Annotated in this window: 108 protein-coding genes, 5 tRNA genes, 1 pseudogene and 1 other annotated feature (1 of these 115 only partly in view); of the genes and pseudogenes, 64 read left to right on the top strand and 50 right to left on the bottom strand. The window is 64.0% G+C overall.

Annotated elements, in window-relative coordinates:
* Positions 1-144, top strand: the 3' end of a protein-coding gene (locus AAHB08_RS09690) for a M66 family metalloprotease (RefSeq protein ID WP_446699521.1). Its footprint begins 2,223 nt before the window's first position; 144 of the gene's 2,367 nt are visible here — the last part of the coding sequence; its start codon lies off the left edge, out of view; its stop codon occupies positions 142-144.
* Positions 145-234: 90 nt separating this feature from the next.
* On the opposite strand, the gene AAHB08_RS09685 is transcribed toward AAHB08_RS09690, so the two are convergent.
* Both AAHB08_RS09685 and crp read right to left on the bottom strand, forming a co-directional pair.
* Entirely contained in the window at positions 235-1,035 is an 801-nt protein-coding gene (locus AAHB08_RS09685; protein ID WP_202047069.1) for a putative RNA methyltransferase, read from the bottom strand.
* 122 nt (positions 1,036-1,157) lie between these two features.
* Complete coding sequence (gene crp / locus AAHB08_RS09680) at positions 1,158-1,796, bottom strand: cAMP-activated global transcriptional regulator CRP (protein WP_025328082.1); 639 nt, start codon at positions 1,794-1,796, stop codon at positions 1,158-1,160.
* A 373-nt stretch (positions 1,797-2,169) separates the two neighbouring features.
* Between crp and AAHB08_RS09675 the strand changes: the two genes are divergently transcribed.
* Together AAHB08_RS09675 and AAHB08_RS09670 are read left to right on the top strand one after the other, a co-directional pair.
* Entirely contained in the window at positions 2,170-2,574 is a 405-nt protein-coding gene (locus tag AAHB08_RS09675; RefSeq protein ID WP_171272501.1) for an OsmC family protein, read from the top strand.
* A gap of 48 nt (positions 2,575-2,622) precedes the next feature.
* Positions 2,623-2,922: a hypothetical protein gene (locus tag AAHB08_RS09670; protein ID WP_025328080.1), complete on the top strand. Its 300-nt coding sequence runs from the start codon at positions 2,623-2,625 to the stop codon at positions 2,920-2,922.
* A gap of 67 nt (positions 2,923-2,989) precedes the next feature.
* On the opposite strand, the gene AAHB08_RS09665 is transcribed toward AAHB08_RS09670, so the two are convergent.
* From AAHB08_RS09665 to AAHB08_RS09655, 3 genes are all read right to left on the bottom strand, one after another.
* Positions 2,990-3,523 (bottom strand): DUF4136 domain-containing protein, encoded by a 534-nt coding sequence (locus tag AAHB08_RS09665; protein WP_139434967.1) that lies wholly within the window; start codon positions 3,521-3,523, stop codon positions 2,990-2,992.
* A 15-nt stretch (positions 3,524-3,538) separates the two neighbouring features.
* Positions 3,539-4,408 carry a phosphoribulokinase gene (locus AAHB08_RS09660; RefSeq protein WP_005330514.1) on the bottom strand — a complete coding sequence of 290 codons (870 nt, stop codon included), beginning with the start codon at positions 4,406-4,408 and terminating at the stop codon, positions 3,539-3,541.
* Positions 4,409-4,675: 267 nt separating this feature from the next.
* Positions 4,676-4,921 (bottom strand): YheU family protein, encoded by a 246-nt coding sequence (locus AAHB08_RS09655; RefSeq protein WP_139434965.1) that lies wholly within the window; start codon positions 4,919-4,921, stop codon positions 4,676-4,678.
* Positions 4,922-5,010: 89 nt separating this feature from the next.
* Here AAHB08_RS09655 and AAHB08_RS09650 point away from each other — a divergent pair, with 89 nt between their 5' ends.
* A complete protein-coding gene (locus tag AAHB08_RS09650) occupies positions 5,011-6,162 on the top strand; it encodes a GGDEF domain-containing protein (protein ID WP_342058804.1) in 1,152 nt (383 codons plus the stop codon).
* Here AAHB08_RS09650 and AAHB08_RS09645 read toward each other — a convergent pair.
* The 3 genes from AAHB08_RS09645 to AAHB08_RS09635 form a co-directional block, all read right to left on the bottom strand.
* On the bottom strand, positions 6,144-7,127 hold the full coding sequence (locus AAHB08_RS09645; protein ID WP_342058803.1) for a hydrolase: 984 nt from the start codon (positions 7,125-7,127) through the stop codon (positions 6,144-6,146). The genes AAHB08_RS09650 and AAHB08_RS09645 overlap by 19 nt on opposite strands.
* Before the next feature lie 59 nt (positions 7,128-7,186).
* Positions 7,187-8,086, bottom strand: coding sequence for a chemotaxis protein CheV (locus tag AAHB08_RS09640; protein ID WP_005330506.1), 900 nt, complete (start codon positions 8,084-8,086; stop codon positions 7,187-7,189).
* A 152-nt stretch (positions 8,087-8,238) separates the two neighbouring features.
* Entirely contained in the window at positions 8,239-8,928 is a 690-nt protein-coding gene (locus AAHB08_RS09635; protein ID WP_342058802.1) for a hypothetical protein, read from the bottom strand.
* Between the two features lie 39 nt (positions 8,929-8,967).
* Between AAHB08_RS09635 and AAHB08_RS09630 the strand changes: the two genes are divergently transcribed.
* Both AAHB08_RS09630 and AAHB08_RS09625 read left to right on the top strand, forming a co-directional pair.
* Positions 8,968-9,174, top strand: coding sequence for a YheV family putative zinc ribbon protein (locus AAHB08_RS09630; RefSeq protein ID WP_033130616.1), 207 nt, complete (start codon positions 8,968-8,970; stop codon positions 9,172-9,174).
* 531 nt (positions 9,175-9,705) lie between these two features.
* Entirely contained in the window at positions 9,706-10,338 is a 633-nt protein-coding gene (locus tag AAHB08_RS09625; RefSeq protein WP_005330502.1) for an FKBP-type peptidyl-prolyl cis-trans isomerase, read from the top strand.
* 59 nt (positions 10,339-10,397) lie between these two features.
* Here the strand turns inward: AAHB08_RS09625 and AAHB08_RS09620 are convergent, their stop codons facing one another.
* Together AAHB08_RS09620 and AAHB08_RS09615 are read right to left on the bottom strand one after the other, a co-directional pair.
* The gene (locus tag AAHB08_RS09620) at positions 10,398-10,613 is read right to left on the bottom strand and encodes a SlyX family protein (protein ID WP_005330500.1); all 216 of its coding nucleotides are present in this window, start codon (positions 10,611-10,613) and stop codon (positions 10,398-10,400) included.
* Between the two features lie 14 nt (positions 10,614-10,627).
* Positions 10,628-11,596 (bottom strand): WD40 repeat domain-containing protein, encoded by a 969-nt coding sequence (locus tag AAHB08_RS09615; protein ID WP_202047063.1) that lies wholly within the window; start codon positions 11,594-11,596, stop codon positions 10,628-10,630.
* Positions 11,597-11,715: 119 nt separating this feature from the next.
* Here AAHB08_RS09615 and fkpA point away from each other — a divergent pair, with 119 nt between their 5' ends.
* Both fkpA and AAHB08_RS09605 read left to right on the top strand, forming a co-directional pair.
* Complete coding sequence (gene fkpA / locus AAHB08_RS09610) at positions 11,716-12,522, top strand: FKBP-type peptidyl-prolyl cis-trans isomerase (RefSeq protein ID WP_202047062.1); 807 nt, start codon at positions 11,716-11,718, stop codon at positions 12,520-12,522.
* A gap of 149 nt (positions 12,523-12,671) precedes the next feature.
* The gene (locus AAHB08_RS09605) at positions 12,672-14,078 is read left to right on the top strand and encodes a sigma-54-dependent transcriptional regulator (RefSeq protein ID WP_342058801.1); all 1,407 of its coding nucleotides are present in this window, start codon (positions 12,672-12,674) and stop codon (positions 14,076-14,078) included.
* 210 nt (positions 14,079-14,288) lie between these two features.
* On the opposite strand, the gene AAHB08_RS09600 is transcribed toward AAHB08_RS09605, so the two are convergent.
* The 3 genes from AAHB08_RS09600 to AAHB08_RS09590 form a co-directional block, all read right to left on the bottom strand.
* Positions 14,289-15,152 (bottom strand): hypothetical protein, encoded by an 864-nt coding sequence (locus AAHB08_RS09600; RefSeq protein WP_342058800.1) that lies wholly within the window; start codon positions 15,150-15,152, stop codon positions 14,289-14,291.
* A 99-nt stretch (positions 15,153-15,251) separates the two neighbouring features.
* Positions 15,252-15,587 carry a hypothetical protein gene (locus AAHB08_RS09595; RefSeq protein ID WP_043132774.1) on the bottom strand — a complete coding sequence of 112 codons (336 nt, stop codon included), beginning with the start codon at positions 15,585-15,587 and terminating at the stop codon, positions 15,252-15,254.
* Between the two features lie 117 nt (positions 15,588-15,704).
* Positions 15,705-16,046 carry a DUF2956 domain-containing protein gene (locus AAHB08_RS09590; protein ID WP_139434948.1) on the bottom strand — a complete coding sequence of 114 codons (342 nt, stop codon included), beginning with the start codon at positions 16,044-16,046 and terminating at the stop codon, positions 15,705-15,707.
* 252 nt (positions 16,047-16,298) lie between these two features.
* Here AAHB08_RS09590 and ushA point away from each other — a divergent pair, with 252 nt between their 5' ends.
* Positions 16,299-17,969: a bifunctional UDP-sugar hydrolase/5'-nucleotidase UshA gene (gene ushA / locus AAHB08_RS09585; RefSeq protein WP_342058799.1), complete on the top strand. Its 1,671-nt coding sequence runs from the start codon at positions 16,299-16,301 to the stop codon at positions 17,967-17,969.
* Between the two features lie 206 nt (positions 17,970-18,175).
* On the opposite strand, the gene AAHB08_RS09580 is transcribed toward ushA, so the two are convergent.
* On the bottom strand, positions 18,176-19,027 hold the full coding sequence (locus tag AAHB08_RS09580; protein ID WP_139434945.1) for a Tim44 domain-containing protein: 852 nt from the start codon (positions 19,025-19,027) through the stop codon (positions 18,176-18,178).
* 426 nt (positions 19,028-19,453) lie between these two features.
* Between AAHB08_RS09580 and dnaB the strand changes: the two genes are divergently transcribed.
* Both dnaB and alr read left to right on the top strand, forming a co-directional pair.
* The gene (gene dnaB, locus AAHB08_RS09575) at positions 19,454-20,848 is read left to right on the top strand and encodes a replicative DNA helicase (RefSeq protein ID WP_005330482.1); all 1,395 of its coding nucleotides are present in this window, start codon (positions 19,454-19,456) and stop codon (positions 20,846-20,848) included.
* Between the two features lie 147 nt (positions 20,849-20,995).
* Positions 20,996-22,069, top strand: a complete 1,074-nt coding sequence (alr, locus tag AAHB08_RS09570; protein WP_342058798.1) for an alanine racemase — start codon at positions 20,996-20,998, stop codon at positions 22,067-22,069.
* Between the two features lie 246 nt (positions 22,070-22,315).
* On the opposite strand, the gene putA is transcribed toward alr, so the two are convergent.
* Positions 22,316-26,269: a trifunctional transcriptional regulator/proline dehydrogenase/L-glutamate gamma-semialdehyde dehydrogenase gene (gene putA / locus AAHB08_RS09565; RefSeq protein ID WP_342058797.1), complete on the bottom strand. Its 3,954-nt coding sequence runs from the start codon at positions 26,267-26,269 to the stop codon at positions 22,316-22,318.
* 408 nt (positions 26,270-26,677) lie between these two features.
* Here putA and AAHB08_RS09560 point away from each other — a divergent pair, with 408 nt between their 5' ends.
* Positions 26,678-27,115 (top strand): VOC family protein, encoded by a 438-nt coding sequence (locus AAHB08_RS09560; protein ID WP_202047058.1) that lies wholly within the window; start codon positions 26,678-26,680, stop codon positions 27,113-27,115.
* 152 nt (positions 27,116-27,267) lie between these two features.
* On the opposite strand, the gene fumC is transcribed toward AAHB08_RS09560, so the two are convergent.
* A complete protein-coding gene (gene fumC / locus AAHB08_RS09555; protein ID WP_342058796.1) occupies positions 27,268-28,659 on the bottom strand; it encodes a class II fumarate hydratase in 1,392 nt (463 codons plus the stop codon).
* Positions 28,660-28,781: 122 nt separating this feature from the next.
* Here fumC and AAHB08_RS09550 point away from each other — a divergent pair, with 122 nt between their 5' ends.
* From AAHB08_RS09550 to AAHB08_RS09540, 3 genes are read left to right on the top strand one after another with little or no spacing between them, the layout of a single operon-like run.
* Positions 28,782-29,210 (top strand): MarR family winged helix-turn-helix transcriptional regulator, encoded by a 429-nt coding sequence (locus AAHB08_RS09550; protein WP_139434935.1) that lies wholly within the window; start codon positions 28,782-28,784, stop codon positions 29,208-29,210.
* Positions 29,211-29,247: 37 nt separating this feature from the next.
* Positions 29,248-30,315 carry an HlyD family secretion protein gene (locus tag AAHB08_RS09545; RefSeq protein WP_342058795.1) on the top strand — a complete coding sequence of 356 codons (1,068 nt, stop codon included), beginning with the start codon at positions 29,248-29,250 and terminating at the stop codon, positions 30,313-30,315.
* 1 nt (position 30,316) lies between these two features.
* Positions 30,317-31,852 carry a DHA2 family efflux MFS transporter permease subunit gene (locus AAHB08_RS09540; protein ID WP_247627153.1) on the top strand — a complete coding sequence of 512 codons (1,536 nt, stop codon included), beginning with the start codon at positions 30,317-30,319 and terminating at the stop codon, positions 31,850-31,852.
* 90 nt (positions 31,853-31,942) lie between these two features.
* On the opposite strand, the gene pepE is transcribed toward AAHB08_RS09540, so the two are convergent.
* The 3 genes from pepE to AAHB08_RS09525 form a co-directional block, all read right to left on the bottom strand.
* A complete protein-coding gene (gene pepE / locus AAHB08_RS09535; RefSeq protein WP_342058794.1) occupies positions 31,943-32,683 on the bottom strand; it encodes a dipeptidase PepE in 741 nt (246 codons plus the stop codon).
* Positions 32,684-32,824: 141 nt separating this feature from the next.
* The gene (locus AAHB08_RS09530) at positions 32,825-33,436 is read right to left on the bottom strand and encodes a response regulator transcription factor (protein WP_319913077.1); all 612 of its coding nucleotides are present in this window, start codon (positions 33,434-33,436) and stop codon (positions 32,825-32,827) included.
* Between the two features lies 1 nt (position 33,437).
* A complete protein-coding gene (locus AAHB08_RS09525) occupies positions 33,438-35,273 on the bottom strand; it encodes a sensor histidine kinase (protein WP_446699522.1) in 1,836 nt (611 codons plus the stop codon).
* Between the two features lie 291 nt (positions 35,274-35,564).
* Here AAHB08_RS09525 and dsrO point away from each other — a divergent pair, with 291 nt between their 5' ends.
* From dsrO to AAHB08_RS09510, 3 genes are read left to right on the top strand one after another with little or no spacing between them, the layout of a single operon-like run.
* Positions 35,565-36,350: a sulfate reduction electron transfer complex DsrMKJOP subunit DsrO gene (gene dsrO / locus AAHB08_RS09520; RefSeq protein ID WP_342058792.1), complete on the top strand. Its 786-nt coding sequence runs from the start codon at positions 35,565-35,567 to the stop codon at positions 36,348-36,350.
* Entirely contained in the window at positions 36,337-37,458 is a 1,122-nt protein-coding gene (gene nrfD, locus AAHB08_RS09515; protein ID WP_342058791.1) for an NrfD/PsrC family molybdoenzyme membrane anchor subunit, read from the top strand. Before dsrO ends, nrfD begins: the two co-directional genes overlap by 14 nt.
* Positions 37,458-40,565: a tetrathionate reductase subunit A gene (locus AAHB08_RS09510; protein ID WP_342058790.1), complete on the top strand. Its 3,108-nt coding sequence runs from the start codon at positions 37,458-37,460 to the stop codon at positions 40,563-40,565. Before nrfD ends, AAHB08_RS09510 begins: the two co-directional genes overlap by 1 nt.
* 61 nt (positions 40,566-40,626) lie before the next feature.
* Here AAHB08_RS09510 and AAHB08_RS09505 read toward each other — a convergent pair whose 3' ends face one another.
* Entirely contained in the window at positions 40,627-41,994 is a 1,368-nt protein-coding gene (locus AAHB08_RS09505; protein ID WP_342058789.1) for an endonuclease/exonuclease/phosphatase family protein, read from the bottom strand.
* Positions 41,995-42,137: 143 nt separating this feature from the next.
* Here AAHB08_RS09505 and AAHB08_RS09500 point away from each other — a divergent pair, with 143 nt between their 5' ends.
* A complete protein-coding gene (locus tag AAHB08_RS09500; protein ID WP_342058788.1) occupies positions 42,138-42,974 on the top strand; it encodes a patatin-like phospholipase family protein in 837 nt (278 codons plus the stop codon).
* Between the two features lie 27 nt (positions 42,975-43,001).
* On the opposite strand, the gene AAHB08_RS09495 is transcribed toward AAHB08_RS09500, so the two are convergent.
* The 5 genes from AAHB08_RS09495 to AAHB08_RS09475 all read right to left on the bottom strand — a co-directional run bounded on the left by AAHB08_RS09495 (position 43,002) and on the right by AAHB08_RS09475 (position 45,076).
* Positions 43,002-43,277 (bottom strand): hypothetical protein, encoded by a 276-nt coding sequence (locus tag AAHB08_RS09495; protein ID WP_342058787.1) that lies wholly within the window; start codon positions 43,275-43,277, stop codon positions 43,002-43,004.
* A 137-nt stretch (positions 43,278-43,414) separates the two neighbouring features.
* Positions 43,415-43,499 (bottom strand) — tRNA-Tyr (locus AAHB08_RS09490).
* Between the two features lie 45 nt (positions 43,500-43,544).
* Positions 43,545-43,629: transfer RNA gene (locus AAHB08_RS09485), tRNA-Tyr, on the bottom strand.
* 43 nt (positions 43,630-43,672) lie between these two features.
* Positions 43,673-43,757: transfer RNA gene (locus AAHB08_RS09480), tRNA-Tyr, on the bottom strand.
* Positions 43,758-43,987: 230 nt separating this feature from the next.
* Complete coding sequence (locus AAHB08_RS09475) at positions 43,988-45,076, bottom strand: ketoacyl-ACP synthase III (protein WP_265436593.1); 1,089 nt, start codon at positions 45,074-45,076, stop codon at positions 43,988-43,990.
* 201 nt (positions 45,077-45,277) lie between these two features.
* On the opposite strand from AAHB08_RS09475, the gene AAHB08_RS09470 reads away from it, so the two are divergent.
* The 6 genes from AAHB08_RS09470 (at position 45,278) to AAHB08_RS09440 (ending at position 50,111) form a co-directional block, all read left to right on the top strand.
* A complete protein-coding gene (locus tag AAHB08_RS09470) occupies positions 45,278-46,231 on the top strand; it encodes a LysR family transcriptional regulator (protein WP_319917100.1) in 954 nt (317 codons plus the stop codon).
* Positions 46,232-46,359: 128 nt separating this feature from the next.
* Entirely contained in the window at positions 46,360-46,971 is a 612-nt protein-coding gene (locus tag AAHB08_RS09465; protein WP_342058786.1) for a LysE family translocator, read from the top strand.
* A gap of 19 nt (positions 46,972-46,990) precedes the next feature.
* Positions 46,991-47,191 carry a hypothetical protein gene (locus AAHB08_RS21145; RefSeq protein WP_446699520.1) on the top strand — a complete coding sequence of 67 codons (201 nt, stop codon included), beginning with the start codon at positions 46,991-46,993 and terminating at the stop codon, positions 47,189-47,191.
* 316 nt (positions 47,192-47,507) lie between these two features.
* Positions 47,508-49,355 carry a peptidase U32 family protein gene (locus AAHB08_RS09450; protein WP_342058785.1) on the top strand — a complete coding sequence of 616 codons (1,848 nt, stop codon included), beginning with the start codon at positions 47,508-47,510 and terminating at the stop codon, positions 49,353-49,355.
* Positions 49,356-49,479: 124 nt separating this feature from the next.
* Positions 49,480-49,809 (top strand): DHCW motif cupin fold protein, encoded by a 330-nt coding sequence (locus AAHB08_RS09445; protein WP_139439708.1) that lies wholly within the window; start codon positions 49,480-49,482, stop codon positions 49,807-49,809.
* A gap of 44 nt (positions 49,810-49,853) precedes the next feature.
* On the top strand, positions 49,854-50,111 hold the full coding sequence (locus tag AAHB08_RS09440; protein ID WP_342058784.1) for a DUF1272 domain-containing protein: 258 nt from the start codon (positions 49,854-49,856) through the stop codon (positions 50,109-50,111).
* 191 nt (positions 50,112-50,302) lie between these two features.
* On the opposite strand, the gene AAHB08_RS09435 is transcribed toward AAHB08_RS09440, so the two are convergent.
* The 7 genes from AAHB08_RS09435 to AAHB08_RS09405 form a co-directional block, all read right to left on the bottom strand.
* Positions 50,303-50,677 carry a cupin domain-containing protein gene (locus tag AAHB08_RS09435; protein ID WP_342058783.1) on the bottom strand — a complete coding sequence of 125 codons (375 nt, stop codon included), beginning with the start codon at positions 50,675-50,677 and terminating at the stop codon, positions 50,303-50,305.
* Between the two features lie 344 nt (positions 50,678-51,021).
* The gene (locus AAHB08_RS09430) at positions 51,022-51,498 is read right to left on the bottom strand and encodes a methylated-DNA--[protein]-cysteine S-methyltransferase (protein ID WP_342058782.1); all 477 of its coding nucleotides are present in this window, start codon (positions 51,496-51,498) and stop codon (positions 51,022-51,024) included.
* Positions 51,495-53,015: an AlkA N-terminal domain-containing protein gene (locus tag AAHB08_RS09425; protein WP_342058781.1), complete on the bottom strand. Its 1,521-nt coding sequence runs from the start codon at positions 53,013-53,015 to the stop codon at positions 51,495-51,497. The genes AAHB08_RS09430 and AAHB08_RS09425 overlap by 4 nt, the downstream gene beginning before the upstream one ends.
* 139 nt (positions 53,016-53,154) lie before the next feature.
* The gene (locus AAHB08_RS09420; protein WP_342058780.1) at positions 53,155-54,633 is read right to left on the bottom strand and encodes a carboxypeptidase M32; all 1,479 of its coding nucleotides are present in this window, start codon (positions 54,631-54,633) and stop codon (positions 53,155-53,157) included.
* Between the two features lie 106 nt (positions 54,634-54,739).
* Complete coding sequence (gene smrA, locus AAHB08_RS09415) at positions 54,740-55,321, bottom strand: DNA endonuclease SmrA (protein WP_319913096.1); 582 nt, start codon at positions 55,319-55,321, stop codon at positions 54,740-54,742.
* Positions 55,322-55,427: 106 nt separating this feature from the next.
* Complete coding sequence (locus AAHB08_RS09410; RefSeq protein ID WP_081805766.1) at positions 55,428-55,577, bottom strand: DUF3149 domain-containing protein; 150 nt, start codon at positions 55,575-55,577, stop codon at positions 55,428-55,430.
* Positions 55,578-55,744: 167 nt separating this feature from the next.
* Positions 55,745-56,626: a TraB/GumN family protein gene (locus AAHB08_RS09405; protein WP_342058779.1), complete on the bottom strand. Its 882-nt coding sequence runs from the start codon at positions 56,624-56,626 to the stop codon at positions 55,745-55,747.
* Between the two features lie 70 nt (positions 56,627-56,696).
* On the opposite strand from AAHB08_RS09405, the gene AAHB08_RS09400 reads away from it, so the two are divergent.
* Entirely contained in the window at positions 56,697-57,029 is a 333-nt protein-coding gene (locus AAHB08_RS09400) for a DUF1904 family protein (RefSeq protein WP_342058778.1), read from the top strand.
* Positions 57,030-57,054: 25 nt separating this feature from the next.
* Here the strand turns inward: AAHB08_RS09400 and AAHB08_RS09395 are convergent, their stop codons facing one another.
* From AAHB08_RS09395 to ltnD, 10 genes are all read right to left on the bottom strand, one after another.
* Positions 57,055-57,885 carry an SDR family oxidoreductase gene (locus AAHB08_RS09395; protein WP_342058777.1) on the bottom strand — a complete coding sequence of 277 codons (831 nt, stop codon included), beginning with the start codon at positions 57,883-57,885 and terminating at the stop codon, positions 57,055-57,057.
* Positions 57,886-58,000: 115 nt separating this feature from the next.
* The gene (locus tag AAHB08_RS09390) at positions 58,001-59,401 is read right to left on the bottom strand and encodes an OprD family outer membrane porin (protein WP_139439698.1); all 1,401 of its coding nucleotides are present in this window, start codon (positions 59,399-59,401) and stop codon (positions 58,001-58,003) included.
* 619 nt (positions 59,402-60,020) lie between these two features.
* Complete coding sequence (locus AAHB08_RS09385; RefSeq protein WP_342058776.1) at positions 60,021-61,952, bottom strand: methyl-accepting chemotaxis protein; 1,932 nt, start codon at positions 61,950-61,952, stop codon at positions 60,021-60,023.
* Positions 61,953-62,011: 59 nt separating this feature from the next.
* On the bottom strand, positions 62,012-62,902 hold the full coding sequence (locus AAHB08_RS09380; protein WP_265436606.1) for a DMT family transporter: 891 nt from the start codon (positions 62,900-62,902) through the stop codon (positions 62,012-62,014).
* 86 nt (positions 62,903-62,988) lie between these two features.
* Positions 62,989-64,494, bottom strand: a complete 1,506-nt coding sequence (locus AAHB08_RS09375; protein ID WP_139434178.1) for a GntP family permease — start codon at positions 64,492-64,494, stop codon at positions 62,989-62,991.
* Complete coding sequence (gene denD, locus AAHB08_RS09370; RefSeq protein WP_342058775.1) at positions 64,491-65,465, bottom strand: D-erythronate dehydrogenase; 975 nt, start codon at positions 65,463-65,465, stop codon at positions 64,491-64,493. The genes AAHB08_RS09375 and denD overlap by 4 nt, the downstream gene beginning before the upstream one ends.
* A gap of 11 nt (positions 65,466-65,476) precedes the next feature.
* Positions 65,477-66,250 carry a 2-oxo-tetronate isomerase gene (otnI, locus tag AAHB08_RS09365; RefSeq protein ID WP_342058774.1) on the bottom strand — a complete coding sequence of 258 codons (774 nt, stop codon included), beginning with the start codon at positions 66,248-66,250 and terminating at the stop codon, positions 65,477-65,479.
* The gene (gene otnC, locus AAHB08_RS09360; RefSeq protein ID WP_342058773.1) at positions 66,247-66,879 is read right to left on the bottom strand and encodes a 3-oxo-tetronate 4-phosphate decarboxylase; all 633 of its coding nucleotides are present in this window, start codon (positions 66,877-66,879) and stop codon (positions 66,247-66,249) included. Before otnC ends, otnI begins: the two co-directional genes overlap by 4 nt.
* The gene (gene otnK / locus AAHB08_RS09355) at positions 66,872-68,122 is read right to left on the bottom strand and encodes a 3-oxo-tetronate kinase (protein WP_342058772.1); all 1,251 of its coding nucleotides are present in this window, start codon (positions 68,120-68,122) and stop codon (positions 66,872-66,874) included. The genes otnC and otnK overlap by 8 nt, the downstream gene beginning before the upstream one ends.
* Positions 68,119-69,027, bottom strand: coding sequence for an L-threonate dehydrogenase (gene ltnD, locus AAHB08_RS09350; protein ID WP_342058771.1), 909 nt, complete (start codon positions 69,025-69,027; stop codon positions 68,119-68,121). The genes otnK and ltnD overlap by 4 nt, the downstream gene beginning before the upstream one ends.
* A gap of 257 nt (positions 69,028-69,284) precedes the next feature.
* Between ltnD and AAHB08_RS09345 the strand changes: the two genes are divergently transcribed.
* Positions 69,285-70,073 (top strand): DeoR/GlpR family DNA-binding transcription regulator, encoded by a 789-nt coding sequence (locus tag AAHB08_RS09345; protein ID WP_202047020.1) that lies wholly within the window; start codon positions 69,285-69,287, stop codon positions 70,071-70,073.
* A gap of 13 nt (positions 70,074-70,086) precedes the next feature.
* Here AAHB08_RS09345 and AAHB08_RS09340 read toward each other — a convergent pair whose 3' ends face one another.
* Both AAHB08_RS09340 and AAHB08_RS09335 read right to left on the bottom strand, forming a co-directional pair.
* Positions 70,087-70,242 carry an entericidin A/B family lipoprotein gene (locus AAHB08_RS09340; RefSeq protein ID WP_342058770.1) on the bottom strand — a complete coding sequence of 52 codons (156 nt, stop codon included), beginning with the start codon at positions 70,240-70,242 and terminating at the stop codon, positions 70,087-70,089.
* 42 nt (positions 70,243-70,284) lie between these two features.
* A complete protein-coding gene (locus tag AAHB08_RS09335; protein ID WP_342058769.1) occupies positions 70,285-71,346 on the bottom strand; it encodes a PQQ-dependent sugar dehydrogenase in 1,062 nt (353 codons plus the stop codon).
* Positions 71,347-71,624: 278 nt separating this feature from the next.
* Between AAHB08_RS09335 and AAHB08_RS09330 the strand changes: the two genes are divergently transcribed.
* Positions 71,625-73,265, top strand: coding sequence for a SulP family inorganic anion transporter (locus AAHB08_RS09330; protein WP_342058768.1), 1,641 nt, complete (start codon positions 71,625-71,627; stop codon positions 73,263-73,265).
* 188 nt (positions 73,266-73,453) lie between these two features.
* Here the strand turns inward: AAHB08_RS09330 and ppk2 are convergent, their stop codons facing one another.
* The 3 genes from ppk2 to AAHB08_RS09315 all read right to left on the bottom strand — a co-directional run bounded on the left by ppk2 (position 73,454) and on the right by AAHB08_RS09315 (position 75,789).
* Complete coding sequence (gene ppk2 / locus AAHB08_RS09325; RefSeq protein ID WP_202047016.1) at positions 73,454-74,278, bottom strand: polyphosphate kinase 2; 825 nt, start codon at positions 74,276-74,278, stop codon at positions 73,454-73,456.
* 229 nt (positions 74,279-74,507) lie between these two features.
* A tRNA-Arg gene (locus AAHB08_RS09320) sits at positions 74,508-74,584 on the bottom strand.
* A 50-nt stretch (positions 74,585-74,634) separates the two neighbouring features.
* Entirely contained in the window at positions 74,635-75,789 is a 1,155-nt protein-coding gene (locus tag AAHB08_RS09315; RefSeq protein ID WP_139434189.1) for a flagellar assembly protein FlgT, read from the bottom strand.
* Between the two features lie 285 nt (positions 75,790-76,074).
* Between AAHB08_RS09315 and AAHB08_RS09310 the strand changes: the two genes are divergently transcribed.
* The gene (locus AAHB08_RS09310) at positions 76,075-76,695 is read left to right on the top strand and encodes a FlgO family outer membrane protein (RefSeq protein WP_307764063.1); all 621 of its coding nucleotides are present in this window, start codon (positions 76,075-76,077) and stop codon (positions 76,693-76,695) included.
* A 13-nt stretch (positions 76,696-76,708) separates the two neighbouring features.
* Positions 76,709-77,134, top strand: a complete 426-nt coding sequence (locus AAHB08_RS09305) for an LPP20 family lipoprotein (protein ID WP_010673311.1) — start codon at positions 76,709-76,711, stop codon at positions 77,132-77,134.
* A gap of 372 nt (positions 77,135-77,506) precedes the next feature.
* Here AAHB08_RS09305 and pheA read toward each other — a convergent pair whose 3' ends face one another.
* The gene (gene pheA / locus AAHB08_RS09300) at positions 77,507-78,679 is read right to left on the bottom strand and encodes a prephenate dehydratase (protein ID WP_202046986.1); all 1,173 of its coding nucleotides are present in this window, start codon (positions 78,677-78,679) and stop codon (positions 77,507-77,509) included.
* Positions 78,680-78,717: 38 nt separating this feature from the next.
* Positions 78,718-78,840: a sequence feature (Phe leader region), on the bottom strand.
* Between the two features lie 164 nt (positions 78,841-79,004).
* Here pheA and AAHB08_RS09295 point away from each other — a divergent pair.
* The 20 genes from AAHB08_RS09295 (at position 79,005) to galE (ending at position 96,461) form a co-directional block, all read left to right on the top strand.
* On the top strand, positions 79,005-79,604 hold the full coding sequence (locus tag AAHB08_RS09295) for an HAD family hydrolase (protein WP_342058767.1): 600 nt from the start codon (positions 79,005-79,007) through the stop codon (positions 79,602-79,604).
* 143 nt (positions 79,605-79,747) lie between these two features.
* Entirely contained in the window at positions 79,748-80,578 is an 831-nt protein-coding gene (locus AAHB08_RS09290) for a hypothetical protein (protein ID WP_202046984.1), read from the top strand.
* Positions 80,579-80,673: 95 nt separating this feature from the next.
* Positions 80,674-81,228, top strand: coding sequence for a DUF3157 family protein (locus tag AAHB08_RS09285; protein WP_342058766.1), 555 nt, complete (start codon positions 80,674-80,676; stop codon positions 81,226-81,228).
* A 182-nt stretch (positions 81,229-81,410) separates the two neighbouring features.
* A complete protein-coding gene (locus tag AAHB08_RS09280; RefSeq protein WP_247627113.1) occupies positions 81,411-82,040 on the top strand; it encodes an autotransporter in 630 nt (209 codons plus the stop codon).
* A 173-nt stretch (positions 82,041-82,213) separates the two neighbouring features.
* Positions 82,214-83,158, top strand: coding sequence for a YbgA family protein (locus tag AAHB08_RS09275; RefSeq protein ID WP_265435762.1), 945 nt, complete (start codon positions 82,214-82,216; stop codon positions 83,156-83,158).
* Positions 83,159-83,290: 132 nt separating this feature from the next.
* Positions 83,291-84,178 carry a MerR family transcriptional regulator gene (locus AAHB08_RS09270; RefSeq protein ID WP_342058765.1) on the top strand — a complete coding sequence of 296 codons (888 nt, stop codon included), beginning with the start codon at positions 83,291-83,293 and terminating at the stop codon, positions 84,176-84,178.
* The gene (gene phrB, locus AAHB08_RS09265) at positions 84,175-85,599 is read left to right on the top strand and encodes a deoxyribodipyrimidine photo-lyase (RefSeq protein WP_342058764.1); all 1,425 of its coding nucleotides are present in this window, start codon (positions 84,175-84,177) and stop codon (positions 85,597-85,599) included. The genes AAHB08_RS09270 and phrB overlap by 4 nt, the downstream gene beginning before the upstream one ends.
* A 1-nt stretch (position 85,600) precedes the next feature.
* Positions 85,601-86,029, top strand: a complete 429-nt coding sequence (locus AAHB08_RS09260) for a nuclear transport factor 2 family protein (protein ID WP_202046980.1) — start codon at positions 85,601-85,603, stop codon at positions 86,027-86,029.
* Entirely contained in the window at positions 86,026-86,760 is a 735-nt protein-coding gene (locus AAHB08_RS09255; RefSeq protein ID WP_342058763.1) for an SDR family NAD(P)-dependent oxidoreductase, read from the top strand. Before AAHB08_RS09260 ends, AAHB08_RS09255 begins: the two co-directional genes overlap by 4 nt.
* Entirely contained in the window at positions 86,757-88,016 is a 1,260-nt protein-coding gene (locus AAHB08_RS09250; RefSeq protein ID WP_342058762.1) for an NAD(P)/FAD-dependent oxidoreductase, read from the top strand. The genes AAHB08_RS09255 and AAHB08_RS09250 overlap by 4 nt, the downstream gene beginning before the upstream one ends.
* A 17-nt stretch (positions 88,017-88,033) precedes the next feature.
* Entirely contained in the window at positions 88,034-88,768 is a 735-nt protein-coding gene (locus AAHB08_RS09245; protein ID WP_342058832.1) for a DUF1365 domain-containing protein, read from the top strand.
* The gene (locus AAHB08_RS09240; RefSeq protein ID WP_342058761.1) at positions 88,768-90,024 is read left to right on the top strand and encodes a cyclopropane-fatty-acyl-phospholipid synthase family protein; all 1,257 of its coding nucleotides are present in this window, start codon (positions 88,768-88,770) and stop codon (positions 90,022-90,024) included. Before AAHB08_RS09245 ends, AAHB08_RS09240 begins: the two co-directional genes overlap by 1 nt.
* A gap of 2 nt (positions 90,025-90,026) precedes the next feature.
* On the top strand, positions 90,027-90,506 hold the full coding sequence (locus AAHB08_RS09235; protein ID WP_342058760.1) for a DUF2878 domain-containing protein: 480 nt from the start codon (positions 90,027-90,029) through the stop codon (positions 90,504-90,506).
* Complete coding sequence (locus AAHB08_RS09230) at positions 90,503-90,721, top strand: TIGR02450 family Trp-rich protein (RefSeq protein WP_139434206.1); 219 nt, start codon at positions 90,503-90,505, stop codon at positions 90,719-90,721. Before AAHB08_RS09235 ends, AAHB08_RS09230 begins: the two co-directional genes overlap by 4 nt.
* A complete protein-coding gene (locus AAHB08_RS09225) occupies positions 90,678-91,220 on the top strand; it encodes a chalcone isomerase family protein (protein ID WP_162519112.1) in 543 nt (180 codons plus the stop codon). The genes AAHB08_RS09230 and AAHB08_RS09225 overlap by 44 nt, the downstream gene beginning before the upstream one ends.
* A gap of 14 nt (positions 91,221-91,234) precedes the next feature.
* Entirely contained in the window at positions 91,235-91,777 is a 543-nt protein-coding gene (locus tag AAHB08_RS09220; protein ID WP_342058759.1) for a DUF3833 domain-containing protein, read from the top strand.
* A 130-nt stretch (positions 91,778-91,907) separates the two neighbouring features.
* The gene (locus tag AAHB08_RS09215) at positions 91,908-92,375 is read left to right on the top strand and encodes a Dps family protein (protein ID WP_139434208.1); all 468 of its coding nucleotides are present in this window, start codon (positions 91,908-91,910) and stop codon (positions 92,373-92,375) included.
* A gap of 243 nt (positions 92,376-92,618) precedes the next feature.
* A complete protein-coding gene (gene hcp, locus AAHB08_RS09210; RefSeq protein WP_342058758.1) occupies positions 92,619-94,268 on the top strand; it encodes a hydroxylamine reductase in 1,650 nt (549 codons plus the stop codon).
* 87 nt (positions 94,269-94,355) lie between these two features.
* Positions 94,356-95,363 (top strand): hybrid-cluster NAD(P)-dependent oxidoreductase, encoded by a 1,008-nt coding sequence (locus AAHB08_RS09205; RefSeq protein WP_342058757.1) that lies wholly within the window; start codon positions 94,356-94,358, stop codon positions 95,361-95,363.
* 84 nt (positions 95,364-95,447) lie between these two features.
* Positions 95,448-96,461: a UDP-glucose 4-epimerase GalE gene (gene galE, locus AAHB08_RS09200; protein ID WP_342058756.1), complete on the top strand. Its 1,014-nt coding sequence runs from the start codon at positions 95,448-95,450 to the stop codon at positions 96,459-96,461.
* Between the two features lie 63 nt (positions 96,462-96,524).
* Here the strand turns inward: galE and AAHB08_RS09195 are convergent, their stop codons facing one another.
* On the bottom strand, positions 96,525-97,274 hold the full coding sequence (locus AAHB08_RS09195; RefSeq protein ID WP_342058755.1) for a DsbA family protein: 750 nt from the start codon (positions 97,272-97,274) through the stop codon (positions 96,525-96,527).
* 198 nt (positions 97,275-97,472) lie between these two features.
* Between AAHB08_RS09195 and AAHB08_RS09190 the strand changes: the two genes are divergently transcribed.
* The 11 genes from AAHB08_RS09190 to AAHB08_RS09140 all read left to right on the top strand — a co-directional run bounded on the left by AAHB08_RS09190 (position 97,473) and on the right by AAHB08_RS09140 (position 106,150).
* A tRNA-Ser gene (locus tag AAHB08_RS09190) sits at positions 97,473-97,560 on the top strand.
* Positions 97,561-97,973: 413 nt separating this feature from the next.
* The gene (locus AAHB08_RS09185) at positions 97,974-98,342 is read left to right on the top strand and encodes an ArsR/SmtB family transcription factor (protein ID WP_342058754.1); all 369 of its coding nucleotides are present in this window, start codon (positions 97,974-97,976) and stop codon (positions 98,340-98,342) included.
* Positions 98,343-98,418: 76 nt separating this feature from the next.
* Positions 98,419-98,916 carry a phosphatase domain-containing protein gene (locus AAHB08_RS09180; RefSeq protein WP_342058753.1) on the top strand — a complete coding sequence of 166 codons (498 nt, stop codon included), beginning with the start codon at positions 98,419-98,421 and terminating at the stop codon, positions 98,914-98,916.
* A gap of 10 nt (positions 98,917-98,926) precedes the next feature.
* Complete coding sequence (locus AAHB08_RS09175) at positions 98,927-99,943, top strand: ArsJ-associated glyceraldehyde-3-phosphate dehydrogenase (RefSeq protein ID WP_342058752.1); 1,017 nt, start codon at positions 98,927-98,929, stop codon at positions 99,941-99,943.
* A 6-nt stretch (positions 99,944-99,949) separates the two neighbouring features.
* Entirely contained in the window at positions 99,950-101,188 is a 1,239-nt protein-coding gene (gene arsJ / locus AAHB08_RS09170; RefSeq protein ID WP_342058751.1) for an organoarsenical effux MFS transporter ArsJ, read from the top strand.
* Entirely contained in the window at positions 101,188-102,264 is a 1,077-nt protein-coding gene (arsB, locus tag AAHB08_RS09165) for an ACR3 family arsenite efflux transporter (RefSeq protein WP_342058750.1), read from the top strand. The genes arsJ and arsB overlap by 1 nt, the downstream gene beginning before the upstream one ends.
* A complete protein-coding gene (gene arsC, locus AAHB08_RS09160; protein ID WP_342058749.1) occupies positions 102,261-102,692 on the top strand; it encodes a glutaredoxin-dependent arsenate reductase in 432 nt (143 codons plus the stop codon). The genes arsB and arsC overlap by 4 nt, the downstream gene beginning before the upstream one ends.
* A complete protein-coding gene (locus AAHB08_RS09155; protein WP_342058748.1) occupies positions 102,689-103,237 on the top strand; it encodes a sigma-70 family RNA polymerase sigma factor in 549 nt (182 codons plus the stop codon). Before arsC ends, AAHB08_RS09155 begins: the two co-directional genes overlap by 4 nt.
* 110 nt (positions 103,238-103,347) lie before the next feature.
* A complete protein-coding gene (locus tag AAHB08_RS09150; RefSeq protein ID WP_342058747.1) occupies positions 103,348-104,787 on the top strand; it encodes a glutathione synthase in 1,440 nt (479 codons plus the stop codon).
* 72 nt (positions 104,788-104,859) lie between these two features.
* Complete coding sequence (locus tag AAHB08_RS09145; protein WP_342058746.1) at positions 104,860-105,903, top strand: permease; 1,044 nt, start codon at positions 104,860-104,862, stop codon at positions 105,901-105,903.
* Positions 105,904-105,916: 13 nt separating this feature from the next.
* Complete coding sequence (locus AAHB08_RS09140; protein WP_005332560.1) at positions 105,917-106,150, top strand: thioredoxin family protein; 234 nt, start codon at positions 105,917-105,919, stop codon at positions 106,148-106,150.
* A 616-nt stretch (positions 106,151-106,766) separates the two neighbouring features.
* Here the strand turns inward: AAHB08_RS09140 and AAHB08_RS09135 are convergent.
* Positions 106,767-108,257 carry a SulP family inorganic anion transporter gene (locus AAHB08_RS09135; RefSeq protein WP_342058745.1) on the bottom strand — a complete coding sequence of 497 codons (1,491 nt, stop codon included), beginning with the start codon at positions 108,255-108,257 and terminating at the stop codon, positions 106,767-106,769.
* A gap of 575 nt (positions 108,258-108,832) precedes the next feature.
* On the opposite strand from AAHB08_RS09135, the gene AAHB08_RS09130 reads away from it, so the two are divergent.
* The 3 genes and pseudogenes from AAHB08_RS09130 to AAHB08_RS09120 form a co-directional block, all read left to right on the top strand.
* The gene (locus AAHB08_RS09130) at positions 108,833-109,600 is read left to right on the top strand and encodes a LuxR family transcriptional regulator (protein ID WP_342058744.1); all 768 of its coding nucleotides are present in this window, start codon (positions 108,833-108,835) and stop codon (positions 109,598-109,600) included.
* A gap of 231 nt (positions 109,601-109,831) precedes the next feature.
* On the top strand, positions 109,832-110,350 hold the full coding sequence (gene hcp1, locus AAHB08_RS09125) for a type VI secretion system effector Hcp1 (protein WP_025327970.1): 519 nt from the start codon (positions 109,832-109,834) through the stop codon (positions 110,348-110,350).
* A gap of 411 nt (positions 110,351-110,761) precedes the next feature.
* Positions 110,762-110,970 (top strand): annotated as a pseudogene (locus AAHB08_RS09120) (type VI secretion system tip protein VgrG); the annotation flags it as partial.

The following is a 110,970-nucleotide window of genomic DNA, read 5'->3' as shown; positions in this document are numbered from 1 at the left end:
AACAAGTTCCATGTCAATGTGCCCACGGCCAGCGAGCCACGGGGCGCCGCCGTGATCTGCGCCGCCGGGACCCAGGTTCAGAGGACTATCTCGGCGCCGGCAGTGGATCTCTCCTTCACCGTCAACGGGCGCCCGCTCGAGTAAGGGGGTCGCGCCTTCGTTGCCGGGGGAGGGCACATCGCCATTGGCGAAGAAGCAAAAAAAAAGGCCCGTATGGGCCTTTTTTCATGAAAATCAGAGGGGCTTTTGCCACAGGCTCAGCAGCAGATCCTGCTCGAGCTCGTCCGGCCCCTGGTGGGTGAAGGCGTGACGCTGCTCACCGCCGGCACGCCAGCCGAGGCGACTGGTTTCCAGCACATGGGCGCGCAGAGCCTGATCCATGGTCATGGAGAACTGGCAGCGTTGCCGCTCAACGGGGACTAGCCCGGCCAGGGCTGGCCAGCTGAGGGGGTGCTCCATGCTCACCGGGTTGAGGCTGACCCTCAGCTGCCACTGGTGGCGCGGGCCGGGTTGCAGGTGGAGCAGGTAGCCGCCCGGGGTCAGCAGGCTGACCAGCAGCTCTGTCTTGATCTTGAGGTCGTTGACCAGCAGCACCTGGGCGGAGCCGGCCAGCAGCGGTGCCTTGGCCGGATCGGCGATGACGAAATGGCCGTCGGGTTGTGCCTTGTTGGCGGCGAAGATGGCGTTCTTGGCCAGATCGAAGCCGCCAAATTGCCAGCCCGGCAGGCGCTCTGCCAGGGCGCGGCAGTAGTACCCCTCACCACAGCCGAGGTGGATCAGCTCGCGCTCGCCGAGTGGCGCCAGCAGGGCCGCCATGGCCTCCACCAGGGGCAGCTGGTGTCCCTGCTCCAGGAAGCGGCGCTTGGCACGCAGCAGGGCCCGGCTGTCGCTGTCCTTGGGATCCTTCTTGCCCGGGATGAGATCCAGATAACCTTCCGGGGCCGGATCGAAATGGTGTTTGTTGTCGCAATAGACCCCGCGGGAGGCTTCATGAAGATGCAGGGGGCTGCGGCACAGGGGACATTGAAGATGCATACACACTCGCTTGGTTGAGGCCGGGGAAGGGCGTGCGGGATTATAGGGGAGGAGATCAGAAAAGGCTGCCGTGGCAGCCTTTTTTATCCAACGGCCCTGTGCTGAGCCGTCGGGGAACCCGGTCAGCGGGTGCCAAACACCACTATGGTCTTGCCGTGGGCCGAGATGAGCTCCTGCTCTTCCAGCATCTTGAGGATGCGGCCGACGGTTTCGCGGGAGCAGCCGACGATCTGGCCTATCTCCTGGCGGGTGATCTTGATCTGCATGCCATCCGGATGGGTCATGGCGTCCGGCTGCTTGGCCAGGTTCAGCAGGGTCTGGGCAATCCGGCCGGTCACGTCCAGGAAGGCGAGGTTGCCGACCTTCTGGCTGGTGTGCTGCAGGCGCTTGGCCATCTGGCCGGAGAGGCGCAGCAAGATGTCCGGGTTGACCTGGATCAGCTGGCGGAACTTCTTGTAGGAGATCTCGGCGACTTCACAGGCGCCTTTGGCACGTACCCAGGCGGAACGCTCCGGATTCTCGTTCTCTTCGAACATCCCCATCTCGCCCAGGAAATCCCCCTGATTCAGGTAGGAGAGGATCATCTCCTTGCCCTCGTCATCCTTGATCAGGACGGCGACTGTACCCTTGACGATGTAGTAGAGGGTTTCCGCTTTTTCACCGGCGTGAATAAGGGTGCTCTTGGCGGGATACTTATGAATGTGGCAATGCGACAAGAACCACTCCAGGGTGGGATCGCTTTGCGGTTTGCCAATGATCATGAGACTTCCTCTGTAGTGTCATTTTTATGGACTGTGCGTCCAGGCAAGTTGCCAAGCTTGCCATTCCTTAGTCTTTGGTCGCAGTAGAATAAGAGCCTTTGTCTGTGCTGACAAGGCTTTGGGACTTTGGTGTCCATCTGTGTGCATCGATCTGCTGCGCCATCCGGGCCATTCTAGGCAAGAAGGGGGGAAGATATGTTGATTTCGATCTATTTCCTTCAGGGTCTGCCACGGTTTCGGAACAAGTCGCGGCGCCGGGGCGAGGCGGTCATGAAACCGGGGGTGGCGCAACGTGACGGGGCATGTGCCACTCGACCCCTGCTTGAGGTATGCTATGGGCGTCAGAATCGTCGTCATTGAGAGGAAATGTGAGATGAAAGCCAAGGTCAGCTGGGTGGAAGGCATGAAGTTTGTGGGCGAGAGCGAGTCCGGTCATCAGGTGACGCTGGACGGCGCCAACCCGGGCGAAGGTGCCAGCCCGATGGAGATGATCCTGCTGGCCGTCGGTGGGTGCAGCTCCATCGACGTGGTCTCCATTCTGGAGAAGGCGCGCCAGTCCGTGACTGCCTGTCATGTGGAGCTGGAAGGGGAGCGTGCCGACTCAGTGCCCCGGGTGTTCGAGAAGATCCATCTCAAGTTCGTCGTGACCGGCAAGGGGTTGGCCGAGAAACAGGTTGCCCGCGCGGTCGACTTGTCGATGGAGAAGTATTGTTCCGTTTCCCTGATGTTGGAAAAAGCGGTAGAAATTACCCATAGTTATCAAATCGTTGAAGCTTGATAGTTGTAGTTTGTCCCGTCGATAACGCCATGACATAAGGAAAGTGCGATGAAAAAGATAATGATGTTGCTTCCCCTGTTCGGGCTGGCTGCCTGCAGCATGCCGCAGCCGACCCAGTATCAGTACAGCCAGTATCAGTGCGGGGAAGAGTTGTTGGCCATCACCTATGATGCCCAGGCCGACATGGTGCAGTTCCCTTATGCCGGGGTCTATCACAAGCTGGGTCGCATCGAGTCACCCAAAGAGACTGCCAGCTATTCCGATGGGGTGACCACCTTCTCCCATCAGGAAAAACAGGCCACCCTGGTCAAGAACGGCGTGACCCTGCTGACCTGCGAACTGAAGTAATCCTCATGCCGTGCAACGGCGTGTATCCACAACGGCCTGCTTGAAGCAGGCCGTTGTGTTATGGGGCTCATTGGGCGGGCAGGGAGCCGAGGAGCTGAGCGGCGAGCTGCTGGCTCAGCTGGCTGCGCTCGTCCTCGGCGATGGGCACGTCGCTGGCGAGCTGGATGGCGCTGCTCCAGACGCTTTGCTGGGTGCGCCTGTCGATCAGCAGTATGGCCAGGGTGCCCTTGCGGGCATCGGCGGCGGCATTCAGCCCTGGGGTCATGCCGATGCGGGAGAATATCTCCCCATCGCTCATGTCCTGGCTGCCCGCCACTCCGATGGCGACCCAGACGTCGGCCTCATCGAGGGGCACGCTGCGCCAGCCCTTGCCGTCGAGCGTCTGGGTGACGGCCTGCTGCACCGGCTCCAGCCAGGGGGCGGCGCTGTTGCCCGCGTACTGGAACTGCTCCGCCAGCGCATAGCGTGGCGTCGCCCCGTAGGCCCAGTTGTCTGCCGGACGGACCACCATGGTGCCCGTCTCGACCGTGGGGGCGGCGGGGCCAGTGCTGCAACCGCCCAGCAGGGCTGCCAGCGTGAATGAGAGAAGTGCACCGCGCATCATAAGCTCCTTGGCTCAGGTGATCTTGCCGGTTTCTAACAGTTGCTGGATCAGGGGACGCAGGATCAGCTCCATCGCGAAACCCATCTTGCCCCCCGGCACCACTATGGTGTTCATTCTGGACATGAAGGCCCCGTCTATCATCGACAGCAGGTAGGGGAAGTCCACCTGCTTGATGCCCCGAAACCGGATCACCAGCATACTCTCGTCCAGGCTGGGTATCACCTTGGCGCTGAAGGGGTTGGAGGTGTCCACCGTCGGCACCCGCTGGAAGTTGATGTGGGTACGGGAGAACTGCGGTGTGATGAAGTTGATGTAGTCATCCATGGAGCGGACGATGGAGTCGGTCACCGCCTCGCGGGAGTGGCCGCGCTCCGAGGTGTCGCGAATGAGCTTCTGGATCCACTCCAGGTTGACGATGGGCACCACGCCGATGAGAAAGTCCACGTGACGGGCCACGTTGTGTTCGCCGGTCACCACGCCGCCGTGCAGCCCTTCGTAGAACAACAGGTCCGTCTCCCCCGGCAACGCCTGCCAGGGGGTGAAGGTGCCCGGCATCTGGTTGAAGGGGACCGCCTCGTCGAAGCTGTGCAGGTAGCGCCGGTACTGGCCGCTGCCACTCTGGCCGTACTCCTGGAAAAAGGATTCCAGCAGGCCGAAGTCGTTGGCCTCGGGGCCGAAGTAGCTGATGTGGCGTCCCTGCTCGCGCGCCTTGCGGATCGCCACGTCCATCTCTGGCCGCGTATAGCGGTGAAAACTGTCCCCCTCGACCACGGCCGCCTTGTATCCGAGCTGATGGAACATGGAGCGGAAGGCGTTGGTGGAGGTGGAGGTGCCGGCACCGGAGGAACCGGTAACCGCAATGATGGGATGCTTGGCCGACATAGAATTCTCTCTTCCTTGGGAGTTCCGTTATAAAGGCAGGTTCAAAGTGCGGTCAAGTGCAGCCTTGCTGCGCGGGCGGCATCATGAGCACCCATGCCCCCGGCTGCTGGCCTCCATCGGCGCCGCGGCAGTCGGCGAGGGAGGCAAAACAAGCCTGTTCGAAGCGCCTGTCTCATCGGGCGAGCCGCCCATCTGTCCCCTGAACTGAACGCCGCACTCGGCAAGGCCCGGGCCGGGCACTGTTCAGCTCGCGTTCCTTCTCTTGTGTCACTCTGCCGGAGAGTCGTCCCTCGGCGCATTGCTCAAATGCGTCTTGGGTACGACGTTGACGCTCTCGTGCAACTCGCTGTAGACGAGCACGGCACTACCTTGTAGTAATTGTTGTCTGACCTCTTCAACCTTGTCGGCCAGGCTGACATCCTGTTCGCCGTATTCGGTGCCTTCTTGCAGGACGAAATGTTCGAGCAGGTTGTTGAGGGTGTCTGGATCCAGTTCTTGCCAGGGGATAATCATGATTTCATCTTCAGTCAAAGCGATGCGGATATTGTCGGTGTCTGACCGGCAAGCGCAAGGAGTTTATCTGGACCTGAGCGAGGGTTCTCATGGCATCAGCTGAACAGCGTCGCCCAAGCAGTGAGTTTGACCATCACCTTTACGATGCGCGTCGCCGTGCCCTGAGCGCCGGGCTGCGCTGGTTCTGGGCCATCAACCAGCTGGCGATCCTCTTTCTGCTTGCGCGTTTCTATATCTATCAGGATGCCCGCCTGGTGGCGATCGAGGGGCTGCCCTGGCGGTATGAGTGCCAGCTAGCCCTGGTGCTGGTGGCGAGCGTGCTGCCGCCTTTGGGCTGGCGCTGGTTCTCTCGTCAGGGAGCGCCGAGATGGCAGCCCTGGCTCTGGGGTTGCGCCATGTTGTGGGGACTGGCCTGGGCGATGACGGCCTATGCCATCGCCACCATAGAACTCAGAGGGGGCTTCAGCCTGGCATTCAACATCGTCAGCCTGTTGCTGCTGACGGCCCTGATCGCCTTCTACAGCGAGTGGCGCGTCTTCTATTGCCTGAGTGCCCCGCCTCTGCTCTTCCTGCTGTTCGAGGAACGCTGGGTGATACTACCGTCCGGCACCGTTCACTGGCTGGCGGCCATGTGTCTGCTGATCGTCCTGGAGACGGGGCGGCGGATGCTCAACGGCTGGTTCGAGCTGGCGGTGTCGCGCGAATATGACAACCTGATGCTGGCACGCAAGATGGACGCCATGGCCCATCGGGATCCCCTGACCGGGCTCGCCAACCGCCGCCACTTCGATCAGGTCTGCAAACAAGCCATCGCCCAGGGAACGACGCTGGAGACACCGCTCACCGTGATCCTGCTGGATGTGGATTTTTTCAAGCGATACAACGACCACTACGGCCATCAGGCGGGGGATGAGTGCCTGATCCTGGTGGCCGAGTGTCTGGAGGAGAGCGTGCGGGAACCCGGCGATCTGGTGGCCCGTTACGGCGGGGAGGAGTTTGTGGTGTTGCTGCAGGAGACGACGCTGGCCGGTGGTCAGGAGGTGGCGGAGCGCATTCGCGCCACCCTGGCGGCCCGGGCGCTGCCCCACGAGGGCTCCGACGTGGCTCCCCATCTCACCCTGAGCCAGGGGATAGCCCAGTGGCGTCCGGGGGAGAGCCTGGTCATGCTGCTCGAGCGGGTGGACGGCGCCCTCTATGAAGCCAAGGGGGCAGGACGCAACGGCTACCGCCTGGCGTCCTGAGTCTGCTCCCGCAGCCACTGGCTGATCCGCTCCTCCAGCCAGAAGCGGGGTCGCCAGGGGGTACCGTGCAGGAAGCCCACGTGGCCACCGCGCCGGCTCAGCTCGTAGCGCACCATGGGGGAGAGCTGCTCCGGTCTGGGGATCACGGCCCCGGTCATGAAGGGATCGTCGGCGGCGTGGATGATCAGGGTCGGGATGGTGATGCGCGCCAGGAGATCAAGGCCGGAGCAGGTCTGATAGTAGTGGTCGGCGCTGTCGAAGCCATGGAGCGGGGCCGTGACCTGTTCGTCGAAGTCGCGCAGGGTGGCGATGCGGCTCACCTGCTCCGGTTGCCAGCGGGACTGGGCCGCGGCCTGATGGCGGATCTTGCTCTGCAGATTGGCCCTCATGGTGCGCAGCAGGTAGCTCTGATACACCCGTGAGAACCCCTGATTGACCCTGTCGGCGCAGCTCGCCAGTTGCAGCGGCGCCGAGATCACCACGGCGGCGGTGAGTTCATCCGGACAGGCCCGCGCCAGCAGATTGACCAGCATGTTGCCCCCCAGGGAGTAGCCGATGGCGATCAGCGGCTTGCCGGGGAAACGGCGGCCCAGCTCGGCGATCAGCGCCTCTGCATCCTCGATGGCGCCGGAGTGATAGGCCCGCAGCAGGCGGTTCGGCTCGCCGCTGCACCCCCGAAAATGCATCAGCACGGCGTCGTTTCCCTGCCGCTGCAGATGGGCAAACAGTCCCTTGGCATAGTGGGAGTGGATGCTGCCCTCCAGACCGTGAAACAGCACCAGCAGCGGCCGCTCATCCGGGCTGATGGCCCCGCTCCAGGCGAGATCGACGAAATCCCCATCCGCGAGTTCGAACCGTTCAGGGATGAAGCGGGCCGGCGCGCGGCGCAGCCACTTCGGCAATATGGTTTGCAGATGGGCATTGCGGGCCCACCAGGGGGCGTGGAAGTGGCTTTCTGTCAGCATGCAACGACTCGGGGCAGCAGAAGAGGAAACGGGCGGCGAGCCCAGGGCCCGCCGCGGTATCAGGCGGGCAGGCGGTCGTGGTGTTCGGCGCCGCGCAGCATGGCCTGGATCAGCTCGTTGGCTTCAAACTTGGTCAGTGCCTCGTGGGCGCCGACCTGATGGGCCCGCTCCACGCTGATCTCGCTGGAGAGGGAGGTGTGCAGAATGATGTAGGCCTCCGCCAGCCTGGGATCGCTCTGCACCTCGAAGGCCAGCTCGTAGCCGTCCAGCCCCGGCATCTCTATGTCGCTCACCAGGATGTCGATCCGGCTGCCCTGGGCGACCCTGGCCTGCATCAGGCTGAGGGCATCGCGCCCGTTGGTGCACACCTCGTAGGGAATGTTGATGTAATCGAGGGCCGCCATCAGCTGGCGGCGGGCGACGGAGGAGTCGTCCACCAGCAGGATCCGCATCGGCTTGAGCCGCTCGCGCTGCACATCGGTCAGCACGGGGTAGAGGTGGCTGGGATCGTCCGGATAGACCCGGGACAGGATCAGCTCCACGTCCAGCAGCTGGATCAGCTGATCCCCCACCTTGGTCACCCCGGTGACGAAGACGTTCTGCCCGAGGGAGGGGGGCGGCGGCTCTATGTCGCGCCAGTTGCACTCGGTGATCTTGTCGATGCCCCGCACCAGGAAGCCCACCAGGGTGCGGCGGCAATCCGTGATGATGATGAAGCAGCTGGGCATCTCCTCCCGGCTGATGGGGCGATAGCCCACCGCCATCGCCATGTCGATCACGGGGATGGTGGTGCCCCGCATGCTGGCCGCCCCGAGCACGGTCGGGTGCGAATGGGGCAGGGCGGTGAGCTGGGTGTAGGGGACTATCTCCTTCACCTTGAGGGTGCCGATGGCGAAGGATTGCCTGGCTGAGAGGTGAAACAGCAACATGCCCTGGGATTGGTTGGCCTTGCTCGTCATGGCGGATGTCCTGTTGATCTAATCGGTGACGGTCAATCTGGTGTTCAGCATAGAGGATGGTGACCAGGATGATGCCGTTGTTATTAACGGTTATTAGCGACCGCGAGCCGCAAAACTGGACCCTGTCACCCTTATTTATTTTCTCGTCCGGTTCACTGGGCGGAGGCCACCGCCTCCAGCGTCAGCCCGAGCCAGAGCTGGCACGCCTGCGCCAAAGCCTGTTCATCCCGGTAGCCGAGCTTTGCCACGACCTGGGCCGGCTTGCTGCCACTTCTGAGCAGGCGTACCCCCTGCAGCAACTGCCACTGGGCACCGAGCGCATCGGCCGCCAGGGCGGGATCCTCGATGCCCCGCTGGGCGAGGCAAGCCTGCCAGGCCGCGGCGCTGCCTTCCGACTGGCTGGCCAGGGCGCGCCAGGCGGCTTGCAGCGGCTGATCCGCCTGCGCCAGGATGGCACAGGCCTGCAACTCGTCCCCGATGACCCGCAGCCGGTGGCCATAGGCCTCTTGCCAGTCACGGGGCCTGGACCAGCTGGCCAGGCTGTCCAGCAGGGCGTCCATCAGCGGGGTGGGTTGCAACCAGCCAGCCTGGGCCGGTTGCGTCACCCGCACCGAGCAGGTCAGCAGATCATGCTGACAACCCGCCAGGGGAGTGAAGGCGGCGAGGGCATCGGCGCACAGCCAGAAGTGGCTGCCCGCCGTCAGCAACAGCTCATGGGAGCCGAGTCTCAGCAGCGCCGCGCCCCGGGTGACGCGCAGCAACTGACCCAGAGGGGAGCGTTTGCGGGGGCCGACCTGCAGGCAAGGAGTGGAAAAATGCTGATATTCGATGGCGTGATGCATGTAAAAACCCTGATATGATGCTGCCTGGAGGTAACAAAAATGGAAACCAGACGTAAAAAGCGCTTCATTGCCGGTGCGGTTTGCCCGGCGTGCGGCAAGATGGACACCATGATGCTGTATATGGAGCATGGAGTCGAGAAGGTGACCTGTGTCGACTGCGGGGATACCCAGGTGCAGACCCAGGCCGAGGTGGACAAGGCGACCCGGGAGGCCGAACAGGTCATAGGGGTCTTTCGTCCCGAGTGACCTACCGCCGGATGGCCGGGGTGGACCGAGTCATCCGCGAGGCCGAACAGGTCATTGGGGGCTTTAGTTCCCAGTAACCTACTGCCGGCGGGCCGGGGTGGACCGGGTCATCCGCGAGGCCGAACAGGTCATAGGGGTCTTTCGTTCCCAGTGACCTACCGCCGGATGGCCGGGGTGGGCCGAGTCATCCGCGGGGCCGAACAGGTCATAGGGGTCTTTTGTTCCCAGTGACCTACCGCCGGATGGCCGGGGTGGACCGGGTTATCCGCGAGGCCGAACAGGTCATAGGGGTCTTTCGTCCCGAGTGACCGACCGCCGGATGACCGGGGTGGACCGGGTCATCCGGGAGGCCGAACCGCTGATAAAGGTGTTTCGCCTCCAGTGAGGGGCCTCTTGATAATACCCGGGGTGGGGCAAGGCTCGTTCTGGACTGCTGACTTTTTCAGCATGGCGGAGCGGGGCAGATCATATGCTTGGCCACCTTTTTAAGGTATTCTGGGCCCGTTTTTTTCTATCCGCAGGATCCCTGACATGAAAGTAGCTCCCCTGAGCGTGGTTACGCTGGAATACACGGTCACCGACGAACACGGTGAAGTCATCGACACCACTGTCGGTAAAGAGCCTCTGGTGTATCTGCACGGTACCCGTTATCTGGTCTCCGGCCTCGAAGCCGAGCTGGAAGGCCGCAGCGTGGGCGAGGCGTTCGACGTCACCCTGACGCCGAGCCAGGCCTATGGCGAGTATGACGAGAACCTGGTGCAAGAAGTGCCCGGCGAGCTGTTCGATGGCATGGAAGTGTCTGAAGGGGATACTTTTGTGGCAGAGACCGATGATGGCCACCGTCCGGTGACCGTCATCGAAGTCTCCGAAGAGTTCATCAAGGTGGATGGCAACCATCCGCTGGCCGGTGTGACCCTGGGCTTCAAGGTCGAGATCAAGGACGTGCGTGCCGCCACCGCCGAAGAGCTGGCTCACGGCCACGTGCACGGTGCCGGTGGCTGCGGTCACGATCATGGCCATGACCACGGTCACGATCACGACCATGACCACGGCGGTTGCTGCGGCGGTCACGGCCACGATCACGGTCATGACCACGGCGACGAGCAGGGTCACGGCGGTTGCTGTGGCGGCGGTGGTTGCGGTGGCAAGGGCCATCACCACTGATCTGCCGACTGGCAAGATGAAAAAACCCGCTGCGTGCGGGTTTTTTTATGGCGGCGCACTCAGTAGTGCGGGGGCGGCGTCTCTTCGGCCATGCTGGCGATCTGGCTCGGCTGCACGCTCTGCAGCTTGTCCACCAGCAGCTGGATCTGATGCTTGAGCCGGTCGAGTTCACGGCCCTGGGTGGTCACCTCCTCGTTGAGCTGCTCCACCGTGTATTCGGCATAGGCGAGACGGCTTTCCAGGGTCTCGAGACGATCGTTAACTTGCTGACTCATGGGCCTTTTGGTCCTTACTTGATAGTCCAGATTTCGGCCAGGCCACTGGAGCTGGCGCTGACGAGGTGGCCATTGTCGCGCAAAGCCACGCCATAGACCACAGCGCTCGGTGGTTTCACCTTGGGATGAGGCGAGACGCGCCAGCTTTGCAGCAGGCTGCCATCGCTCACCCGCCACAGGGAGAGCTGGCGTGAGGGGGCGCCGGTGACGAGCCAGTCGCCATCCTTGACGAACCGCGCGCTGGTGTAGACCTCGAAGCGGTGATCGAACTGCAGCCGGCTCACCTCCTTGCCAGTCTTGAGATCCCAGATGCTGGCCTGACGGCTGTCGGCGGTGAAGGCGAAGCGCCCCGCCGGATCCAGTCTCGCCATCACCACCCGGCCGGCGTGGTTGAAACGCCACACCACCTGGCCGCTGCGGGTATCCCACAGATAGGCGCTGTAGTCGTTGCCGCCGGTGAGGGCGTAGCGGCCATTGGCGGAGAGATCCACGGTGTTGACCTGCTCGGTATGGCCGAGGAACTGCAGCCTGCGCCCGGTGCGGGTATCCACCAGCTCCGCCTTGCCATCTTCGCGGCCGATCAGCACCAGACGGCCATCGGCCGAGAGTGCCGCATCCCTCAGGCTGGATTCAGGAAGCGAATAGTAGCCTTGGGAGCGACCATCTTGCAGGCGCCAGATGGCAAAGGTGCGCTGGGTGGCCGTGATGGCGTGGCTGTCGCCCGGGGAGAAGCGGGTGAGGGTGACGAACTCTTCCTGGTCCTCGCTCTGACGCCAGCGCCAGCGCTCCTTGCCCTGTTCCAGATCCCAGACCACTGTGCCCTGGCCCAGGCTGGAGACGATGGCCTGCTTGCCGGAACTGGCGAGATCCGCACTCAGCAAGCCCTGGTTGGCGAGGCGGATCTGCTGGCCGGGAAGTGAGCTCTGTTCGCACCCTGTCAGCATCAGGCAGATACCGATGAGATAAATGGCACTTTTGATCATTTTTCCTGTCTCATGCTTTCGTTACCTGCGATCACGGCGTTAGTATAAGGCGCTTATCACGATAAACCTCTCATTTCACGAAGGAACCGAGAGCGGTATTTAGAGTTTTGGAGAAACTGATGAACAATTTTCTGAAGGTGTCCCTGTTGGCTGCGGCCGTTGCCGTGAGTCTGACTGCTTGCCAAAAAGATGAGAAGCCTGCTGCCAATACCGCAGAGGTCAAGGCAGAAGCCAGCAAGCCGGCAGAGGCCCCCAAGGCAGCAGCCAAGAGCTTTGAAGAGCAATCCGGCTATGCGATCGGCCTCTCCATGGGTCGTTATATCGCCAACACCCTGGAACGTCAGCAGGAACTCGGCATCAAGCTGGACAACAGCGTCATCCTCAAGGGGGTGACCGACGGTCTGGGCAAGGAAGCCAGCATGACTGACGAGGAGATCCAGAAGGTCCTGCAGGAATACGACGCCAAGATCAACGAGCTGACCAAGGCCAAGGCTGACAAGGATGCGGTGGAAAACCTGAAGAAGGGTGAAGAGTACCTGGCCGCCAACGCCAAGAAAGAGGGCGTGAAGAGCACCGAATCCGGCCTGCAGTATCAGGTCGAGAAGCTGGGTGACGGCGCCAAGCCCAAGGCCACCGACATCGTCAAGGTACACTACACCGGCACCCTGACCGATGGCACCAAGTTCGACAGCTCCGTCGATCGTGGCGAGCCGGCTACCTTCCCGCTCAACCAGGTGATCCCGGGCTGGACCGAAGGCGTGCAGCTGATGCCGGTCGGTTCCAAGTTCAAGTTCTTCCTGCCGTCCAAGCTGGCCTATGGCGAGCACGGTGCAGGCTCCATCCCGGCCAACGCCGTGCTGGTATTTGACGTCGAGCTGCTGGCCATCGAAAAGCCGGCTGCCGATGGCGCCGATGCGAAGAAATAAGCAGTCAATGCGATGAAAACGGCTCCCCTGGGAGCCGTTTTTACTTGTGTCGCGCCAGTATGGGCGAGAGAAAGCTGGGGGGGCCGTCTTGAGTGTGTGGCGGCTAGCCCCCAGAATAGACAACAAAATCAATCGCAAGGATGGATCTCGTGGCTGAAAGCAAACCCCGTGTCCTGCTGGTGGAAGATACCCGCAGTCTGGCCGTCGTCTATGAGCAGTACCTGGTTCAGGATGGCTATGAGGTGCTGCTGGCCGATTGTGGCCAGCAGGCACTGGCGCAGTTGCTGGCCAGCCCGCCTCCCGTTGTGCTGCTCGACCTCGAACTGCCCGACATGTCCGGCATGGCGATACTGCAGCAGATCACCGAGCAGCAACTGCCCTGCTCGGTGGTGGTGATCACCGCCCACGGCTCGGTGGACGTGGCGGTGGAGGCGATGCGCTGCGGTGCCTTCGATTTCCTGACCAAGCCGTTCGACGGCAAGCGGCTGTGCGCCACCGCCCGCAACGCCTACAAGCATCAACAGCTCAGCTCGCTGGTGGCCCAGTATCGGGAGAACTTCGAGCGCAGCTCCTTTGCGGGCTTCATCGGCGCCTCCATGGCGATGCAGGCTGTCTATCGCATCATAGAGAGCGCGGCGCCGAGCAAGGCGACCGTCTTCATCACGGGGGAGAGCGGCACCGGCAAGGAGGTCTGTGCCGAGGCCATCCATCAGTGCAGCCCGCGCCGGGATCAGCCCTTCATCGCACTCAACTGCGCCGCTATTCCCCACGATCTGATGGAGAGCGAGATCTTCGGTCATGTGAAGGGAGCCTTTACCGGCGCCCAGGGGGATCGCAAGGGGGCGGCCAGCCTGGCGGACGGTGGCACCCTCTTCCTCGACGAGATCTGCGAGATGGATCTCGACCTGCAGAGCAAGTTGCTGCGCTTCATCCAGACCGGTACCCTGCAGCGGGTTGGCAGCGGCAAGGTGGAGACGGTGGATGTGCGCTTTGTCTGCGCCACCAACCGGGATCCCCTGGTGGAGGTGAAGGCGGGGCGTTTTCGCGAGGATCTCTACTACCGGCTGCACGTGATCCCGCTCTCCCTGCCCCCCCTGCGCGAGCGCGGCGAAGACATACTGCTGCTGGCTCGCGACCTCCTGCTGCGATATGCCAAGGAGGAGCACAAGCGCTTCCGGGATTTCGATGCCGACGCCGTGCGGGTGCTGCTCGATTACCCCTGGCCCGGCAACGTGCGCGAGCTGCAGAACGTGGTGCGCAACATAGTGGTGCTCAACGATCGCGAACTGGTGAGCAAGGATATACTGCCACCGCCGCTCAACGGCGGCCGTGCGCTTGCGGTGCCCGCTGCTGTTGAGGCGACCCACGAGATCCTGGCCGAGCCCGTGCCGACCCCGCTGCCGGTACGCCCGCTCTGGCTGGTGGAGAAGGAGGCCATAGAGCAGGCCATCGCCAGCTGTGACGGCAACATCCCCAAGGCGGCGGCGCTGCTGGAGATCAGTCCCTCGACCATTTATCGCAAGAAGCAGGGGTGGGAAGAGGCGAGCCTGGCTTAAGGCTTAAGGCTCAAGCACGGCTGGGCTCAGGTCTTTCCTTATCTGTCGCAAGAGGCAGGGCTGGGAAGAGGCGAGCCTGGCTTAAGGCTTAAGTACGTACGGCTGGGCTCAGGGCTTCCCTTATCTGTCGCAAGAGGCAGGGTCGGGAAGAGGGGGGGCTGGCCTGAGTGACGGGCGGCGCGGGCCGCCCGCTCTTTTTGTGATCCGCCGTCAGAGCTTGGCGAGGCGCTTGAGCCTGGCCAGCCGCTCCGCCTCGTTGGCCTGCAGCCAGCTATCCCGCGAGAGCAGGAACCAGGCGCGGGCGAAGTATTCGGGGGCGGCCGGATCGTCCAGCATCAGGCCGTTCTCCCCCAGCTCCTCGAACACATAGCCATCTTCCGGCGCGCTGGCCTCGGCCATGTCGGCTTTCAGCTGGCTCAGCTCGGCCATCGCCTGTTCGTGCCATCCCTGGGCCCGGCTCAGCCGTGCCAGGCTCCAGCGGGCGATAAAGGCCTTGCTCTGGTTGTTGTGCTGCTGGTGCCAGGCCAGGCACTTCTGCTGGCAGGCTCTGGCTTCATCGAGGCGTCCCAGCTCGAACAGGGTCCAGCCCTGATTGTTGTAGAGGCTGGGCAGCCAGCCGCGCACCTTATCGTCGGTACTGCGTTCGGCCAGGTCCATGGCCAGTTGATGCCAGCGGCTCTGCTCCTCCAGCGGGGCGGCGATGGCCACCATGTGGGCCGCATCTATGGCGAGTCCAGTCTCCCCCAGCTTGAGCCCGAGTTGCCACCCCTGCTCGAACAATGTCCTGGCGCTGGCCTTGTCGCCGGCGGAGTTGAAGGTCCGCCCCCGCTCCAGCAAGGCGCGCAGCCGTGCTCGCGGGGTGGTGTCGGTGAGGCGGGGTTCTATCTCGTCGAGCAACTGGTGCGCCTGTGCAAACTGGCGCTGCAGGGAGTGGGTGCGGGCCAGCTGGGTCAGCAGCTCCAGCTCGTATTGCAGGTCGTCCTGCGCCTCTTCGAGCAGGCGTCGAAAACGCAGGGCCGTGGCGGCGGGATCCTTGTAATCCCACTGCGCCATGAAATCGGGCGGATTGTTCATCTGGCCTCCTTGCCGGTTATCCGCCCACCAAGATGCCTGAAGGCCATTGTTTGTACAAGAAAGGGAGAGCCTCTTGAGTCAATGCCAACGGCCAGCCGGTCAGTAGACCATGGCCAGGCTCATCAGCATCAGGCCGAGGGCGGCGAAGGCCCCCTCCTTGATGGCCAGGCGCGGCACCAGCGCCTTGGGCAGCGCCGGGAACAGGCAGAGCGCGAAGCCGAGCCCCGGCATCAGCCAGTGAAAGCCGGGGCTGCGCAGGCTCGGGTCTGCCGCCCCATTGATGACGATGAGCAGGATGAAGAGGGTGAAGGCGGGCAGGATAAACCAGCGGGCGTTGCCGGCGGCGACCGCTCGCAGGGGAGAGATGCGATAGAGCACCAGGGTCACGATAAAGAGGACAAGGGGGGCCAGCAGATAGAGGGGGGCCGGGTTCATGATGGGGGTCTCCAGACAACGGGGGTAAGAGTGTAAGCAGCCGGGGCGAGGGATGACCAGCGCGCCGGCCCCGGGCTGTGAGGCTGATCCCAGGGCAAAGGTTTGCCAGGCAAGGGGTCAGCGCAGCCAGATCCAGGCACAGCCAAAGGCCAGCCAGCTCAGCACCAGCAATACCCATGGCAACGGGTGCTGGCGGCTGATCTCGACAAGCTCTATCTCCTGGACCTCTTCCTCCTGCTCGCCCTGCTGTGGCTGTTTCGCCCTGGCTTGCTGCTTCTTCTGGCGGCTCGCCTCCCGGGCCCGCGCCTTCATCTGTTTCTTGTATTCGTCTATGCCCTTCTGAACCCCCTGGGCGATCAGCTGGGTCTGCTCCTTGGTCTGCCCCGGCTTCTGGTTGGCGCGGGCGATTTTCATCGCCTCCTGCTGGGTCTCGGGGGAAATCTTGTCGTACTTTGCCATTCACGGCTCTCCTTGGCATCGATTGGCGGGAAGTATGCCATAACTGTTTCCGGCAGGCTGCCATCCCTGCGGGCGAAATGAGGCGGCAGGCGATTGGCTCGTGATGAAAATATGAGGAGACAGGTTGCGTTGGTGATCACATTTGGCGGAATTTGTGAGTCACCGATGAAAAAGCGTCACATGTTGTTTGTTATATTACCGCCCGATCCTGGATAGGGTCGTCCAATAACAAAATAACAAGGTGATATGGAAATGAATTATAAATTTGTCAAAGGAACTGTCGCGCTGGCTGTGCTGGCCGCGCTGAGTGGCTGTAAAACCTCAAGCAATGAAAGCGTCGCCCCCTGCACCGAAAACATCTGCAAGCTGACCATTCTGCACACCAATGATACCCACGGTCGTTTCTGGCACAACGACAAGGGCGAATATGGCATGGCCGCCCAGAAGACCCTGGTCGAGCGCCTGCGTGGGGAGGCCAAGGCGGCTGGCAGCGAGGTGCTGGTGCTCTCCGGTGGCGACGTCAACACAGGGGTGCCGGAGTCCGATCTGCAGGATGCCGAGCCGGACTTCATGGCCATGAACAGCATCCGCTACGATGCCATGGCGGTGGGCAACCACGAGTTCGACAACCCCCTGAGCATCCTCGAGAAACAGCGTGAGTGGGCCAAGTTCCCCATGATCTCCGCCAACATCTACGACAAGGCCAGCGGCAAGCGCTACTTCGACCCCTACAAGGTGTTCAAGCTGGAGAACGGTCTCAAGGTCGCCGTGCTGGGCCTGACCACGGAAGACACCGCCCAGCTGGTGGACCCCAACAACGTCCAGACCCTGGAGTTCCGCGATCCGACCACGGAAGCGGCCACTCTCGGCAAGCAGATCCGCGACGGCAAAGAGGCGAACCTGGTCCTGGCCATTACCCACATGGGTCACTACGAGAATGGCCAGCACGGCAGCAATGCCCCCGGGGATGTGGAGATGGCGCGCGCGCTGCCGGCCGGCACCCTGGATGCCATCATTGGCGGTCACTCCCAGAACCCGGTCTGCATGGAGCCGGGCACGCCGGACAAGTACGCCGACTTCAAGCCGGGTGACGACTGCCTGCCGGATCAGCAGAACGGCACCTGGATCATGCAGGCCCACGAGTGGGGCAAGTATGTGGGCCGCGCCCAGTTTGACTACCAGAACGGCAAGCTGACCCTGACCCAGTACGACCTCATCCCGGTCAACCTCAAAGACGCTGGCGGCGCCTTCATTCAGGAAGAGATCACCAAGGATCCCGAGCTCTACAACACCCTGCTCACCTACCAGGAGAAGGGTCAGCAGGAGCTGGGCGTAGTGATAGGCTCCACCGACGGCGTGCTGGACGGCGAGCGTGCCAACGTGCGCAACAAGCAGACCAACCTGGGTCGCCTCATCACCACGGCCACCGCCGAGAAGCTGAGCACCGACTTTGGCATCGTCAACTCGGGCGGGGTACGTGCCTCCATCGCGGCCGGCGACATCAGCTATCGCGACGTGCTGACGGTGCATCCGTTTGGCAACACGGTCAACAAGGCGACCATGAGCGGCAGCGAGCTGGCGACCTATCTGGGCCAGGTGGCGACCAAGACGGTCAACACCGGCGGCTATGCCCAGTTTGGTGGCATCAACATGGCGGTGGACTGCCAGGCCAAGAGCGTGACCATCACCAGCGTGGGCGGCAAGGCCTTCGATCCGGCGGCCAGCTACAGCTTCTCCATCCCGAGCTTCAGCGCGGCCGGTGGCGACGGCTATCCGAAGATCAACACCATCAACGCCGGTCTGGTGGATGCCGGGGTATTGAAGGAATATATCGCGGCGAAGAAGACCATACAGGTGGCCGATTATCAGCCGGCCGGCGAGGTCAGCTATGTTAATTCCGCCTCGACCGATGGCTGCAAATAATCCAGCGGCCCTGGGCCAATAACAAAAGAGAGGCAGCCATGGCTGCCTCTCTTTTTTATTTTCGAGGTCATCAACAGGGGCTGATGGCGATTATTCCCGGCCCCTCGCAAGGCGGGGGAATATTCCATGAGCCGCAGTGATGAGGGCGACGGCAATAAAAAGGCGACCCTGAGGTCGCCTTCATCATGCTTGCCGGACGGGCGTGCTTAGAGCTGCTCGATGCCGACGATGTGCCAGGGGGCATTGTCCTTGGCCAGGTTGCGCTCGAGGTGCCACACCTCCTTGATGTCCTCCTCGACCTGCTCCTGACGGTCCATGTAGCGACCGCTGAAGCGCACGCTGACCTGGGCCCAGTCGCTGCCGTAGTCGGCACGCACCAGCTGGGTGTCCACATACATCACCTCGGTGTGCTGCTCGCCGGTCAGTTCGGCGCGCTCGGCCTGGAGGTGCTGGAACAGTTCCGGGCTCACGTACTCCCGTACCTTCTCCAGATCGTTCTTGTTCCAGGCCTCTTGCAGGGTGCGATAGTGATCGCGGGCACCGGACAGGAAACCGTTCATGTCAAAGCCTGGCGGCAGGCGGAAGGGGACGTCGCTGTCGGCAAAGCCGGTCGCCTGCGGGGCGCCGTGGCTCTGTTCGAACTGCTGCGGCGCCGACGGTGGCTGATAGCCCGCATAGGCCGCCTGGGGTGGGGTCGCCGCCGCCTTGTTCTTGCGCAGGGCGCGGATCAGGAACACGGCACCGAGCGCCAGCAGGGCGATCAGCAGGAAGTCCATACCCTGCAGGCCTTCGAAGGCGCCGCTGCCCAGCAGGTAGGCGAACAGGCCACCGGCCAGCAGGCCGCCCAGCAGACCACCCATCATGCCGCTCTTCTTGGGCGCCGCAGCCAGGGTCGGGTTCTTGCCATTCACGGGAGCTGCAGTTGGAGCCGGTTGGGCCGGTGCCGTCTTGTAGCTCTTGCCAAAGGATTTGCCGCCACCAAATTTCTTGGCCTCGGCTATGGGTGCCCCAAGGCCGATGGCCAGGATCACGGCAAACAGGGTCAGCATCTTTTTCATTTTGACTCTTTCACTCTCATGTAGGTGGGGGCATGCTCTGCTTGTGCAAGCTCAGCGAGGCGCATGGCAGGCTGCCGGTCCCTTTTTGTGTTGCAGCTTGCGGGTATGATTAACATGTCTGGCATGAATTATTCATGAACAGATTGCCCCTCCCGGGGGCACCAAGGAGGATCCCCATGAGAAACAGACGACCGAGTCGTTCGGTGCGCAGGCTGCGCAACAAGCTCAAATCCAAGGCGAAGGATCAGACCCTGGTCTGGCCCTTCCTCGTGCTGTGAGGGGCAAGGAGGGCCCCAGGAGCCGATGAGCCGGCCACCCGAAAGCAGGCAGGCCACCGGATGAGGTGAATAGCGCGCATTAGCGCTCGCGATGGCGGGGTTTCTTTTGTAAAATTCCCGTCCCCTTCCCGCTGCGGTTTTTATGTGTATGGCAGAGCAAGTGACGGCGAAAAAAGACGCCAAGACACAACAGCTGAAAGTTCCCCCCCACTCTTTTGAGGCCGAGCAGTCCGTACTGGGCGGCCTGATGCTGGACAACGAGGCCTGGGATCGGGTGGCCGAGCGGGTGATCGACAAGGATTTCTACAGCCGTCCCCACCGCCTGATCTTCCAGGCCATGACCCGCCTCTCCAATGCGGGCAACCCCATCGATCTCATCACCCTGCAGGAGGAGCTGGAGCGCTCCGAGCAGCTGGAAGAGTCCGGTGGCTTCGCTTATCTGGTGGAGATCGCCAAGAACACCCCGAGCGCCGCCAACATCAATGCCTACGCCGAAATCGTGCGTGAGCGGGCCGTGGTACGGGAGATGATCTCGGTCGCCAACGAGATAGTCGAAGCGGGTTACGAGCCTCAGGGGCGCACCTCCGGCGATCTGCTGGATCTCGCCGAGAGCAAGGTGTTCCAGATTGCCGAGCAGCGCTCCAGTGCCAACGAGGGCCCTCAGCCCCTGAAGCTCATTCTGGAGCAGACGGTCGACAAGATTGAGGAGCTGTTCAAGACCCCTCACAACGGGGTGACCGGGGTCTCCAGCGGTTATGGGGATCTCGACAAGATGACCGCCGGCCTGCAGCGCTCTGACCTCATCATAGTCGCGGCCCGTCCCTCCATGGGCAAGACCACCTTTGCCATGAACCTGTGCGAGCACGCGGCCCTCACCGCCGACAAGCCGGTGCTGATCTTCTCCCTCGAGATGCCCTCCGAGCAGATCATCATGCGTATGCTCGCCTCGGTGGGGCGCATCGACCAGACCAAGGTGCGGACCGGCCAGCTCGACGACGAAGACTGGGCGCGCCTCTCCTCCACCATGGGGCTCTTGCTCGAGAAGGGCAAGATGTACATAGATGACGCCTCCGGCCTGACCCCGACCGACGTGCGCTCCCGTGCCCGGCGCATCGCCCGCGAGCACGGCGGCCTCTCGATGATCATGATCGACTACCTGCAGCTGATGCGGGTACCGGCGCTCTCTGACAACAGAACCCTGGAGATAGGTGAAATCTCCCGCTCCCTCAAGGCCCTGGCGAAAGAGCTGCAATGCCCTGTGGTGGCGCTCTCCCAGCTGAACCGAAGCCTGGAGCAGCGCGCCGACAAGCGGCCGGTCAACTCGGATCTGCGGGAATCCGGCTCCATCGAGCAGGATGCGGATTTGATCATGTTCATCTACCGCGACGAGGTGTATCACGACGACAGTCCCGACAAGGGGATCGCCGAGATCATCATCGGCAAGCAGCGTAACGGCCCCATAGGCCGGGTGCGTCTCACCTTCCAGGGTCAGTTCTCCCGGTTCGACAACTACGCCGGCCCGGCGTTTGACGATGACTACTAAGCGGGAGCGAACCGCTCCCAGATGACAAGACACAGTTTTCCCGGTTCGACAATTCTGCCGGTCCGGCCTTAGACGATGACTATCAAGGGATGACACCACTCGGTGCCTGGCGCTGGTGCGCCATCATGCCCTCGTAAGGGAAAACAGATGAAAGCGGCTATTGCCCAAATTGATACCTCGGCCCTGCGCCACAACCTCGCCGTGGTCAAGCGCCACGCGCCTTCCTGCAAGATCATCGCCGTGGTCAAGGCCAACGCCTATGGCCATGGTCTGCTGCCGGTGGCCCGCACCCTGGTGGATGCGGACGCCTATGCGGTGGCCCGCATCGAGGAGGCGCTGATGCTGCGCTCCTGCGCCGTGGTCAAACCCATAGTGCTGCTGGAGGGCTTCTTCTCGAGCGCCGATCTGCCGGTGCTGGCGGCCAACAACCTGCAGACCGCGGTGCACACCTGGGAGCAGCTCGAGGCCCTGGAGCAGGCGGAGCTGCCGGCCCCCGTGGTGGCCTGGCTCAAGCTCGACACCGGCATGCACCGGCTCGGGGTGCGGGCCGAGGAGATGCCCGCCTTCATCGAGCGGCTCGGCAGGTGCAAGAACGTGGTGCAGCCGTTCAACGTCATGACCCACTTCAGCCGCTCCGATGAGCTGGAGCAATCCACCACCCGCGAGCAGATCGACTTGTTCAGCAAGTTGACCACCCCCCTCAAGGGCGAGCGCGCCATGGCGAATTCGGCAGGCATCCTGGCCTGGCCGGACTCCCACTGCGACTGGGTGCGTCCCGGCGTCATCCTCTACGGCGTCTCCCCCTTCCCGAACACGGTGGCGGCGGATTACGACCTTAAACCCGTGATGACTCTCAAAACACAACTCATCGCGGTGCGGGATCACAAGGCGGGGGAGCCGGTGGGCTATGGCGCGAACTGGGTGTCGACCCGGGATACCCGGCTCGGCGTCATCGCCATCGGCTATGGCGACGGTTATCCGCGCATGGCACCCAACGGCACCTCGGTGCTGGTCAATGGCCGCATAGTGCCCCTGGTGGGCCGGGTCTCCATGGACATGACCACTGTGGATCTCGGCCCTGACGCCACCGACAAGGCCGGTGACGAGGCCGTGCTCTGGGGCGAGGGCTTGCCGGTGGAGCGGGTCGCCGAGGAGATAGGCACCATTCCTTACGAGCTGATCACCAAGCTGACGTCCAGAGTGTTTATGGAGTACGTTTAACCCTTTGACTTGGGATGGCGGCCGAGGAGATAGGCACCATTCCTTACGAGCTGATCACCAAGCTGACGTCCAGAGTGTTTATGGAGTACGTTTAACCCCCTCATCCCCAGCCCTTCTCCCGCGAGGGGAGAAGGGAGAACAAGAAGGCCGCCCCGACAAGGGCGGCCTTTTTCATGTGCGTGTTCCGTGGACGAAAGAACAAGCCCCGCATAAGCGGGGCCTGGGTTTTCAGTTACTGCGTGGCGCTTAGCCTATGGTCATCAGGCTGGCGTTGCCACCGGCGGCGGCTGTGTTGACCGAGAGGGCGTGCTCGATCAGCAGCCGCTCCAGGGGGATGTCGGTCTCGCCACGGTGCAGGCCGTGCACGCCGACGATGGCGCCAGCACGGGCGGCGGCCAGCTTGGCCACTTCCCGCAGCTGATCCGAGTCGCCGTGGTGCAGCAGGGCATCGAAGCCGATGTCGCTGCTGGCCCAGTCCGCAACCAGCTGGATACGCGCCTGTACCTCGCCGGGCAGGCTGGTCAGCAGGGTGCGGTTCTGGGCATTGTCCTGCCACAGCACCTCTGTCCCGACGGCCAGACAGGCCGCCAGCTGGGCCAGCAGATCCGTTTTGGCTTCTTTATCGTCGGCGGCCAGACAGAGCACCCGCTCCCGGGGCAGCAGGCTGTAGCTGTTGCGCTCGCCGGTGGGGCCGACCAGCAGCTGGGTCAGGCCGCTCAGCGCCAGCTCGCCGTAGCGATCGCACAGGGCCACCAGTGCCGGGGCCTGCTTGCCCGCCCAGCCACGCAAGGCCAGCAGTGCCGGTTTGGCGGCCTCGGCTTGCGGGGTTGCACCCGGCTCCTGGCGAAGCTGGCTGGTCACCGCCTCCTGCGGACGGGCTCCGAGCAGACGGTACATGTAGAGCGGACCACCCGCCTTGGGACCCGTGCCGGAGAGCCCTTCGCCGCCGAACGGCTGCACCCCGACCACGGCGCCCACTATGTTGCGGTTGACGTAGAGGTTGCCGACCTTGGCGGTGTTGACCACCTGGGCTATGGTCTCGTCGATCCGGGTATGGACCCCCAGGGTCAGGCCGTAGCCGCTGTCGTTGATCTGCGCGAGCAGCTCGCCGAGCTTGGCACGGGGGTAGCGCACCAGGTGCAGCACCGGGCCGAATACCTCAGGGCCCAGCTCGTCCAGGCTGTCTAGCTCGATGAGCGTCGGCAGCACGAAGGTGCCGCGGTTGCAGGCGCCCTCTTGGGTGCGGGCAATCTGGTGCACCCGGCGACCCTTGTCCCCCATGGCCTTGATGTGGCGTTCTATGTTGGCCTTGGCCTCGGCGTCGATGACAGGGCCTATGTCGGTGGAGAGGTGCTCCGGGCTGCCGACCTTGTACTCGGCCATGGCCCCCTTGAGCATGCGGATCACCCGCTCGGCCACATCGTCCTGCACGCACAGCACCCGCAGGGCGGAGCAGCGCTGACCGGCGCTGTCGAACGCCGAGGAGATGACGTCCATCACCACCTGCTCGGTGAGGGCGGAGGAGTCGACGATCATGGCGTTCTGGCCGCCGGTCTCGGCGATGAGCGGAATGGTGCGGCCCTGGGCATCGAGGCGACCGGCCAGGTTGCGGGAGATGATGCCCGCCACCTCGGTGGAGCCGGTGAACATGACGCCGCGCACTCGTTCGTCCGCGATGAGCGCCGCACCCACGGTTTCACCCCGGCCTGGCAGCAGTTGCACCGCACCGGCGGGGACGCCGGCCTCACGCAGGATGCGCACCGCTTGCGCCGCGATGAGGGGGGTCTGCTCGGCAGGTTTGGCGAGCACCGTGTTGCCGGCCGCGAGCGCCGCGCACACCTGACCGCTGAAGATGGCCAGCGGGAAGTTCCAGGGGCTGATGCAGACCACGGGGCCGAGCGGCCTGTGGCTCTCGTTGGCGAAGTGGTTGCGCGCCTGGGCGGCGTAGTAGCGCAGGAAGTCCACCGCCTCGCGCACCTCGGCGATGGCGTTGGCAAAGGTCTTGCCGGATTCGCGCACCAGCAGGCCCATCAGGGGTTGCAGCTCGGACTCCATCAGATCGGCGGCGCGCTCCAGCACGGCGGCACGCTCGGCGGGCGGGGTGGATTGCCAGATCTGGCCGCTGGCCAGGGCGCAGGCGAGGGCCTGATCCACCAGCTCTACCGTGGCTTCGCTCACCTGACCGACGACGTCGCGGTGATCCGCCGGGTTGACCACCTGCTGGAACTCGGTCGGCGCCGGCACCTCGGTACCCAACATGGGCAGGGCCTGATAGGTGTTGTTGGTGCTGGTGAGCAGGGCGGCGGACAGGGACCCCAGACGGTGCTCGTTCGCGAGGTCCAGGCCGGCGGAGTTCGGGCGCGCCTCGCCGTACAGCTCACGGGGCAGGGGAATGCGCGGATGGGGCAGGCCGAGGCTGCCTTCACGGGCGGCCATCTGCTCGATCTGCTGCACCGGATCCTGCACCAGATCCTGCAGGGAGATGCTGTTGTCCGCGATGCGGTTGACGAAGGAGGTGTTGGCTCCGTTCTCCAGCAGGCGGCGCACCAGGTAGGCGAGCAGGGTCTCGTGGCTGCCGACCGGTGCATAGATGCGGCAGGGGCGACCCAGCTTGCCGTCGGCGACCTTGCCGACCACCTGTTCGTAGAGCGGCTCACCCATGCCGTGCAGGCACTGGAACTCGTACTGGCCCGGGTAGTAGTTCTGCCCCGCCAGCTGGTAGATGGCCGACAGGGAATGGGCGTTGTGGGTGGCGAACTGGGGATAGATGGACTCGGGCACCGCCAGCAGCTTGCGGGCGCAGGCGAGATAGGAGACATCCGTGTAGGGCTTGCGGGTATAGACCGGATAGCCTTCCAGGCCGTCCTGCTGGGCGCGCTTGATCTCGCTGTCCCAGTAGGCGCCCTTCACCAGCCGGATCATCAGGCGGTGACGGCTGCGCTTGGCGAGATCGATGACGTAGTCGATCACATAGGGGCAGCGCTTCTGATAGGCCTGGATGACGAAGCCGATGCCGTTCCAGTCCGCGAGAGACGGGTCGAAGCAGAGCTTCTCCAGCAGGTCGAGGGAGATCTCCAGCCGGTCGGCCTCCTCGGCGTCTATGTTGATGCCGATGTCGTACTGCCTGGCGAGCTGGGTCAGCCCCAGCAGGGTGGGGTAGAGCTCTTCCATGACGCGATCGTACTGGGCGCGGCTGTAGCGCGGGTGCAGGGCGGAGAGCTTGATGGAGATGCCCGGGCCCTCATAGATGCCGCGGCCATGGGAGGCCTTGCCGATGGCGTGGATGGCCTGCTCGTAGGAGGCGAGATAGCGTTTGGCGTCCTCCTCGGTGAGGGCCGCTTCCCCCAGCATGTCGTAGGAGTAGCGGAAGCCCCTGTTTTCCATGTTGCCCGCGTTCGCCAGCGCCTCGGCTATGGTCTCGCCGGTGACGAACTGCTCCCCCATCAGGCGCATCGCCATGTCCACACCCTTGCGGATGAGCGGCTCGCCGCCCTTGCCGATCAGCCCCTTGAGGGAGCTGTTGAGGCCAGCTTCGTTGTGGGTGGCCACCAGCTTGCCGGTGATGAGCAGGCCCCAGGAGGCGGCGTTGACGAACAGGGAGGCGCTCTGGCCCAGATGCTGGCTCCAGTTGCCACCGCTTATCTTGTCGCGGATCAGGGCATCCCGGGTCGCCTTGTCGGGGATGCGCAGCAGCGCCTCCGCCAGACACATCAGGGCCACCCCTTCCTGTGAGGAGAGGGAGAACTCCTGCAGCAGGCCCTGCACCAGGCCCTGACGGCCGCTGGCGCTCTTCTGGTTGCGCAGCTTCTCGGCGATGCTCATGGCGAGCTTCTGGGTCGCCTCGGCCTTCTCCCTGGGCAGGCGGGCCTGTTCCAGCAGCATGGGCACGGCCTCGGTCTCGGGGCGGCGATAGGCGGAGGTGATGGCGGCACGCAGCACGGACTGCGGCAAGATGCTCTCGGCAAACTCGAGGAAGACCTGGATCCCCTGCTCGGTCAGGGTCTCGATGGCCTCTTCCCCGGCGGCAGCGGCCAGACCGGACTGCTCGGGCGGGGTCAGGCCACGCTCCAGCTGCTCCAGATAGGTGAAGATCGCCTGCTTGATCAGCCAGTGGGGGGTGCGATCCAGGGTCTGGGCGGCCTGCTTGAGACGGTCGCGGGTCGCTTCATCGAGTTTAACGCCGAGGGTGGTAGTGGCCATGGGACTTCCTGTGTCTAGAAGGTAACAATATTACCGGACGGTTAAATTTTGCCGAGAATGGCGCAACCAGGTGCAACCTTCAAGCAAGAAATTTTAATGTCCCGGCTACATTGTTGAATTCTTCTATGCCAAATGACTCGGCAGATTGAGCATGAAAATAGGGCTAAATAGAGATTTTCACCGAAATATTAATGGGTTGTATGTATGCCTTCGGGATGGGAATCTGGGTGCAACCCTTGATGTGTCCGGGTTGCTCTTTTTTCATGAAATATCAGCCAGGTACTCATGGGGAAACGGGTAAAACCGCCGCTGTGGACTCACGGGTGTACTGTTCGACCTGGGTGGCGTTGGCTCTTCTATGCTGATAGCTGGCCTCGAAATCCGCTATCAATGACCAGGGAGATCAACATGGCGCGTGTCAGTACCTATCTCAATTTTGCCCGGGAGACGGAGGCGGCCTTCCTCTTCTACCGCGAGGTGTTCGGCGGCGAGTTCAACGGCCCCATCCACAGATTCAAGGAGTCCCCGGGCTGCCCGGGCCAGCCGCCTCTATCGGAGGAGGATGGCGATCTGGTGATGCATGTGGAGCTCGCCATCCTCGGGGGACACGTGCTGATGGGCACGGACGCCCCCGCCAGCATGGGGTTCACCCTGGTGCAGGGCAACAACAGCTACCTCAACCTGGAGCCGGACAGCCGGGCCGAGACCGACCGTCTGTTTGCGGCCCTGGGGGAGGGCGGCCAGGTGGAGATGCCGCTGCAGGAGATGTTCTGGGGCGACTATTTCGGTTCTCTGGTGGACAGGTTCGGCACCCGCTGGATGTTCAACTGCCAGAGCAAGAGCTGAGCCCTTGCCTGTGAATGAGAAGGGGCGCCGCGGCGCCCCTTCTGTTTATCAGTGCCCCAAATCAGAGCCTTAGTTGCCCCTCCCCGCCATCTCGCCGGGAACGATCCAGACATCGGACTCCCGGGGGCCGAGATGGCCCAAGGCGATATAGCCTATGGCTGCCGCCCTACCATGTCGGCGGGCACCACCCAGGCATCGAACTGCTCTGCGCTGAGGTGGCCGGAGGCGATGGCCGCCTCCCGAAGTGTCAGCCCCTGGTGGTGGGCCAGTTTGGCGATCTCGGCGGCCTTGTCATAGCCGATGTGGGGGTTGAGGGCCGTCACCAGCATCAGGGAGCGGGCCAGCAACTCGTCGATGCGCGCCCGGTTCGCAGCGATGCCGACGGCGCAGTGATCGTGGAAGCTGCTCATGCCGTCCGCCAGCAGCCGCACGCTCTGCAGGAAGTTGTAGGCGATCATGGGTCTGAACACGTTGAGCTCGAAGTTGCCGCTGGCCCCGCCGATGTTGATGGCCACGTCGTTGCCCATCACCTGGGCGCAGAGCATGGTGAGCGCCTCGCTCTGGGTCGGGTTGACCTTGCCCGGCATGATGGAAGAGCCGGGTTCGTTCTCCGGGATGCTGAGCTCCCCGAGCCCGCTGCGGGGGCCGCTCGCCAGCCAGCGCACGTCGTTGGCGATCTTCATGAGAGAAGCCGCGAGGGTCTTGAGGGCGCCATGGGCATGGACCTGGGCATCGCTCGCCGCCAGGGCCTCGAACTTGTTGGGGGCGCTCACCAGGGGCAAGCTGGTCTGCTCGGCCAAGGTTTTCGCCACCGCCTCGGCAAAGCCGGGGGGGCAGTTCAGACCGGTGCCGACTGCGGTGCCGCCGAGCGCCAGCTCACACAGATGGGGCAGGGCGGCAGCGAGGTGGCGCTCCCCCTGCGCGAGCTGGGCGACCCAGCCGGAGATCTCCTGACCCAGGGTGAGGGGGGTGGCGTCCTGCAAATGGGTGCGGCCAATCTTGACAAGGTCGTCGAAGGCGGCGGCCTTGGCGGCCAGGGTCTGTTTGAGGGTGATGAGGGCAGGCAGCAGCTGGCCTGTGATGGCGGTGACCGCCGCCAGGTTCATGGCGCTCGGGAAGACATCGTTGCTCGACTGGCTCTTGTTCACCTCGTCGTTGGGGTGCACCAGCCGCGCCTCTCCCCGTTCGCCGCCAAGCAGCTCGCTGGCCCGGTTCGCCAGCACCTCGTTGAGGTTCATGTTGGTCTGGGTGCCTGAGCCGGTCTGCCACACCATCAGGGGAAACTCGGCGTCGTGCAGGCCGCACAGCACCTCGTCGGCGGCGGCCATGATGGCCTGGGCCTTGCGCGCGGGCAGCAGCCCCAGGGCGTGGTTCACCCTGGCGCAGGCGGACTTGATGCGGGCGAGGGCATGGATGATCTCCATGGGCTGGCGCTCTCCCGAGATGTTGAAGTGGTGCAGGGAGCGCTGGGTCTGGGCCCCCCAGAGCCGCGCCGCCGGGACGGCTATCTCTCCCAGACTGTCCCGCTCCATCCTGATATCCATGACATTTCTCCTGCCGTTGAGGTGGTGCTCCCCAGCATGAACCCAAACGGCGGCCGGGGCCAGCTTGCATATGTCGGTTCATGGCATATAATAAGCAAAGCTTACTATATAGGTTGCATGCTATGAACAAACAACCCGACTCCCTCGGCTTCCTGATCGGTGACGTACAGCGTCTGATGCGCCGCCAGTTCCAGCAGCAGCTGGAAGGGAGCTGTCTGACCCTGGCCCAGGCCCGCGCCCTGGTGCACATCGCGCGCAGCGAGGGGATCCGTCAGGTGGAGCTGGCCGACGGCCTGGATATCCAGCCCATCACCCTGGCCCGCCAGCTGGACCAGCTGGCCGAGAACGGCCTGGTGGAGCGGCGCAGCGATCCCAGCGACCGCCGGGCCTATCAGCTCTACCTGACCGAGGCCGCGACCCCCTATCTGGCGATGATCAAGCAGGCGTCCGATCTGGTGCATCAGCGCGCCATCGGCGAGCTGGGGGAGGAGGCGACGGACGCGCTCTGCCACTCCCTCAAGATCCTGCGTGCCAACCTCTCTCATCCCTGATTTCTCATTTTGACGCAACACACAGCGGAGCGATGCTATGACCACTGACTCACCCTCCTCCCCCCGTCCCAGGATGAACCGGCGCCGTACCCGCCTGCTGTTGCTGGTGGTGGTACCGGCACTGGCCCTGGTCGGGGCGGGCGCAATCTATCTTCATGGCGGACGCTATGTGGAGACCGACAATGCCTATGTGAAGGCGGACAAGGTGCCCATCAGTACCGAGGTGCTGGGCCGGGTGGCCAAGGTGTTCGTCGCCGAAAACCAGCAGGTCAAGGCCGGTCAGCCGCTGTTCGAGCTGGACCCCGAGTCCTTCCGGGTTGCCGTGACCAAGGCCGAGGCGGAACTCGCCAAGGTGCGCACCGATCTGGTGGCGCTGCAGACCAGCTATCGCGGTCAGCAGGCCGAGATCGACGTGGCCCGCACTCGCCATGCCTATGCCCTGAAGGAGGAGCGTCGCCAGGCGGATCTGGTGGCCAGGCACTTCACCTCCACCGCCAACTACGATGACGCCCGCCAGCTCACCATACAGACTGCCCAGCAGCAGGTGGCGCTGGAGGAGGGGCTCAAGAAGATCGAAGCCTCCCTGAACGGGGACGTGAACCTGCCGGTGGAGCAGCAGCCCGCCTATCGGGAAGCCGCCGCCGGTCTGGCCAAGGCCAGGCTGGATCTGGCCCGCACCACCATCTATGCCCCCGCCAACGGCATCGCCAGCCAGCTGCCCAAGCCCGGCCAGTACAGCCTGGTGGGCATGACCGCCATGATGCTGGTGGAGACGGACACCCCCTGGGTGGAGGCGAACTTCACCGAGACCGAGCTGACCCATGTGCAGCCGGGCCAGCAGGTCGACATCCGCGTGGACACCTACCCGGACGCCCGCTGGCACGGGGTGGTGGAGAGCCTGAGCCCGGCTACCGGCTCCGAGTTCTCGGTGATCCCGGCCCAGAACGCCACCGGCAACTGGGTCAAGATAGCCCAGCGCGTCGCGGTGCGGATCAAGCTGGACGAGGGGGCGGATCTGCCCACCCTGCGCGCCGGCCTGAGCGCCACCGCCGAAATCGATACCGGTCACCAGCGCACTCTGCCCGGCTTGTCAGGTCGAGGTTGATATGACGACAGCAGCCACAGAGGAGGCCGGCCAAGTCTCCCGCCGCACCTTCATCACACTGTCGGTGATGCTGGCCACCATCATGCAGGCGCTGGACACCACCATAGCCAACGTGGCCCTGCCCCACATGCAGGGGGCCATGGGGGCGACCCAGGATCAGATCTCCTGGGTGCTCACCTCCTACATAGTCGCAGCCGCCATCTTCATGCCGCTGACCGGTTTTATCTCGGCAAGAATTGGTCGCAAAAGACTGTTCATGTGGTCGGTGGCGGGCTTTACCGTCGCCTCCATGCTGTGCGGCGCGGCCCAGAGCCTGGATCAGATAGTGCTGTTCCGCCTGCTGCAGGGGATCTTCGGCGCCAGCCTGGTGCCCCTCTCCCAGGCGGTGCTGCTCGATACCTATCCGCCCGAGAAGCACGGCTCCGCCATGGCGATGTGGGGCATAGGGGTCATGGTGGGCCCCATCCTCGGGCCGTCGCTCGGGGGCTGGCTCACCGAGTACTACAACTGGCGCTGGGTCTTCTACATCAATCTGCCGTTCGGCCTGCTGGCCTGGTTCGGGCTTGCCGCCTTCATCGAGGAGACCAGGATAGACGCCAGTCGCCGCTTCGATCTGCTGGGCTTCGCCCTGCTGAGCCTCGGCATAGGGGCATTGCAGATGGCGCTGGACAGAGGGGAGTCCCAGAACTGGTTCGCCAGCCGGGAGATAGTGATCGAGACCGTCATGATGGTGATGGCCTTTTATCTCTTCGTGGTGCACATCTTCACCCACCCCCATCCCTACATAGAGCCGGCCCTGTTCAAGGATCGCAACTTCAGCGTCGGCCTGGTGTTCATCTTCATCGTCGGCATCATCTTGCTGGCGACCATGACGCTGCTGCCCCCCTTCATGCAGGGGCTGATGGGTTACCCGGTGATCGACGTCGGCTACCTGCTGGCACCGCGCGGGGTCGGCACCATGTTCGCCATGATGCTGGTGGGCAGGCTGTCGGGCCGGGTGGATGTGCGCATCCTGATCCTGCTGGGCTTGCTGCTCACCAGCTTCTCCATGTGGGAGATGACCCTGTTCAACACCGACATCGGCAGCTGGGACATAGTGCGCACCGGCATAGTCCAGGGGCTGGGGCTCGGCTTCATCTTCGTGCCGCTCTCCACCATCACCTTCGCGACCCTGGCGCCGCGCTTCCGCAACGAGGGCACGGCGCTGTTCAGCCTGGTGCGCAACATCGGCAGCAGCATCGGCATCTCGGTGGTCATCACCTACCTGGCCCAGCGCACCCAGATGAACCACGAGGTGTTCGCCTCCTACATCAATCCCTTCAATGCCGGTCTGCAGCAGGGGATGGGGACGGCGGCGCTGATCACTCCCAAGGGGCTCGCCATGCTCAACGGCGAGGTGACCCGCCAGGCCAGCCTGCTTGCCTACCTGCAGGACTTCCGCCTGATGATGTGGGTCAGCCTGTGCGCCATTCCGCTGGTGTTGCTGCTAAAGGCCCCCAAACGCGGCGGCAAGGAGGCGCTGGCGATCCTGGAGTGAGGGCCCTTGCGGGGCATCACCCCGGCGCGAGCGGGCAAACGAAAGAGGGATGGCCATGGCCATCCCTCTTTTCATTGCTGCGCCCCTGACTCAGATCTTGGGGGTGAAGGGGGTGAGGGCGGCCAGGGGGGCGGCGTCCTCATGCTCCTGGATCGTTTCACCGTGCTTGAAGATCTTGAAGCCCTCGCCGCGCACGCTCCAGTACTCGACTGTCTCGCTGCCGCTCTCGCCGCTGATCTGCAGCAGGCTGGCTTCGCGCAGGGCCACCACGAACTCGCTCGGATTGATGGCGCAGAACTCGGCGAGCCGCTCGTCCCGGGTCTCCCCCATGTGGCCGCTGATGCTGGCGTCCAGATAGTGGGGATTGATCTGCAGCGGGAACAGGCCCAGCGCCGGCAGCACGGCGGCGCTGCACACCGGCATGTCGTTGGTGGTGCGTATGCTCGGAGTCGCCACGTTGCAGCCTGCGCTCCAGCCCACATAGGGCACGCCCCGTTCGCGCACGGCGCGCTGTATGGGCACCACCAGGCCGTATTCGTGCAGCAGCTGGTTCAGGCGCCAGGTGTTGCCGCCGCTGATGAAGATGGCGTCTGCCTGATTGATGGCCGCCACGGGATCGTCGAACTGGTGGATGCTGATGGTCTCCACCCCCAGGCTCTCGGTGAGATCCTGGGCGCGGGCATCCCAGTCGCTGCGGATCACCGCATAGGGGATGAGCAGGATGCGCTTGACCTGTTTGCGGGCGAGCAGGGTCTGCACCCGGTCGCGGGCCCAGCCGAGCAGGCCCGGGTGTTCTGTGGTTTTGCCGTTGCTGAGCAGAAGCAGTTCCATGTTGTCTCCTCGAAATAATGCGCAGGACCTCGGTCCGTCCTGATAAAGGGAAGGGGCTACTCTACCCCCAAGACGGTACCAAGTGTGTGATCTCGCCGCGTTTTGTGTCCCGGGGTTGGCTTTGCCCATGGCGTGGGCCAGTCATGGCTGCCCGTTGACCGCCGCATAGAGCAGCATCAGCTCGGCCAGTGAGCCCACCTCGAGGCGCTTCATCAGGCTGGCGCGGCACACCTCGACGGTGCGCACCGAGATGCAGAGATCCTGCGCTATCTGCTGGTTCTTGTGACCCCGGGCGATGAGCTGCAACAGCTGGTGTTCGCGGGGGGTGAGCCGCTGATAGGCGGCCAGTTGGGCGAAACGGGTGGCCGCACTCTGCGTCGCCTGTTCGGCCCGCGCCATGGCGGCGAGCAAAGGGGCAAGCTGCACCGGCTTTTGCAAGAAATCCACCGCCCCCTGTTTTAGGGACTCCACCGCCAGGGGCACCTCACCGTGGCCGGTGAGAAACAGGATGGCGATGGGGCTCTGGGCCGCCTTCAGCCGCTGCTGCACCTCGGGGCCCGACAGCCCCGGCATGCGGCAATCCAGGATGAGGCAGGCGGGCAGGCGCAGATCGACCTCTGCCAGGAAGCGCTCGCCGTCGGCAAAGCAGTGCAGCGGCCGCTCGTCGCAGCTCTCCAGCATGAAGCGCAGGGAGTCGAGCACGGCCTGGTCGTCATCGACCAGATAGAGGGGAGGGCGGTCAGTGGACTGCATATCAGCTCCTTGGATTGAGAGGGGACGCGGCCCCAAGCCGCTGCCGAGGGGCGGGCAGGGTCACCCGGGCCAGGCAGCCATGGGGGCTCAGGTTGCTCAAGGCGAGCTGACCATGATGAGACTCGACCACGTCCCGGCAGATGGCGAGCCCCAGCCCCATGCCGTCGTCCTTGTCGCTGTGAAACGCCTGCTGCAGCCAGGCCTCTGGCATCCTCAGGCCGGGGCCGTTGTCGCGGATCTCCAGGACCAATAGCTCCGCCTCGAAGGTGACAAGCAGCTCGACCCGGCCAGGCTCAGCCCTTTGCGCCGCTGGACCGTCCGTTCGGGCCGCGCTCTCGGCGCCATTCTTGATGAGGTTCATCAGCAACTGCTCCACCCCGGTGCCATCCAGGGGGAGCAGGCGCGGCTGCCCCTGCCAGCGCAGGGTGAAGGTGACCCCGAGGGGGGTCAACATCTGACCGAGCAGGGGTTGCAGACCCTCCACCAGGGCGACCAGGTCAGTGGGCCCGGCTTGGCGGGGGCGCTTCTGCAGCCGGGATCTCAGCCGGTTGACGGTCTGGGTGATGCGCTGGACTTGCAGACCGATCTGCTCCAGGGCCTGGCGCAGGGGTTCCTGGGAGGGATCCTGCCCCTGTCTCGCCAGGCGCAGCAGGGCACCCTGGCTGTAGTTGGCGATGGCGGTGAGAGGCTGGTTGATCTCGTGGGCCACGTTGGCGCCGAGTTCACCGAGTTCGGCGAGGCGTCTGGCCTGCTCGAGCTGGCGCCCCTTCTCCTCGAGTTGCTGGCGGGTGGCGAGCAGTCGGCGTTGGCTGCGGTTGAACAGCCGTTGCAGCAGCAGGTGGTGACCGCCGAGCAGCAGCACCAGCGCCAGGGCGCCCCAGCCCCACTGCTGATGCTGGCGCAGCCAGTGCCAGGCCGATTGCCACCAGGGGCCCTGCAGGGGGTGGCGATCCAGCGCCTTGAGCAGGCGGTCGATGGCGAGCTGGCTGGTGGGCACTGTCCAGCCCGCCGAATCGGCGGCCATGGCCGCCTCGCTGTGTGCGGGCAGGTCGAACAGCGCTCGCGTCACCGCCAGGGCGAGCGCTGGGGAGGCCTGCTCCGTCTGGGCGAAGGCCCAGTTCGGGTAGAGCCTGGTCGAGCTCTGGCAGCCAAAGCCCGCCGGTGCCTGGTTGTCCAGTACCCGAAAATCCGAGGCGGCGACCTTGCCCTCCCGCACCATGCGCTCCAGCTGGCAGACCGGCACTATGGCGGCGGCGACGTCCCCTGCCGCCAGCTGCTCGATGAGCCGGTCCAGGGGAAAGCCGGTGAAGCGCACGGTGGAGAAGAAGCGCTCCAGCCTGATCCCCTGCATGTCTGCCTCGAAGCGGTAGGCGAGGTAGCCGCCGAAGGCGTTTTCCGACACGGCGGCGACCGGCTGCCCCTCGAGATCCTGCCAGTGCAGATAGGGGGCATGGGCGCGCACCACCAGGGCGGCGCCGATGGCGAGGTTGTCCCCTCCTGCCGGGCTCTTGAGGGTGGCGAGCCAGGCCAGAGGATACTGGCGCGCCAGGCTCACCGACTGGCCCGGGTTGGTGATGACAAAGTCGAGCCTGCTTTGCGCGACGGCCTCGGCCAGCGCATCGAGCTCCAGGGGCACCAGCGCGAAGCGCCGCGCTGGCACGCGCTCGTCCAGCCACGCCATCAGCGGCTGCCACTGTGCCCTGGCCAGCGCCGGGCCGCGGGTTGCCAGCACCCCTATGCGGACCGGCTCGCTCCGGGCCAGCGCCGACTCTGCCTGGGGCGGCACAGATCCTGCCAGGGCGGGGGCGAGCCAGAGCCAGAGCAACAGGGCAAGCAGGGACTTGCGGGCGGGCGATGAGGGGGCGTGACGGAACAGGGCGCTCTCCTTGGGCGGCTGATGGGGAGGCCAGTCTATCACCGGGGCGATGTGCTGGGCCGCCCTGGCGCCGTGATGGGGCGGCGAATGGGGCTTTGGTCACAGTTTGGCGGTTATGGGGCCGGTTTTATTGCGCTGGATCAACCCGGCTCCCGGTATGTGGAAAACCACAATAGAGGCGACTTCCTGCGTTGCGGACAATCGGCCCAACCCCCCTTTCGGGGAAGCCAGCTCAGCAGAAGGAAAGACGCCATGGAGCCCAGCAAGCGCCGATTGTTATCCGGGATCGCCGCCCTCACCGCAGGGGCGGCCCTGATCCCCGTGACTCAGGCCCAGTCCGTCCCCGTTCCCCGCAATGGGCGGGCGGCCATCAGTCGCGGGGACGGGCGCAAGCGTTACGGCATGCTGATCGACTTGCGCCGCTGCGTCGGTTGCCAGGCCTGCACCGTGGCCTGCACCATGGAAAACCAGCCCCCCCTCGGCCAGTTTCGCACCACGGTGAGCCAGTACGAGGTGAGCGACGTGGCGGCCCTCGAGGCTCCCGCCTCCCTCTTGATGCTGCCGAGGCTGTGCAACCACTGCGCCGAGCCCGCCTGCCTCGATGTCTGCCCCACGGGGGCCACCTTCCAGCGCGACGACGGCATCGTCGTGGTCAACAACGACTGGTGCGTCGGCTGCGGCTACTGCGTGCAGGCCTGCCCCTACGACGCTCGCTTCATCAACCACGAGACCAACACCGCCGACAAGTGCACCTTCTGCGCCCACCGGCTGGAGGCGGGACTCTTGCCTGCCTGCGTGGAGAGCTGCGTCGGCGAGGCGCGCATCATAGGGGACTTAAGCGACCCGAAAAGCCGGATCAGCCGGCTGCTGCGGGAATACGAGCCCGCCATCAAGGTACTCAAGCCCGAGGCCCATACCCAGCCGCGGGTCTTCTATCTGGGCATGGATGAGGCCTTCGTCAGCAAGATCGACGGCCATCCGCCGCAGCGCACCCTGCTCGGCGACGACGGCAAGGAGATAGCCCATGACCATTCATGAACTGCTGGCCCCGGCTCAGCCCATCACCTGGCTGCCCTGGGCGGTGCAATATTTCTTTCTCATTGGCCTCGCTTACGGTGCCCTCTGGCTCGGCGCCTTTGATCTGTGGCGCAAGGCGCAGGACCCGCGACTGCAGACTCTGGCCGCCGTGCTGATGGTGGCAGCAGGGCTGGTGGCCCCCATCGCCCTGACCGCGGATCTGCACCAGCCGGCCCGGGCCTGGCACTTCTACGCCCAGACCCGCTTCACCTCCATCATGTGGTATGGCGCCTACCTGCTGCCCCTGTTCAGCCTGCTCTCCATGCTGCTCGGCTGGCTGCTGCTAAGGCCCGCCCTGGCCAGGCGCGGCGAGGAGCATGACAGGGTGGCCGCCCTGGCGCGGCTGCTCTGCCTGGGGAGCTGGTCCGGTCATGCGTGGCTAAGGCCCCTTGCGGTGGTGGCTGCCTTGAGCGGTCTCAGCATCGCCCTCTACACCGGGCTCGAGACCATGGCGGTGCAGGCACGCCCGCTCTGGCATACCCCCTGGTTGCCCTGGCTGCTGGCGCTGAGCGCCCTGCTGGCGGCCCAGAGCGCCCTGCTGCTGCTCAATCGCCTGCTGGCTGGCTGGCAGCAGCATACCGAGGCGGGGCTGCTGCGCCAGATCCGCCCGACCCTGGCACTGCTCGCCCTCTCCCTGCTGGGCTGGGCCCTGTCTGGCGGCGCCTCGGCGGCTGAGGCGAGTGCCCTCTATCGGCTGGATCCCAGCTGGCGGCTGGCGGCCCACTGGCTGCTGCTGACCCTGGGGCTGCTCGGCCTGCTGCTGCTGGCTGGAGCAAGACTCTCCCCCCGCCTGCAAACCTGGGGCCTGGGGCTGCTGGCACTGCACCTGGTGTGGGGCCTGCGCTGGCTGGTGCTTATCCAGGGGCAGCTGGTCCCGAAATACGGGGCCGGGGTCTATCTCTACGACATCGCCTGGGGACCGGCCGGGGTGCTCGGCATCCTCGGCACCTTCGGCCTGCTGCTGGCCCTACTGGTGGCGTTCTCCGAACTGGTGCGGGCTCCGGCTCTGCCATCCGTCACCACTTCCTCTGCCACCCAGGCAGCCAACTCCGCTCGCGAGGCACTCTGATGGATCACAGCAAACGCAAGTTTCTCAAAGGGGCCGCCATCGCCGGGGGCACAGGGCTCTTCGTGGCCGGTTACAGCGACACCCTCAAGCAGGTGGCGAGCGGGGTGGCCACCGGCAGCTCCGGCAAGCCGACCCGGGATCCCATTCACGGCAACTCGCTCGCCGTGGAGTACAGGGTCGACGGGCAGGGGGAGCTTCATCCCAACCCGGATCAGCGCCTCGCCAACACCATGTGCCTCGGCTGCTGGACCCTGTGCGGGGTGCGGGCCCGCATCGACAACGAGAGCGACAGGATAGTGCGGATCCTGGGCAACCCCTATCACCCCCTCTCCGCCCTGCATCACATCGACTTCAAGACGCCAGTCAAGCAGGCGCTGCTCGCTACCAGCGGCTATCAGGAAGGGGGGCTGGAGGGGCGCTCCACCGCCTGCGCCCGGGGCAACGCCATGCTGGAGCAGCTCGACAGCCCCCACAGGGTCACCCGCTGCCTCAAGCGGGTCGGCCCCCGCGGTAGCGGCCGCTGGCAGAGCATCCCCTTCGAGCAGCTGATCGAGGAGGTGGTAGAGGGGGGTGACCTGTTCGGGGAGGGGAAAGTGGAGGGGCTGCGGGCCATCCGCAACCTCGCCGAGCCGCTGGACCCGGCGAACCCGGAATATGGCCCCAGGGCCAACCAGCTGCTGGTGAGCAACGCCTCGGACGAGGGGCGCGACGCCTTCATCAAGCGCTTCACCTTCAACAGCTTCGGCACCCGCAATTTCGCGAACCACGGCGCCTACTGCGGCCTGTCGTTCCGGGTCGGGGCCGGCGCCCTGCTGGACGATCTGGAGAAGAACGCCCACCTCAAGCCTGACTGGGACGAGAGCGACTTCCTGCTGTTCATGGGCACTTCCCCCCAGCAGTCCGGCAACCCCTTCAAGCGCCAGTCCCGCCAGCTGGCGGCGGGGCGGGCGCGGCAGGGCAAGCCGTTCTCCTACGTGGTGGTGGCCCCCAGCCTGCCGAACACGGTGAACCTGCCCTCCGCCCCCGCCAACCGCTGGCTGCCCATCCGGCCCGCCACCGACTCGGCCCTGGCCATGGCCATGCTGCGCTGGATCATCGACAACGAGCGTTACGCCGAGCCCTTCCTGGCGGCCCCCCATGCTGCCGCCGCCGAGCGGGCCGGCTATCGCGGCTTTTGCAACGCCAGCCATCTGGTTGTCTGCGACGAGTCCCACCTCCGCTTCGGCCAGATGCTGCACGCCAGCGATCTGGGGCTGCCTTATGGCGGTGAACCCTATGGCGAGGGGGATGCGGTGCTGGTGGTCGAGGAGGGGAGCGACTCGCCGAGACCCGCAGGCCAGTGTGAGCGGGCCCGGCTCTGGGTGGCGCGCAGCATTTCGACTCCGGGCGGGGAGCTCAGGGTCAAGAGCAGCTTCCAGCTGCTGGCCGAGGCGAGCCGGGAGCACTCTCTCGAGCAATACAGCGCCGAGTGCGCCGTGCCGGTGGCAGACATCGTCGAGCTGGCGCGGGAGTTCACCAGCCACGGCACCCGGGCGGCGGTGATCACCCATGGTGGCACCATGAGCGCCAACGGCTTCTATTCGGCCTGGGCCATCATGATGCTCAACGCCATGATAGGGAACCTCAACGCCCGGGGCGGCGCCGTGGCGAGCGGCGGCAAGTTAGACCCCTTCGGGGCCGGGCCGCGCTACGATCTCGCGAGCTTCCCCGGCATGGTCAAACCCGCCGGGGTCTTCCTGTCGCGCTCCAAGTTCCCCTATGAGCAGACCTCGGAATATCGCCGCAAGAAAGAGGCGGGGCAGAACCCCTATCCGGCCCACGAGCCCTGGTTCCCACTCTCCGGCCCATTGCTCGGCGAGCACCTGACCGCGGCGGTGAGCGGTTATCCCTATCGCGCCAAGGCCTGGATCAACCACATGGGCAACCCCCTCTATGGTCAGGCGGGGCTCAGCCATGCCATCGGCGAGCAGCTCAAGGACCCTGCCGTGCTGCCGCTCTTTGTCAGCATCGACAGCTTCATCAACGAATCCTCGGCGCTGTCGGATTACATAGTGCCTGACACCCTGACCTACGAGTCCTGGGGCTGGGCCACGGCCTGGCACGGGGTCATGACCAAGGTCTCCACCGGCCGCTGGCCCGTGGTGGAGCCAAGAGTCGCCAAGACAGCCTCGGGGGATCCGGTCTGCATGGAGTCCTTCTTTATCGCGGTGGCGAAGCGGCTGGGGTTGCCGGGCTTTGGCGAGGGGGCCCTCAAAGGGGCGGATGGCAAGCTGCACGCCCTGAACAAGGCGGCGGACTTCTCCCTCTACGGGGCGGCCAACGTCGCCTATCTCGGCGAGCCTGTGCCTCCCATCGGTCCCGAGGATCTCGCCTGGTCCGGGGTGGAGCGGATCCTGCCGGTGCTGAACGCCACCCTGAGTGCGGAAGAGGCGGGCCGCGCCGCCTATCTCTTCGCCCGAGGCGGGCGCTTCGAGCCGGTGGCCAAGGGGCGCGATGAATCGGGTCAGCCGAGCAAGCGCTGGCCCAAGCCGTTGATGCTGTGGAACCCGGCGGTGGGCAGCCGGCGCCACAGTCAGAGCGGTCAATTCTTGAGCGGCACCCCGCGCTTCTTCCGCCCCCAGCTCGCGGACGGCACGCCGCTCAACGAGGCGTTCAAGCCGGCCCAGTGGCCCCTGCTGCTCACCAGCTACAAGTCCCACACCATGAGCTCCATGAGCATAGGCTCGGATCGCCTGCGTCAGGTGCACCCCAGCAACGGGGTGCGGCTCAACGTGGAGACGGCGGCCCGCCTTGGCATAGTGAGCGGGGACAGGGTGCGGGTCAGCACCCCCAATGGCAGCGTGATCGGGCTGGCGGAGTGCGTGGCCGGGGTGCAGGAAGATGCCATCGCCATCGAGCACGGCTTCGGTCACAAGGAGCTGGGGGCGAGGGCGCATTGGGTCGACGGTAAGGAGGTGGTGGCCAGTGCCCTGCGCGGCGCCGGGGTGAACCTCAACGATCTGGCGGTGCTGGATCCCAGCCGTCACGGCCGCTACCCCCTGGTGGACTGGGCCATCGGCTCCTCGGCGCGCCAGGGCCTGCCGGCCCGGTTGGAGAAGCTGGTGTAGCGCCAGATGCAAAAAAAGCGGGGCCATCATGGCCCCGCTCTTCATTGCGTGATCCTGAACATCACTGGTCCAGTTCGAAGTCCACCCACACCAGGCGGTGATCCGAGCTGACCCCCTTGGCGATGCCGCGCTGTGCGTCATACACCAGGTGGTAGCCCGGCTCGAAGCTGGCGGGCCAGAACACCCCAGAGGCGATGGCATTGAGGTTGGCGGAGGGGATCAGGTGATCGAGCTGCAGGCCGCTGCTGCTGGTGATGCGCTCCGGGGTGGTGCGGTTGTTGTTGCGCTTGCACAGGTCCGGCTGGCTGGCGAGGCACTCCGGGCCCCCCTGGCTCACCGGGATCAGGGCGCCATTGGTGACCGCCTGGTTGACCAGCACATGGTTGTGCAGATCCTGAATGGCGGTCAGGTCGCCATCGCCAATCTGGGGATCGGCGTTGAGATCGCCGGCGATGACGAACTTGGCACCCGCGGGCAGGCCGCCCGCCTTGCCGGCGTCGTCCACCATGTAGCTGGCGCTCTCCACATAGTCCTGCCAGAAGGCGACCTCGGCCCTGTTGTGCTTGACGTTGTGGCGCGCCGCATTGCCAAAGATGGGGGGCGTCGGGTGGGAGATGAGGAAATGGATCACTTCTTCCCCCTTGGCGGTCTTGACCCGCACCGGCACGTCCGCGTGGTTCTTGGAGGAGAGTGGGAACTGCGCCCAGGCGGCGTCGTCATACCAGGGTTCGCCGCACTGGCGGCCCGCCGGGATCGGCGCCCTGGGGTTGTTGCAGTCGTCGATGACGGGGTTCGTCTCGCCCGGTATGTCCTTCCACTTGAAGTGCTGGAAGGTGCGGATCCCCTTGGTGTCGATGGGATACTGCGACATCAGGGCGAAGGCGTACTGGCCGTGGTAGTTGCCAAAGCCCCAGGCGTCGTCCGGCCCGCTGTTGCGCTTGCCATCCAGGTTGAGGTCATGGCCGCTCATCAGCCCTGTGTTGGTGGCGAAATTCTGCATCACAGGGTAGCTGATGGCCTGCACCTCGCCGTGCTGGGCATGGGCCAGGTAGTTGTCGTTGAAGGCCTTCAGATCGGCTGCGCTCTCCCCCTTGCCGTCGTTGTCGAACTCGTTGAGCAGGAAGACGTCCGGCCGGGTGCGCTGCACTATCTCGGCGATATTGCGGATCTGCTGCACGTCGAGGGCCCTGGTCTTCTCTGCCCCGCTCAAGGTGCCGTCGGCGAGGCGGGCCAGCAGGGCGTCCTGGGCGGCGCGGGTCAGGGCCAGTTCCCCGCTCAGCATGCCGGGGGCGGTGCGATCGAAGGAGAGGTTGAAGGTAGCGAAGCGAACCATGGGATCTGGGGCCTTGGAGTCATTGTTGCTGTGACAGCCTGCCATCAATCCGAGGGAAATGGCAGCGGCGAGCAGGGTCTTGTGGCTATTTTTCATTGTAATATTCCGTAGCATCAACAGGTTATGCCAGGGTACCGAAGAGGCCCAGGCGGGCCCATTATAGAGATGCAGATCTGAAACGGGCTCTGAATGAGCCAAAGTGTGAGTCCATTCACAGCGTAGCGCGGAGGAGAGAGGAGATGAGTCGGCAACAAACGGCCCTGGTGGTCGAGGGGGGCGCCATGCGCGGTATCTTTGCCGCCGGGGTGCTGGATGCCTTCATGGCCAGGGGAGTGACGGCGTTCGATCACTGCATAGGTGTCTCGGCGGGGGCGGTCAATCTGGCGGCCTTCCTGGCCGGCCAGCAGGGGCGCAACCACAGAGTCATCACGGATTACTCCTGTCGCCCCGAGTTCATCAGCCTGGCGAAGTTCATGCGCGGCGGTCATTGGCTGGATCTCGACTGGCTGTGGGAGATCACCATCCGCGAGTGCCGGCTCGATCTGGCGCGGTTTGCCGCTAACCCTGTGCCGCTGACGGTGGTGACCACCAGAGTCTCGGACGGGCAGGCCGCCTATCTCAAGGCGACGGTGGAGGAGTTGGAGCAGCAGATCAAGGCCTCCTGCTCGGTGCCGCTAGCCTATCGCGACTTCGTGCGGTTGGGGGGCGAGGCGATGACCGACGGCGGGGTAGCTGACTCCATCCCGGTGCGCCACGCCTATGAGCAGGGGGCGCGGGACATCACAGTGGTGCTCTCCCGCCCGCTCGGCTATCGCAAGCGGGCGCCGCGTCTGCCCGCCCTGCACCGCTACCTGCTGCGGCAGACCCCGGCGCTGGCCCGCGCCAGCCTGGCCCGCCATCAGAGCTACAACGACGCCATCGACTTCATCCTTAATCCACCCGCGGATTGCCGCATCCGGCTCATCTATCCACCCGAGGCGTTCAGGGTCGGTCGCATGACCACAGATTCGGCACGACTGGAACAGGGTTATCTGATGGGGTGGCAGGCGGCACAGGTTTATCTGGGCGCACAGTGAACGGGCTGACCATAGGGAAAGCGATGTTTAAGGGAGAGCGTTATTCAGTTGCTGCATCTTGATCTCAGAGACATGAACAGTATGCATGGCCTGGGCCAGCCACTCCCAGTCGAGCTTGGGGGAGCCGGCCTTGAAGCGTTGGTAGGCCTGGCCTTGCGCAACGGTCAGGAACAGGGTGCTCGGCAGGCCGAGGCGGTTGAGATAGCGCACCATGACGTCACCCTGATAGTTGTGCAGTCGTTGTTGCAGCTCGGGCAGCGTCAGCCCTTGCTCACGGCCCCTTTCATCCCAGATTTCAAACATATGAGGGCGTTCCTTGCGACTCGAGGCTTCTACTGTTTCGAAAAAGCGGGGGCAGGGCAATTGTCAGATCTGACAGTGCCAAATGGAATCTTTCCAGAAAAGCGAAAACCCGGCGCCAGGCCGGGTTTTCTGAAGGATGGTGGAGGGAGAAGGATTCGAACCTTCGAAGGCAGAGCCGTCAGATTTACAGTCTGATCCCTTTGGCCGCTCGGGAACCCCTCCACAGGGGTACTACTTTTTACAGGCCTTTCACGCAATGCAGGAAGATGGTGGAGGGAGAAGGATTCGAACCTTCGAAGGCAGAGCCGTCAGATTTACAGTCTGATCCCTTTGGCCGCTCGGGAACCCCTCCACGGGGTATTTTCCTGATTTTTTACTTACTTGACGCACTTGAATGGTGGAGGGAGAAGGATTCGAACCTTCGAAGGCAGAGCCGTCAGATTTACAGTCTGATCCCTTTGGCCGCTCGGGAACCCCTCCCCAAGTGCGAGGCCGCATACTACCAGATCCGGCAAGGTTGTGAACCCCTTGGCCGCATTCTGACGACAAAAAAGTGTCAACTGGTTATTTTTTGATATGTTTCGCTCAAAATTCACGCTTTTCAATGACTTTTATGCCGATGTCCGAGGGGGCCGGCAGGGAGGGCATGGACAGAGGAGCCACGATGGGCTCCTCTTTTTTTATGCGGGAGAGGGTGGGTGTGGCGAGGCTCAGGCGTCTGAGGTGCGCGCCTGCTGGCAGCCCTGAACCGCGTGGGCGATGAGCTCGAGGGCGCTCTGCTCGCAGGGGGGCAGCTCCTCGTCGCATTGGCCAAGCGGGGTGACGCGAGGGCCCCATTTGATGAGGGCGGCGCCCCAGGTCAGGCCGGCCCCGAAGGCGGCGGTCAGCAGGTGGCTGCCTGGCTTGACCCGGCCCTGCTCCAGCGCCTCGCACAGGGCGATGGGCACGGTGGCGGCCGAGGTATTGCCGTATTGCTCGATATTGACCATCACCTTCTCCATGGGGGCGTTCATGCGCTTGGCCAGGGTCTCTATGATGCGCACGTTGGCCTGGTGCGGGACTATGAGGTCGACTTGCTCGGGGGCTATGCCAGCCTGGGCCAGCACGGCACCTGTGGCCTCGCCCATGCCGCGCACGGCGCGCTTGAAGATCTCCTGCCCCTCGAAGTTGAAGGTGAACAGTCCGTCGATGTCGGCGAAACGCACCCGATCCGTCCCGAAGTTCGGCACGTGCAGTATCTCCCGTGCCTCGCTGTCACAGCCGAGCTTGCTGGCAATCAGGCCGCTCTTCTGCTCGCTCGCCTCTATCACCACGGCGCCGGCGCCGTCGCCAAACAGCACTGCAGTGTCGCGCTTGGCCCAGTCCAGCAACTGGATGAGACGCTCGGCGCCTATCACCAGTACCTTCTGCATCATGCCGGTCTGCACCAGGGAGGTGGCGACCGAGAGCGCGTAGACGAAGCCGGTGCAGGCGGCATTGAGGTCGAACACCGCCGCCTTGTGGGCGCCCAGGGCCTGCTGCACGGCAGAGGCACAGTTCGGGACCAGCGTGCCCGGGGTGGCGGTGGCCAGTATGATACCATCGAGTTCACCAGCGTCCAGACCGGCGCAGGCCAGGGCGCGGCGGGCGGCCAGGGTGGCGAGTGCCTGGGTGCTGACGTGGGAGACTCGGCGGGCCTTGATGCCGGTACGCGGATAGATCCACTCATCCGAGGTATCCATGATGGTGCTGAGATCATCGTTGGTCAGCACTGCGGGGGGGAGGCATTTGCCCCAGCCGGTGATATTGGCGTATTTCATCTTGTTATCGCTTCTTGTTGTGGATCGCCCGCGGGCGGAAAAGTGCGCAATTATGTCGTACAGGCTTCCCAGTGTCATCCCGCGGGGAGGGGAGCGCAAGGGGGCGCAGGGGGAACAAGGTGGTGATTTTGCTTAAATTCCCGCTTCTCCTTGTCTTAAGATGAGAGCCGACCCAGGCTCTCCCTTCCCGAGGTGTTGTCAGTGCACAAAGCGAATCTCAACCTCTTGCCCACCCTCAAGGTGTTGCTGGAGACCCGCAACATCAGCCGGGCGGCGGAGCTGCTGCACCTGAGCCAGCCCTCCATCAGCAAGCAGCTCGGCCAGCTTCGCAGCGAGTTTGGTGACGAGCTGCTGGTGCGGGAGGGACAGCGCTGGCTGCTGACGCCGCGGGCCGAGAGCCTGGCGGCGGCGCTTGCCGATTCCCTCGGTGCCCTGGAGCGGCTCTATGCGGCGCCCGAGTTTGCTCCCGAGCGCTGCGAGCGGGTGTTCCGGCTCGCCTCTTCCGACTACGTGGCCCAGCATATCCTGCCCGACATCTGCGCGGCCCTGGCCAGGGCCGCCCCCCTGGCGGCGCTGGAGTACAGCCTGTGGGACAAGCGCCAGCTGCCGCAGCTGTGGCAGTCCGAGCTGGATCTGGTCTCCACCATCACCGAGCTGGTGCCGGATCAGATCCGCGGCCTGCACCAGGGGGAGGACAGGCTGGTGATGCTGATGGGGCGCCACCATCCGCTCTCGGGCACGGCGCCCAGCCTGGATGACTACCTCGCCTGGCCTCATCTGCAGGTGAGCGGCGGCGGCGACAAGGACAGCCCGGTGGAGCAGGTGCTGGCCCCCCTGGGGCTCTCCCGCCGCTGGTTCGCCCGGGTGCCCTTCTTCCAGGCGGCGGTGGAGGTGCTGCTGCGCACCGACTGCCTGATGACCACCCCGGCCCACATCGCCTGGCAGCTCTCCCGGGAGCACGCCCTGAGTTTTTGCGATCTGCCCTTCGCCACCCGGGTCCAGCAGTATCATCTGCTGTGGCACCAGCGCCACCACCTGGATCCGGCCCACCGCTGGTTTCGCGAGCTGGCCTACCCCTTCCTGCGGGATCACCTGCAGCGCACCCTGGGGGAGAGCCGCAAGCAGCTGGATCTGAAGACGGACCACCTCCGCTAGGACAGTTTGTTATGCCAGCCTATAGCCGCTGGCTATGGACTCTATTCATAACTTTCACTTCTGGCATAGCTGGCCGCCTCCTACCCTGATCCCAGGTAGAGACATTCGACTAGAGAGAAGGAGAGGGTATGGAAATGACGAGTTGGCTGGCGCTCGCCGCCATTTGCGTGATGGGGGCCATCAGTCCGGGGCCCAGCCTGGCGCTGATCATCCGCAATACGGTGCAGGGAGGGCAGGGCCACGGGGTGGCCACTGCGCTCGGCCACGGCCTGGGGGTGGGGATCTACGCCCTTATCACGGCGCTGGGTCTCTCGCTGCTGATCACCCAGACCCCGCTGCTGTTTGATCTGATCCGCTACGGCGGCGCCGCCTTCCTCGCCTGGCTCGGGATCAAGGCGTTGCTGGCCAAGCCCGCCAGTGGCGACGCTGCCGACGAGACGGTGCACGGTGCCCGTGGCCGTCAGGGGGCGTTCGAAGGCTTTATGGTGGCCTTCTTGAACCCCCAGCTCGCCATCTTCTTCATCGCCCTGTTCAGCCAGTTCGTTCACGCCGATACCGGCTGGCGCGAGGGGAGCATCATGATGCTGACCGCCGGAGGCATAGACGCGCTCTGGTACGTGCTGGTGGCCCTGGTGCTCTCCCGTGGTCCTGTGCTCTCCTGGCTCAAGGCCAAGTCCTTCGTGATCGACAAGGTGAGCGGCCTGGTGCTGCTGGGACTGGCGCTCAAGGTGGTGATCTGAGCTCTCCCGCGGTCAGTCCATGGCTCTCCTGGCCCAAGGCCAAATCCTTCGTGATCGACAAGGTGAGCGGTCTGGTGCTGCTGGGATTGGCGCTCAAGGTGGTGATCTGAGCTCTCCCGCGGTCAGTCAGTGGCTCTCCTGGCTCAAGGCCAAATCCTTCGTGATCGACAAGGTGAGCGGCCTGGTGCTGCTGGGATTGGCGCTCAAGGTGGTGATCTGAGCTCTCCCGCGGTCAGTCCATGGCTCTCCTGGCTCAAGGCCAAGTCCTTCGTGATCGACAAGGTGAGCGGCCTGGTGCTGCTGGGATTGGCGCTCAAGGTGGTGATCTAGACCCGCGTCGGGTGCCAGCGTAGTCGGCACCCTCTCTGCCCCCTCTCCCCTGGCGGGAGAAGGGGGGGGGGAGGGGCAGCCAGATGTGCTTGTCCTTGTACCGGGTCAATCCTGCATTCTGCGGTGATCTTAAGCGGGATCAAGGCGAAGGGCGCCCGGTCTCGCTAGAGTGACGGGCATTTCTCGTCCGCCTTCAGATCAGACCCATGCAGGATCACACCCAGACTAACCGCCTCGAGCTGCTGGCCCCGGCCAGGAACCTCGCCTATGGCATCGAAGCCATCAACCATGGCGCCGATGCCGTCTACATGGGCGGCCCCGCCTTCGGTGCCCGCAGCGCGGCGGGTAACAGCATCGAGGACATCGAAGCGCTGGCGCGCCACGCCCACCGCTTCGGCGCCCAGGTGTTCGTCGCCTTCAACACCTTGCTGCACGACCACGAGCTGGAGCAGGCCCGGCGCCTGACCCATCAGATCTACGAAGCCGGGGCCGATGCGCTTATCGTGCAGGACATGGGGCTGCTGGCGCTCGACCTCCCTCCCATAGCGCTGCACGCCAGCACCCAGACCGACAACCGCACGCCGGAAAAGGTGAAGTTTCTGCAGGATGTGGGCTTCTCCCAGGTGGTGCTGGCCCGAGAACTCTCCCTCGAGCAGATCCGTGCCATCAGCGCCCAGACCCAGGTGCAGCTGGAGTTCTTTATCCACGGGGCCCTGTGCGTCTCCTACAGCGGCCAGTGCAACATCAGCCATGCCCGCACCGGGCGCAGCGCGAACCGCGGCGAGTGCGCCCAGCTCTGCCGGCTGCCCTGCTCCCTGCAAACCCCAGGGGGGGAGGTGCTGGTGGAGAACAGCCACCTGTTGTCCCTCAAGGACATGGATCAGAGCGCAAACCTGGAGGCGCTGATCGCAGCTGGCATCCGCTCCTTCAAGATCGAGGGGCGCCTCAAGGGACTGGACTACGTCAAGAATGTCACCGCCTGGTATCGCCAGAAGCTGGACGCCATCCTGGAGCGCCGCCCCGATCTGGTGGCTGCTTCCGCCGGTCGTTGCAGCTACGGCTTCACACCGGATCCGAAGAAGAGCTTCAACCGGGGCAGCACCGACTACTTCCTCCACGGCCGCCAGCCGGGGATAGACGCCACCAGGAGCCCGAAATATGTCGGTGAACCCCTGGGCCGCGTCAGCAGGGTGACCCGCGACGGCATCGAGATCGACGGCAAGCCCGTGAGCCTCAACAATGGCGACGGCCTCGGCTTCTTCAAGCCGGGGGGCGAGCTGGTGGGGATGCGCCTGAACAAGGTGGAGGGCAAGCAGTTACTGATGTCGGAGCGCATGCCGGGGCTGAAGGTGGGCACCGAGATCTTCCGCAACCACGATCAGGCATTCAGCAAGCAGCTCGAAAAGGCGAGCGCGGATCGCCGCATCCGGGTGGATATGGATCTCGTCGAGTGCGACGAGGGATTGCGACTCGAACTGGTGGACGAGCAGGGCATAGGCGCCGCCGTCACGCTCCCCTGCGACAAGCAGCCGGCCGACAACCCGGCGCGGGCGCTGCAACAGGCCCGGGACCAGCTCGGCAAACTCGGCAATACCCTGTTTGTGGCACGCCGGATTGAGTTGGTGGTCACGAGGCCGCTATTTATTGCCGCATCCCTGCTCAACGGCCTGCGCCGGGACGGCATCGCCGCCCTGGAGGCGGCTCGTCTGGCCGCCTCCCGGCGACCCGAGCGGCGCATCCCCCTGAGCGACGTCACCTATCCCCATCACCGCCTCTCCTACCTCGGCAACGTGCTGAACAGCGCGGCGGAGCAGTTCTTTCGCGAGCACGGGGTGGGGCGCATCGCCCCCGCCTATGAGGCGAACAAGGAGCAGGGGGAGGTGGTGCTGATGATCACCAAACACTGTATCCGCTACAGCCAGCAGCTCTGCCCGAAGGAGGTGCCCGGTCTCAAGGCCGAGCCGCTGGAATTGAAGATGGGCAAGGATACCTTCCGCCTGCGCTTTGACTGCCACCGCTGCGAGATGCAGGTGATGGGCAGCCTCAAGGGGTGATGGCTGCCCGTGTGGGCATAGGGCAGGGGCGGATTTGATGGCAGTATGAGGGGGCTGCCTTGTCACGGATGTCCCGTGGTGAGCCGCCTTCCCCAAGCCTTCCTCTGCTGACAAAGGAGCTGTCATGAACATCAATGCACTGCCGTTTTGCACGACCCGCTGGGCCGACATCCCGCCGACCGAACACCAGGGGGAGCGCGGCGTCGCCCGCTGGCACACCCAGCAGTTCGGGGCGCTGCGGGTGCGGATGGTGGAGTACTCCCCCGGCTATCTGGCGGATCACTGGTGCAGCAAGGGGCACGTGCTGCTCTGTCTCGAGGGGGAGCTGCACACCGAGCTGCAGGATGGCCGCGTCTTCACCCTGACGCCGGGCATGAGCTATCAGGTGGCGGACAACGCCGAGCCCCATCGCTCTTACACCGAACTGGGCGCCCGACTCTTTATCGTCGACTGAGCCGCGCGCTCTCCCGTTTCCCCTTGTGCTTCAGGAGCTTGCCCATGCTTGAACTCAGACCGAACTGTGAATGCTGTGACCGGGATCTGCCCGCCGACACAGCGGTCGCCTATATCTGCTCCTTCGAGTGCACCTTCTGCGCCGAGTGCAACGATCAGTATCTGCACCTGACCTGCCCCAACTGCGGCGGCGAGCTGGTGAGGCGCCCGCGCCGCCCGGCGGCCAAGCTGGTGAACAACCCCGCCTCCCTCAAGCGCGTCTTCAATCCGGCCCTGAAAGCGGCCTTGAGCAAGGGACGCTAGGGCTGCCGGGCACACATGCGGGCAAGCGGCACCATGTGAATTCTTGCCTACGCCGCCAGCCGTCAGGGGGAAACGGTATGGCTGTGGAACCATGACGGGTGGACAAGACGAGGCTGCTGGGAGGTCTGTACCGGTGGGCGAGCGCCCACCGGTGGGTTCGGTCGCAACCCTGGCAGGTTGCCGACGACACACTATGGTTTGGCGAACTGATCGGCGCTGAGCACCTCTATGCCAACGAACGGCTGATCGCCCTCGACCCAGGCATCGTGCCCCGGCGGTATGGTGTAGGACTCCCCGGCGTTGATGGTCTTGAGGGTGCCGTCTGCGAGACGGACCGTGAGCGACCCCGAGACGGCGTAACCCAGATGCGAGAGCTGGCACTGCTCTGTCTTGACGACCGGTTTGATGCAGTCAGACCAGCGCCAGCCGGGGGCGAAGTTGAACCGCCCTACGGTGTAGCCATCGAGTTTGACGACCTCGACCCGGGTCTTGTCGGGGGTGCGCACCTCGTCTGGGGCGCCGTGGGACTTCACCTGGAATTCAGTGACGGTGACTGGAGTGGACATGTTTCCTCCTCGTTTCAAACGGATCGCGGCAATGGCCGCGATCGGATCGCCAGGAAACACGCCGTGATCTCGATAGTCAGCAAGCTGCCAACGCGCAGCGTCATCCCGGTATTCGAAGTATTCGCCCAAACTCCCGTCGGCGCCGTGCTTTGAGGCCCATGACCGGCAAGTATTCAACCCGGGGGCGGCGTCCCCGCTTTCACCTTCTCGGAGTCATCGGTATAACCGTTTTTTTTCAATCTCTTGCCTGGTTGGTGCCAGGCGAGGTGCTGTCTGGCTGTGCAGGCTGGGATGAATGGCCAGGGGCCGGACGGCCCCTGGTTGTGGAGACACAGAGCCGTGGGTCAGCGCGGGATCCCCTCGAGGCGCAGCAGCGCCTGCTTGATGGGCAGGCCGCCCGCATAGCCGGTCAGGCTGCCGCTTTGGCCGATGACGCGATGGCAGGGCACTATGATCGACAGCGGATTGCGACCGTTCGCGGCCCCGACGGCGCGGCTCGCGCTCGGCTTGCCGATGGCGCGGGCGATGTCGCCGTAGCTGCGGGTCTCCCCATAGGGGATGTCGCACAGCGCCTGCCACACCGCTTGCTGAAACGCCGTGCCCCGCGCCGCGAGCGGCAGGGTGAAGCGCTGCAACCGGCCCGCGAAGTAGTCTCGAAACTCGGCGAGGAAGGGGGCGAGCGCCTCGCCGTCCTGCCGCCAGTCGCTCATGTCGGGCAGCGGCCGCAGCCCTGCCACGAAGTCCACGTGTACCAGCCCCTGCTCATCGATGGCGACCAGCAGATCGCCGCAGCGGGTGGGCATAATGTCGTAGCGGATCATGGGGTTGTCTCCTTGGGTTCGTTGTCCGGGTGCGCCCGTACCGGTTCTGTCAGCAGCGCGGGCTGCTCGCTCATGGCGTGCCACAGCCAGCTCGCGGCATAGGCGCGCCACGGCTGCCAGGGGGCGCTGCGCGCTTCAACCTCTTTGACCGGCAGCTTGGTGCCGCCCCCCAGCGCCTTTTGCAGCACGAGATCCGAGGCGGGGAAGGCATTTGTGTCCAGCCCGCAGCGCAGCCGCCAGTAGGCGACAGTCCAGGGCCCTATGCCCGGCAGCGCGAGCAGTTGCGCATCACTCGCGCTGCCAAGGGCGAGCGCGCCGCTCGCGAGCGCCGCGGCCAGCCCCTGCAGCGTGCGGATACGGCTGCCCGGCATGCCGATGCTGTCCAGATCCAGCGCGCACAGCTGGGCCGGGGTGGGCAGCTGCGCCACCCCGAACTGCGCCTCGGTGCGTGCCACCAGGCGCCCCATGATGGTGATGGCGCCCTTGACCGACACCTGCTGGCCGACGATGGCGCGCAGCATCACCTCGTATTCGTCCCAGCCCCCTGGCAGTCGCACCCCGGGCCAATGCCCCTGTATCCGCGCCAGCAGCGGATCCTGCCCGAGCAGCTCGCCGATGCGCACCATGTCCGCGTCCAGATCCCACATGCGGCGTACGCGATACAGTATGTCCGGCAGCGCACTCGGCGGCAGATCCTGCACCGTCAGCCTGAGCCTCTCCCCCTCGAGGGGCTCGATGCGAACCAGCCCCTCCTGCTCGCCGACCCGGTGGCGGCGCTCGTAGCCGTGCTCATCCACCCGCTCCAGCCCGGGAATGGCGCGCAGCCGGTAGAACGCGAGCATGGCCTGGGCATCGAACGGCGGGCGGTACATCAGTTGCAACTGCAGGCTCGCCTGCGGCGTCTGCGCCGACGCACCGCCCTCCCGCTTGCGCAGGGCACCCGGCGTCAGCCCGTACGCCTGGTGCCAGGCGTCGTTGAAGCGGCGAATGCTCGCAAAGCCAGACGCGAACGCCACGTCCGTGATGGGCAGTTGCGTCTCCGTCAGCAGCCGCTTCGCGAGCAGCAGGCGGCGCGTCTGCTCCACCTGTTTCGGCGAGGCGCCGAGGTGTTGCTCGAACTGGCGCCGCAGCGTGCGCTCAGTGATCCCGGCCTGCGCCGCGAGCGCGCCCAGGCTGTGCTCCGCGAGCTCGCCGCGCTCGATGCGCGCCAGCACCTGGGCGACCAGGGGCGGCAGATCCCCGCTCTGCGCCGGTGCGAGCTCCGGGCGACAGCGCAGGCAGGGGCGCAGCCCGTGCTGCTCCGCCGCTGCCGCGAAGCGAAAATACTGCACGTTGTGCTCGTGCGGCGCCCGCGCAGGACAGATGGGGCGGCAATAGATGCCGGTGGACAGCACGCCGGTGAAGAAGCGGCCGTCGAAACGCGCGTCTCGCGCGAGCCGCGCGGCGTGGCACTGTTCGCGCGTGAGGCCGGGGATGATCTCGTCCTGGGGCGTTGGGACTGGGGGCGCTGTGTTCATGGCATGACTCGGATTTCTGTGGGCATGTCCCAGAGACTAAGCGGGGGCGAGAGGGGTGACTAGCCAAAAACGGACAGGGATAGCAAAAATAGTGGGGCAGGGGGAAAGCGGGCGCGACGAGGGGCGCGCCCGGGGGCGGTTATTTCAGATAGCGCTGTTCGAGGTGCTTGCGCAGCCACTGCGGATTCAGTGCCTCGCCGGTCGCGCGACGAATGAGCTCGTCCGTGCCGTGCAGGCTGCCCTGGGACCAGATGTGGCGACCGAGCCAGCCAAAGATCTCCGGCAGCCGGCCCGCCGCGATCAGCTCGCCCATGTCACCGAGATCTCTCTCGAGTGCGAAGCGCTGCTGCGCCGCATACATGGCGCCGAGCGTGTAGCTCGGGAAGTAGCCAAACGACCCGTCCGTCCAGTGAATGTCCTGCATGCAGCCATTCTGGTAGTTGCCCTTGGTGGACAAGCCGAGCCACTGCTGCATCTTCGCATCCCACAGCGTCGGGATGTCCGCGACCTCGATGCGCCCCTCGATGAGATCGCGCTCCAGCTCGTAGCGCAGTATCACGTGCGCCGGATACGTCACCTCGTCCGCATCGACGCGGATGAAGCCGGGCTCGACCCTGTTGTACAGCTTCTCGAGGTTTGCCGGTGCGAGCGCGGCCTGCTCGCCGAAGTGCGCGCGGATGCGCGGCGCCAGCAGTGCGAGGAACGCGGGGTGATGACCGAGCTGCATCTCGCAGAACAGGCTCTGGCTCTCGTGAATGCCCATGGAGCGCGCCTCGGCGACCGGCTGGCCGATCAGATGGCGCGGCAAGCCCTGCTCGTAGCGCGCGTGCCCCGTCTCGTGGACTATGCCCATCAGGCTGGAGACGAATTCGTCCTCGTTGTAGCGCGTGGTGATGCGCACATCCGTCGGCACGCCGCCGCAGAACGGGTGGCTGCTCACGTCGAGTCGGCCGTGCGCAAAATCAAAGCCGAGCAGCCCCATCACCTCCTGACCGAGCGCCTGCTGCGTCGCAACCGGGAACGGGCCGTTCGGGGTGAGGATGGCGTCGCGCTTCTGCCGCTCGCTCACGGTCTGGATGAGGCCGGGCAGCCAGCTCGTCAGATCGCCGAAGATCTGGTCCAGCCGCGCGCTCGTCATGCCGGGCTCGTACAGCGCCAGCATGGCGTCATAGGGGCGCACCCCGAGCGCCTCGGCGCGCAAGGTCGCCACCTCCCGCGACAGGTGCACCACCTCCTTCAGGTTAGGGGCAAAGCCCGCCCAGTCGTTCTCCTTGCGCTGGCGGCGCCAGGCATGCTCGCACTTGCTGCCGGCCAGGGAGAGCGCCTCCACCAGCTCGCTTGGCAGCAGGCTCGCATCCTGCCAGTGGCGCTTGATCTCCGCGAGGTTCGCGCGCTGGGTTGCGTCCAGCGGCTCGCTTTCGGCCCTGGCAATCCAGTCGCCGAGCTCGGGGGCGGTGCGCTTGTGGTGGATCAGCACGCCGAGCTCCGCCATCGCCTCCGCGCGGGCCTCGTTGCCCCCCTCCGGCATCATGGCGGCCTGATCCCAGCCGCAGATGGCGGACAGGTGGGAGAGGCGGTGCAGTTGTTGCTGATGTTGTTCGAGTTTCTGGTATGACATGGGATTGTCCTTGTTATCGTCCCTGATGGTATGCACCCCGTACCTGGCATGATCGGGGCTGCCCGATGCTAGCACTGAGCCGCGGGCGGGGGCCACCCTCAGGCGGTCAGCCGAGGCGCTTCTGGTGACGTTCGCGGTTCTCGGCCTTCTTGCGCTCGCTCTTTCGCAGCAGCACATAGAGCGCGCCGCTGCCGCCGTGGCGACGCTCGGCGCTGTGCATGGCCATCACCGCAGGCAGCTGTGGCAGCCAGGCGCTGACATGGCTCTTGAGCAGGGCGCGCGGGGTGCTGCGCTCCCCCTTGCCGTGCAGGATCAGCAGGCAGCGGATGTCCCGCACCTCGCACTCCTGGATGAACTGCACCAGGGCGGTTCGCGCCTCCTTGATGGTCTTGTGGTGCAGATCGAGGGAGCCTTGCAGCTCGTACTTGCCGAGCCGCAGCTTCTTGTAGACCCCCTCCTGCACGCCGTCGCGCTTGAAGCCGACGATGTCGTGGGGATCCAGCATCTCGACCGCCTCCATGCCGAGCTGATCCAGATTGAGCTGTTCGGCGGTGGCGGCTTCCCGGCGCGCGAGTTGCGCCTCGGTCGGCAGGCTGTTGCCCGCGCTGGGGGCTATGTGGTCGCTGCGCAGCGGCCGCACGTCGGCCACTTCCTGCAGGAACAGTGAGAGTTCGTCGTTATGAGACACGGCAGGCTCCCCGCATGAGAATGAGGGGGCATTATAGCGGGCCTGACCCGTGCTTAGAATGGCGGGCGGGGCGGGCTCAGGGGCCCGCACCCGGTGCCGCGCCGGGTTATTGACCCTCTTTCGGCGGCTCGGCGTGCATCACCTTGTAGATGAAATAGACCGCATAGGCGCTGATCAGCAGGAAGGTGCCGATAATCACCAGCATGGACATCAGCCCCACGCTGTTGCCGAACATCAGGTTCATCCAGAATTCCATCTCGTCCACTCCTGTCATTGCGCGATGACAGGCATGATAGATACCTCTTTGGGTGGGGTGAGATGATCTCGATCAAGTCCCTCTGTGGTTATTTAATCGGCAACCCATTCTGTGAGCGGCCTCGCACCTGGCGCCCCGCCTGGCGGCAGGGGGCCGGTCTGGCGGACTCAGTTTGCCGCTGCGGGTTCGGTGAGCGGCGTGATGCGCCAGCCCTGCTGCTCCAGCAGGGCGAGCAGGCCCTGCTCGCCGTAAAGGTGCAGGGCCCCTACCACGATAAAGCTCTCGTTGGGCAGGTCGGGCCACTTCTTGACCCAGTTGCGGTTGCGCTCCGCCAGCAGGGTCTGCTCCAGCCAGGCTTGCAGCTTGGGCGGCGCCATCTCCTCCTTGAGCAGGTTGATCAGGGTGGCCTGATCGCCCTCCTGCCATGCCTTCATCACCGCATCGAAACCGGTCTTGAGCTCGGGCAACTCATCCAGGGTGCTCTCCAGCATGAGGGTCTGGTTGTCACCGACGCTCGCGAGATAGCCGAGCTGCTCCAGCAGGGTCTCCAGCCCGACTATGGGTTTGCCGCCGTCGTTTGCCCGCCTGGCGAAGTGCTGATCCACCCCGAATTCACCACGATAGCCGGTACGCTCCAGGGCCGCCTGGGTCAGGGTGATGGCCGCAAACCAGGGGCGCAGCGGCGCCAGCATGCTCTCGTTCAGACCGTTCTGGCCCGCGGCGATCAGGGTGCGACGGTAGAGGTCGATGGGCAGGTGATCCTTGAGGATCTTGCCGTCGACGAGCCGGGTGATGGCCCCCATCTCCTGCCACTGCGCCTGGCTGATGTGGGTCATGTCCACCTCCATCACCAGGGCGCGGCTCTGTTGCCAGGCGCGCTCGACGGGATCCGGCAGGGGATAGAGGGAGGGTTTGCCCGCGTGGATGGACCCCAGCAGCCAGTGCTGTTCGCTGCCCTTGCTGATGCGATAGAAGGCCGGATCGGCCATGGCGTTCAGCGGCAGCAGCAGCCAAAGCAGTAAGGAGAGCAGCGTGCGATGGAATCTCATGAGGCACCTTATGTGAGCGGGATCAGTGCTCTATGATAAGTCCTCATTTGTCACAGCCAAGAGGTTTCCCATGCCCCACCTTCGTTTTCGGGCAGTTTCTGTCGACACCCTGCAGCAGATAAGCACGCCCCTGCTGGCGGATCTCTGCGCCCTGACCGGCGGCAAGCCGGAGTTCGTCACCCTGGAGTGCGTGCCGAGCCAGTGGGTGCGAGACGGCCAGCCCGAGGCCGGTTTCCCCTTCGTGGAGCTGGTCTGGTTCGAGCGCCCGCAGGAGATACAGGATGCCGCCGCCGCCCTCATCACCCGCCATCTCAAGGCGGTGCTGGGGGAGCAGACCTATGTGGTGGTGCAGGTGCTGCCCATCGTCAAGAGCGCCTACTACAGCAATGGCCAGCACTACTGATCAGATGCTGGCACTCGGGCGGGGATCAGGCCGACTTGCCGAGGATCCGGTCAAGCCAGCGGCTCGGCAACAGGCGACGCAATATGCTGAACAGCCTGGTGGGTAGGGTGACAGGGTATCGATGCCTGGGGCGTTTGCTCTGCAGCGCGTGCAGCAGCGGCGGTATGCAGGCCTCGCTCGGCAGCGTGAAGCCGCTGGTGGCACCCTCTTTCTCCAGCCGGGTCAGGGTCTGGCGATAGGCGCCCTGATGGCGGCTCTGGGCCGGATCTATGTGGCGCACGAAGGCGTCGCGGGCATTGGCACGAAACCGGGTGTCGATGGGGCCGGGCTCGATCAGGCTGATGTGCACGCCGCTGCCCTCGAGCTCGAGGCGCAGGGTGTCTGTGTAGCCTTCCAGCGCGAACTTACTGGCGTTGTAGGCGCCGCGATACTTCATGGCCACCAGGCCAAGCACCGAGCTGTTCTGCACGATGCGACCCTCGCCCACGGCCAGCATGGCCGGCAGCACCTGACGAATGAGATGGTGCCAGCCAAACAGATTGGTGTTGAACTGCGCCTTGAGCGCTTCCGTCGGCAAGTCTTCCAGCGCGCCGGGCTGGCCGTAGGCGCCGTTGTTGAACAGCCCGTACAGGCGTCCCCCGGCCAGGGCCAGCGCCTCTGCCGCCCCCCGCTCTATGCTGGCGGTGTCCGCCAGATCCAGTTGCACCGCCAGCAGACCCTGCTGTTGCAGCTGGGCGACATCCCCGGCCTTGCGGGCGGAGGCGATCACGGTGAAGCCGTGGGTGCCGAGCGCGTTGGCGGCGGCGAGGCCGATGCCGCTGGAGCAGCCGGTGATAAGCACGAAGGGGTGGGGCATGAAGATCATCCTGATTGGCGGCCAGCACAGGGCCGAAGATGGCATGGTAGCCCGAGCGCCACCAAAAACAAAACCGGGCCACGTGGCCCGGTTTTCGATCAGAACAGATGCCTGATTACATGATGGTGAACGGCATGATGATGTGGAACTTGACGTCATGCTCGGAGCTGAACATGTTCGGGTAGTACCAGCTGCCCTTGTCGTCCTGCTCGTTGTTGTAATCGGTGTAGTGCAGCTTGAACAGAGTGCCCTTCAGCTTGCCATCCTGCACCGTGTACATGACGTCGAAGTTGACGGCCCACTCTTTGCCCGGCTCCAGGGTGCCGTCGCCATTGTTGGCATCCCAACCGTAGGCACCGGAGACACCGGCGGCCCAGCCCGGAGCACCGACCAGATCATCCAGGGTACGAGTGGTACCGAAGAAGACGGCCTTCTCTTCGTTGTGGTTCCAGTCTGAGCGGGAATCCCACCAGATCTCGTTCGCACCCTGGGAGTTGCCGTAGCCACGGGTCAGACGGGGCAGGTAGTTGCCCAGATCCCCTTCGGCCTTGGTGTACAGACCTTCCAGGCGGAAGGAGTAGGGACCGGCTGCCCAGCTTGCGGTCAGGGCTTGTTGCCATGCCAGACCGTCATAGTCTTCGTTCTCGGTGTCGGAACCGTAGAACTGGTAGCTGGTGTTCAGGCCACCCAGCACGTCAAACTTGTGAGCCAGCTTGAAGTGGTAGCTGTCCATGTAGCCTTCGGACTGACCAAAGCCACCCGTGATGGCAGTGCCGTCTTCAAAGGTGTAACGGGCTGCCAGACCGTGGATGTAGTCGATCTTGTTCGCATCGGTGAAGGGATCGCTGGCATAGGGGCTGCTCTTGGAGAAGCCGGCGGTGTTCTTGAACCAGGGCGCCTTGTACTCATCGGCGATGGCGTAGGTCAGGTAGAGGCCGCCGAAGTTGCCTTCGATCTGGCCACCGCGGTAGGTACCGGGTTGATAGGACCAGTTGACGCCGAGGATGCCGGGTACATAGAGCTGGGTGTAACCACCCTTGGCGGTGACAGCGTCACCGAACTTGAGTTTCAGGGCGGCGGTGGAGAGGCTGAAGCCATTCTCGGGAACACCGTCACCACCTGAACCCCACTGGTCGCCCCAGAAGGAGAATTCGTTCTCTTCGTTGACCCCGTTGCTCTCGTCAACGGCCAGGTCATAGGCGCCAAAGCCGCCGACATCCAGCCCGACCATGCCCCAGGCATAACCGGAGTTGTAGTTCAGGGCTGCCTGGGTGGTGGCATGGCTCAGGTTGGAGTGGTATTTGCCATCCTGACCCGGACCGGCCTGGACGCGATCACGCTCGCGCTGGAAGTAGAACAGGCCGCCTGTCAGCTTGCCTTCGTCGATGAAGGCTTCGTAGGACTTGCCATATTCCGGGCTCATCATGTCTTGAGCCGCGGATGCCATGCCGGGGGCGAGCAGCGCCGCAACCACGGCGGCACTCAAAGAGGCGCGCTTGAAGATCACTTTTTCCATTTGTTATTGCTCCTGATTTTATGGACTTAGCTTTTTTTTCCGGCAGTCGGGCAGAGGCCCGCCGCTCGGCATTGGCATTGCAATCAACACCCCGTAGGGCAAAAAATTCTTGTCTGTGTCGTCCCCTGGTTCCCGAATGCCTTGGCGCATCGGCTAGGGGTCATCTGTATATTTACAGTCATTGTTTTTTATGTACCGACCCTTGGCGATCGGACACCACCAAGAGTACGTTCGCGGTGCGAAATATCAACCGGAAGTTCCCTTGAAGTTTCAAAAATATGACCGAGTGCAAATAATCATGATTCTTGGTGTGGGCACTCCCAGCCCACTCATGTCGGCAATGAGAACGCTTTCAGGTGGTTTTTTCCGTTTACCTGGGGGGATCTTGACGTGGAAGCAGAACTTTCTTTGTTAACCTGACGGCAACATATAATTTTGTGTCACAAAAAAAGATGTCCGCCCTGCCGGGTCGGCGCCCCTGACCGGGTGGCGTCGAGCCGACTCCCCGGCAGGGGTCACTGCATCCGGCAGGGCGCGCGGGGGCGGACTTGAATGAGGGCAGATGAGGGCGCAGGCCCGGCGCACACAGGGACGCCGGGCCTGCCGAGGGGCGGCTGACTCAGGCCTGGCTCAGGATCCGGGGGATCTGCTGGGCCTGGTGGTGGATATGCTCCGACACCTGCACCGAGAGACGGCTGCCCTGGCGGGCGTGCTGGCTGATGCGGCCGATGAGGGCGGCGAAGCTGGCCAGTCTGTGCTCCTGGCTTCTGGCGTTGTCGGCCCCCTGCAGGGCGATGACGGCGGTGCTGCGCGCCATCTCCCGCACCGTCTGGGTGGTCTGGCGCAACTGTTCGGCCTGCTGGCGCTGCCCGGCCGCCTCCGTCGTGATGCGGGTCAGCACGGTGGCGAGCTGATCCCCCGCCTGGGTGAGGCTCGCCAGGATCTCGGTGATCTGGCCGAGGGAGCGCTGGGTGTCGGCGGAGAGGTGGCGCACCTCGTCGGCCACCACCGCGAAGCCGCGCCCCTGCTCGCCGGCGCGGGCCGCCTCGATGGCGGCGTTGAGGGCCAGCAGGTTGGTCTGCTGGGAGATGTGGCCGATGACGTCGACGATGGCGGTCACATCCTCCACCGAGCGGGTCAGCTGGGCCAGGGCGCCGCTGCTCTCGTCGATGGCAAGCCCGGTCTGGGCGGTGGCCGCCAGCATGCCCCCCACCAGTTGCTCGCTCTGGCTCATGGAGTGCTCGTTGTGCTGGGCGTGCTCCGCTATCTCGGCGGCGACCTGGTGCACCTCGCTGGCGAGCTGATTGAGCTCCTGCATCATGGTATCGCTCTCATCCACCGCCTGCTCCGTGGTGCGGGTGCTGTGATGGATCTCCTGCACCTGCTCCACCATCTCCTGCAGGCTGGAGGAGACGCTGGAGAGCTGGCCCGCCTTCTGTTGCTGATCCTGTTGCAGGCGCTGGATCAGGCGGTTGTAGCTCGCGACTATGTCGGCCAGCTCGTTGCGCTCGCGCCCCGTTGCCAGCAACTGCGCCTGACCCGTGGCATCGAGCTGCAGGAAGGCTGCCCGCAGTCGCAGCAGGGGCCTGACCAGCCAGCGGCGCTGCACCAGGGCGAACAGCAGGGCGACCACCACCAGGCAGAGCGCCAGGGAGCCGAGCACGGTGGCGAGCTCTCGGTTCATGGTCTGGCGGGCGGCGGCGAGCCGCTCACCCAGCTGCTCGCCGGCCTGCAGCAATTGGGTGATGTCCTGCTGCACCATCTGGCGCGCCAGCTGCTGCTGTTGCAGTGCCTTGCTGCTGTTCTCGAGCTCCATGGGGTAGCGCTTGAGCAGGGAGACCAGCTCGGCTTTGGGTAGCTCCCCGAGCTCCTTGCGCACCGGCTCTCCCAGGGTGAACTCGTCGGCGGCGGTCTCCTCGAAGAGGTTCAGGCTCGGCAGGGCCGCCAGGGAATCCGCCTGCTTTTGCAGGGCGGCGAGTTCGAACTGCAATCCTTCGAGGCGCTTGGCGCTCGCCTGCTCCATGTAGTTCTGGCGCTGGTGGGCGAGGGCGGGCAGGGTCGCCAGTATGTCGGCGGCCCCCTGGCGATAGGCCTCGGCGCTGGCCGGATCCCGGTTTGCCCCCTGCTGGCCGTAACGCAGCAGCGCCCGGGCCTGGGTGCTCAGCTCGTTCTCGGCATTTTGCAGCAGCCACTGGCTGTTGCCGGAGAGCTTGCCCGCCGCCAGATAGTCCCCCTCGATGCGTGCCCCCATCTGCTCGAGCCGGGCGCGCAGCGGGTCGGCTTGCTGCCCGTCCAGCTGCGCCAGCAGCGCGAGCGCCTGCTGGCGCACCCCCTGGGCCTCGGCCAGGCGCAGGGGATCGCCGCTGCCGAGGTAGTCGCGAAGGGCCCCCTGCAGGGGACCGCTCAGTTGTTGTTGCAGGCGCTCCTGCTGACGCTGGGCCTGTTCGGCCCGATTGAACTGCTGCCAGCCGTGATAGAGGGCGGTGGCCTGAACGCCGGCCACCAGCAGCAGTACGAGGGAGGAGAGGGAGGCATAATGGGCAATTTTCACATCTGAGTCCTGCTAGAAGCACGCAATGGGCGTGAGCTTAAGCAGGGGAGATGGCGTTTTTATGACAGCGGTTGTGTCGCTTTGCGGCTCCCGGGGGCCTTTACCAGCAAGCCGAGCAGGGCACCGCCCATGATGAGGGTCCCCGCCAGCAGGTGGCGCGGGGTGAGCTGCTCACCGTTGAGCCAGACCAGCAGCAGGGTACTCAGCAAGGGGGTGAGGTAGGCGAGCGCGCCGATGCGGCGGGGATCCCCGTCTCGCAGCGCCAGATACCAGGTGACGAAGGCCGCCCCCATGGGACCGAGAGCGAGCCCGGCGATGAGCAGCCAGTCCCCCTGGGGGATGCGGGCGAGGGGCAGCGGCCCCTCCAGCATCCATGCCAGCAGCAGGGCCAGGAGCCCCGCGGGCAGGCAGGCGGCCGCCGTGACCACGGCGGGGGCGGGGGGCAGACGGCGGGAGAGCACCGAATAGGCGCCCCAGACGATGGCGGCGCCGAGGGCCAGCAGGTAGCCCGGCAGATGGGCCTGTTGCAGTTGCAGCTTGCCATCGACCATCACCAGCACCGAGCCCGCCAGACCCAGGGCCCCGGCCAGCAGATGGTGCAGGCTCAGGGGATGGCCCGGCAACAGCAGGGGGGTGAACAGGATGATGCACAGGGGCCAGAGGTAGTTGATGAGGTTCGCCTCCAGCACGGGGGCGTGGCGAAAGCTCATGAACAGCAGCAGGTGATAGAGCAGCAGGGCCGTGATGGTCACCAGCCAGGTGAGACGGCTGGCGCGCCATTGGCGCCAGAACGGCAGGGTGCCCGCGCCGCAGAAGAAGAGCACCAGCCCCACCAGCACCAGGGGAGACACGCTGGTGATCCGGGAGGTGAGCGCCGCGAGGGAGGCCCACAGCAAGATGGTGAGCAGCGCAAAACCGGTGGACTTGTCCCACCAGGAAGAAGCAGACATCCAACACTCCTTTGCAAGATGAAGAAAAAAGAGGGCCAGTCTAGCAGACTGGCCCTCGTCACACAGCGTTGCCTGGACGGCGCGGGTCAGGACTCCCGGCTCGGGACGGCGCCGGCCGCTGGGGTCAGGGACTGCCCCTTGACGTACCAGACGATGAGTGCCAGCACCAGCAGCGGCAGCACGGGGTCGAACCAGGTGCCGCCGGAGCCGAACATCAGGTTCAGCAAGGCGACGCCGGTGCCGCCGATGGCCCAGGCGATGGTGGTCGGGATGGACCAGACGATCATCTGCTGCTTCACGTCGGAGATCCCCATCATGCGGTTGACCACCCAGAACAGGCTGTCGTTGAAGTAGCCGAAGAAGAGCGACCCCATGGTGGCGGCCTGGGCGGCCAGCAGCATGTTGACCCCGGGGATCTGCGCCAGTATGGGGGCGGAGATGGAGGCCGCCGTCACCATGGCCACGGTGCCTGACCCCTGGATGAGGCGCACCAGGGTCGCCACTATGAAGGGGATCAGTATGGGGGAGATGGGCAGCTGGGCTATCTGCTCGGCGAGCTGCTGACCCGCGCCGCTGTCGCGCAGCACGGCCCCGAGGGCTCCGCCGGCACCGGTCACCAGCAGTATGATGCCGGCGGATTGCAGCCCCTCTTCGAGACGGGCGGCGGTGGCGTGTCTGTCCATGTGCGGCACTAGCGTATAGACCGCCAGCAGCACGCTGATGGCGAGCGCTATGATGGGGGTGCCGATGAAGTTGATGCCCTGCACCAGGGGATTCGCCATCAGGCCGTCCATCCCCTCCAGGGTGGCCAGGGTGGTGAAGATGGCCTTGACGAAGATGAGCACTATGGGCACCAGGATCGGCAGCAGCGACAGGGTCAGGCTCGGCAGGGTCTTGCCCTCCTTCTCCTTGAGGTACTGCTCGTAGGTGGCTTGCAGCTCGTCCGGGGTCTGGGCGGCTTTCTCACCGAACTCGGGGTACTTCTTGTCGAGCCACTGGGCATAGAAGACGATGCCGAGCACGCAGGGGATGGCCAGGGCCATGCCGGTCAGCAGCATGGCGCCGATGTCCACCCCAAACAGGCCGGCAACGCCGAGCGGGCCCGGGGTCGGCGGTACGGTATGGTGGGTCACCACCAGGCCCCCCGCCAGGGCGACCCCCAGGGTCAGGATGGAGCGCTTGCCGCTTTTCGCCAGCGCCTTGGCCACCGGATAGAGGATGACGAAGGCGGAGTCCACGAAGATGGGGATGCTGACGATGTAGCCGGTGATGGCCAGGGCCCACTCTTCCCGGCGCTTGCCGAGCCACTTGATGAAGCTGTAGGCGATCTGCTCGGCGGCGCCGGAGACCTCAAGCAGGCGACCCATCATGACCCCGAGGCCAATGACGATGCCGATGCTGCCGAGGGTGGAGCCAAAGCCCTGGGTGATCACGGTGAGGGTCTTGTCGATGCTCATGCCGCCGGTGATGCCGGCGATGCAGGCCGCCGCCAGCATGGCGATCAGGGCGTGCACCCGGGTACGGATGACCAGGAACACCAGCACGAAGACCGCGATGATGAGACCTATGATGGGGGTTGGGATGTCGCTCATGATGCCTCCTGCATGTCATGGGTGATGAAACTGTCGATAATGTCGGCAAACGTCCTGTCTGCCGCGAAGCCAAGGGCGCTGGCCCGCTGGTTGTCGATGCGTCCCGGCCAGCTCGCGACTATGCGCTCGACGGCCGGATCGGCGGCAAACTGCACTCGATCCCGGGCCGCCTGGCCACCGGCCAGGGCGAGGGCCTCCAGCATCTCGCCGACGGTCACGCTGATGCCGGGCAGGTTGATGCTGCGGGCGTCACCTGTGGCGGGGAGCCTGGCCGCCAGCAGGAAGTTCGCGACCACGGTGGCGGGGCTGGAGAGCCAGAGGCGCAGATCCGGGCTCACCGGGCAGAGGGCGCTCTCCCCTTGCAGCGGCTCGCGGATGATGCTGCTGACGAACGACGAGGCGGCGCGGTTCGGCTTGCCCGGCCGCACGCAGATGGTGGGCAGGCGCAGCACCAGACCATCCACATAGCCCTTGCGGCTGTAGTCGTTGACCAGCAGCTCCCCCATGGCCTTCTGGGCACCGTAGGAGGAGGTGGGGGTGAGCGCCGTGCCGTCATTCACCAGCGCCGGCAGCGGGCCGCCATAGACGGCGAGCGAACTGGTGAAGACGAAGCGGATGCCCGGCCGGGCATGGCGGCAGGCCTCCAGCAGGGTGCGGGTGGTGTCCAGGTTGACCTTCCAGCCCAGATCGAAGTCCTGCTCCGCGTGGCTGCTGACGATGGCCGCCAGGTGGTAGACCACGGCGGTCCGCTCGCTGATGAGGGACTCGGCGACACCGGGTTCGGTGAGGTCGGCCCGCAGGCAGCGAACCCTGGGGTCCGGCAGGGGGGATTGCGGCTGCTGGATGTCTACCAGCAGCAGCTCGGTGAAGGGGTGGGGGCCTTGCAGCAGGGCCCGGGCCAGTTTCTGGCCCAGGAAGCCACCGCCGCCGGTGATGATGATCTGCATCTTGTTATCCTCAGACTCGTTCATGTTCAGGGTCGTTATTGTTGTGTCAGCCAGCCCAGCCCTTCCCGGGTGCCGGCTCTGGGGTTGTACTCGCAGCCAATCCAGTCGTGGTAGCCCGCCTGCGCCAGCGCCTTGAACAGGTGGGGGTAGGCGATCTCCCCCTCGTCCGGCTCGTGGCGATCCGGCACCGAGGCGATCTGGACATGGCCGATGGCCGGGCCCAGCTTGCCGATGAGACGGGTGAGATCCCCGTCCATGATCTGGGCGTGGTAGAGGTCGAGCTGCACCCCCACGTTGGGTCTGTCTATCTCCTGCACCAGGGCCAGGGCGTCGAGCTGGTGGGCCAGGAAGTAGCCGGGCACGTCCCGATCGTTGAGAGGCTCGAGCAGCACCCTGATGCCGTCTGCGGCCAGGAAGTCGGCGGCGAAGCGGATGTTGTCGATCAGGGTCTGGCGGTGGGCCGAGAGGCTGTGTGCCGGGTCGACTATGCCGCTCATGGCGTGCACCTTGGTGCAGCCGAGCGCCAGGGCGTAGTCACGTACGGTTGGCAGGTGGGCGCGAAACTCCGCTTCCCGCCCCGGGATGGCGGCCATGCCGCGCTCCCCCGCGCCCCAGTTGCCCGGCGGCATGTTGAACAGGGCCTGGGAGAGCCCCTGCTCGCGCAAGCGGCGGCCCAGCTCGGCGGCCGGCCACTGGTAGGGGAAGAGGAACTCCACCGCCTCGAAGCCTGCGTCGCGGGCGGCGGCGAAGCGCTCCAGGAACGGCACCTCGGTAAACAGCATGGTGAGATTGGCTGCAAACTTGCTCATGGTTTCATCCTCCTCAATTCATCAATTTCGGGTTCGCTCAGGTAGCGGATGGAGTGGCCATGAAGCATCAGTGCCAGGCGCGCCGTCTCCTCCAGCTCTTCCATGTTGTTGACCGCATCCACCAGATCCTTGCCCGTCACCACGGGGCCGTGGTTGGCAAGCAGGAAGGCGTTGTCCTCGGGGGCGCGGCGCCCCAGCTCCTCGGCGATGCGGGCATCCCCCGGTTTGTAGTAGGGGATGAGCGGCAACTGGCCGACCCGCATCACGTAGTAGGGGGTGAAGGGGCGGATGACGTTGGCCGGATCCAGCCCCTCCAAACAGGAGAGGGCGGTCAGGTGGGTGCAGTGCAGGTGCACCACGGCCCGGCAGTGCGGATTGTTGTGGTAGATGGCGAGGTGGAAGGCCACCTCCTTGGAGGGGCGATCACCCCCCAGGTGCTCCCCCTGCAGGTTGACGTGGGAGAGCCTGTCGGCGCTCAGACGTCCCAGGCAGGAGCCGGTGGGGGTGGCGATCAGGGTACCGTCCGGCAGCAGGGCGGAGAGGTTGCCGGCGCCCCCGGTGGCATAGCCGCGCTGGAAGAGGGAGGCCCCCAGCATCACCATGGTGTCGCGCAGTGCCTGTTCAGTCATGGAAGTACTCCTGAGCCTTGTCGAAGAAGTCGTCGCTCCCGAAGTTGCCGGACTTGAGTGCCAGCGACAGGGGGGCGTCGATGGCCCGCACCCAGGGCACACCGGGGGCGATCTGCGGGCCTATGTGGAACGCCTTGACGCCGAGGGCCTGGGTGACCCGGCTCGAGGTCTCGCCACCGGCGATGATGAAGCGGTCCACCCCGGCGCCTTGCAGCAGTTGGGCGAGGCGGGCAAAGCAGTGCTCCACCGCATCGCTGGCCGCCTGCTGGCCGTGGGTCTCCTGAATGCGGGCCAGCTCAACCGGGCTGGTGGTGGCGTAGACCAGCGGCGCCGGGGTCCGGGGCTGGTCCAGCACCCAGCGCGCCAGCTCGGCCGGGTAGTCGGCCTCTTCGAGGCAGCGCACCACGTCCAGCGCCAGGGCGGGGGCGTGCTGGCGATAGCGGGCCACCTGGCGGTTGGTCATCTCGGAGCAGGAGCCCGACAGCACAGCGGCGCGGGTGCCTCTGGGCCAGCCTGCCTCGCGGGCACCCTGCAGATCGCCGCTGCCAAGCTGGCGGGCCAGGCCGATGGCGAGGCCGGATCCGCCGGTCACCAGGGGCATGTGGAGGGCGGCGGTGGCGATGTCCAGCAGGTGCTGCTCGGTCAGGGTGTCGACCACGGCGTAGCGCACGCCCCCCTCTGCCAGCTGCTCAAAGGCCTTGGCAATGGCATCGGGGCCTTGAGCTATGGTGGCGAACGGCACCAGACCGGCGCGGCCCTGGGCCTGCCCCTCCATCAGCCGCAGCAGATTGCTGTCGGTCATGGGGGTGATGGGGTGGTGGCGCATGCCGGACTCGGCCAGCGGCTGGGCGCCGACGAAGAGGTTGCCCTGATAGACGGTGCGACCGTTCACCGGCAGGGCCGGGCAGATCAGGGTGAAGTCCTGGCCAAGCGCCGCCAGCAGGGCGTCGGTGACCGGGCCTATATTGCCCGCCGCCGTGCTGTCGAAGGTGGAGCAGTATTTCTGGTAGATGCGCGGGCAGCCGCGGGCCTTGAGCCAGTCGAGGGCCGCCAGGGAGTCGCGCACCGCCTCATCGGCGGGGCAGGAGCGGCTCTTTAGGCTGATCACCACGGCATCGACCCCGGTCAGATCCGCCGCTGTCGGGATGCCGGCAAACTGGATGGTGGAGAGGCCGTTCTCCACCAGGAAGCCGGCGATGTCGGTGGCGCCGGTGAAGTCGTCTGCGATGACACCGAGTTTCATGGCTGATCCTCCTGGCCCGGCAGTGTGATGCCGGAGAACGTCTTGATGACGGCGCTGTCATCTTCCTGGCCGTGCCCTGCGTTGCTGGCGCCGAGGAACATGTTCAGCGCCGTGCTCGCGAGCGGCAGCGGGAAGCGCAGCGCCTTGGCGGTGTCCGCCACCAGGGTGAGGTCCTTGACGAAGATGTCCACCGCGGAGCGGGCCTGGTAGTCACCGGCCAGCACCCTGGGCATGCGGTTTTCAAACATCCAGGAGTTGCCGGCGGCATGGGTGACCACGTCATACATGAGATCCAGGGAGACGCCGGCCCGGCTGGCCAGGGCCATGGCCTCGGCGGCCACCGCGATGTGCACCCCGGCCAGCAGCTGGTGGATGATCTTGACCGTGCTGCCCTGGCCCGGCTCGCTGCCGACCCGGTAGAGCTTGCCGGCCACCGCATCCAGCACCGGGGCCAGCTTGTCGAAGGCGGCCTCTGAGCCTGCGGCCATCACCGTCATCTCGCCGGCATCGGCCTTGATGGCGCCACCGGAGACAGGCGCATCCAGCATCGGAAGCCCCAGCTGCGCCAGCTCGGCGGCCAGGGCGCTCGCCTCCTCGGCCGCTATGGTGGAAGAGACCATGATGGCGGTGCCCGGTTTGAGGTGGCGGGCCAGCCCCTCTTCGCCGAGCAGGATGCGGCGCACCTGGGTGGCGTTGACCACCAGCAACAACACCGCATCGAGCGTCTCGGCCAGGGGTCTGGCATCGGCCATGACGGCGGCGGCACCGGCCTGCTGCAACTGGCTGCGGGCCTGCTTGCTGAGGTCTATGCCATAGGTGGTGAGCCCGGCCCGCAGGCAGGAGCGGGCGGCGCCCATACCCATGGCGCCCAGGCCGATGACCGCAACATGATAGGGAGTGCTCATCTCGTGATTCCTCGATTACGACTGATGAGCCGATAGTAGAGGCTTGCGGCGATGAAATATCAGGCAGGTGTCACAAAAAATAACTTATTGTGTGTTAATTTTTGTTATTGATGGGGGGGTGAGATTCTTTCGAGTCAATAAATGGCGCCACTTGTGTGAGAAAATGTGATTTGTGAGCCCGTCTCAGGTTAATTATCATTTTTTCCCAGGTCGCTGGGGTAGAATGGCGCCTTCCCTTCCCCGAGGTGCGAGGCAAGATGATTCCCGTAGAGCGACAGCAACGTATCCTGCAGCTGCTGGCAGAGCGCGGCGTGGTCAGCATAGTGGAGCTGACCGACTGGTTGCAGGTCTCCCACATGACCATCAGGCGCGACATCCAGAAGCTGGAGGAGCAGGGGCGGGTGCTCTCCGTCTCGGGCGGGGTCAGCCTCTCCCAGCGGATCAAGAGCGAGCCCTCTCACGCTACCAAGCGCAGCCTGATGCAGGGGGCCAAGCTGGCCATCGCCCGGCTCGCCGCCGCCCAGGTGAGCGAGGGGAGCACAGTCTATCTGGATGCCGGCACCACCTCCCTGGAGCTGGCCAGGGAGCTGGCGCTGCGGGAAGATCTGATGATAGTGACCAACGACTTCATGGTGTGCGCCTACCTCATCGAGCACGGTCGCTGCCGCCTCTATCACACCGGGGGTCAGGTCATTCGCGAGAACCAGTCCTGCGCCGGTGAGGCCACCGCCCACTTCCTGCGCAACCTCCATCTGGACGTCGCCTTCCTCTCCTCCTCCTCCTGGGACGGGCAGGGGATCTCCACCCCGAGCGAGCAGAAGGTGCCGGTGAAGCGGGCCGTGGTGGAGTCGGCGGCGACCCGCATCCTCATCTGCGACTCGTCCAAATATGGCAAGGTAGGCACCTTCAACGTGGTGGGCTGGGATGCGATCGATCAGGTGATCACCGACGAGCAACTGCCCCAGAGCGCCCGGGAGGCGCTGGCGCAGCACGGGGTCAGGGTGACCATGGCGCCGCTCGCCAGCCTGGCCTCCGGCGTCGAGTGACTGTGTCAGCCTGTCACTCTTCGCCGGCCTGAGGCTCGCTTGTCAGGTTGGCGGAGCCCTGGATCACCTCGCCCGCCTTCTCTATGTCCCGTCCCACCCCGTGAATGGTGTTGCAGCCCAGCAACCAGAGGCTGGCACAGAGCACCAGCAGGGTTCGATTCTTGTTCATGCTTCCTCCTCGCCGGCGCCCGCTCCGGGGCCGGCCTCCATGTCATGGGGTCAGTTTGAGCAGGCGCCCCTTGCCTGAGTCCGTCAGCAGATAGAGGGCGCCGTCCGCACCCTCCTGCAGGGTACGGATCCGCTCCCCGAGATCGGTCAGCAGCCGCTCCTCCGAGACAATCTTGTCCCCCGCGAGGCGAAGGCGCAGCAGGGCCTGACCGCGCAGTGCGCCGACCAGCAGATCCCCCCGCCACGCCTTGAACAGATCGCCTTGGTAGAAGCGCATGCCCGAGGGGGCGATGGAGGGCACCCAGAGCCAGCGCGGCGGCGTCAGACCCGGCGCGCTCTGGCCCACACCAATCTTGCCGCCCCCGTACTCCTCGCCGAAGGTCACTCTGGGCCAACCGTAGTTGTGGCCCGGCAGGATGAGGTTCACCTCGTCCCCGCCCTGGGGGCCGTGCTCGTGGGCCCAGAACTGCTGGCTGCCTGGGCGCAGCGCCGCCCCCTGCATGTTGCGATGGCCCAGGCTCCAGATCTCCGGCAGGGCCCCCGCCGTCTTGACGAAGGGATTGTCGGCGGGCACCCGGCCATCCCTGTGCAGGCGCACCGTCTTGCCGAGGTGGTTGTCCAGCGTCTGGGCCCGCTCCCGCTCGCTGTAGCGATCGCCTAGGGTGATGAAGAGATAGCCATCCTCGGTCAGCACCAGGCGGGAGCCGAAGTGGGCGCCGCCGGCCACCTTGGGCTGCTGGCGAAACAGCAGTTGCCAGTCGACGAGGGCGTCCTTTTGCAACCGGGCCCGGGCCACGGCGGTGCCGGCTCCGCCGTCCCCCGGCTCGCTGTAGCTGAGATAGAGCCAGCCCTCGTCGTCCAGGGCGAGATCGAGCAGGCCCCCCTGACCCTGATTGGCGATGGGGGGCAGACCCGAGATGACATGGCGCTCGCCGCTGGCGTCGATGCGCAGCAGGCGGCCCGGGCGCTCGCCAATCAGATAGCCGCCCCCCGGCAGCAGGACCAGCCCCCAGGGATGGTTGAGCCCCTCCACCAGGGGGGTCAGTGTCAGCGCCCGGAGCGGGCTCACCAGGCAGATCAGCAGCAGTGCAAGCAGTCGCAGCAAGGGGGATCTCCTCTTGGAAGGGGGCTGGCCGGCGGCGCAACGTCGCTGAAGTATAGGGGGTTGCCAACAGAGGGAGAGCGATGGCCCGCTCTGCGGGCTTTTCCCGCCGCGACGCTCAAGGCATTCAGCCCGACGCAAGGCGGGGCGCGTACACTTGATGGTGCGATGAGACATGGCTCGCACGCTTGGGCGAGCGGCCATGGTCATAGGCTGGCAACGGTCACTCGAGCGCCGGTGCAGCATCGGGGCCATAGGGCCATGAGTTCATGGAGGATAAGATGTCATCACCCGCGTCGGCGCCAAGGCGCTCCCTGTCCGACCTGCTGGCCGGCGTCACAGCGGCGGCCGTCGTGCTGCCCAAGGCCATGGCCTATGCCAGCGTGGCCGGTCTGCCGGTGGCCGTCGGTCTCTACACCGCCTTTGTACCCATGCTGCTCTACGCCCTGCTGGGCTCCTCCCGGGTGCTGAGCGTCAGCTCCACCAGCACATTGGCTATCCTGACCGCGACCCAGCTCGGGCTGGTGGTGCCGGACGGGGATCCCGGTCGGCTGCTCACAGTGACCGCCACCCTGACCCTGCTGGTGGGGGCCATGCTGATGCTGGCGGCGGTGCTGCGGCTCGGCTTCGTGGCCAACTTCATCTCCCTGCCGGTGCTGGTGGGGTTCAAGAGCGGCATAGGGCTGGTGATCATCCTCGATCAGCTGCCCAAGCTGTTCGGGGTGCACCTGCAGAAGGAGAACTTCTTCCTGGATCTCTACCACCTGGGGCTGGCCCTGCCCCAGAGCTCCTGGCTGACCCTGGGCGTCGCCCTGGCCACCCTGGTGGTGCTGGTGTTCATGGAGTGGCGCTTCCCCCATTCCCCCGCCCCCTTGCTGGGGGTGGGTATCGGCATCGCCCTGGTGTGGGGCTTTGGCCTGAACGAGGCGGGGGTGGCCATAGTCGGGACCATCCCCACCGGCTTGCCCGCCCTGACGATGCCGGACCTGACCCTGGTGTTGCAGTTGTTGCCGGGGGCGGCGGGCATAGCGCTGATGAGCTTCACCGAGACCATAGCCGCAGGGCGGGCCTTCGTGGGCAAGGAAGAGCCCGAGATCAACCCGAACCGCGAGCTGGTGGCCACCGGGCTGGCCAACCTGGGGGGCGCCTTCTGCGGCAGCATGCCGGCGGGGGGCGGCACCTCCCAGACCGCTGTGGTGCGCTCCGTCGGGGGCCTGAGCCAGTGGGCCTCCGCCGTCACCGCCGCCATGGCGCTGGCCACCATGATCTTCCTCGCCCCGCTGCTCTCCTGGCTGCCAAGCGCCACCCTGGCGGTGGTGGTCATCGTCTATTCGGTGGGGCTCATCCAGCCGGGGGAGTTTCGCAAGATAGGGCAGATTCGCATGATGGAGTTTCGCTGGGCCGTCATCGCCTGCCTGGGGGTGCTGCTGTTTGGCACCCTGGAGGGGATAGTGGTCGCCATCCTGGCCTCCCTGCTGGGGCTGGCCAGCCAGACGGCGCAGCCGCCCGTCTATGTGATTGGCCGCAAGCCCGGGGAGGATGTGCTGAGGCCGCTGGCCGCGCGCCATCCTGATGACGAGACGATCCCTGGCCTGCTTATCCTGCGGCCGGAGGGGCGCCTCTTCTTCATCAATGTGCAGCATGTGGCGGCCCGGATCCGCGAGCTGACCGAGACTCACCAGCCCGAGGTGGTGGTGCTGGACATGAGCCGGGTGCAGGACGTGGAGTACTCGGCGCTGATGATGCTGATGGAGGGGGAGCAGCAGGCCCGCGCCAGGGGGGTCACCCTCTGGCTGGCCGGGCTCAATCCCGGGGTGCTCGAGAACGTGCGCCGCAGCGGGCTGGCCGACCAGTTGGGGGAGGACCGCATGCTGTTCAATGCCAGGGCGGCGATCCGCCAGTATCAGCAGAGCAGGGAGTGAGGGGGCAAGGGACGAGCCAGAAGCCCCCCAATACCAGGACAGTCATCCGCCAGTATCAGCAGAGCAGGGAGTGAGGGGACAAGGGATGAGCCAGAGGCCCCCCAATGCCAGGGCGGCGATTCGCCAGTATCAGCAGAGCAGGGAGTGAGAGAGCAAGGGGCGAGCCGGAGGCTGCCCCTTGAGGGTGATCAGAAGAGTTCCGGGATCACCCGGAGCGGGTGCTCAGAGGCCTTGACCTTGCCAATCTTGCGTTTTGGCAGCTTGACCGGCTCGGCTGGCAGCTCCTCGTAGGGAATGTGGCTCAGCAGGTGGGAGATGATGTTGAGCCGCACCCGTTTCTTGTCCTCGGAGCGGGCCACGAACCAGGGGGCCCAGGCGGTGTCGGTGGCGATGAACATGGCGTCCCGCGCCCGGGTGTAGTCATCCCAGCGATCGAAGGACTTGATGTCCATGGGGGAGAGCTTCCAGATCTTGCGCCCATCGTCGATGCGATCCCGCAGCCGTCGCTCCTGCTCTTCCGGGGTCACCTCCAGCCAGTACTTCAGCAAAATGATGCCAGAGTCCACCAGCGCTTTTTCCACCATGGGGGTGCCAGCCAGGAATTTGTCGCTCGCCTCCTGGCTGCAAAAGCCCATGATGCGCTCCACCCCGGCCCTGTTGTACCAGCTGCGGTCGAAGATGACGATCTCGCCCGCCGCCGGCAGGTGCGGAATATAGCGCTGGAAATAGAGCTGGCTCTTCTCCCGCTCCGTGGGGGCCGGCAGCGCTATGACCCTGAATATCCGGGGGCTGACCCGCTCGGTGATCGCCTTGATGGTGCCCCCCTTGCCGGCGCCGTCGCGCCCCTCGAAGACGATGCAGACCTTGAGCCCCTTGTGCACTACCCACTGCTGCAGCTTCACCAGCTCCACGTGCAGGCGACGCAGCTCCTTCTCGTATGCCTTGTTGCCAAGGGGCTTGGGCTCGGTGACCGGTACCGGCTGTTCTGCTTTGGATTTTTTCTTGCTAGCCATGATGTCCTTCTTTTTTCTCGAACGGATGAGGAGTGGCCGTCATCCCGGACGGCGCACTTCAAGCGTAGATGACAGTTGTTTCGGTCAGGAAGGGAGCAGGGGAGCGGGGATCCGTATCTGGCGCGCCGTTTGGCGCCGGGAGGCTTTGCCTGGGAGGGTCGGGGCTGGCCGCCTGGGCCAGAAAGGCACAAGGGGTTGGCATCTTGCGATGCCAACCCCTTGTTTTGTATGGCGTTCCCGACTGGAGTCGAACCAGTGGCCTGTCCCTTAGGAGGGGACCGCTCTATCCTGCTGAGCTACGGGAACCTTGTGGCGGGCATTATACAAGAAGCATTGTGCTTTTAAACCCTTGATTCCTATTCCAATACGGCCAAATCACCGATTTGGACATTAAACGGCGAATATTTGTTCTGACTGCTGATGATGGCGCCATCCTCGAACACCTGCACCACCTCGAACAGGCCGTCGGCGGGATTGCGCATCACCCGGGACTTGCCATAGGGGTCGATGAAGTCGGCGCTGTGCTGGACGCGGAACTGATCCCCGAGCTTGACCCCGTTGCGACGGCCCAGGCTGATGTGGGGGCCCCGCTCGTGCTGGGCCACGATGCGGGCGGTGACGGGGGCGCAGGCGAGCTCGGCGATGATGTCCTGGGCCGCCTCCTTCAGCTGGTAGCTCACCTCCTGGCCGTAGCTGGACTGCCAGAACTGGCCGCTGTGGCTGCCCACCTGCTCCCGTTTGGAGAAGGTCCAGTTGGCCCGGCCCTGATACTCCTTGCGCCCGAGCAGGCTGCCGTTGATGCCGTCGAACAGGTAGAGCTGCATGCGGAAGTTGCGGATCGGGTCTTCATACCAGCTGGTCAGCTGGTTGCCCTGGGGCTCTAGGGAGAGATCGTCGATGCTGCCGAGCACCAGATACTGGCTGTCGGTGCGCAGGCTCAGGGCCTTGATCTCCTCGAGGGCACTGCGATCCCCCTGCTGCAGGTGGAGGGGATCGATGCGCAGGTTTTCGTCCAGCCACTGGCGGGCGACCACCCCCTGGGGCGCCGCCGCCAGGGTCTCGAACAGGCGGCGGGAGAGATCCGCCGGCATGTCGTCGAGGGCGCCGGTGCTCGCCTGGTCCGGGTAGCGCATGCGCAGGCGTACCAGCGTCAAATCCTTGGCGTAGTGCTGGGTCTGGCAGATCTGGCGCTCGGCCTGGATGTCGGCCACCAGCGTGATGTACATACGGCCGTTGCGCACCTCCTCGCGCTTGAGGCGGTACTGGCGAATGTCGCCGCCGGAGCGGATCTGGATCTGCTCCGAGCGCAGGCTGCCGTTCTCCAGGCGCTGGATGCTGGAGACGGACGCGCCGCTGGCCAGCAGGGCCTGACGCAGCGCATCCCGGGTCGCCTGCTCGCGGGCATAGACCTCGTCGCCCCCCAGAATGGCGGCACTGCCCTGGGCCTCTATGAGCTCGGCGCGGGCCGACAGACTGGCCAGCAGCAGGGTTGACAGCAGCACAACTTTCATAACGTACACCTTGAATAGATGAACCCCTCTTGCGCCCCAGGGGGCGGGTGAGCGGCTTCATGGACACTGGCCTGGTTTGCACCGGGTGCGCAAATAAAAGCAAGATCCATGCCTTGTTCCGGCGAAAGGGTGTACAGCTCGCCACATTTCCCGGCTCCAGCCTCATTATTGGCGCCGCCCAAGGCCCTCTGGCGGATCATCGGGCGATCCTTGGCGCATTCCCGTCTCAAGTGTTGGCCGCTGCGACCGATAACAAGTCAGGTGTAGATACAGGAACAGGTATCCATGAACAGAATTATCACGGCGCTGGCGGTTGCGCTGGCGCTGGCCGGCTGCGGCTCGGCCGACCCCATCAACCGGGATCAAGGGGATCCCCGGCAGGCGGCCAAGGGGATGGAGCTCAACTGGCTGGTGGCCCGCATGACGGATCAGCTGATGGAGCGCAAGTCCCTCACCACCCTGACCGAGCCCATCGCCGTCGCCTCCTTCGTCGATCTCGACACCCTGAAGGACACCAACTGGATGGGTCTGCAGATTGAGGAGAGCTTCATCTACGAGCTGAACCGACGCGGGGAAGTGGTGGTGGACTTCAAGACCACGGGCAGCATTCAAGTGACCCCCAGTGGCGACTTCGTGATGAGCCGCAACTACCGGGATCTCTCCGCCCGCCTGCCCATCTCCCGGATCCTGACCGGCACCTTCAGCCGCAATCAGCAGGGGATCCTGGTCAATGCCCGGATCATCGATCTGCGTACCAAGATGGTGGAGACCACGGCCCAGAGCCTGATCCCGCAACAATATCTGTCCGGCGCCAGCAACTCCTTTGGTCGGGCATCGGTCAACCGGGGTTACCTGATGCGGGGCGGCCAGAGCACGTCCGGCCATCTGGTCAACCTGACCCCCTGAGGAGTAGAGAGCGATGAAAATCTTGTTGGGTTGCCTGATGGCAATGTTGCTGACGGCGTGCAGCGGGAACCGGGTGGTGAATTACGACGTGGGGGAGAAGCCAGATGACTTCCCGGTGCTCAAGGCGGTGGGCTACGCGGTGATCGACATCCAGCCCGGCCCCTCTCAGTCGGAGAAGATGCTGCAGGCGATCCGGGCGTCCAAGATGGATGCCTACCGGGAGCTGGCGGAGCAGCTCAACGGCCAGCAGGTGCGCGGCCAGAGCAGCTACAAGGACCTGACCCAGACCTCCAACTCTCTGGATGTGTCTGTGGCCGGCATGGTGCGCGGTGCCCGTGTGGTGGCGACCTATCCCCGCGGCAACACCTATGCCACCGAGCTGGAGCTCGACACCCGCAACCTCTATCACCTCAACCAGCTGATGGCGGGTCAGTTCTAGGGCGAGAAGCGGGACGACACTCTCCGTCACCTGAACCAGCCGATGTCGGGTCAGTTCCAGGGCGGGTGCGTGCGGACGCCGGCATGAGCCAGGTGGTCGTCACAGCACAGACAAAGGCGAGCGCAGGCTCGCCTTTTTGTTGTCCGGGGGTCGGGTCGGCAGGGGGCAGGAGCGGGGTTGGCACCCCGCCGGCGTGAGTCTGGGGCCCGGTTGGCGGCCCAGGTCGTATAACAGGAGTGAATGATGGGGATATGTCGCTCAGTTTTTCCGAACGCTAAATCGGGGGACTGGGGGCTGCGGCGCCGCCAGCGGGGGAGGGGAGACGGAAAAGAGAGAGGCGAGCCTGATGCTCGCCTCTTGCCGTTCGGGGGCTTAGCTGCCCATCAGCACCGGCGGCACTGCGGTCGGCTTGACGTCTTCGCTCGGGTAGCAGCCCAGCACCTTGACGTAGCGGGTGATCTTGGTCAGCTCCAGCAGGGCGGCCTGCATCTCTGGGGTCTGCAGGTTGGCGGAGACATCCAGGTAGAACATCTCCTCCCAGGGGTTGCCCTGCACCGGACGGGATTCCAGCTTGGTCATGTTGATCTCGTGGCTGCGCAGCACCAGCAGCGCCTCCACCAGGGAGCCCGGCTTCTGGGAGGTGGACATGATGAGGGTGGTCTTGGCCGGGATCTGGGGCGCCACGTCGATGGGCTTGCGCGCCACTACGATGAAGCGGCTGTAGTTCTCCTTCTGGTTCGCGAGCTGCTCGGCCAGCACGTCGAGGCCATACAGCTCGCCCCCGGCGGCGCTGCCGATGGCCGCCGCCTCCGGGCTCCCCAGCTCCTTCACCTTCATCATGGCGCTGGAGGAGGAGTCGCAGATCTCGTGGCGCGCCCCTTCCAGCTTGCTGAGGTAGTGGGAGCACTGCTGGAACACCTGGGGGTGGGCGTAGAAGGTCTTGATCCGGGACAGCTCGGTGGGCACGGCGGTGAGGATGCAGTGCTCTATGGGGTAGGTCAGCTCACCGACGATGGAGAGGGTGGTGTGCTGCATCACGTCGTACACCTCGTTGATGGAGCCCGAGCTGGTGTTCTCGATGGGCAGCACCCCGAAGGCGGCGCGGCCCGACTCCACGGTGTCCAGCACCTCGCGGAAGTTCTGGCAGTTCACCTCGATGACCTGATCCTTGTAGCGCGCCAGGTACTTGCGGGCGGCCAGGCTGGAGTAAGAGCCGCGCGGGCCCAGGTAGGCGACGCTGGTCATGGGCTCCTGCTGCTGGGGGTTGAGCAGGCTCTGCAGGTAGGCCTGCTGGGAGAGCACGGAGTCTTCGATGATGGTGTGGTAGATGCGGGTGATGTACTGGGCATCCAGTCCGAGGGCACGCCCTTTCTGGATCAGGGCAACCAGCAGGTCCTGCTCCCGCTGGGTGTCGCGGATGGGACGGGGATTGGCCTGCTTGGCGCGGGCAACCTCGATGCTGAGGGTCTTGCGTTTGGCCAGCAGGGCGAGCAGCTCCTGATCCAACTGGGTGATGTCTTGTCTGATCTCGTCGAGCGTTGCCATGGTGGTTCCCTATCCAAATCTTCTGTGGTGGTTGCTGCAAAAAAAAGCCTCCGCTGGGGGAGGCTCGATTCGTCTTTGCTTTCTGTTGATGCGACGACAGGGCCTTCCCTCATGAGGGCCGGATAAACGAGAAAGCAAAGAAGAATGGTGTGTGCATGATGTTGTCCTGAATGTAACGTCATAACCATTAAGGGATTTGGCACGCCGATGCAAGTAAAACTTGCCCCGGTGCGTTGAACGGGGCAGGGTAGGTGGTCGGGATCCCTGACCGAATGAGTGTCACACTGGTCCCGTTGTTGCTGGTCAATGAGAGGGAGGCGAGAGGATGGCGATTATCTTCGATCTGGGGCGGGTGGTGGTGAGCTGGGATCCGGTCGGCATAGTGCGCTCGGTACGAGGACCGGATGGTGCCGAAGCCCTGGCGGAGCAGCTGTTCAACCACCCCGACTGGCTGGAGGTGGACAGGGGCACCCTCTCCCTGCACGCCATGGCGCGCCAGGCAGAGGCGCGCACCGGCCTGCCCATGGCACAGAACCTCGCCATCCTGCAGGCGGTGCCCGCCTCCCTGCAGCCGGATCCCGCCATGGTGGCGCTTATCGAGGCGCTGCACAGTGCCGGTCACCGGCTCTACGCCCTCTCCAACATGGGCCATGCCAGCATCGACTGGCTGGAGCAGCATCAGGAGTTCTGGCGCTTCTTCAGCGGCAAGGTGGTGTTGGCCCGGGTGCGGATGCTCAAGCCCGAGCCCGACATCTATCGCTATCTGCTGGTGTCGTTCGACCTCAAGGCTGGGGAGTGTCTCTTTATCGACGACAGCCCGGCCAACGTGGCGGCGGCCCGGGCGCTCGGCCTGCAGGGCATGGTGTTCACCGACGCCCCCGCATGCCGTCGGCAGCTGGTCGAGCAGGGATGGTTGCCCGCCTGAGGGGCCCTTCGCCGGGCCCGGAGAAAAGGGGGGCTGATTTGTCTCTTGAGCGAATAAAGAACAACTTTGTCCCCATTCTTTAAGTGTCTATTCAGCTTTGTCATCGCAAAATAACATCCTATTCATCATCCGGAGCCGTTGTTATGGATGCCAATGTCGTCGCGCTGAATCGGGGATACGATCAGCTATTTCAGGCCAGGGAACAGAGGCTCATCAATACCCTGGCCGGTTACGGCGAACTGCTTGTCTCCTTCTCCGGCCGGCTGGAGTCCTGCTACAGCATGGATCTGTGCCGGGCCAGCGGGGTCCGCTTTCGGGCCATCACCCTGGACAACCCGACCCTGAGCCGCAAGGCGGTGGCCCGGGCCAAGCGCTACTGCAAGCACTACGGCATCGCCCACCAGGTGATCAGGACCGACGAGATGATCTTCAGCGTGCACCTCGGCCACCTCGCGGAGGTGACGGATCCGGTGCGCTACCTCTGCCAGCAGCTCGAGCACGATGACGGCCCCCCTATCCTGATGTCGGCCTCGGTGGAGGAGATGCGGGAGTATCTGCGGCGTTTCGACAGCGTGCCGGCCAATACCCTCTGGATCTTTGCCGAGCAGGGCATGACCCACAGGGACTTTCGCTATGGCTTCCACAAGCGCCAGCTGGCCCTGTGGGGGGCGGGGGGAGAGGCTTGCCTGAGCCAGCGCTTCTCCGACGTCGAGTCCCTGGACCGGCGCCACCTGCGCATGGTGGACATGGCCGAGCAGATGCTGTTCGACATGGGGCTGGACGGGGCCCAGGTCTTCTTCCATACCCTAGCGGACAGGGTCACCACCCTGGCCAGGATCAGGGTGCCCCAGCGCATGCGGGCCCTGGTGTTCGACATGCAGCCGAGCATCCAGAAGGCGCTCAAGAGCGCCCAGTTCGATCTGGTGACCCTGGACATGGTATCGGGGGAAGATCCCCAGCAGCTGGTAATCTGATCCCGACCCTGGCCCGTAACGTGAGTCGGGTCATAGGCAAGGGCAGCCCGACTCTTTATACTGCTCCCTCTGCATCCCTATCGAGTCATCTGCCCATGAAACCCTTGTCCAGACTGCTGCTTGCCCTCTGCCTCTCCCCCATGCTGGCCCAGGCCGCGCCCCTGACCCAGGTCACCCTGGCCGATGGCCGTCAGGTGCAGCTCAACGACGACTTCACCTGGGAATACCTGCTGGTGAAGCCCGCCGAGACGGTGGCCGGCAAGAAGGTGACGACGAGCGTGGCGGCGCCGGTGCTGACCGAGCAGGCCCTGGCCAATCCCGACCTGCTCGCCCAGGCGACCCGGGACGGGATCACGGTGACCCTGAACCAGGTGGAGAGCGAGGATCCGCTGCGTCTGCAATTCATGGTGAGCAACACCGGCAGCCGCAACGTGGTGCGGGTCAACGGCAGCCTGACCCTGTTCAGTGCCGAGGGGGTGCAGCTGGCGACCCAGCCGGTGCGCTTCTGGGTCGGGGAGAATCGTCTGCCTGAATCCTATCTGCGCAAGGGCGAGCAGCGTCCGTCGCGGGCCATCGAGCTGGCCCGTCCGGCCAATCTGACCGGCAAGCCGCTGGTGCGGGTGCAGATCGACGAAGTGGAATTCCGCTAGGATAGCGGTGGGGACGGGCAGGCCCGTCCCCCATGGAGTGTTGCTCCGGTAACCGCCAGCAATATCTGCTTACATCTGACATGGTTTGGCAACAGCTTGCCGCTCGGCACCTCTCCCCTCGCCCGTCACAATGGCTCCATTCCAGTTAGGTTCCGCCTAACTCAACAATCGGAGTCAACAAAATGCAAAAACTCGCACTGTCTGTTCTGGTTCTGGCCGGCCTCTCTTCCACCTCCGTCCTGGCGCAAGATGCGTTCAGCTACGCCAAGGGATCTGCCACCTGGGCACACACCAAGTCTGACTACGTCGGTGGCAAGGACAGCAACAACCGCGATTTCGGTGGTCTGAGCCTGGATCTCTCCAAGAGCTTCGGCTCCAACTTCTACGGCCGTTTCGGATCCGAATACAGCTCCCGCAACAGCGGCAATGACAGCATGGCCATTTCCAATCTGGGTATGGGGGTGTTCACTCCCCTCAGCACCGGCCTGAACCTGTACGGTGAAGCGGGTCTGATGGGCTACAGCATGGAGCGCGAGCTCGCCTCCAACGTCAACGACAGCGGCTGGGACGACATCACCCGCAAGCAGAGCGGCAGCCTCTACGGTGAAGTGGGCCTGCGCTACGACATCGGCGCCGTCGAGCTCTCCACCGGCTATCGCTACGCCAACATGACCGACGACATGCACGACTTCAAGGCGGGTGCCGCCTACAAGGTGAGCCAGAACCTGGCCCTCACCGCCGATTACACCTACCGCAACTGGGATCTGCAGAAAGGATCCATCACCAGCCTGGGTGTGAAATACAGCTTCTGATTTCCCTGTCTGTCGTGACGTCCATTTTGCCCATGACCCCGGTCATGGGCTTTTTCATTTTCCGGTGATCCTGTTTTCCCCCTTGTGTCGTATCGGCCCGTAATAGTTATACAACTTTCATTTCTTTGTATAACCGCTATAACTGGTTCAATTCTTATACAAGGGGCGCAATCATGTACAAGATCAAGGTCGGTATCAGTGCCTGTCTGCTGGGGCAGGAAGTGCGGTTCGACGGGGGCCACAAGCGCTCCAGCTTCTGCGAACGGGATCTTGGCGCCCACTTCGACTATCACCCGGTCTGCCCCGAGATGGCCATCGGCCTGGGCGCACCCCGCGCCGCCATCCGCCTGGTCAAGCGCCATGGGGAGGTGCGGGCCGAGGCGAGCAACGGCAGCTTCGACGTCACCGAGCGGCTCATCGCCTTCAGCGAGCAGAAGGCGCGCCAGCTCGACTTCATCTCCGGCTACATCCTCTGTGCCAAGTCACCCAGCTGCGGCATGGAGCGGGTGCGCATCTATGGCGCCAACAACGAGGGGAGCGCCAAGGAGGGAATTGGCCTCTTTGCCAAGGCCTTGATGGAGGCCAACCCCCTGCTGCCGGTGGAGGAAGACGGCCGCCTGTGCGATCCCATACTGCGGGAGAACTTCGTGCTGCGGGTCTTCGCCTATCACGACTGGCAGCAGCTCTGCGCCAGCGGGATCACCGCCGCCGCCCTCATCCGCTTTCATTCCCGCTACAAGTACCTGGTGCTCTCCCACGCCACCACCCACTACCGCACCCTCGGCAAGTTGCTCGGCAACCTCGGCAAGGCCAACCTGCAGGAGGTGGCCGACAACTACATCAAGGGTCTGATGGCGGCCCTGACCCTGCGTGCCAACCGTCGCAGCCACACCAATGTGCTGATGCACCTGCAGGGCTATTTCAAGCGGGTGCTGACCCCGGCCCAGAAGCAGGAGCTCTGCGACACCATAGACAAGTACCGCACCGGCATCTTCCCGCTGCTGGTGCCCCTCACCCTGATCCGCCACTACCTGCGGGAATACCCCAATGCCTACTTGTCCGAGCAGGTCTATCTCAACCCGCATCCCGATACGCTGAAATTGCGTTACGGGCTTTGAGAATGGCGAGATCGGCCTTATCCAGAGCCACATCCCGATACGCGCAAGCTGCGTGACGGGCTCTGAATTCGCTTGTGCCCCGACGCAGCCTCTGGGCTCGGGGCGCCCATACCCTGTTGAATGGAAGTCACCATGTCTGATGTACCACAAGATGATGCCGCCAAGCCGGACGAGGGGATCTACCCCATCCGCGAGGTCTCCCGCCTCACCGGGGTCAATGCCGTCACCCTGCGTGCCTGGCAGCGCCGCTACGGCCTGGTGCAGCCCGCCCGCACCGACAAGGGGCACCGCCTCTACAGCGAGCAGGATATCCGCCAGATTGGCGAGATCCTGAGCTGGCTTGAGCGGGGGGTGAGCATAGGCCAGGTCAAGGGATTGCTGAGCGAGCCCCAGTCCCAGCCGGTGAGCGATCACTGGCAGCAGACCCTGGAGCAGTTCAGCCTTGCGCTGCTCGCCTTCAACCAGCGCAAGGCGGAGGCCGAGCTTAACGACCTGCTGGCGAGCTACCCCTTCGAGCTGGTGCGCAGCCGGGTGCTGCAACCGCTGGTGGAGCGGCTGCTGGGCCTGTGGCGCGAGCGGCCGGATGGCGAGCTGCTGCAACAGGTGTGGCTGGGCTGGCTCCACACCCGCTTCGCCCGCCACCTCATCGAGCAGGAGAGGGGGCTGCCGGTCACCCTGGCGAGCTGGGGTCAGGTGGGCCCTCTCGATCTGGTCTGGGCGGCCTACGAGCTGATCGGTCAGGGCTATGAGGTGCAGTTGCTGGGGGCGGTGGAGCCGCGCCACGTCGCCCTGCTGGAGGGGCGAGCCCTCACCCCCTGGCGGGTGCTGCTGGGGGCCGGCCTTGGCAAGCCGGCGCTGGCCGCCGACTGGCCTGCCGGTACCCGGCTCTTTGGCGAGCTGGGGCGACTCTATGATGCTGACTGGCTGGCCGCTCACGGCTGGCGGGCGACCCTGGCCGAGGTGATGGTGGACAAGCCTGCCGCCCGTGGCTTGAGCTGGCGCGGGAGCAAGAGATCATGAGGCTGATCTGGTTTCGCAATGACTTGCGCCTTTCCGACAACCCGGCGCTGCGTCATGGCTGCGCCAGCGATGAGCCGGTCGCCGCACTCTTCATCATCTCCCCCACCCAGTGGCGTCAGCACAAGATGGCCCCCATCCGCCAGCGCTTCATCCTGGCCCAGGTGGATGAGCTGGGCCGGGAGCTGGCGGCCCTCGGCATCCAGCTCCATCTGCTGCGAGTCGAGACCTTTGCCGAGGTGCCTGCGGCGCTGGCTGACCTCTGCCGCGAGCTCGGCGTCACCCAGCTCTACGCCAATCAGGCCATCGAGCTTGACGAACAGCGCCGGGACCATGCGGTCACCGCCGCGCTGGCAGAGCAGGAGGTGAGTTGCCACTGGCTCAACGGCTGCTGCGTGCTGCCCCCTGGACGGGTGCTGACCGGCGGGAGGGAGATGTTCAAGGTCTTCACCCCCTTCAGCCGCGCCTGGCTCAAGGCGCTGGATGAGGATGGCTTCGTCATCCACAGAGCCCCGGCACCCCGGGGCGAGCCCCTGCCCTGGCAGCCGCTGGCCGAGCGGGCCTCTGTCGATGAGGGGATCGGGGAGCTGACCCCGGATCCCCGCTGGCCGGTGGGGGAGGCCGAGGCCCTGCGGCGGCTGCATGCCTTCCTGGATCAGGGGGTGCTGGACTACGGCGAGACCCGGGATTTTCCGGCGCTGGCGGGTACCTCCATCCTCTCCCCCTATCTGGCGGCGGGCATCGTCAGCCCCCGTCAATGCGTGGCGGCCTTGCAGCAGCGACTCGGCGGCCGGCCCCAGTCCAAGGCGCAGCCCGGTTTCGTCTGGCTCAATGAACTCATCTGGCGCGAGTTCTATCGCCACCTGCTGGTACTGATCCCGACCCTCTCGATGAATCGCCCTTTCAAGCCAGAGACGGCGGCCCTGCCCTGGAGCTGGGACCCGGATGCGTTTGCCGCCTGGTGCGAGGGGCGCACCGGTTATCCCATAGTCGATGCGGCCATGCGCTGCCTCAACGCCACCGGCTGGATGCACAACCGGCTGCGGATGATAGTGGCGAGTTTCCTGACCAAGGATCTGCATATCCACTGGCGGCTCGGGGAGGATTACTTCATGAGCCAGCTCATCGACGGGGATCTGGCGGCCAACAATGGCGGCTGGCAGTGGGCGGCGGGCACAGGCGCCGATGCGGCCCCCTACTTTCGGGTGTTCAACCCGACGACTCAGGGGCAACGATTTGATCCACAAGGGGAGTTTATCCGTACCTGGGTATCTGAGCTTGCCGATCTGCCTGCCACCCATGTGCACCAGCCCCACAACTGGTTGCGGCTCAAGGGGCGGCAGGACTACCCGGCGCCCATGGTGGATCATGCCGTTGCACGGGTGAGGGCCATCGAGATGTTCCGTGACCTGGAGAAGCAATAACATGAACGACGCGCTGGCCCATTTCATCGTCCTCTACCTGCAGCTGGACAAGCACCAGTTGCACCGCCTGCCGGAGATCTATGCCGAGCAGGTGGTGTTCATCGATCCGGCCCACCGCATCGAGGGGCTGGCCGCGCTCACCCGCTATTTTTCCTCCCTCTACGACCGGCTCAAGGAGTGCCGCTTCGAGATCACCAGCCAGCAGCAGCAGGGCAATGAAGCCTGGCTCAGCTGGGTCATGATCTTCGCCCACCCCAGGATCGCCGGTGGTCGGCCCGTGCGGGTCGAGGGCGCCACCCGGCTGCAGTTCGATGCCTGGGGCAAGATCTGCCTGCACCGGGACTACTTCGATCTCGGCGCCATGCTCTACGAGCAGTTGCCCCTGCTCGGGCCCGTGGTGCGCGCCATCAAGGGGAGGCTGGGAGCATGAGCGGACGCGTGCTGATCACCGGGGCCACCTCCGGCATAGGTCGCCAGCTGGCGCTCGATTATCGGCGCGCTGGCTGGCAGGTGTGGGGCTGTGGCCGCGACGGCGAGCGGCTGCAGGAGCTGGGGCTTCACGGCATCACTCCCCTGCAGTTCGATGCACGGGACAGCGTCGCCATGGCAGAGGCCGCCGCCGGTCTGCCCACGCTGGACCTGGTGATCCTCAACGCAGGCAACTGCGAGTACATGGATATAGCCGAGGGATTTGACAGCGCGCTGTTTGCCCGGGTGATCGAGACCAACCTCATCGCCACCGGCCACGCCCTGGCCGCCTTCCTGCCGCGGCTGGCGGCCGGGTCGCGGCTCGCCATCGTCAGCTCCTCGGTGAGCTGGCTGCCCCTGCCAAGGGCCGAGGCCTATGGCGCCTCCAAGGCGGCCCTTGATTATCTGGCCCATACCCTGCGCCTCGATCTCGCCAGCAAGGGGATAGGGGTCACCCTGATCCGCCCGGGCTTCGTGCAAACGCCGCTCACCGCGAAGAATGATTTTCCCATGCCCTGTCTGGTGACGGTGGAGGAGGCATCCCGCGCCATCATGGGCGGGCTGGCTGCCGGTCGCCACCAGATCCACTTCCCCCGTCGCTTCATCTGGCTGCTGCGCCTGCTGGGTGCACTGCCGACGGGGCTCTGGCTGCGGCTGGGGCGCACCCTCATCTCGAAAGGATCCCCTTCATGAAGAAAAAGATCGCCATCATAGGTTCCGGGATCTCGGGTCTCAGCGCCGGATTTCTGCTCCACAAGCGGCACGACATCACCTTGTTCGAGGCGGCCCCCCTGCTCGGCGGACATACCGCCACCGTGGATGTCAGCCTGGCCGGTCGCAGCTATGCCATCGACACCGGCTTTATCGTCTTCAACGATCGCACCTACCCGAATTTCCTGAAACTGCTGGAGCGGATCGGGGTGGCGCGCCAGCCCACCGAGATGAGCTTCTCGGTCAAGAGCCCCCAGGGGCTGGAGTACAACGGCCACAACCTGGATACCCTGTTTGCCCAGCGCAGCAACCTGCTGAGCCCGCGCTTCTACCGCTTCGTCGCCGAGATACTGCGCTTCAACCGGGAGGCCCGCGCCTGGCTGGCGGAGCTTGGGCGCCACGGCGGTGGCAGCGAACCGACCCTGGGGGATTTCCTGCAACTGGGGGAGTTCAGCGACTACTTCGCCCGCCACTACATACTGCCCATGGGGGCGGCCATCTGGTCCTCCACCCTGGCGGACATGCGCGCCTTTCCGCTGGGCTTCTTCCTGCGTTTCTTTGCCAACCACGGCCTGCTGGATGTGGCTAACCGTCCCCAGTGGTACGTCGTTCCGGGCGGCTCGCGGGAATACATAGGGCCGCTCACCGCAGGCTGGCTGCCGCGGATCCGGCTGGCCTGCCCGGTGCAGGGGATAAGGCGCACGGCCGAGGGGGGGCTGATCCGAAGCGGTTACGGGGAGGAGCACTTTGACGAGGTGATCCTCGCCTGTCACAGCGATCAGGCCCTGGCCCTGCTGACGGATGCGAGCGAAGGGGAGCAGGCCATTCTCGGCGCAATGGCCTATCAGGCCAACGACGTCTGGCTTCACACCGATGCGAGCTGCCTGCCGCTCCGGCCAAAGGCCTGGGCCAGCTGGAACTATCTGCTTGGGGATGACGACGAGGCGCGCCCCCTGGTGAGCTACAACATGAACATTTTGCAGGGGATAAGCGCACCGCACCCCTTCTGCGTCAGCCTCAATCCCCAGGGCCGGGTGGACGAGAGCAAGGTGCTGCGCCGCTTCGTCTATCACCATCCGGTCTTCAATCAGGCCTCCATCGCCGCCCAGCAGCGGCGAGCCGAGATCTGCGGCCGGCAGTACACCCATTTCTGCGGCGCCTACTGGTACAACGGCTTTCACGAGGACGGGGTGCGCAGCGCCCTGGACGTGGCCAGTCGCTTCGGAGCCAGCCTGTGAAGGCCGCCGGCGACACCATGGACACCATCAGCGCCATCTGGCAGGGCTCGGTGCGCCACCGGCGCTTCGCGCCGCGTAGCCACGCCTTCTCTTATGGCCTCTTCATGCTGGGGCTGGATCTGGACGAGCTGCCGGGGCTCAGCCAGGGACGCTGGTTCGGCGTGGAGCGGGCGGGGCTGCTCTCCTTTCGCCGCCGCGACTATCTGGGTGGCGGCGAGGGCAGCCTCAAGCAGGCGGTGTGGGACAAGGTGACCGCCCTTGGCGGCGACGCCGAGCCGGACGGCAGGGTGCTGCTGCTTGGCAACGTGCGCTGCCTGGGATTCTACTTCAGCCCGGTCAACTTCTACTTCTGCTATCGGGAGGGGGAGGCGCGCTATCTGCTGGCGGAGGTGTCGAACACCCCCTGGAACGAGCGTCACTACTATCTGCTGGATCTGGCGGCCCTGGCGCCCCACGACAAGGATTTTCACGTCTCCCCCTTCATGGGGCTGGCCATGCGCTATCACTGGCGCATCCGCCCGCCCGAAGAGGAGACGCTGATCCATATCGAGAGTCATCCCAGATCCGGCGAGGCCAAGCTGTTTGACGCCACCCTGGCGCTGCGCCGGGCGCCGCTGTCGCGCCCTGGGCTCGCGGCCCTGCTCGCCCGCTGGCCCTGGATGACCCTCAAGGTGCTGCTCGGGATCTACTGGCAGGCCCTGCGTCTTTTTATCAAACGAACTCCCATTTTTAGCCATCCGGAGAGCCGCTAATGGAACTTGCTCAATCAACCCTCTCTGCCTCTTTCATCGACAAGGGGGCCAGGCAACTGCTGCTCACTCTGCTGGGACGCCTCGAACAGGGGCAACTGCTGCTGCGGGACGGCAACGAGCGCCACAGCTTCGGGGTGGCGGGCACTGACCTGCACGCCGAGGTGGTGGTGCAGGATCCCGCCTTCTATCGCCGACTGCTGCTGGGGGGCAGCATAGCCGCCGGTGAAACCTGGGTGGAGGGGCTCTGGACCAGCCCGGATCCGGTGGCCCTGGTGCGGCTGCTGGCGCGCAACCTGACGCTGCTCGACACCCTGGAGCGGCGACTCGGCTGGCTCAGCTTCCCCTTCAACAAGGTGCGTCATTGGCGTAGTCGCAACACCCTGACCGGGTCGAGATCCAATATTGCCGCCCACTATGATCTCGGCAACGCCCTCTATCAGGGCTTCCTCGACAGCCACATGCAGTATTCGAGTGCCATCTACCCCCATGCAGAGGCCACCCTGGAGCAGGGGCAGCAGGCCAAGCTGCGCACCATCTGCGAGCGGCTCGAGCTGGGACCGGAGGATCACCTGCTGGAGATAGGCACCGGCTGGGGCGGCCTGGCTGTCTATGCCGCCCGCCATTACGGCTGCCGGGTGACCACTACGACTATCTCCCAGGCCCAGCATGATTACGCAAAAGAGTGGATTGCCCGGGAGGGGCTGGGGGATCGCATCACCTTGCTGCTGGAGGATTACCGCAAGCTGGAGGGTCGCTTCGACAAGCTGGTCTCCATCGAGATGATAGAGGCGGTGGGGCACGCCTTCCTGCCGGACTACTTCCGTCAGCTGTCGCGCCTGCTCAGACCAGGCGGCCGCCTGCTGATCCAGGCCATCACCATAGCCGATCAGCGCCACGCCCAGTATCTGCGCGGTGTCGACTTCATCCAGCGCTACATCTTCCCCGGCGGCTGCCTGCCGAGCGTCTCCCAGATGGCGGGGCTGCTCGCCCGGGAGACTGACATGCAGCTGGTGCGGCTGCACGATCACGGCCACCACTATGCCCGCACCCTGGCCCACTGGTGCGAACGCTTCCTGGCGCTGGCCCCCGAGCTGCCGAGGCTCGGCTACAGCCAGGACTTCATCCGGCTGTGGCACTTCTATTTTGCCTATTGCGAGGGGGGCTTCTGGGAGCGGGCCATCAGCCTGGTGCAGCTGGAGGCGGCCAAGCCGGGCCCCCTCGGCTGGTCCGGTGATCTGCCAGTAAGCGGTCACTGACCATGTGGCAGTGGGCCCACCTGCTGGGATTCAACCTCTACTGGTTGCTGGCGGTGAAATGGCAGCAACCTGGCCCGCTGCTGCTGATGTTGTCGCTCCATTTTCTCTTCTCCCCCCGCCGTCGGTATGACTGGCGGCTCATACCCGTGGCCCTGGCAGGCTGTCTGCTCGACATCCTGCTCTGGCGGCTCGGTCTGTTCCAGTTTCCGGCCGGTTTCCCGCTCTGGCTGTTGCTGCTCTGGTGCGGTTTTGCCCTGACCCTCTCCCACGGTCTGCGCTGGCTTAGGCCCTTGCCGCGCTGGCAGCAGGCGCTGTTTGGCATGGTGGGGGGGGCGAGCTCCTATGTGGCGGGGGCTGCCATGGGGGCCGTACACTTACCCTGGGGCATCTGGATCAGCACGGCGCTGCTGGCGGTGATCTGGATGGGGTGGTTACCCGTACTGCTGTGGGTAACGGTGACGCTGGAGGGTGAGCCGAGATGAACACCTTTTCGACCGACGCCTTGTTGTTTTCCAAATGGACCAAGGAGAGCCAGTACGAGCTGGCCGACCGCTTCTACCTGGTGGTGGCCTGCCAGCGGGATGCGCGAGGTCAACTGGCGAGCGTGGTGATGCAGGATATCAATACCCTGCAGGAACAGGAGATGGACTGGCATGAACTGGAAGATCCCACCCATTGGCACATGGGGTGGAGCTAGCACTTTGCTGGCGGCGCTGACGCTGCTGTTTGCCAGTGCGGTGCAGGCCTCTGCCACCCCCTGGCAACAACTGAGCCCGGTCGGGCAGGGGGAGATGAGCTGGCTCTGGTTCAAGCTCTATGACGCCACCCTCTACAGCGCGAGCGGACGCTACGAGCCGGGTCGCTATCCGCAGGCCCTTACCCTCACCTATGCCAGAGCCATAGAGCGGGAAGATCTGCTGAGCGCCACCGCCGCCGAGTGGCAGCGGCTTGGCCTTGGCAGCGAGACGGATCGCGAGCGCTGGCTCGGCCGGCTCGCCGCCCTCTGGCCCGATGTCGGGGCAGGGGACAGACTCACCTTCTATGTGGACAGTGCGGGAGCCGGTCACTTCTGGTGGCAGGACAAGCCCCTGGGTTCCCTTGCCGATCCCCAGTTTTCCGCCGCCTTTCTGGCCATCTGGCTCGCCGACAACAGTCGCGATCCCGCCCTCACCCGCCGCCTGCGCGGCCAACCCTGATACTGGAGTTCCTCATGACCTTCCATCGCACATGGCGCCTTCTGCTGCTGTGGTCACTGTTGTTGCTGACTGGTTGTGGCGCCAGCCTCGATGACTATAGAGGGCAGGGCCCGAACTGGGATCTAGCCCGTTTCTTCAATGGCAAGCTGGTGGCCCATGGCCTGGTGACGGACCGTAGCGGCGAAGTGACCAGTCGCTTTCGGGTCGAGATGCAGGGGCGCTGGCGAGAGGGCAAGGGGGAGCTGTTCGAGCAGTTCTATTTCGATGATGGCCGCCAGCAGACCCGCACCTGGTTTCTGAGCAAGGGGGCGGATGGTCACTGGCGCGGCACCGCCTCGGACGTGGTGGGTGAGGCGGTGGGCAAGACGGCAGGCTTTGCCCTGAACTGGCGCTATCAACTCGATCTGGCCTTGCCGGACGGGGATGTGGTGCGGGTGAGCTTCGATGACTGGATGTATCTGCTGGATGAAGATCGCCTGATCAACCGCGCCGAGATCAGCAAGTTCGGCATTCATCTGGGGGAGGTGATCCTCTATATCGAGCGGCTTGAGCGATGAGAGCGGGTGTTTTTCCTGCTGACGATAGGCAGTCGCTATCAATGGGCAAGGTACAAGCAATTGTCCTTTGAGTCTGTGCGGGGATATGCTGACTCCGTTCCCGATAATGTTAACCACCTGGAGGTGAATGATGAAGAGCCCCATTGGTCTTGATACCGTTCAATCACAAGCCCTGGCCGCCGAGCTGAACAAGTTGCTGGCCAGCTACCAGATCCTCTACATGAACGTCCGTGGTTTCCACTGGAACATCCGCGGCAACCAGTTCTTCGAGCTGCACCTGAAATTCGAAGAGATCTACAACGATCTGCTGTTGAAAGTAGATGCCCTGGCCGAGCGCATCCTCACCCTGGATGGGGTGCCCCTGCACAGCTTCAGCGACTACATCAAGGTCTCCGCCATCCCCGAGCAGAAGGGGCTGCACGACGGCCGTGCCTGCGTCGAATCCCTGCTGGAGAGCTTCCGCGAGTTGCTGGTGGCCCAGCGCCGCATCCTGGGGCAGGCCGCCGAGGCCGGTGACGAGGGCACCGCCTCCATCCTCTCCGACTATGTGCAGCAGCAGGAGAAACTGGTCTGGATGCTGCGGGCCTATCTGGCCTGATGAAGTCAGGGCCGGATGCCACGAGTGGCGCCGGCCCGATAGTTCCGCCATCCCCTGTTGCTGCAATCCTGAATTGTCTTTGATGTTATCCACCCGCTTGCCGCCCTCTCTGGGCGGCTTTTTTGTTTTTGATCTGCATCAATGAAAACTTAATTGGTAAATTGAATGCCTATTAAGTTTTTCTAGAGGGGAATAGAATCGCCACAAAACAAACAACTGAAATGTCCAATTAGGAGAGGCATGATGTTTTGTGTGCAATGTGAACAGACAATTCGTACCCCCGCAGGCAATGGCTGCGCTTACGCACAAGGCATGTGCGGCAAGACGGCGGAAACCTCGGATCTGCAGGATGTGCTGATCTATGCGTTGCAGGGTCTCAGCGCCTGGGCCCTGGCCGCCCGCGAGCACGGCATGATCGACGACGAGATCGACGCCTTCGTGCCCAAGGCCTTCTTCGCCACCCTCACCAACGTCAACTTCGACTCGGCGCGCATCGTCGGCTATGTGAATCAGGCGATGGCCTATCGTCAGCAACTGGCCGCCAAGCTGGCACCGCTGGCGGTACAGGTAAGCGATCTGCCCGCCGCCGCCCGCTTCGAGCCGGGTAGCGAGCTGCTGGAACAGCTGGCCCATGCGCCCCAGACCGCGGTCAATCGCGGCAAGAGCGAGGTCAATGAAGACATCATGGGGCTGCGCCTGCTCTGTCTCTACGGCCTCAAGGGCGCCGCCGCCTACATGGAGCATGCCCGGGTGCTGGATCAACAGGATGCCGGGGTAGCCGCCGAATTCCACCGCATCATGAGCTGGCTCGGCACGGATCCCTGCGATCTGGATCCCCTGTTCAAGTGCGCCATGGACATAGGCCTGCTCAACTTCCGCATCATGGAGATGCTGGATCTCGGCGAAACCACGGCGTTTGGCCACCCAGAGCCGACCCAGGTGCGCGTCACTCCGGTGCCGGGCAAGTGCATCCTGGTCTCCGGCCACGACATGGTGGATCTCAAGCTCATCCTGGAGCAGACCGCAGGCACCGGCATCAACGTCTATACCCACGGCGAGATGCTGCCGGCCCTGGCCTACCCCTTCTTCAAGCAGTATCCGCACCTGGTGGGCAACTACGGCTCCGCCTGGCAGAACCAGCAGAAGGAGTTCGCGAACTTCCCCGGCGCCGTGGTGATGACCTCCAACTGCATCATCGACCCTAACGTCGGCAACTACAGCGATCGCATCTTTACCCGCTCCATCGTCGGCTGGCCCGGGGTGACTCACCTGGAAGGGGAGGACTTCTCCGCCGTGGTGGCCAAGGCCCAGGCGCTGGAAGGGTTCAAGCACGTTGAGCTGGAGCACTTCATCACCATAGGCTTCGCTCGCAACGCTCTGATGCAGGCCGCCCCCGCAGTGATCGAGAAGGTCAAGGCCGGCGAGATCAGCCACTTCTTCCTGGTGGGGGGCTGTGACGGCGACCGTGCCGAGCGCGCCTACTACACCGAGTTCGCCAAGGGAATACCGCAGGACAGCCTGCTGCTCACTCTGGGCTGCGGCAAGTACAAGTTCAACAAGCTCGACTTTGGCGACATCGGCGGCATTCCGCGCCTGCTGGACGTGGGCCAGTGCAACGACGCCTACTCAGCCATCCAGCTCGCCCTGGCGCTCTCCGAAGCATTCGAGTGCGGCGTCAACGATCTGCCGCTGACCCTGGTGCTCTCCTGGTTCGAGCAAAAGGCCATCGTCATCCTGCTCACCCTGCTGGCGCTCGGGGTGAAGGACATCCGCACCGGCCCGACCGCTCCGGCCTTCCTCACACCGGCCCTGCTCAAGGTGCTGGAGGAGCAGTTCGGCCTGAAAGGGACCACCACGGCCGAGGCCGACTTGGCCGAGATCCTGGCGGCCTGATCCATTCAGCATGTTGTAAGCCTTTGGCGAGCCTGATGGCTCGCCTTTTTTTCAAGACGATAGCTTCAAGACAAGAGGAGCCTTGCGATGACCTCCACCTCTCTCACCCTGCGCTGCATTGGCCGTCGTGCGGACACTCACGACGTGACAAGTTGGCAGTTTGTCGCCACCGAGGGCACTCTGCCTGCCGTGCTGGCCGGCCAGTGTGTGACCCTGCACACCGAGATTGACGGCAAGCCCCAGTGCCGCGCCTATACCCTCTCTTCCAGCCCGCAGGATCCTTTCTGGCAAGTCACCATCAAGGACGTGGGGCTGGTCTCCCATCATCTGCACCAAACCTTGCAACTGGGGGACCAGATCCGGGTTGACGGCCCCTTCGGCGACTTCAATCTGGCGGTGCTCCCCTGCGAGCGGCCGCTGCTGCTGAGCGCCGGCTCCGGCATCACCCCCATGTGGGCCATGCTGCGCGGCGAGCTGGCCAAGCGACCCGATGCGGACATTCGCTTTATTCACAGCGCCCGCTCGCCAGAGGATGTGATCTTCGCAGATGAGCTGGCCGCGCTGGCCGAGGCCCATGCCGGGCTGCGCCACGCACTGATACTGGAACAGGCGCCGACGGCTCATCCCTGGGTGGGCCGACTCAGCCCGGAGATGCTGAGGGAACTGGCGCCGGATCTCTTGAGCCGCCACGTCTACCTGTGCGGACCCGCCCCCTACATGGCGGTGGTGAGCGCCATGCTGGCAGAGCTGGGGTTGCCGGCGGCGCAGCTGAATCAGGAGTCCTTCGGCCTGCCTTCTGCGGCATCGAGTGCGGCGCCAGTTGCGGCCGACAGCGACCACTTCTGGCTTACCCTGAAAAAGAGCGGCAAGAAGGTGAAGATACTGCCGGGCCAGACCCTGCTGGCGGCGCTGGAGGGGGCGGGAGAGACCATGATGGCCGCCTGCCGCGCCGGGGTATGCGGGGCCTGTCGCTGCACCACGGAAGGGGAGATAGAGCGCCAGAGCGTGATGACGCTGAGTGCGCAGGATCTGGAGAGCGGGGTGGCGCTCGCCTGCTCCTGCACCGTCAGGGGGGATGTCGGCCTCGACTACTGAGGGGGTCATAGGTATCCCGAGCTTTTCCCGCGCGGGCAGGGCGGGTAGACTCTGACCCAGTTTCAGCAAAGCACGGGATAAAAAATGACAATTCTGGTCACGGGCGGCGCCGGCTATATCGGCTCCCATACACTGGTTGAGCTGCTGGGCGCCGGCCAGCAGGTGGTGGTACTGGACAACCTCTCCAACTCCTCCCCCGAGTCCCTCAGGCGGGTCGAGCGGATCACCGGCAAGCCGGCCACCTTCGTCGAGGGGGACATTCTGGACAGGAGCTGCCTGCAACGGCTGTTCGCCGCCCACAAGATCGAGTCTGTGATCCACTTCGCCGGCCTCAAGGCGGTGGGGGAGTCCAGCCAGATCCCGCTCACCTACTACCAGAACAACGTGACCGGCACCCTGGTGCTGTGCGAGGAGATGGCCAGGGCCGGCGTGTTCCGCCTGGTGTTCAGCTCCTCGGCCACCGTCTATGGCGATCCCGCCTCTGTGCCCCTGAGGGAAGATTTCCCCACCAGCGCCACCAACCCCTATGGCCGCTCCAAGCTGATGGTCGAAGAGATTCTGCGGGATCTCTCCAAATCCGATCCCCGCTGGTCCATAGTGCTGCTGCGTTACTTCAACCCGGTCGGTGCCCACGAGAGCGGCCTCATCGGGGAAGATCCCAACGGCATTCCCAACAACCTGCTGCCTTACATCAGCCAGGTCGGCGTCGGCAAGCTCAAGGAGCTGGGGGTATTCGGCAACGACTACCCGACGCCGGACGGCACTGGCGTGCGCGACTACATCCACGTGGTGGATCTCGCCATCGGCCACCTCAAGGCGCTGGCCCGCATCGAGCGCGACACCGGGGTCTTTACCTATAACCTCGGCACAGGTCAGGGCTATTCCGTGCTGGAGATGGTCAAGGCGTTCGAAACTGCCAGCGGCCGCCCCATTCCCTACCAGATCAAGCCCCGTCGCCCCGGCGACATCGCCGAGTGCTGGGCCGAGCCTACCCTGGCCCGGGACGAGCTGGGCTGGCAGGCCGAGCGCGGTCTGGCGCAGATGATGGTCGACACCTGGCGCTGGCAAAGCAACAACCCGAACGGCTATCAGGCCTGATAACACCTCGGATAGCAAAACGCCCCGGCATGCCGGGGCGTTTTTTTACGAGAGAAGAGCGGGTTACTGAATGCTCTTGCCGGCGCGCACGTCCTTGACGATGGCCTTCAGGCTCGCCAGATCCCGTGGCGCACCGCGCAGGATCTGGTCGCCGATGATGAACCCCGGGGTCCCCGAGATGCTCATGGCTTCGGCCAGGGCACGGTTGGTACCCAGGTTCTGATCTATGCTGCCATCCTTGATCTTGGCCTCGACCTTGCTCCAGTCCACCCCGGCGGACTTGGCGATGGCTTGCACCTGGGCCTCGTCGGCCAGCGACCCTTGATGGGCGTACAGCTTGTCGTGGAAGGCCTGGAACTTGTCGGGCTGGCCGAGCTGCACCGCCAACGCCGCGCGGGCGGCGTAGTAGGAGGTCTCGCTCAGGATGGGGAACTGCTTGTAGATGTAGCGGATGTCCTTGTCTTCATCGAGCAACTGTTGGACGAGGGGATGGGCCCGCTTGCAGTAGCCGCAGTTGTAGTCGAAGAACTCGACCACAGTCAGGCTGCCCTTGGGGTTGCCACTCTCGGGATCCTTGTTGGCGAAGAGTTGCTTGGCATGTGCCTCGATCAGCGTCTTGTCATTCTCGGCCTGCTGGCTCTCCTGTTTGGCACGCAGGGCATTGGACATCTCGACCAATAATTCCGGATTCTTGACCAGATAGTCGCGTACTATCTGCTCGACATCGCTCTTGGTCAGCTCGCTCGCCTGCACAGGCGCCGCAAGCAGGGTCGCGCCGGTCAGGGCGGCGAACAGGGCATGTTTGATTCTCATAAGTCCATCTTGCTGGGAATACCGTAGTGGTCACTATAGTGGGTGAGTCTGTTTTCAAGTCAAGCCATCCGGTGGAAAAAGCACGGTTGGGGTGGCGTTTGCGGGGTTTGTTGGCCATTTAGCCCAATAAATCGGCAAACGAACAGAGCGGGGATTTACAAGGGGGATCGTCATGAGTAATATGCGTCGCACTGCTGCGGAGGGGTGGCAGAGCGGCTGAATGCACCGGTCTTGAAAACCGGCGATGGGCGACCATCCGTGGGTTCAAATCCCACCTCCTCCGCCATCTATACGGCCCATCTCATTGAATGAGATGGGCTTTTTCGTATCTGCGAGTTTTCATTTCCCATCCCTTCGTCCACGCCATTCTCTTCTTACATTTCACCGCCATTTCACCGCGTCGGCGCGGCCGATCTCAGGCCACCCATCAGGTTCCCCGTCAGAAGCACCATCATGTCGGAGCATTGCACATGTCCCGAGCGGATCGCCTGGGTCAGGCTAGCTCCCTACTGTCGATAGGCATCGATGGGTGGCAGAGCCGGAAGAGCGCGCGCTCAATCTGGATGGAAGGTTGGTATCGCACTCGTCCGTCCCCTGGGAGCGGCAGATCATGGGGGGACGTTGAAGGGACTGGTTGCATTGATCATTTCAATATTTCTTGTATAGTTGAATTCATGAAATGAATTAAGGGAAAGTCCCATGAACAAAGAGATCGCCACCAAGGTATTCGAGTCCCTCGCATCCGGTATTCGCCTCGATGTGTGGCGTCTGCTGGTCAAGGCCGGACTGGAAGGGCAGGTGGCCGGCCAGCTGGCCAGCGAGCTGGACCTAGCCCCCAACACCCTGTCGTTTCACCTCAAGGCCATGCTGCACGCGGGCCTGCTCTCGGTGGAGCAGGAGGGGCGTTTCTTGCGCTATCGCGCCAACATTCCCCTGATGCTCGATTTGATCGGTTATCTCACCGAAGAGTGCTGCGCCGGTCATCCGGAGGCTTGCGGTCTGGCGGAGATCCATCCCCTGGGCGCCAATGGTCAGCCGCGTTCGCCCTGTTGCGACGAGTCGTGCTGACGCCCGCCCGGCATCGCCGCATGCCGAGCCCCCATTCCCACTCCCATCCTGACGAGACATGGAGCCACTGCTTATCATGCACCCCTTTGACATCCTGAACCTGGACAACGGCGCCCGCCTTGTCTTCACCCCCTGTCCCGGCACTAGGGAGGCTTCCTTGCTGGACTCCCTCAAGACCCTGCAAGCCGCCGGAGCGGATGCCGTGATCACCCTGATGCCGGGGGCCGAGCTGGTGCGGTTCAAGGCCGATGACTTGCCCGCCGAGTGTGAGGCCTTGGGGCTGGCCTGGTTCCAGCTGCCGGTTGAGGACGATTGCGCCCCCGAAGCACCGTTTGCCGAAGCCTTTGCCAACCACAAGGCGGATCTGCTGGCGCGTCTGGCGGCAGGTCAGACCCTGGCCATTCATTGCCGTGGCGGTTCGGGACGTACCGGACTGATGGCGGCCATCCTGCTGCTGGAATCGGGTTACGCCCCCACACAGGTCAAGTCGCTGGTACAGGGGCTGCGCCCCAAGGCGCTGACATTGGCAGCGCACCTCGACTACCTCCACAACCACCATGCATTCGCCGGTTAAGGAAAACAGCATGACCATCAAAGTGGGTATCAACGGGTTTGGCCGCATGGGCCGCCTCTCGTTTCGCGCCGCCTTCGACTGGGCGGATGTGGAGTTTGTGCGCATCAATGACCCGGCTGGGGATGCCGCCACCCTGGCACACCTCATCATCTTCGATTCGGTCCATGGCCGCTGGCACCATGAAGCCAGCAGCGAGGGGGATGAGATGGTGATCGGTAACCATCGCATCCTCTGCACCCGCAACAAGGAGATAGGCCAGACCGACTGGTCCGGCTGTGATGTGGTGATCGAGGCCTCCGGCAAGATGAAAACCAAGGCCCTGCTCAATGCTTATCTGGAGCAAGGGGTGAAGCGGGTCGTGGTCACCGCGCCGGTCAAGGAAGAGGGGGTCCTCAATGTCGTCATGGGGGTCAACCACCATCTCTACGACAAGGCGCAGCACCCCATAGTGACGGCGGCCTCCTGTACCACCAACTGTCTGGCGCCCGTGGTGAAGGTGATCCACGAGCAGCTCGGCATCAAGCATGGCTCCATGACCACCATTCATGACATCACCAACACCCAGACCATTCTGGATGCCCCCCATAGCGATCTGCGCCGTGCCCGCGCCTGCGGCCTGAGCCTGATCCCCACCACCACGGGGTCTGCCACCGCCATCACCCACATCTTCCCCGAGCTCAAGGGCAAGCTGAACGGTCATGCGGTGCGGGTGCCGCTGGCCAACGCCTCCCTCACCGACTGCGTGTTCGAGGTGAACCGTCCCACCACCGAAGCCGAGGTCAATGGCCTGCTCAAGGCTGCTGCGATGAACGAGCTCAAGGGGATCATGGGCTATGAAGAGCGCCCGCTGGTGTCGGTGGATTACAAGACGGATCCGCGCTCCTGCACAATCGATGCACTCTCCACCATGGTGGTCAACGACACCCAGGTGAAGATCTACGCCTGGTATGACAACGAGTGGGGCTATGCCAACCGCACCGCCGAGCTGATGCGCATGGTCGGTCAAATGGACAAGGCGCAAGGATAACCCGCCATGGCACTGACCCGACTCTCCCCCGAGGCTCGCCAGTATCTGCTGGTGACCGGCAACTACTGGGCCTTTACCCTGACCGATGGCGCCCTGCGCATGTTGGTGGTGCTCTACTTCCATGGGCTGGGTTACAGCCCGCTGGCCATCGCCTCCCTGTTTCTCTTCTACGAGATCTTCGGGGTGGTCACCAATCTGGTGGGGGGCTGGCTCGGTGCTCGCCTCGGGCTCAACCGCACCATGAACATCGGCCTCGCCCTCCAGGTGCTGGCGCTGGGCATCTTGTTGGTGCCGCCGCTCTGGCTGACGGTGCCCTGGGTGATGGGGGCGCAGGCACTCTCGGGAGTGGCCAAAGATCTCAACAAGATGAGTGCCAAGAGCTCCATCAAGTTGCTGGTGCCGGGAGAGGCGCAGGGTCAGCTCTACCAGTGGGTAGCACTCCTGACCGGCTCGAAGAATGCCTTGAAAGGGATGGGCTTTTTCCTTGGTGGCGCCCTGCTGACCCTGCTCGGGTTTCAGGGCGCCGTGCTGGTCATGGCACTGGCGTTGGCGCTGGTCTGGTGCATCAGCATGCTGACCCTGAAACGGGATCTGGGCAAAGCCAAAAACAAGCCCAAGTTCAGGGAGATCTTTTCCAAGAGCCGCGCCATCAATTACCTCTCCGCCGCCCGCCTGTTCCTGTTCGGTGCCCGCGATGTCTGGTTTGTGGTGGCACTGCCTGTCTACCTCGCATCCAGCCTTGGCTGGGATCACTGGTATGTGGGGGGCTTCCTGGCGCTCTGGATCATCGCCTATGGCGTGGTTCAGACCCAGGCCCCCCGCTTTACCGGCAAGCGAGAGGGGCGGGTGCCCGATGGCAAGGCTGCGATGCGCTGGGCACTGCTACTCGCACTGACACCGGCCCTGATTGCCCTGGCGCTTCATTACGATCTGCACCCGGCCATCAGCCTGGTGGGAGGGCTGATGGTGTTCGGCGCCCTGTTTGCCATCAACTCCTCCCTGCACAGCTACCTCATCGTCAGCTACGCGGGCTCTGACGGGGTCTCGCTCGATGTGGGCTTCTACTACATGGCCAATGCCCTGGGACGCCTGCTCGGCACCCTGCTCTCCGGGCTGGTATTCCAGCTCTACGGTCTTGAGGCCTGCCTCTGGATCTCCACCCTCTTTGTCCTGTTGGCGGCGCTGATTTCAATCGGTTTGCCCCGCCAGCAGCCGCCCGTTTCATCCTCTCAGGGAGTCTCTTGATGAGTACCAATGCCTGCTGCGATCTGCCCGTCAGCAAAAAAATGCGTTTTCTTGACCGCAATCTCACCCTCTGGATCTTCGTCGCCATGGCCATCGGGGTGGGGATCGGTTATCTCTTCCCTCAGGTGGCCCAGTGGAATGAGGCTATGTCGGTCGGCACCACCAATGTGCCGCTGGCCATCGGCCTTATCCTGATGATGTATCCGCCGCTCGCCAAGGTGAACTACGCCACCATGGGCACTATGACCCGTGACCGTCAGGCCATCACCCTCTCACTGGTGATGAACTGGTTGATTGGTCCCATCCTGATGTTCGTCATCGCCCTGGTGTTTTTGCATGATCAGCCGGGCTACATGGTGGGCCTCATCCTGATCGGCCTGGCGCGTTGCATCGCCATGGTGCTGGTGTGGAACGATCTCGGCGGTGGCAGCAAGGAGTACGGTGCGGGCCTGGTGGCCCTCAACAGCGCGTTTCAGATCCTCACCTACAGCTTCCTGGCCTGGCTGTTCATTACCGTGCTGCCGCCGCTGTTCGGCCTGCAGGGCTTCGCAGTGGACATCACCATGCTGGATATCGCGCAGAGCGTGTTGATTTATCTCGGCATTCCCTTCCTGGCAGGCTTCTTGAGCCGTCACTATCTGGTCAAGGCAAAAGGGGAGAAGTGGTACACCGAGCGCTTCATTCCGGCCATCTCCCCCATCACGCTGATCGCCCTGCTGGCCACCATAGTGCTGATGTTCAGTCTCAAGGGGGAGATGATCGTCGAGCTGCCCATGGATGTGCTGCGGGTCGCCGTGCCCCTGGTGGTCTATTTCGTGCTCATGTTCTTCACCAGCTTCCTGGTGGGCAAGAAGCTGGGTATTCCCTATGACAAGAACGCCTCCATCGCCTTTACCGCCACCGGCAACAACTTCGAGCTGGCCATCGCGGTCTCCATCGCCGTGTTTGGCTTGAGTTCGGATCAGGCCTTCGCCGGCGTCATCGGCCCCTTGGTAGAGGTGCCCGTGCTGATCGCTCTGGTCAACGTGGCCCTGCGCATGAAGCGCCACTATGGCAAAGCGGAGGCGCAGGCATGAGTGACAGTGCTATTACCATCTACCACAACCCGGCCTGCGGCACGTCGCGCAATACGCTGGCGCTGATCCGCAACTCGGGCGTTGAGCCGACCGTTATCCACTATCTGGAGACACCGCCGAACCGTGAGACCCTGGTGGCCTTGATTGCCGTCATGGAGATGCCGGTGCGGGACCTGCTGCGCAAGAATGTGCCGCCCTATGAGGGGCTGGGACTGGCCGAGGAGAGGTTCAGCGATGACGACTTGATCGACGCCATGCTGGCGCATCCCATCCTGATCAACCGGCCCATCGTGGTGACGCCGCTTGGCACCATGTTGTGCCGCCCGTCAGAGATGGTGTTGGATATCTTGCCGAGCCCTCAGCAAGGGGCCTTCAGCAAGGAGGATGGGGAGCAGGTGGTGGATGCACAAGGAAAACGCATCAAGTGACCCAACCAACCGGTGCGCCCCCCTGCCTGATGACGGCATGGCAACAGCATGAACATGAGCTCTATGGGTGGCTGCTCAAGCAATCTGGCAGCCCGATGGATGCCGATGATCTGCTGCAAGAGACCTTCTTGCGGGCAATCCGCCAGCAGAGCAAGTTCTGCGCCATCGAGAATGCCAGGGCCTGGCTGTTTGAAGTCGCCAGACATCTGCTGATCGATAACAGCCGCAGGCAGCGCACCTGGTTGCCACTGCACGACGATTTGGCGATGGCGCAAGGTGAGCTCGATGCGGTGGATTCGCTTGCTTCCTGTCTGCCGAGGGTGCTGGAGAGAATGGCGCAGAGTGACAGGGAGATCCTGAGACACTGTGATCTGGAGGGGATGAAGCAGGCGGACTTTGCTGTCAGGCATGGTTTGACCCAGGCTGCCACCAAGTCCCGTTTGCTGCGGGCCAGGGAACGCTTGCGTCAGCAGCTCTCTCTGGACTGTCAGGTCAGGCTGGATGAGGCCGGTCGAGTCTGTTGCTTCACCCCGGTGGTGAAGTGAATCCCCCAGAACCTCCAGACACGCTGTTGCTGATGGAGATAGGCCGATCGCCATGGGATATGCGTGCTGCAACCCGGTTTTGAGGGTAGTGAGTCAACAATCAGGAACATATGATGAGTTCTCTTGAGATCCAGAAAGTCAGAGATGATGCGATAGAGTGGGCATTGACTCACGGCGTGGCCTTCAAGGAGTCGCTGTATTCTGCCGTGCATACACCGTTTACCCTGACGCCGACACCGATCAGCCGGGGAGACTACCAACATTTGAAAGGCGTGGCGCAGACCTTGAGCAAGCTGATCTATGCCGTCTCTGAGGGTCATGGTTTTTTATACGATGCCATTCATCCCATCGCGGCGGGAGATCCCTTCTTATCAGCCCTGCTCAGCATGCATCAACACATACATTCATCACCCGGCAGCGCGCCCAGGCTACCCTTGCTCATCATGCGCAGCGATTTTATGGACGATAGGCGCAATGGTCACCAGCTGGTCGAGTTCAATGGCATCGCCGCTGGCATGGGACCATTTGGCCAGCGGATCCATGAGCTGCACCGCTATCTACGACGGCAATGGCCTGCCATCTCTATCCAGGAGTCGCATCAGACAGTGGGTGAGCTTGTCTGCAATCACGCCATTGAAGGGTTGTCAGCAGGCATTGCCGAGGCCACGTTCAAGATTAAGCGCGAGTTTGGCGACCCCGGCCCGGCCAGGTTTCTGATGATAGTGCAGGAGCATGAAAACAATGTGTTTGATCAACATCTGCTTGAGCTTGCTCTCCAGCAGAGAGGGATAGAGACACAGCGCAGAACCTTTCGCGAACTGCATAATCAACTGAGCACGGGCGCCAACGACAGGCTGATCCTCCATGGGATCGGTCCACTCGATACCGTCTACCTGCGTGCCGGATACCAATATTCGGATTATGAGGCTGCCGATCTCAACGAGCAGAGATGTTGCCAGGCGTTGATGGCGACCCGTGTGTTGATTGAACGACACAGAGTCGCCGTCAATGCCACTGTCGCTCAGCAGTTGGCGACCAGCAAGCGAGTACAAATGCTGCTGTCCTGCCTGGAAGAAGATGGATTGGTCGCATTTGGCTTGACCCCGCAAGAGGCCGACGCCGTGAGACACCGGCTGGGTGAGATGCACCCTGTGACCCCTGATAGCATCCAGGTTGTAAAAGCGGCGCCCTCCGATAGCTGGGTACTTAAAAACCAGGGAGAGGGGGGTGGGCATTGTCTGTTTGGGGCGGACATTCAGGTAAAACTGGCAACACTGGATCCCCGGCAATTTCAGGCCTGGTCGTTGATGCGCCGTTTGCATCCTGTCCCCAGAGCGATGCCAGCCTGGGTAGTGCGCAAAGGGGAGTTGCATCGGGTGACGGATTTGATCAGCGAACTGGGGATGTTCACCGTTCAGATCGATGGTAATCCAGCCAGTGCGGAGCAGAGCTTTGCGGGATATCTGATCCGTAGCAAATCGGCCGAATCGACAGAAGGGGGCGTTCATAGCGGGCAAGGTGTCCTTGACTCGCTGGTATTCAGTGATTGATGGAGGGAGGCGAAAACCACGAGATCGCGGCGCTAGCAAGAAAAACGAAAAATATGAGCATCCTTTGGTGACATGCAACGTCTTCTGGATATCACCGATGTTGATGGAGCCATTATGTTTCAGATTTTTACCGACCTCGCCAGTTGGCTGATCTACCAGCAGCTTGGCCTGAGCCCGCAAACCAGACTGGGGGATGCACTGCATTTCTTCGTGGAGGACGTGAGCAAGATCTTTGCGCTGCTGCTGGTCATGATCTACATCGTGGGCATGCTGCGGGCCTCCCTGAATGTCGAACGGGTGAGGGATTATCTGGCGGGCAAGCACAGGGGGTTGGGTTATTTACTGGGCTCCGGCTTTGGTGCCATTACCCCCTTCTGCTCCTGTTCGAGTATCCCGGTGTTCCTGGGCTTTACCTCGGCCGGTGTCCCGCTCGGGATCACCATGGCCTTCCTCATCACCTCACCGCTTATCAACGAAGTGGCCGTCCTGTTGCTGGTCAGCCTGCTTGGCTGGAAGTTCACCCTGATTTACGTGGTGGTCGGCATGGCGGTTGGCATGTTGGGAGGTGCCTTTCTGGACAAGATCAAGGCCGAGCGCTGGCTGGCCGATTTTGCCGCAGAGGCTCTCAAGCAGGGGCGGCATGACCACAATAAGGTGACCCAGCCAGATACGATGGCGCCGCCCCTATCGCTGTTGGAGCGTCATGCCTTCGCCAAGGCAGAAACCCTCACCATCTTCAAGCGTATCTGGCTCTGGGTCATTGTCGGTGTGGGGCTCGGCGCCGCACTCCATGGCTTTGTTCCTGAGGGCTGGATTGCCTCACACCTTGGTGCAGGCCAATGGTGGTCAGTGCCCGCGGCGGTTTTAATCGGCATCCCCCTCTACTCCAATGCCACCGGGGTGATCCCGGTGATGGAGAGTCTGATCGTGAGCGGCCTGCCCATTGGCACGACACTGGCGTTTTGCATGAGCACGGTGGCCGCCAGTTTTCCCGAGTTTATTTTGCTTAAACAAGTGATGAAATGGCAGTTGCTGGGCACCTTGCTGCTGGTGCTGCTGGTTTCCTTCACGCTGGTTGGGTGGGTTTTGAATGTCGTGTCGCCGTTAATGTCTTGATGAGGAGTGTGAGATGAAACAGGTCAAAGTGCTGGGCATGGGTTGTGCCAACTGCAAGAACACGGTGCAACTCATTCAGCAGGTCGTGGATGAGCTAGGGATCTCTATCCAGCTTGAGAAGGTGGAGTCATTGCCCGAGATCATGAAGTACAAGGTGATGTCGACGCCGGCAGTCGTCATCGATGACAAGGTAGTCCACGCCGGAGGGATCCCGTCCAGAGAGGCGGTGCTAAGCTGGTTCGGATGAATACAGGGGCGGGTTGACCCGCCCCCGGTTGCCTATCTCAGCAAGAGCACCGCGGTATTGGTGGTTTTCAGTATCCCCGTGGTGCTGCTGCCCACGATAAATTGTCTGACACCTGAATGGTCATAAGCCCCATCACGATAAGATTGTTCCCCACCTCGATGGCATGCCGGCTGAGCACGGCGGCGACGTCTCCTGGCGCAACTGGGTATCGACCTCGAACGCTGCACTCTTCAGCACCTGGCTGACCTGCGCTAGCTGGCGTTCATGCTCATCACACTGCGTACCGCCCATCGCCAGATCTCGCAGCAACCTCTTGAGCCGCGGACTGCTCGCCTTGGGCGCTCTTGAGTAGCAGGCGACCCTGCTTCTGGGCGAGACGGCTGCGCTGATGATCCAGCTCGGCGAGCGCTTTGAGCAGGTGCTCGCGGTTGCCAAGACCTGTGCTGCGGGAAAGCGCGGCTGGTCCTTCAAACGCATTTTTCTCCACTATGTGCCACAGGGAGATGGGCAACTCCGTGTTGGCAGAGGCTCATGCGACGGCATCGCACACCGTCGTTATGGTCGGGAGCCATCGATAGAGGCAGCAATGTTTGTCAGGATGGATTCGTTTTCGTGATCAGTGGCCAGCCAGCAGTTTTTCCACTTTTTCCGGTTTGTCGTGCACCCCGAAGCGATCGACTATGGTGGCACTGGCCTCGTTCAGGCCGAGGATCTCCACCTCAGTCCCCTCGCGGCGGAACTTGGTGACCACCTTGTCCAGCGCAGTGACGGCGGTGATGTCCCAGAAATGGGCATGGGTGAGATCGATCACCACCTTTTCCACCACCTCCTTGAAGTCGAAGCCGGCAAAGAATTGCTCGGCACTGGCGAAGAATACCTGGCCCCGAACCTGATAGGTGCGCACCGCGCCGTTGCGCTCGCTGTCGCTCTTGACCAGCATGAAGCGGGCAACCTTGTTGGCGAAGAACAGGGAGGCGAGCAGTACCCCGACAAAGACCCCTAGCGCCAGGTTATGGGTAGCGACCACCACAGCGACGGTGGCCAGCGTCACGATGCTGGTGGAAATAGGGTGGGTCTTCAGGTTGCGCACTGACACCCAGGAGAACGTTCCGATAGAGACCATGATCATCACGGCCACCAGTGCCGCCATGGGGATCTGGCGGATCCACTCATCCATGAAGACCACCATCAGGATGAGCAGGGTGCCCGCCACAAAGGTGGAGAGGCGACCGCGGCCGCCGGATTTGATGTTGATGATGGACTGTCCAATCATGGCGCACCCCGCCATGCCGCCCATCAGGCCTGCGCCTATGTTGGCGAACCCCTGGCCCTTGCACTCGCGGTTGCGATCACTTGGGGTATCGGTCAGATCATCGACGATGGCCGCCGTCATCATGGATTCGAGCAGGCCAACAACAGCCAGACCCGCAGAGTAGGGGAAAATGATGGCCAGGGTTTCCAGATTGAGAGGCACCTCGGGCCACAGGAAGATGGGCAGGGTATCGGGCAGCTCCCCCATGTCGCCCACGGTACGAATATCGATGTCCATGGTGATGGCCACCGCCGTCAGGATGACGATGCACAGCAGCGGGGAGGGCACCAGCTTGCCCACCACGGGGATTAGTGGGAACAGATAGATGATGCCAAGGCCTGCTGCGGTCATGGCATAGACCTGCCAGGTGACGTTGGTGAGTTCCGGCAACTGGGCCATGAAGATCAGGATGGCCAGTGCGTTGACGAAGCCGGTGACCACGGAGCGGGAGACGAACCGCATCAGGCTGCCGAGCCTGAGGTAACCCGCCGCTATCTGGAAGAGGCCGGTGAGCAGGGTCGCCGCCAGCAAATATTGCAGGCCATGCTCCTTGACCAGGGTCACCATCAGGAGCGCCATGGCGCCGGTCGCGGCGGAGATCATGCCGGGGCGACCCCCGACAAAAGCGATGACCACGGCGATACAGAAGGAGGCATAGAGGCCGACCTTGGGGTCGACTCCGGCGATGATGGAGAAGGCGATGGCCTCCGGGATCAGTGCTAGGGCGACGACGATACCCGACAGCAGATCGCCCCGTATGTTGGAGAACCACTCTTGTCTTGCACGTTCCAGCATGGGGATTTTCTCGCTCGTTGAGGATCCATGACCACTCGTTGCCATAGATCTGGGGTCAGGTGGCATTCTGGCAGGATCGCATTGTTGTATTGGTATGTGAGGGGTGAACAAAAACGCTCCGGTTGGGGCAACCGGAATCAGACGGCACAGAGGGTGAGTCAGGGCGGCGTGACGGTCACGCCAGAGCGTAAAACAGGCATAGGGAGCGCATGTTAACAGCCTGGGTGGCGGCATGAAAGCCCGGGGCTTTATTGCAGAAAGATTGCCCGGGAGGTTCAGGCACGCTGGTGATCACGCTCTCTTTTTTAAGCGAGAAATGCTTGTTTTAAGTGCAATCGTCATATGTTCACTATGTAATACATTGTATTTAAGTAGTTAAATTCTACCTTTGTTTCATTGGCAGCATGTTTCTCTATTGGCGATCCCTGTTCTAAAGGGGCCTGCCATTCAGCCACCTCACCCGGATGGCTCAAGCATCAGGCCTCTGTGTTGTTTCCACTTGTTGGCATGTTATTCAGCCCCTATTGGGATTCATGCTAAACAATATGGTCACCGTTTATAAGTAACTTAATAACATGAATGCAACCTACGCATTAGACCTCATCGCCCGGTTCGAGCAGGCCAGCGATGAACGCACCATAGTGGCGTTGCTGCGCCAGTTGACGGTACAGGCAGGTTTTGACTATTTCCGGTTGGCTCTGCTGTTTCCCAGCACCATACAACGCCCGGATGTCATCATCTTCAATGGTTGCCCCCAAGACTGGGTGGATGCGTATACCCAGGCAAATTTCTTTGCCATCGATCCCGTGGTGCAGCGTGGCATGGTGCAGAGCACGCCCATTCTGTGGGCCGAGCTCATGGCGCAGGGGGCATGTGATGAGCAGAGCCTGGCAGTCATGACGCTGGCGCAGGAGGCTGGGTTGCGTGACGGCATCACCTTCCCCTGGCATGGCGCCAACGGGCATGTGGGTCTGCTCTCCCTGATCACCCGTGAACCTCGCAGCGAGCAGGAGTGGCTGGCGGTCGTGCCTTCACTGACCTGGTTGTCCATGCATATCTTCGAGGCCGTGGTACGGATTTGTCTGGTGGGGTCGTCACCTCACGATGCCCTGAGCCTGCGTGAACTGGAAGTATGCCGTTGGGCAGCGGAGGGCAAGCAGGTGAGCGATATTGCCCAGATCCTGGGGATCACCCCCCGTACGGTGACATTTCATCTGAACAATGTGGTGATCAAGCTGGGGGCGAGCAGCAAGTGCCAGGCCATCTCCTGGGCACTCAAGCAGGGGGTCGTCCGCTTGAATGTGGAGCTGGCGTCCGTTGCCAATGTGGATGAACAGCAGTGATCTCGTCCGCATGGCGCAATGCGTTGCTCAAAAAACGGAATATTGAACTGGTCAGGCAATGATTGGTGGATGAAAACGTTGAAAGGCACAAGTTGTTGCGCCGCACATGCTGCGGCATTGTCGTGATGAGATGTTAACTTATTGAAATTGCTCAATTAAAAAGGATGGCATGGTCACTGCTAATGGTTTCGGTCGAGTGTCATTACCGTTCAACCCATCAGGAGCAAACTCATGCCAACTCCATGTTATATCAGCATCGAAGGTAAAACCCAGGGCAACATCACCGCCGGTGCCTTCACCTCCGACTCCGTCGGCAACATCTTCGTGCAGGGTCACGAAGACGAGATGCTGGTACAAGAGTTCCAGCACATCGTCACCGTCCCGACCGATCCGCAATCCGGTCAGCCAGCGGGCCAGCGTGTCCACAAGCCGTTCAAGTTCACCGTGGCCCTGAACAAGGCCGTACCGCTGATGTACAACTCCCTGGCCTCCGGCGAGATGCTGCCGAAAGTGACCCTGAAGTGGTACCGCACCTCGGTGGAAGGCAAGCAGGAGCACTTCTTCTCTACCGTGCTGACCGATGCCACCATAGTCGACATCGACTGCCAGATGCCTCACTGCCAGGATCCGGCGAAGTCTGACTTCACCCAGCTGATCCAGGTCTCCATGGCTTATCGCAAGATCGACTGGGAACACACAGTGGCCGGCACCTCTGGCGCCGATGACTGGCGTGCTCCCATCGAGGCATAAGCCCCGATTCTCTAGCAACGTTATTCCTTTGTAGTGCACCCCAGGGTTCTGGCGCCTTCAGTGTCAGCGGTCGCCAGACCCGTGCAAGCTTTCTCCGACCCGTTCAACCGGATGTGGTCGGAGCTTTTGTGTTTTGCCATATGGCCGCAAGGCGGCTTGATGGCAAAACACAACAGAGGCCGGTCTTGATGTGTCCCACCATGGCATTGCTCGGTGACATGGGGGCCGACCACTAAGCATTTCCCCCTCTCGGCTAGTTGTCGCCAGTCAGGATCTGTTCTTCGATAGCAAGCCCTTGGTCCGGCAGGGGGATCCGCTGCCCCCCACGACAGGCCCGTCGCAGTGGGAGCTTCGCCAGCGGTTGAATGGTGATAGGCGCAAGCAGCGGACAGGCAGGATAAGGAGTCACTGATGGCAGACAGCACAGGATTACAATTTACCGTCAAGGTGGGGGCCCTGCCCGAGAGCACCTTTGTGGTGGCCGAGTTTGCCCTGGAAGAGGGGCTCAACCAGCCATTTCGCCTGCGCCTCGAGCTGGCAAGCCCCGAACCCGACGTGGATTTCGGCGCCGTGCTAGACCAGCCGTGCGAGCTGCTGGTGTGGTACAACGGCGAGCTGCA

Source organism: Aeromonas sp. OTU364 (assembly GCF_038440395.1).
Taxonomy (GTDB): domain Bacteria; phylum Pseudomonadota; class Gammaproteobacteria; order Enterobacterales; family Aeromonadaceae; genus Aeromonas.
This window is presented reverse-complemented; position numbering and strand designations above follow the sequence as displayed.

Excerpts from the sequence above, each read along its gene's own strand:
- AAHB08_RS09685 (WP_202047069.1), bottom strand. The coding sequence starts at position 1,035 with ATGCATCTTCAATGTCCCCTGTGCCGCAGCCCCCTGCATCTTCATGAA.
- crp (WP_025328082.1), bottom strand. The coding sequence starts at position 1,796 with ATGATCATTGGCAAACCGCAAAGCGATCCCACCCTGGAGTGGTTCTTG.
- AAHB08_RS09675 (WP_171272501.1), top strand. The coding sequence starts at position 2,170 with ATGAAAGCCAAGGTCAGCTGGGTGGAAGGCATGAAGTTTGTGGGCGAG.
- AAHB08_RS09670 (WP_025328080.1), top strand. The coding sequence starts at position 2,623 with ATGAAAAAGATAATGATGTTGCTTCCCCTGTTCGGGCTGGCTGCCTGC.
- AAHB08_RS09665 (WP_139434967.1), bottom strand. The coding sequence starts at position 3,523 with ATGCGCGGTGCACTTCTCTCATTCACGCTGGCAGCCCTGCTGGGCGGT.
- AAHB08_RS09660 (WP_005330514.1), bottom strand. The coding sequence starts at position 4,408 with ATGTCGGCCAAGCATCCCATCATTGCGGTTACCGGTTCCTCCGGTGCC.
- AAHB08_RS09655 (WP_139434965.1), bottom strand. The coding sequence starts at position 4,921 with ATGATTATCCCCTGGCAAGAACTGGATCCAGACACCCTCAACAACCTG.
- AAHB08_RS09650 (WP_342058804.1), top strand. The coding sequence starts at position 5,011 with ATGGCATCAGCTGAACAGCGTCGCCCAAGCAGTGAGTTTGACCATCAC.
- AAHB08_RS09645 (WP_342058803.1), bottom strand. The coding sequence starts at position 7,127 with ATGCTGACAGAAAGCCACTTCCACGCCCCCTGGTGGGCCCGCAATGCC.
- AAHB08_RS09640 (WP_005330506.1), bottom strand. The coding sequence starts at position 8,086 with ATGACGAGCAAGGCCAACCAATCCCAGGGCATGTTGCTGTTTCACCTC.
- AAHB08_RS09635 (WP_342058802.1), bottom strand. The coding sequence starts at position 8,928 with ATGCATCACGCCATCGAATATCAGCATTTTTCCACTCCTTGCCTGCAG.
- AAHB08_RS09630 (WP_033130616.1), top strand. The coding sequence starts at position 8,968 with ATGGAAACCAGACGTAAAAAGCGCTTCATTGCCGGTGCGGTTTGCCCG.
- AAHB08_RS09625 (WP_005330502.1), top strand. The coding sequence starts at position 9,706 with ATGAAAGTAGCTCCCCTGAGCGTGGTTACGCTGGAATACACGGTCACC.
- AAHB08_RS09620 (WP_005330500.1), bottom strand. The coding sequence starts at position 10,613 with ATGAGTCAGCAAGTTAACGATCGTCTCGAGACCCTGGAAAGCCGTCTC.
- AAHB08_RS09615 (WP_202047063.1), bottom strand. The coding sequence starts at position 11,596 with ATGATCAAAAGTGCCATTTATCTCATCGGTATCTGCCTGATGCTGACA.
- fkpA (WP_202047062.1), top strand. The coding sequence starts at position 11,716 with ATGAACAATTTTCTGAAGGTGTCCCTGTTGGCTGCGGCCGTTGCCGTG.
- AAHB08_RS09600 (WP_342058800.1), bottom strand. The coding sequence starts at position 15,152 with ATGAACAATCCGCCCGATTTCATGGCGCAGTGGGATTACAAGGATCCC.
- AAHB08_RS09595 (WP_043132774.1), bottom strand. The coding sequence starts at position 15,587 with ATGAACCCGGCCCCCCTCTATCTGCTGGCCCCCCTTGTCCTCTTTATC.
- AAHB08_RS09590 (WP_139434948.1), bottom strand. The coding sequence starts at position 16,046 with ATGGCAAAGTACGACAAGATTTCCCCCGAGACCCAGCAGGAGGCGATG.
- ushA (WP_342058799.1), top strand. The coding sequence starts at position 16,299 with ATGAATTATAAATTTGTCAAAGGAACTGTCGCGCTGGCTGTGCTGGCC.
- AAHB08_RS09580 (WP_139434945.1), bottom strand. The coding sequence starts at position 19,027 with ATGAAAAAGATGCTGACCCTGTTTGCCGTGATCCTGGCCATCGGCCTT.
- dnaB (WP_005330482.1), top strand. The coding sequence starts at position 19,454 with ATGGCAGAGCAAGTGACGGCGAAAAAAGACGCCAAGACACAACAGCTG.
- alr (WP_342058798.1), top strand. The coding sequence starts at position 20,996 with ATGAAAGCGGCTATTGCCCAAATTGATACCTCGGCCCTGCGCCACAAC.
- putA (WP_342058797.1), bottom strand. The coding sequence starts at position 26,269 with ATGGCCACTACCACCCTCGGCGTTAAACTCGATGAAGCGACCCGCGAC.
- AAHB08_RS09560 (WP_202047058.1), top strand. The coding sequence starts at position 26,678 with ATGGCGCGTGTCAGTACCTATCTCAATTTTGCCCGGGAGACGGAGGCG.
- fumC (WP_342058796.1), bottom strand. The coding sequence starts at position 28,659 with ATGGATATCAGGATGGAGCGGGACAGTCTGGGAGAGATAGCCGTCCCG.
- AAHB08_RS09550 (WP_139434935.1), top strand. The coding sequence starts at position 28,782 with ATGAACAAACAACCCGACTCCCTCGGCTTCCTGATCGGTGACGTACAG.
- AAHB08_RS09545 (WP_342058795.1), top strand. The coding sequence starts at position 29,248 with ATGACCACTGACTCACCCTCCTCCCCCCGTCCCAGGATGAACCGGCGC.
- AAHB08_RS09540 (WP_247627153.1), top strand. The coding sequence starts at position 30,317 with ATGACGACAGCAGCCACAGAGGAGGCCGGCCAAGTCTCCCGCCGCACC.
- pepE (WP_342058794.1), bottom strand. The coding sequence starts at position 32,683 with ATGGAACTGCTTCTGCTCAGCAACGGCAAAACCACAGAACACCCGGGC.
- AAHB08_RS09530 (WP_319913077.1), bottom strand. The coding sequence starts at position 33,436 with ATGCAGTCCACTGACCGCCCTCCCCTCTATCTGGTCGATGACGACCAG.
- dsrO (WP_342058792.1), top strand. The coding sequence starts at position 35,565 with ATGGAGCCCAGCAAGCGCCGATTGTTATCCGGGATCGCCGCCCTCACC.
- nrfD (WP_342058791.1), top strand. The coding sequence starts at position 36,337 with ATGACCATTCATGAACTGCTGGCCCCGGCTCAGCCCATCACCTGGCTG.
- AAHB08_RS09510 (WP_342058790.1), top strand. The coding sequence starts at position 37,458 with ATGGATCACAGCAAACGCAAGTTTCTCAAAGGGGCCGCCATCGCCGGG.
- AAHB08_RS09505 (WP_342058789.1), bottom strand. The coding sequence starts at position 41,994 with ATGAAAAATAGCCACAAGACCCTGCTCGCCGCTGCCATTTCCCTCGGA.
- AAHB08_RS09500 (WP_342058788.1), top strand. The coding sequence starts at position 42,138 with ATGAGTCGGCAACAAACGGCCCTGGTGGTCGAGGGGGGCGCCATGCGC.
- AAHB08_RS09495 (WP_342058787.1), bottom strand. The coding sequence starts at position 43,277 with ATGTTTGAAATCTGGGATGAAAGGGGCCGTGAGCAAGGGCTGACGCTG.
- AAHB08_RS09475 (WP_265436593.1), bottom strand. The coding sequence starts at position 45,076 with ATGAAATACGCCAATATCACCGGCTGGGGCAAATGCCTCCCCCCCGCA.
- AAHB08_RS09465 (WP_342058786.1), top strand. The coding sequence starts at position 46,360 with ATGGAAATGACGAGTTGGCTGGCGCTCGCCGCCATTTGCGTGATGGGG.
- AAHB08_RS21145 (WP_446699520.1), top strand. The coding sequence starts at position 46,991 with ATGGCTCTCCTGGCCCAAGGCCAAATCCTTCGTGATCGACAAGGTGAG.
- AAHB08_RS09450 (WP_342058785.1), top strand. The coding sequence starts at position 47,508 with ATGCAGGATCACACCCAGACTAACCGCCTCGAGCTGCTGGCCCCGGCC.
- AAHB08_RS09445 (WP_139439708.1), top strand. The coding sequence starts at position 49,480 with ATGAACATCAATGCACTGCCGTTTTGCACGACCCGCTGGGCCGACATC.
- AAHB08_RS09440 (WP_342058784.1), top strand. The coding sequence starts at position 49,854 with ATGCTTGAACTCAGACCGAACTGTGAATGCTGTGACCGGGATCTGCCC.
- AAHB08_RS09435 (WP_342058783.1), bottom strand. The coding sequence starts at position 50,677 with ATGTCCACTCCAGTCACCGTCACTGAATTCCAGGTGAAGTCCCACGGC.
- AAHB08_RS09430 (WP_342058782.1), bottom strand. The coding sequence starts at position 51,498 with ATGATCCGCTACGACATTATGCCCACCCGCTGCGGCGATCTGCTGGTC.
- AAHB08_RS09425 (WP_342058781.1), bottom strand. The coding sequence starts at position 53,015 with ATGAACACAGCGCCCCCAGTCCCAACGCCCCAGGACGAGATCATCCCC.
- AAHB08_RS09420 (WP_342058780.1), bottom strand. The coding sequence starts at position 54,633 with ATGTCATACCAGAAACTCGAACAACATCAGCAACAACTGCACCGCCTC.
- AAHB08_RS09410 (WP_081805766.1), bottom strand. The coding sequence starts at position 55,577 with ATGGAATTCTGGATGAACCTGATGTTCGGCAACAGCGTGGGGCTGATG.
- AAHB08_RS09405 (WP_342058779.1), bottom strand. The coding sequence starts at position 56,626 with ATGAGATTCCATCGCACGCTGCTCTCCTTACTGCTTTGGCTGCTGCTG.
- AAHB08_RS09400 (WP_342058778.1), top strand. The coding sequence starts at position 56,697 with ATGCCCCACCTTCGTTTTCGGGCAGTTTCTGTCGACACCCTGCAGCAG.
- AAHB08_RS09395 (WP_342058777.1), bottom strand. The coding sequence starts at position 57,885 with ATGCCCCACCCCTTCGTGCTTATCACCGGCTGCTCCAGCGGCATCGGC.
- AAHB08_RS09390 (WP_139439698.1), bottom strand. The coding sequence starts at position 59,401 with ATGGAAAAAGTGATCTTCAAGCGCGCCTCTTTGAGTGCCGCCGTGGTT.
- AAHB08_RS09380 (WP_265436606.1), bottom strand. The coding sequence starts at position 62,902 with ATGTCTGCTTCTTCCTGGTGGGACAAGTCCACCGGTTTTGCGCTGCTC.
- AAHB08_RS09375 (WP_139434178.1), bottom strand. The coding sequence starts at position 64,494 with ATGAGCGACATCCCAACCCCCATCATAGGTCTCATCATCGCGGTCTTC.
- denD (WP_342058775.1), bottom strand. The coding sequence starts at position 65,465 with ATGAACGAGTCTGAGGATAACAAGATGCAGATCATCATCACCGGCGGC.
- otnI (WP_342058774.1), bottom strand. The coding sequence starts at position 66,250 with ATGAGCAAGTTTGCAGCCAATCTCACCATGCTGTTTACCGAGGTGCCG.
- otnC (WP_342058773.1), bottom strand. The coding sequence starts at position 66,879 with ATGACTGAACAGGCACTGCGCGACACCATGGTGATGCTGGGGGCCTCC.
- otnK (WP_342058772.1), bottom strand. The coding sequence starts at position 68,122 with ATGAAACTCGGTGTCATCGCAGACGACTTCACCGGCGCCACCGACATC.
- ltnD (WP_342058771.1), bottom strand. The coding sequence starts at position 69,027 with ATGAGCACTCCCTATCATGTTGCGGTCATCGGCCTGGGCGCCATGGGT.
- AAHB08_RS09345 (WP_202047020.1), top strand. The coding sequence starts at position 69,285 with ATGATTCCCGTAGAGCGACAGCAACGTATCCTGCAGCTGCTGGCAGAG.
- AAHB08_RS09340 (WP_342058770.1), bottom strand. The coding sequence starts at position 70,242 with ATGAACAAGAATCGAACCCTGCTGGTGCTCTGTGCCAGCCTCTGGTTG.
- AAHB08_RS09330 (WP_342058768.1), top strand. The coding sequence starts at position 71,625 with ATGTCATCACCCGCGTCGGCGCCAAGGCGCTCCCTGTCCGACCTGCTG.
- ppk2 (WP_202047016.1), bottom strand. The coding sequence starts at position 74,278 with ATGGCTAGCAAGAAAAAATCCAAAGCAGAACAGCCGGTACCGGTCACC.
- AAHB08_RS09315 (WP_139434189.1), bottom strand. The coding sequence starts at position 75,789 with ATGAAAGTTGTGCTGCTGTCAACCCTGCTGCTGGCCAGTCTGTCGGCC.
- AAHB08_RS09310 (WP_307764063.1), top strand. The coding sequence starts at position 76,075 with ATGAACAGAATTATCACGGCGCTGGCGGTTGCGCTGGCGCTGGCCGGC.
- AAHB08_RS09305 (WP_010673311.1), top strand. The coding sequence starts at position 76,709 with ATGAAAATCTTGTTGGGTTGCCTGATGGCAATGTTGCTGACGGCGTGC.
- pheA (WP_202046986.1), bottom strand. The coding sequence starts at position 78,679 with ATGGCAACGCTCGACGAGATCAGACAAGACATCACCCAGTTGGATCAG.
- AAHB08_RS09295 (WP_342058767.1), top strand. The coding sequence starts at position 79,005 with ATGGCGATTATCTTCGATCTGGGGCGGGTGGTGGTGAGCTGGGATCCG.
- AAHB08_RS09290 (WP_202046984.1), top strand. The coding sequence starts at position 79,748 with ATGGATGCCAATGTCGTCGCGCTGAATCGGGGATACGATCAGCTATTT.
- AAHB08_RS09285 (WP_342058766.1), top strand. The coding sequence starts at position 80,674 with ATGAAACCCTTGTCCAGACTGCTGCTTGCCCTCTGCCTCTCCCCCATG.
- AAHB08_RS09280 (WP_247627113.1), top strand. The coding sequence starts at position 81,411 with ATGCAAAAACTCGCACTGTCTGTTCTGGTTCTGGCCGGCCTCTCTTCC.
- AAHB08_RS09275 (WP_265435762.1), top strand. The coding sequence starts at position 82,214 with ATGTACAAGATCAAGGTCGGTATCAGTGCCTGTCTGCTGGGGCAGGAA.
- AAHB08_RS09270 (WP_342058765.1), top strand. The coding sequence starts at position 83,291 with ATGTCTGATGTACCACAAGATGATGCCGCCAAGCCGGACGAGGGGATC.
- phrB (WP_342058764.1), top strand. The coding sequence starts at position 84,175 with ATGAGGCTGATCTGGTTTCGCAATGACTTGCGCCTTTCCGACAACCCG.
- AAHB08_RS09260 (WP_202046980.1), top strand. The coding sequence starts at position 85,601 with ATGAACGACGCGCTGGCCCATTTCATCGTCCTCTACCTGCAGCTGGAC.
- AAHB08_RS09255 (WP_342058763.1), top strand. The coding sequence starts at position 86,026 with ATGAGCGGACGCGTGCTGATCACCGGGGCCACCTCCGGCATAGGTCGC.
- AAHB08_RS09250 (WP_342058762.1), top strand. The coding sequence starts at position 86,757 with ATGAAGAAAAAGATCGCCATCATAGGTTCCGGGATCTCGGGTCTCAGC.
- AAHB08_RS09245 (WP_342058832.1), top strand. The coding sequence starts at position 88,034 with ATGGACACCATCAGCGCCATCTGGCAGGGCTCGGTGCGCCACCGGCGC.
- AAHB08_RS09240 (WP_342058761.1), top strand. The coding sequence starts at position 88,768 with ATGGAACTTGCTCAATCAACCCTCTCTGCCTCTTTCATCGACAAGGGG.
- AAHB08_RS09235 (WP_342058760.1), top strand. The coding sequence starts at position 90,027 with ATGTGGCAGTGGGCCCACCTGCTGGGATTCAACCTCTACTGGTTGCTG.
- AAHB08_RS09230 (WP_139434206.1), top strand. The coding sequence starts at position 90,503 with ATGAACACCTTTTCGACCGACGCCTTGTTGTTTTCCAAATGGACCAAG.
- AAHB08_RS09225 (WP_162519112.1), top strand. The coding sequence starts at position 90,678 with ATGAACTGGAAGATCCCACCCATTGGCACATGGGGTGGAGCTAGCACT.
- AAHB08_RS09220 (WP_342058759.1), top strand. The coding sequence starts at position 91,235 with ATGACCTTCCATCGCACATGGCGCCTTCTGCTGCTGTGGTCACTGTTG.
- AAHB08_RS09215 (WP_139434208.1), top strand. The coding sequence starts at position 91,908 with ATGAAGAGCCCCATTGGTCTTGATACCGTTCAATCACAAGCCCTGGCC.
- hcp (WP_342058758.1), top strand. The coding sequence starts at position 92,619 with ATGTTTTGTGTGCAATGTGAACAGACAATTCGTACCCCCGCAGGCAAT.
- AAHB08_RS09205 (WP_342058757.1), top strand. The coding sequence starts at position 94,356 with ATGACCTCCACCTCTCTCACCCTGCGCTGCATTGGCCGTCGTGCGGAC.
- galE (WP_342058756.1), top strand. The coding sequence starts at position 95,448 with ATGACAATTCTGGTCACGGGCGGCGCCGGCTATATCGGCTCCCATACA.
- AAHB08_RS09195 (WP_342058755.1), bottom strand. The coding sequence starts at position 97,274 with ATGAGAATCAAACATGCCCTGTTCGCCGCCCTGACCGGCGCGACCCTG.
- AAHB08_RS09185 (WP_342058754.1), top strand. The coding sequence starts at position 97,974 with ATGAACAAAGAGATCGCCACCAAGGTATTCGAGTCCCTCGCATCCGGT.
- AAHB08_RS09180 (WP_342058753.1), top strand. The coding sequence starts at position 98,419 with ATGCACCCCTTTGACATCCTGAACCTGGACAACGGCGCCCGCCTTGTC.
- AAHB08_RS09175 (WP_342058752.1), top strand. The coding sequence starts at position 98,927 with ATGACCATCAAAGTGGGTATCAACGGGTTTGGCCGCATGGGCCGCCTC.
- arsJ (WP_342058751.1), top strand. The coding sequence starts at position 99,950 with ATGGCACTGACCCGACTCTCCCCCGAGGCTCGCCAGTATCTGCTGGTG.
- arsB (WP_342058750.1), top strand. The coding sequence starts at position 101,188 with ATGAGTACCAATGCCTGCTGCGATCTGCCCGTCAGCAAAAAAATGCGT.
- arsC (WP_342058749.1), top strand. The coding sequence starts at position 102,261 with ATGAGTGACAGTGCTATTACCATCTACCACAACCCGGCCTGCGGCACG.
- AAHB08_RS09150 (WP_342058747.1), top strand. The coding sequence starts at position 103,348 with ATGATGAGTTCTCTTGAGATCCAGAAAGTCAGAGATGATGCGATAGAG.
- AAHB08_RS09145 (WP_342058746.1), top strand. The coding sequence starts at position 104,860 with ATGCAACGTCTTCTGGATATCACCGATGTTGATGGAGCCATTATGTTT.
- AAHB08_RS09140 (WP_005332560.1), top strand. The coding sequence starts at position 105,917 with ATGAAACAGGTCAAAGTGCTGGGCATGGGTTGTGCCAACTGCAAGAAC.
- AAHB08_RS09135 (WP_342058745.1), bottom strand. The coding sequence starts at position 108,257 with ATGCTGGAACGTGCAAGACAAGAGTGGTTCTCCAACATACGGGGCGAT.
- AAHB08_RS09130 (WP_342058744.1), top strand. The coding sequence starts at position 108,833 with ATGAATGCAACCTACGCATTAGACCTCATCGCCCGGTTCGAGCAGGCC.
- hcp1 (WP_025327970.1), top strand. The coding sequence starts at position 109,832 with ATGCCAACTCCATGTTATATCAGCATCGAAGGTAAAACCCAGGGCAAC.